81 protein-coding genes, 1 tRNA gene and 5 pseudogenes are annotated in these 93,480 nt (G+C 41.0%); 47 read left to right on the top strand and 40 right to left on the bottom strand.

Annotated features, from left to right (window positions below):
* Together IQ230_RS26465 and IQ230_RS07795 are read left to right on the top strand one after the other, a co-directional pair.
* Positions 1-114: pseudogene (locus tag IQ230_RS26465) on the top strand (IS982 family transposase); the annotation flags it as partial.
* A gap of 289 nt (positions 115-403) precedes the next feature.
* Complete coding sequence (locus IQ230_RS07795; RefSeq protein WP_193931455.1) at positions 404-1,372, top strand: glutathione S-transferase family protein; 969 nt, start codon at positions 404-406, stop codon at positions 1,370-1,372.
* Positions 1,373-1,492: 120 nt separating this feature from the next.
* Here IQ230_RS07795 and IQ230_RS07790 read toward each other — a convergent pair whose 3' ends face one another.
* From IQ230_RS07790 to IQ230_RS07765, 6 genes and pseudogenes are all read right to left on the bottom strand, one after another.
* Positions 1,493-2,260 carry a LemA family protein gene (locus IQ230_RS07790; protein WP_193931454.1) on the bottom strand — a complete coding sequence of 256 codons (768 nt, stop codon included), beginning with the start codon at positions 2,258-2,260 and terminating at the stop codon, positions 1,493-1,495.
* A gap of 6 nt (positions 2,261-2,266) precedes the next feature.
* A complete protein-coding gene (locus IQ230_RS07785; protein ID WP_193931453.1) occupies positions 2,267-3,445 on the bottom strand; it encodes a TPM domain-containing protein in 1,179 nt (392 codons plus the stop codon).
* A gap of 95 nt (positions 3,446-3,540) precedes the next feature.
* Positions 3,541-3,783 (bottom strand): HNH endonuclease, encoded by a 243-nt coding sequence (locus IQ230_RS07780; RefSeq protein ID WP_193931452.1) that lies wholly within the window; start codon positions 3,781-3,783, stop codon positions 3,541-3,543.
* Between the two features lie 8 nt (positions 3,784-3,791).
* The gene (locus tag IQ230_RS07775; RefSeq protein ID WP_193931451.1) at positions 3,792-4,148 is read right to left on the bottom strand and encodes a KGK domain-containing protein; all 357 of its coding nucleotides are present in this window, start codon (positions 4,146-4,148) and stop codon (positions 3,792-3,794) included.
* A 22-nt stretch (positions 4,149-4,170) separates the two neighbouring features.
* Positions 4,171-4,527: a KGK domain-containing protein gene (locus IQ230_RS07770; RefSeq protein WP_193931450.1), complete on the bottom strand. Its 357-nt coding sequence runs from the start codon at positions 4,525-4,527 to the stop codon at positions 4,171-4,173.
* A gap of 53 nt (positions 4,528-4,580) precedes the next feature.
* Positions 4,581-7,054 (bottom strand): annotated as a pseudogene (locus IQ230_RS07765) (dynamin family protein).
* A gap of 132 nt (positions 7,055-7,186) precedes the next feature.
* On the opposite strand from IQ230_RS07765, the gene IQ230_RS07760 reads away from it, so the two are divergent.
* Positions 7,187-7,585 (top strand): PPC domain-containing DNA-binding protein, encoded by a 399-nt coding sequence (locus IQ230_RS07760; protein WP_193931449.1) that lies wholly within the window; start codon positions 7,187-7,189, stop codon positions 7,583-7,585.
* On the opposite strand, the gene IQ230_RS07755 is transcribed toward IQ230_RS07760, so the two are convergent.
* Positions 7,562-8,575, bottom strand: a complete 1,014-nt coding sequence (locus IQ230_RS07755) for an RsmB/NOP family class I SAM-dependent RNA methyltransferase (RefSeq protein WP_228054674.1) — start codon at positions 8,573-8,575, stop codon at positions 7,562-7,564. The two genes, IQ230_RS07760 and IQ230_RS07755, sit on opposite strands and share 24 nt — an antisense overlap.
* A 278-nt stretch (positions 8,576-8,853) precedes the next feature.
* Between IQ230_RS07755 and IQ230_RS07750 the strand changes: the two genes are divergently transcribed.
* The 3 genes from IQ230_RS07750 to IQ230_RS07740 all read left to right on the top strand — a co-directional run bounded on the left by IQ230_RS07750 (position 8,854) and on the right by IQ230_RS07740 (position 12,103).
* On the top strand, positions 8,854-10,296 hold the full coding sequence (locus IQ230_RS07750; RefSeq protein ID WP_193931448.1) for a DUF2157 domain-containing protein: 1,443 nt from the start codon (positions 8,854-8,856) through the stop codon (positions 10,294-10,296).
* Between the two features lie 114 nt (positions 10,297-10,410).
* Positions 10,411-11,064 carry a GDYXXLXY domain-containing protein gene (locus IQ230_RS07745; RefSeq protein ID WP_193931447.1) on the top strand — a complete coding sequence of 218 codons (654 nt, stop codon included), beginning with the start codon at positions 10,411-10,413 and terminating at the stop codon, positions 11,062-11,064.
* Between the two features lie 34 nt (positions 11,065-11,098).
* Positions 11,099-12,103 carry a phosphotransferase gene (locus IQ230_RS07740; protein ID WP_193931446.1) on the top strand — a complete coding sequence of 335 codons (1,005 nt, stop codon included), beginning with the start codon at positions 11,099-11,101 and terminating at the stop codon, positions 12,101-12,103.
* A 50-nt stretch (positions 12,104-12,153) separates the two neighbouring features.
* On the opposite strand, the gene IQ230_RS26460 is transcribed toward IQ230_RS07740, so the two are convergent.
* Both IQ230_RS26460 and era read right to left on the bottom strand, forming a co-directional pair.
* Positions 12,154-12,300, bottom strand: a complete 147-nt coding sequence (locus IQ230_RS26460) for an AbrB/MazE/SpoVT family DNA-binding domain-containing protein (protein ID WP_228054673.1) — start codon at positions 12,298-12,300, stop codon at positions 12,154-12,156.
* Between the two features lie 327 nt (positions 12,301-12,627).
* Positions 12,628-13,566: a GTPase Era gene (era, locus tag IQ230_RS07730; protein WP_322742324.1), complete on the bottom strand. Its 939-nt coding sequence runs from the start codon at positions 13,564-13,566 to the stop codon at positions 12,628-12,630.
* 260 nt (positions 13,567-13,826) lie between these two features.
* Here era and IQ230_RS07725 point away from each other — a divergent pair, with 260 nt between their 5' ends.
* Positions 13,827-14,909 carry an ATP-dependent 6-phosphofructokinase gene (locus tag IQ230_RS07725; RefSeq protein ID WP_193931444.1) on the top strand — a complete coding sequence of 361 codons (1,083 nt, stop codon included), beginning with the start codon at positions 13,827-13,829 and terminating at the stop codon, positions 14,907-14,909.
* 43 nt (positions 14,910-14,952) lie between these two features.
* Here the strand turns inward: IQ230_RS07725 and IQ230_RS07720 are convergent, their stop codons facing one another.
* The gene (locus IQ230_RS07720) at positions 14,953-16,068 is read right to left on the bottom strand and encodes a succinylglutamate desuccinylase/aspartoacylase family protein (protein WP_193931443.1); all 1,116 of its coding nucleotides are present in this window, start codon (positions 16,066-16,068) and stop codon (positions 14,953-14,955) included.
* Positions 16,069-16,364: 296 nt separating this feature from the next.
* Between IQ230_RS07720 and IQ230_RS07715 the strand changes: the two genes are divergently transcribed.
* From IQ230_RS07715 to IQ230_RS07705, 3 genes are all read left to right on the top strand, one after another.
* Positions 16,365-17,072 (top strand): cation diffusion facilitator family transporter, encoded by a 708-nt coding sequence (locus IQ230_RS07715; RefSeq protein WP_193931442.1) that lies wholly within the window; start codon positions 16,365-16,367, stop codon positions 17,070-17,072.
* Entirely contained in the window at positions 17,069-17,713 is a 645-nt protein-coding gene (locus IQ230_RS07710) for a hypothetical protein (protein ID WP_228054672.1), read from the top strand. The genes IQ230_RS07715 and IQ230_RS07710 overlap by 4 nt, the downstream gene beginning before the upstream one ends.
* Positions 17,714-17,836: 123 nt before the next feature.
* Positions 17,837-18,259, top strand: coding sequence for a carboxypeptidase-like regulatory domain-containing protein (locus IQ230_RS07705; RefSeq protein ID WP_193931441.1), 423 nt, complete (start codon positions 17,837-17,839; stop codon positions 18,257-18,259).
* Positions 18,260-18,344: 85 nt separating this feature from the next.
* Here IQ230_RS07705 and IQ230_RS07700 read toward each other — a convergent pair whose 3' ends face one another.
* A complete protein-coding gene (locus tag IQ230_RS07700) occupies positions 18,345-18,983 on the bottom strand; it encodes a histidine phosphatase family protein (protein WP_193931440.1) in 639 nt (212 codons plus the stop codon).
* Positions 18,984-19,539: 556 nt separating this feature from the next.
* On the opposite strand from IQ230_RS07700, the gene IQ230_RS07695 reads away from it, so the two are divergent.
* Positions 19,540-20,667, top strand: coding sequence for a trypsin-like serine peptidase (locus IQ230_RS07695; RefSeq protein WP_193931439.1), 1,128 nt, complete (start codon positions 19,540-19,542; stop codon positions 20,665-20,667).
* A gap of 169 nt (positions 20,668-20,836) precedes the next feature.
* Entirely contained in the window at positions 20,837-21,325 is a 489-nt protein-coding gene (locus IQ230_RS07690) for a hypothetical protein (protein ID WP_193931438.1), read from the top strand.
* Between the two features lie 39 nt (positions 21,326-21,364).
* On the opposite strand, the gene IQ230_RS07685 is transcribed toward IQ230_RS07690, so the two are convergent.
* Positions 21,365-21,622, bottom strand: a complete 258-nt coding sequence (locus IQ230_RS07685) for a hypothetical protein (RefSeq protein ID WP_193931437.1) — start codon at positions 21,620-21,622, stop codon at positions 21,365-21,367.
* A 103-nt stretch (positions 21,623-21,725) separates the two neighbouring features.
* Positions 21,726-22,406 carry an iron-sulfur cluster biosynthesis transcriptional regulator SufR gene (sufR, locus tag IQ230_RS07680; RefSeq protein WP_193931436.1) on the bottom strand — a complete coding sequence of 227 codons (681 nt, stop codon included), beginning with the start codon at positions 22,404-22,406 and terminating at the stop codon, positions 21,726-21,728.
* Between the two features lie 211 nt (positions 22,407-22,617).
* On the opposite strand from sufR, the gene sufB reads away from it, so the two are divergent.
* The 4 genes from sufB to IQ230_RS07660 are packed head-to-tail and all read left to right on the top strand — an operon-like array spanning position 22,618 to position 27,581.
* Positions 22,618-24,054: a Fe-S cluster assembly protein SufB gene (gene sufB / locus IQ230_RS07675; RefSeq protein WP_193931435.1), complete on the top strand. Its 1,437-nt coding sequence runs from the start codon at positions 22,618-22,620 to the stop codon at positions 24,052-24,054.
* Positions 24,055-24,114: 60 nt separating this feature from the next.
* Positions 24,115-24,906 (top strand): Fe-S cluster assembly ATPase SufC, encoded by a 792-nt coding sequence (gene sufC / locus IQ230_RS07670; protein ID WP_193931434.1) that lies wholly within the window; start codon positions 24,115-24,117, stop codon positions 24,904-24,906.
* Complete coding sequence (gene sufD / locus IQ230_RS07665; protein WP_193931433.1) at positions 24,903-26,270, top strand: Fe-S cluster assembly protein SufD; 1,368 nt, start codon at positions 24,903-24,905, stop codon at positions 26,268-26,270. Before sufC ends, sufD begins: the two co-directional genes overlap by 4 nt.
* Before the next feature lie 51 nt (positions 26,271-26,321).
* Positions 26,322-27,581: a SufS family cysteine desulfurase gene (locus IQ230_RS07660; protein WP_193931432.1), complete on the top strand. Its 1,260-nt coding sequence runs from the start codon at positions 26,322-26,324 to the stop codon at positions 27,579-27,581.
* A gap of 41 nt (positions 27,582-27,622) precedes the next feature.
* On the opposite strand, the gene IQ230_RS07655 is transcribed toward IQ230_RS07660, so the two are convergent.
* Positions 27,623-27,859, bottom strand: coding sequence for a hypothetical protein (locus IQ230_RS07655; protein WP_193931431.1), 237 nt, complete (start codon positions 27,857-27,859; stop codon positions 27,623-27,625).
* A gap of 301 nt (positions 27,860-28,160) precedes the next feature.
* A complete protein-coding gene (locus tag IQ230_RS07650; protein ID WP_193931430.1) occupies positions 28,161-29,054 on the bottom strand; it encodes a mechanosensitive ion channel family protein in 894 nt (297 codons plus the stop codon).
* Positions 29,055-29,295: 241 nt separating this feature from the next.
* Between IQ230_RS07650 and IQ230_RS07645 the strand changes: the two genes are divergently transcribed.
* On the top strand, positions 29,296-30,717 hold the full coding sequence (locus IQ230_RS07645) for a carotenoid oxygenase family protein (protein ID WP_193931429.1): 1,422 nt from the start codon (positions 29,296-29,298) through the stop codon (positions 30,715-30,717).
* Positions 30,718-30,817: 100 nt separating this feature from the next.
* On the opposite strand, the gene IQ230_RS07640 is transcribed toward IQ230_RS07645, so the two are convergent.
* Entirely contained in the window at positions 30,818-31,294 is a 477-nt protein-coding gene (locus IQ230_RS07640) for a hypothetical protein (protein WP_193931428.1), read from the bottom strand.
* Positions 31,295-31,671: 377 nt separating this feature from the next.
* On the opposite strand from IQ230_RS07640, the gene hemJ reads away from it, so the two are divergent.
* A complete protein-coding gene (gene hemJ / locus IQ230_RS07635; RefSeq protein WP_193931427.1) occupies positions 31,672-32,238 on the top strand; it encodes a protoporphyrinogen oxidase HemJ in 567 nt (188 codons plus the stop codon).
* 73 nt (positions 32,239-32,311) lie between these two features.
* Positions 32,312-33,439: a THUMP domain-containing class I SAM-dependent RNA methyltransferase gene (locus tag IQ230_RS07630; RefSeq protein ID WP_228054671.1), complete on the top strand. Its 1,128-nt coding sequence runs from the start codon at positions 32,312-32,314 to the stop codon at positions 33,437-33,439.
* A gap of 125 nt (positions 33,440-33,564) precedes the next feature.
* Here IQ230_RS07630 and IQ230_RS27635 read toward each other — a convergent pair.
* Positions 33,565-33,924 (bottom strand): annotated as a pseudogene (locus IQ230_RS27635) (WD40 repeat domain-containing protein); the annotation flags it as partial.
* Between the two features lie 76 nt (positions 33,925-34,000).
* Here IQ230_RS27635 and IQ230_RS07620 point away from each other — a divergent pair.
* The 5 genes and pseudogenes from IQ230_RS07620 to IQ230_RS07600 all read left to right on the top strand — a co-directional run bounded on the left by IQ230_RS07620 (position 34,001) and on the right by IQ230_RS07600 (position 39,014).
* Positions 34,001-34,721: pseudogene (locus tag IQ230_RS07620) on the top strand (IS1 family transposase).
* Positions 34,722-35,096: 375 nt separating this feature from the next.
* Positions 35,097-36,458: a tRNA (N6-isopentenyl adenosine(37)-C2)-methylthiotransferase MiaB gene (gene miaB, locus IQ230_RS07615; RefSeq protein ID WP_193931425.1), complete on the top strand. Its 1,362-nt coding sequence runs from the start codon at positions 35,097-35,099 to the stop codon at positions 36,456-36,458.
* A 157-nt stretch (positions 36,459-36,615) separates the two neighbouring features.
* The gene (locus tag IQ230_RS07610) at positions 36,616-36,915 is read left to right on the top strand and encodes a hypothetical protein (protein ID WP_193931424.1); all 300 of its coding nucleotides are present in this window, start codon (positions 36,616-36,618) and stop codon (positions 36,913-36,915) included.
* Between the two features lie 85 nt (positions 36,916-37,000).
* The gene (locus IQ230_RS07605) at positions 37,001-38,098 is read left to right on the top strand and encodes a D-alanine--D-alanine ligase family protein (protein ID WP_193931423.1); all 1,098 of its coding nucleotides are present in this window, start codon (positions 37,001-37,003) and stop codon (positions 38,096-38,098) included.
* Between the two features lie 172 nt (positions 38,099-38,270).
* Entirely contained in the window at positions 38,271-39,014 is a 744-nt protein-coding gene (locus tag IQ230_RS07600; protein WP_193931422.1) for a hypothetical protein, read from the top strand.
* A 119-nt stretch (positions 39,015-39,133) separates the two neighbouring features.
* Here the strand turns inward: IQ230_RS07600 and IQ230_RS07595 are convergent, their stop codons facing one another.
* The 4 genes from IQ230_RS07595 to IQ230_RS07580 form a co-directional block, all read right to left on the bottom strand.
* Positions 39,134-40,636, bottom strand: coding sequence for a P-loop NTPase family protein (locus tag IQ230_RS07595; protein ID WP_193931421.1), 1,503 nt, complete (start codon positions 40,634-40,636; stop codon positions 39,134-39,136).
* A gap of 356 nt (positions 40,637-40,992) precedes the next feature.
* Positions 40,993-42,570, bottom strand: a complete 1,578-nt coding sequence (locus tag IQ230_RS07590) for a hybrid sensor histidine kinase/response regulator (RefSeq protein ID WP_193931420.1) — start codon at positions 42,568-42,570, stop codon at positions 40,993-40,995.
* A 29-nt stretch (positions 42,571-42,599) separates the two neighbouring features.
* Positions 42,600-45,149: a PAS domain S-box protein gene (locus IQ230_RS07585; RefSeq protein WP_193931419.1), complete on the bottom strand. Its 2,550-nt coding sequence runs from the start codon at positions 45,147-45,149 to the stop codon at positions 42,600-42,602.
* 604 nt (positions 45,150-45,753) lie between these two features.
* On the bottom strand, positions 45,754-46,416 hold the full coding sequence (locus tag IQ230_RS07580) for an HAD family hydrolase (RefSeq protein ID WP_193931418.1): 663 nt from the start codon (positions 46,414-46,416) through the stop codon (positions 45,754-45,756).
* 191 nt (positions 46,417-46,607) lie between these two features.
* Between IQ230_RS07580 and IQ230_RS07575 the strand changes: the two genes are divergently transcribed.
* The gene (locus IQ230_RS07575; protein ID WP_228054669.1) at positions 46,608-46,925 is read left to right on the top strand and encodes a thioredoxin family protein; all 318 of its coding nucleotides are present in this window, start codon (positions 46,608-46,610) and stop codon (positions 46,923-46,925) included.
* A gap of 91 nt (positions 46,926-47,016) precedes the next feature.
* Here the strand turns inward: IQ230_RS07575 and IQ230_RS07570 are convergent, their stop codons facing one another.
* Positions 47,017-47,244: a DUF5818 domain-containing protein gene (locus IQ230_RS07570; RefSeq protein ID WP_193931417.1), complete on the bottom strand. Its 228-nt coding sequence runs from the start codon at positions 47,242-47,244 to the stop codon at positions 47,017-47,019.
* Entirely contained in the window at positions 47,241-49,010 is a 1,770-nt protein-coding gene (locus tag IQ230_RS07565) for a S8 family peptidase (RefSeq protein ID WP_193931416.1), read from the bottom strand. The genes IQ230_RS07570 and IQ230_RS07565 overlap by 4 nt, the downstream gene beginning before the upstream one ends.
* A gap of 260 nt (positions 49,011-49,270) precedes the next feature.
* On the opposite strand from IQ230_RS07565, the gene IQ230_RS07560 reads away from it, so the two are divergent.
* Both IQ230_RS07560 and IQ230_RS07555 read left to right on the top strand, forming a co-directional pair.
* A complete protein-coding gene (locus IQ230_RS07560) occupies positions 49,271-49,699 on the top strand; it encodes a hypothetical protein (RefSeq protein ID WP_193931415.1) in 429 nt (142 codons plus the stop codon).
* 45 nt (positions 49,700-49,744) lie between these two features.
* The gene (locus tag IQ230_RS07555; protein WP_193931414.1) at positions 49,745-51,337 is read left to right on the top strand and encodes a hypothetical protein; all 1,593 of its coding nucleotides are present in this window, start codon (positions 49,745-49,747) and stop codon (positions 51,335-51,337) included.
* Here the strand turns inward: IQ230_RS07555 and IQ230_RS07550 are convergent.
* The 5 genes from IQ230_RS07550 to IQ230_RS07530 form a co-directional block, all read right to left on the bottom strand.
* The gene (locus IQ230_RS07550; RefSeq protein ID WP_193931413.1) at positions 51,317-53,581 is read right to left on the bottom strand and encodes an ATP-binding protein; all 2,265 of its coding nucleotides are present in this window, start codon (positions 53,579-53,581) and stop codon (positions 51,317-51,319) included. The two genes, IQ230_RS07555 and IQ230_RS07550, sit on opposite strands and share 21 nt — an antisense overlap.
* A gap of 99 nt (positions 53,582-53,680) precedes the next feature.
* The gene (locus tag IQ230_RS07545) at positions 53,681-56,032 is read right to left on the bottom strand and encodes a glycoside hydrolase family 31 protein (protein ID WP_193931412.1); all 2,352 of its coding nucleotides are present in this window, start codon (positions 56,030-56,032) and stop codon (positions 53,681-53,683) included.
* Between the two features lie 108 nt (positions 56,033-56,140).
* Positions 56,141-58,702, bottom strand: a complete 2,562-nt coding sequence (locus IQ230_RS07540; protein WP_228054668.1) for a family 10 glycosylhydrolase — start codon at positions 58,700-58,702, stop codon at positions 56,141-56,143.
* Positions 58,703-58,812: 110 nt separating this feature from the next.
* Entirely contained in the window at positions 58,813-60,138 is a 1,326-nt protein-coding gene (locus IQ230_RS07535) for a TIGR03279 family radical SAM protein (protein WP_193931410.1), read from the bottom strand.
* Between the two features lie 19 nt (positions 60,139-60,157).
* Positions 60,158-61,129 carry an undecaprenyl-diphosphate phosphatase gene (locus IQ230_RS07530; protein WP_193931409.1) on the bottom strand — a complete coding sequence of 324 codons (972 nt, stop codon included), beginning with the start codon at positions 61,127-61,129 and terminating at the stop codon, positions 60,158-60,160.
* Positions 61,130-61,409: 280 nt separating this feature from the next.
* On the opposite strand from IQ230_RS07530, the gene IQ230_RS07525 reads away from it, so the two are divergent.
* The 3 genes from IQ230_RS07525 to nadB all read left to right on the top strand — a co-directional run bounded on the left by IQ230_RS07525 (position 61,410) and on the right by nadB (position 64,490).
* Positions 61,410-62,087: a DUF3120 domain-containing protein gene (locus IQ230_RS07525; RefSeq protein WP_228054667.1), complete on the top strand. Its 678-nt coding sequence runs from the start codon at positions 61,410-61,412 to the stop codon at positions 62,085-62,087.
* Positions 62,088-62,266: 179 nt separating this feature from the next.
* Positions 62,267-62,698, top strand: coding sequence for a photosystem II complex extrinsic protein PsbU (psbU, locus tag IQ230_RS07520; RefSeq protein ID WP_322742314.1), 432 nt, complete (start codon positions 62,267-62,269; stop codon positions 62,696-62,698).
* 127 nt (positions 62,699-62,825) lie between these two features.
* On the top strand, positions 62,826-64,490 hold the full coding sequence (gene nadB, locus IQ230_RS07515) for an L-aspartate oxidase (RefSeq protein ID WP_193931406.1): 1,665 nt from the start codon (positions 62,826-62,828) through the stop codon (positions 64,488-64,490).
* 72 nt (positions 64,491-64,562) lie between these two features.
* Here nadB and IQ230_RS07510 read toward each other — a convergent pair whose 3' ends face one another.
* From IQ230_RS07510 to btpA, 4 genes are all read right to left on the bottom strand, one after another.
* On the bottom strand, positions 64,563-64,817 hold the full coding sequence (locus tag IQ230_RS07510) for a hypothetical protein (protein ID WP_193931405.1): 255 nt from the start codon (positions 64,815-64,817) through the stop codon (positions 64,563-64,565).
* Between the two features lie 282 nt (positions 64,818-65,099).
* Positions 65,100-67,277 (bottom strand): CHASE2 domain-containing protein, encoded by a 2,178-nt coding sequence (locus IQ230_RS07505; RefSeq protein ID WP_193931404.1) that lies wholly within the window; start codon positions 67,275-67,277, stop codon positions 65,100-65,102.
* Positions 67,278-67,445: 168 nt separating this feature from the next.
* Entirely contained in the window at positions 67,446-68,402 is a 957-nt protein-coding gene (locus IQ230_RS07500; RefSeq protein ID WP_193931403.1) for a vitamin K epoxide reductase family protein, read from the bottom strand.
* Between the two features lie 95 nt (positions 68,403-68,497).
* Positions 68,498-69,355, bottom strand: coding sequence for a photosystem I biogenesis protein BtpA (btpA, locus tag IQ230_RS07495; protein ID WP_193931402.1), 858 nt, complete (start codon positions 69,353-69,355; stop codon positions 68,498-68,500).
* Between the two features lie 432 nt (positions 69,356-69,787).
* Between btpA and rimO the strand changes: the two genes are divergently transcribed.
* Together rimO and IQ230_RS07485 are read left to right on the top strand one after the other, a co-directional pair.
* Positions 69,788-71,110: a 30S ribosomal protein S12 methylthiotransferase RimO gene (gene rimO / locus IQ230_RS07490; RefSeq protein ID WP_193931401.1), complete on the top strand. Its 1,323-nt coding sequence runs from the start codon at positions 69,788-69,790 to the stop codon at positions 71,108-71,110.
* Positions 71,111-71,156: 46 nt separating this feature from the next.
* Positions 71,157-72,551, top strand: a complete 1,395-nt coding sequence (locus IQ230_RS07485; RefSeq protein ID WP_193931400.1) for a DEAD/DEAH box helicase — start codon at positions 71,157-71,159, stop codon at positions 72,549-72,551.
* Between the two features lie 3 nt (positions 72,552-72,554).
* Here IQ230_RS07485 and IQ230_RS07480 read toward each other — a convergent pair whose 3' ends face one another.
* Both IQ230_RS07480 and IQ230_RS07475 read right to left on the bottom strand, forming a co-directional pair.
* Positions 72,555-73,067: a methyltransferase family protein gene (locus tag IQ230_RS07480; protein WP_193931399.1), complete on the bottom strand. Its 513-nt coding sequence runs from the start codon at positions 73,065-73,067 to the stop codon at positions 72,555-72,557.
* Between the two features lie 57 nt (positions 73,068-73,124).
* A complete protein-coding gene (locus IQ230_RS07475) occupies positions 73,125-74,072 on the bottom strand; it encodes an aldo/keto reductase (protein WP_193931398.1) in 948 nt (315 codons plus the stop codon).
* Positions 74,073-74,415: 343 nt separating this feature from the next.
* Here IQ230_RS07475 and IQ230_RS07470 point away from each other — a divergent pair, with 343 nt between their 5' ends.
* The 3 genes from IQ230_RS07470 (at position 74,416) to IQ230_RS07460 (ending at position 79,313) form a co-directional block, all read left to right on the top strand.
* Entirely contained in the window at positions 74,416-75,810 is a 1,395-nt protein-coding gene (locus IQ230_RS07470; RefSeq protein WP_228054666.1) for a BCD family MFS transporter, read from the top strand.
* On the top strand, positions 75,807-76,619 hold the full coding sequence (locus IQ230_RS07465) for an inositol monophosphatase family protein (protein WP_193931396.1): 813 nt from the start codon (positions 75,807-75,809) through the stop codon (positions 76,617-76,619). The genes IQ230_RS07470 and IQ230_RS07465 overlap by 4 nt, the downstream gene beginning before the upstream one ends.
* A gap of 348 nt (positions 76,620-76,967) precedes the next feature.
* A complete protein-coding gene (locus IQ230_RS07460) occupies positions 76,968-79,313 on the top strand; it encodes a sensor histidine kinase (protein ID WP_228054665.1) in 2,346 nt (781 codons plus the stop codon).
* A gap of 185 nt (positions 79,314-79,498) precedes the next feature.
* Here IQ230_RS07460 and IQ230_RS07455 read toward each other — a convergent pair whose 3' ends face one another.
* The 3 genes from IQ230_RS07455 to IQ230_RS07445 are packed head-to-tail and all read right to left on the bottom strand — an operon-like array spanning position 79,499 to position 81,116.
* Positions 79,499-80,446, bottom strand: coding sequence for a ChaN family lipoprotein (locus IQ230_RS07455; protein WP_193931394.1), 948 nt, complete (start codon positions 80,444-80,446; stop codon positions 79,499-79,501).
* Positions 80,430-80,789 carry a cupin domain-containing protein gene (locus IQ230_RS07450; RefSeq protein ID WP_193931393.1) on the bottom strand — a complete coding sequence of 120 codons (360 nt, stop codon included), beginning with the start codon at positions 80,787-80,789 and terminating at the stop codon, positions 80,430-80,432. Before IQ230_RS07450 ends, IQ230_RS07455 begins: the two co-directional genes overlap by 17 nt.
* Positions 80,790-80,828: 39 nt before the next feature.
* Positions 80,829-81,116: a hypothetical protein gene (locus tag IQ230_RS07445; RefSeq protein ID WP_193931392.1), complete on the bottom strand. Its 288-nt coding sequence runs from the start codon at positions 81,114-81,116 to the stop codon at positions 80,829-80,831.
* A 165-nt stretch (positions 81,117-81,281) separates the two neighbouring features.
* Here IQ230_RS07445 and IQ230_RS07440 point away from each other — a divergent pair, with 165 nt between their 5' ends.
* The 6 genes from IQ230_RS07440 to IQ230_RS27625 all read left to right on the top strand — a co-directional run bounded on the left by IQ230_RS07440 (position 81,282) and on the right by IQ230_RS27625 (position 84,370).
* A complete protein-coding gene (locus IQ230_RS07440) occupies positions 81,282-82,802 on the top strand; it encodes an HlyD family efflux transporter periplasmic adaptor subunit (RefSeq protein ID WP_193931391.1) in 1,521 nt (506 codons plus the stop codon).
* Positions 82,803-82,929: 127 nt separating this feature from the next.
* The gene (locus tag IQ230_RS07435; RefSeq protein WP_193931390.1) at positions 82,930-83,118 is read left to right on the top strand and encodes a type II toxin-antitoxin system HicB family antitoxin; all 189 of its coding nucleotides are present in this window, start codon (positions 82,930-82,932) and stop codon (positions 83,116-83,118) included.
* Positions 83,115-83,300, top strand: a complete 186-nt coding sequence (locus IQ230_RS07430; protein WP_193931389.1) for a type II toxin-antitoxin system HicA family toxin — start codon at positions 83,115-83,117, stop codon at positions 83,298-83,300. Before IQ230_RS07435 ends, IQ230_RS07430 begins: the two co-directional genes overlap by 4 nt.
* A 44-nt stretch (positions 83,301-83,344) precedes the next feature.
* Positions 83,345-83,731, top strand: coding sequence for an antibiotic biosynthesis monooxygenase family protein (locus tag IQ230_RS07425; RefSeq protein ID WP_228054664.1), 387 nt, complete (start codon positions 83,345-83,347; stop codon positions 83,729-83,731).
* 74 nt (positions 83,732-83,805) lie between these two features.
* Positions 83,806-84,042 carry a CopD family protein gene (locus IQ230_RS27630; protein WP_322742310.1) on the top strand — a complete coding sequence of 79 codons (237 nt, stop codon included), beginning with the start codon at positions 83,806-83,808 and terminating at the stop codon, positions 84,040-84,042.
* Positions 84,017-84,370, top strand: a complete 354-nt coding sequence (locus IQ230_RS27625) for a CopD family protein (RefSeq protein WP_322742309.1) — start codon at positions 84,017-84,019, stop codon at positions 84,368-84,370. The genes IQ230_RS27630 and IQ230_RS27625 overlap by 26 nt, the downstream gene beginning before the upstream one ends.
* Here the strand turns inward: IQ230_RS27625 and IQ230_RS07415 are convergent.
* Complete coding sequence (locus IQ230_RS07415; protein WP_193931388.1) at positions 84,367-85,500, bottom strand: FAD-dependent monooxygenase; 1,134 nt, start codon at positions 85,498-85,500, stop codon at positions 84,367-84,369. The two genes, IQ230_RS27625 and IQ230_RS07415, sit on opposite strands and share 4 nt — an antisense overlap.
* A 125-nt stretch (positions 85,501-85,625) precedes the next feature.
* Between IQ230_RS07415 and IQ230_RS07410 the strand changes: the two genes are divergently transcribed.
* Positions 85,626-86,303: a TetR/AcrR family transcriptional regulator gene (locus IQ230_RS07410; RefSeq protein WP_228054663.1), complete on the top strand. Its 678-nt coding sequence runs from the start codon at positions 85,626-85,628 to the stop codon at positions 86,301-86,303.
* 145 nt (positions 86,304-86,448) lie between these two features.
* A pseudogene (locus tag IQ230_RS07405) lies at positions 86,449-86,640 on the top strand (DUF6887 family protein); the annotation flags it as partial.
* Positions 86,641-86,650: 10 nt separating this feature from the next.
* Here IQ230_RS07405 and IQ230_RS07400 read toward each other — a convergent pair.
* On the bottom strand, positions 86,651-88,636 hold the full coding sequence (locus IQ230_RS07400) for a serine/threonine-protein kinase (protein WP_193931386.1): 1,986 nt from the start codon (positions 88,634-88,636) through the stop codon (positions 86,651-86,653).
* 178 nt (positions 88,637-88,814) lie between these two features.
* A tRNA-Leu gene (locus tag IQ230_RS07395) sits at positions 88,815-88,896 on the bottom strand.
* Positions 88,897-89,219: 323 nt separating this feature from the next.
* Here IQ230_RS07395 and IQ230_RS07390 point away from each other — a divergent pair.
* The 4 genes from IQ230_RS07390 (at position 89,220) to IQ230_RS07375 (ending at position 93,147) form a co-directional block, all read left to right on the top strand.
* The gene (locus tag IQ230_RS07390; RefSeq protein WP_193931385.1) at positions 89,220-89,726 is read left to right on the top strand and encodes a hypothetical protein; all 507 of its coding nucleotides are present in this window, start codon (positions 89,220-89,222) and stop codon (positions 89,724-89,726) included.
* A gap of 370 nt (positions 89,727-90,096) precedes the next feature.
* Positions 90,097-90,492: a hypothetical protein gene (locus tag IQ230_RS07385; protein ID WP_193931384.1), complete on the top strand. Its 396-nt coding sequence runs from the start codon at positions 90,097-90,099 to the stop codon at positions 90,490-90,492.
* A gap of 598 nt (positions 90,493-91,090) precedes the next feature.
* Positions 91,091-92,107: a FecCD family ABC transporter permease gene (locus IQ230_RS07380; protein ID WP_193931383.1), complete on the top strand. Its 1,017-nt coding sequence runs from the start codon at positions 91,091-91,093 to the stop codon at positions 92,105-92,107.
* Complete coding sequence (locus IQ230_RS07375) at positions 92,104-93,147, top strand: FecCD family ABC transporter permease (protein WP_193931382.1); 1,044 nt, start codon at positions 92,104-92,106, stop codon at positions 93,145-93,147. Before IQ230_RS07380 ends, IQ230_RS07375 begins: the two co-directional genes overlap by 4 nt.
* Positions 93,148-93,480 lie beyond the last annotated feature (333 nt).

The raw sequence follows: 93,480 nt of genomic DNA, 5'->3' as shown, positions 1-93,480 counted from the left end.
CATCGTAGTCCCGTCAATTTTGGTGTTAATGTCCTCTGTGGTTTGATTGCTTATTGTCATCAGCCCAAAAAGCCCTCCCTTCACTTAGAATGGGCTTTACCTCCATCTGCTTAACCCGAACTCAGGTTATGCTTAACAAATAAGCCAGCGATCGCTGCGAAGATCATCAAGACTGAAGAAGATATTACATCATATCTCTTCAACCTCTGGAAGTTTACTACATACAATTGCTACAGCGAATGCACGACTAAAATGTGAGGGTTTGGCTGCAAAGCAATGTGATAAAGAATGTTTAAGAAACTCACAGCCTTCAGAAAAAGAAGGAAGTCTTCTTGAAGCCATCATTAAAGGTTCAGAAATATAGATTCTGTAACTTGCAATGCCCTAGGCTTAGGAGAAAACTATGGCGTCAGGAATGATGATTGCAGGTCAATGGACAACTGACGGAAATAAATCAGATTCCAGTGGCAAGTTTAGTGAAATACCAACAACGTTTCGCGATCGCGTGACTGCTGATGGAAAAAGTGGGTTTAAGGTAGAGGCAGGACGCTATCATCTCTATGTTGCCTTGGCGTGTCCGTGGGCACATCGCACCTTGATTATGCGAGAACTCAAAGGCTTAAATGATACCATCTCAGTGTCTATTGTCGATCCAATTATGAGCGATCAAGGATGGCTGTTTAGTGACGCACCAGGAACAATTCCTGACTCGGTAAATCACGCTCAATATTTGCAAGAGGTTTATATCAAAGCCGATCCCAAGTATACAGGAAGAGTCACAGTTCCCGTGTTGTGGGATAAGCGATTTTCAACAATCGTCAATAACGAATCTCGCGAAATCATGCGGATGTTTGATGTAGAGTTTACGCAATTAGCAACCCAGAAAATAGACTTATACCCACGCAACCTACAGCAGCAAATTGATAAAACAATTGATGCCATTTATCTGCCAATTAATGCAGGAGTATATCGGGCTGGTTTTGCGACTTCGCAAGCTGCCTATGAAGAGGCAGTGACTGAACTTTTTGATAGTTTAGATCAATGGGAAACCGTTCTGAGTTTTCAGCGCTATTTATGTGGAAATCAACTTACAGAAGCTGATATTTGTCTGTTTGCAACGCTGTATCGCTTCGACTTAGTCTATTACAGTCACTTTAAATGCAATTTGCGGCGAATTATCGACTATCCCAACCTCTGGAATTATCTCAAGGATTTATATCAGCGTCCTGAATTCAAAGCGACGTGTAATTTAGACCATACTAAACGCGGCTATTACATGAGTATGACTGAGATTAATCCCAATCAAATTGTGCCCAGAGGACCCATTATAGATTTTGACGCACAGCACAATCGCGATCACTTCGGTACTTAATGGCGATCGCACACTCATTAGACTTCGTGGCATTAGTAGGTTAAAGGGGAAGGTTAATGCAACTGCTGGCTTTATATATGCCCTTCGGTGCTTTTGCTGGAGGACTGATAATTTTTATTCTTAAGGAACTATGGGAACATTAGTATTTGTAGCTTGAAAAAAGTCTTTCTTCTCAAACCCAAGAGTATTGGCAACTAAGACGTTAGGAAAACTTTGAATTTTCTGATTATAAGCTTGCACTGCTTGATTATACCGCATTCTTTCTACAGCTAACCGATTTTCTGTACCTGTGAGTTCGTATTGAAGATTAGTAAATAATTGACTTGATTGCAGTTGAGGATTGACAGTAGCATAATCGCGGAAGCGATCAATGGCTTGATTGACTTGCACTGTGGCTGCAACTTTTTCTTCAGGAGTCGTCGCTTGTAAATATGTTTGACGCGATCGCACTAACAAAGAGACTAGTTCTTGTTCCTGTTTAGCATAAGCTTGAGTAACATTGACAAGATTAGGAATTAAATCAGCACGACGCTGGAGTTGATTTTCGACTTGTGCCCAAGCTGCTTCTACTCTAGAGTGACTGCTAGAAATAGAGTTGTAAGTCCAGATACTCCAGACACTCAAAGTAGCTACCATTCCAGCGGCAGCAATGAATAATTTTTGACGCAGATGGGCTAAATACTGTTGTTGCTGTTGCTGTTGTTTGTGTCTTGCTTGGACATCTAGAATGGCTTGTTGAATGAATTCGGCAGGAATATCAACTTCTTCGCCTGCGGCTACTAACTCTGAAGCTGAATAACTTTGAGTGTGATTAGCATAATTGCGCGAGGCTAACTCTAACACTTCTGGGGCAATATCTTCAGGAATTCTTTTATCTGGATTATTCATAGGATTTTACCAATTCCCACCAGCGCCACCACCACCACTACTACCACCACCAAAGCTACTACCACCACCAGAATTACCCCAAGAACTACTAGGAGGAGGCGGAGGCGGAGGAGGCGGTAAACGAGGAATAATTTCTTCTTGCTGGCGATAGTAAGAACAACTGTGACACTCATCAGTAATGAGTCGCCTTCCAGAACTGTATTGAGTTGGCGATCTCACAGTCTTCTCGTTACGAGTGATAGTTAATTCTTGACAGTGAGGACATTGCCGAAATTTGGAGGAACGAGACTCTTGGGCGATCAGGTGGAATCCATCACCAGTTTGCTTCTGACTGCAACTAGGACATTTCCAACCCTGAAACTTGACACTGCCGAGTTTTTGTGCTATCAATTCTGGTTGACTTAAATAGGATTGGACTATGGAATAATCGACTTGCTGCATTGGTTGTTGGCAATCAGCACAGAAAAAAGTGTAATTACCTTGACCTTTACGGGTACGCCCTTCTGGTGTAATGAAGATTTTACGAGGACGACTGAAGTAAACAGCACTTCCTGCTGCTAGGGTTAATATTCCGCCTCCTGTTAAAACTCCCCATAATATCCAGTTATTATTGTTTGGGGTTGTTTGAGTATTTGGAGGTATGACCTGATTTCCTGATGATGGTTCGGATTTGAGAACCACGATTAATGCTTGAGTTCCTGCCAGCGTACCACCTGCAAAATCTCCTGTTTTGAAACGAGGGATAATCTGAGTATCGATGATATTGCCTACTTTGGCATCAGGTAATATTGCTTCTACACCATAACCCGTTTCAATTTCTACGCGGCGATCGCCTACGGAAATCAACAATAATACGCCATTATCTTGTCCTTGCTTGCCAATTTCCCAATAATTGAATAATTCTGTAGCAAATGTTTTCGGTGATGTAGCAGGGCTTGTTTCTGGTACAGTCACTACTGCCATTTCCGTACTTTTTTCTGCCTCTAATTCAAAAATCATCTGGTTAATTTGGGCTTCTGTCTCGTCGCTAAGAATTCCTGCCATATCAGTTACCCAACCGCCATATTCTTTGCGGGGATTTGGCACCTCTTGTACAGTGACAGCTAAGCCAGAAAGAGGAAAGAGAATGACAGAGAAGATACTCGCCCAAAAAATACGTTTTGGTTGGAGTAGATGAAGTTTCATTGCTTTCGCCCCTAATCAAGATAATCTGGGGTTTACTTTAATGATAGTTATGTTGATAAAGTGCTTGCTTTCAAAGACAGAGAACACAGGGGAAATTAGAGATTATAGTGGCGCTGATATCGGGGATCGAGGTGATGCGTTTTGCGCTGGTTGCAGTAACGACAGAGAGTTTGTAAGTTACTAATATCGTTTTTACCACCACGAGCAAGCGGAATGATGCGATCGATGGTGAGTGTCTCTATTGCAGTTTTACCACAACTTTGGCATTGCAGGCGATCGCGTTCAAACACATACTTCCTCACTGCTTGCGGAATGTGAATTCGTGGTGTTTTACTCATAAAATCTACTACTGCCCATTTTTAGGCATCATTTGCCGAATATCATCAAGAGGTGAGTTATCACTAATGACTGGCGATTCATTATTATCTTTAATCTCAAGGTCTTCTGGACAAAATTCTAGAGTAATTCTTACTTTTCCTCGCTGCCAACTTTTGGCACCTGGCTTTAATACTTTACATTCTATTCCTTCCCCAAACCAATTAGCTTTTTCTTCTGTCCAAGTTGTTCCTGATTTGTCTTTTATCGTCGGCATCATAGCTGAAATAAACTCATTAATTGTAAAAGTCCGGTTATTTACAAAAATTTGACTAGAGTACACAGATACAACGTCTTCACGTTCTAAACTATTAAATTCAGAGTTCATTTTTATTTTTTCCTAATATTTCTTAGTTAACCTGGTTTATCTTTTGCCGAATATCCTCTAAAGATGTTTCTGCTAAGTTTTGTTGCGCTATCCTATTTGTAGATATTTCTTCTGTTTCTATTTCTTCAGGAATAAAGTCTAATTTAACAGTAAGTTTAATTTTTCCTTTCTGCCAATTTTTTGCACCAACTTTAAGTATCTCACAATCTACACCATCTTCAAACCATTTCTTTTCCTTCTCTTCGGAGTGATAACCAATGTATTTTCTTAAAAGAAGTTTAATTTGAGTTTTAAGCTGACTAAGTTTAAACATTGGATGTTCATACCAAGCTAGATATGTCTTATCAATATAAATAACATCGTCTTCGCTAAGTGACATTTGATTTTTCTGAAGCATGTATTTGCCTAATTTTCTCTTAGTATTTTTATTTTTTACAATTCAGATTTAACTTTTTCTCCATTCATAATAAGGCTGTTACTTGCTGAATTTGGAACCAACAACTTAGTGTCAATAGAAGATGTAATTAAAGTACGTCCTTCTACTACAGGTAACAAATGCTCGTGTAAATGCATTGCTTGTAAACAGCTATTTATTCCAGCAATGACTTGGTTGTAAACTGCAATTTTATCTTGCAATTCTCCTAGAAGTCGCTCATTTTTTCTAATTTTCTCTTCTACTTCTTGCTCTAGTGTTTGTTCTAAGTAAGCACGAGCTTGAGTGTATTGCTGTAAAATCTCATCAGCTTGTTGATTGGCTACTGGTAATAATAGCGATTTGAGTGTTTGGTTGATAGTTTGGCGGAAATTTCTGCGAATCGTAGCAGAAACTTTGGGTTCAAAATCTAATTTTAATAACTGGCGAATTGCGGGTTCGGCATTTACCATGCTTTCGCAGTCATAGCCTTGCGAAGTTTGCTGTAATGTTTGACGAAATTGATAAATTGAAAAAGTACCTTCATCGTAAAATCTAGGACTTTCGCGCACAAAGCGATCGCATTCGACTTTTGCAGCACTAATTAAAGCTTGCTTAACATCTTTTTCTAATAGTTTTAGCTGTTGTTCAATTCTGCTATCATTACCAAGAATTCGATACAAATTACGATAATATTCTGACTTGCGTACTCGTTCAATTAAACGTTGAAATAAACTACTGATAACTTCTTGACATGACTCAACTAAAATAACTTCAAGTTGATTTGCTAAGTAATACAATGCCTCGACTAAAATAGCAATTAATGGTGCAGTTGCATTGCGAGGATGACTCAGTGTGGCGCGACTATACGCATCACTCACCGAAAATGTGTCAAGTAACTCATCCAAACGGCGAATCATGCGTGCCTGAAGTTTGCGAAAATCGTCTTCAAAAGCTGTGCAAGCATTAGTCACTATTGCATTAACTTCTGCTTCGATATGCGTTGCATACTCTTTCCCAATTTGCTGCAACTGCTGGCTGAGAAGTTCGAGTTCCCGCGCTTTCATTGCATCAATTTCACGCGGTTGACTATCTAATTCGCGCTGTGCATCCATATAATGTTTCCGCAAACTGATACACAACGGCTGTAAATCATTTGCTAAAGTTGCAAATAACTGCGGGCGTTTCTCTTGGGTAAGATACTTAGTAATTGCACTGCGAAATTCTTCAATTCCACTATCTGCAATTAACTGATCGATCAGGAGTGTACCTTGTTCGGCTAAAATTCGGATGTAGTTTTCGTTTGGTGTTTCGTAACTATTCACTGAAATGCGAAACTTACTTGGTGAAAGCTTACCAGAGTTAGCACAATAGCGATTAAATTCATTAACAAATTGCGGTGTGTCTTCTTTTCTATCAATACCTTTGACACTTTCAGCAAAAATGGAATTTAACCAAAGCGATCGCTTCCACTAGTGTGTTTAATTTGACTACCATAAAATCCAAGTAATCCACTCGTTTTGTAAACGCGGCTACTTTCTTGAAACTGCGAAATAACTAAACCATCTAAGCGCTGCCGTAGTTGTGTATTGTACCAAGTTTCATCAATGCGGTTAAAGACATAAAAAACGCGATCGCGGATTCCTGAATTACCCCGCATGGCTTCTAGTAACTCTGTTTCCTCTTTTGTCATGTCACCAGCAGCAGCAGGTTTAAGTACGCAGACAACTGCCGATGTATCGGGATGTTCAATCTTGCGATATGTCAACTCTGCATCTTTTTGTACCGGCGCATCAATTCCTGGCGTATCAATTAAAATATTGCCATCTTGTAAAAGCGGATGATGACAGTAATACTCAACGCGTTTCAAAACTGCACTATTACTACCCCGACGCGCATAACTTGCAGCTTCCTTCAAATTAGAAAAGTTAAACTGCTCCATTGAATACGTGGCATTATTAGTATTGTGGATGCGATCGCGATTTGCCTCAAAACCCTCTAATAGTAAAATCAACGCCTTCGCTTGCTTAGCGCGTTCTGATTTACTCTCACCACCTTCTTGTTGAATAATCAGTTCGCATCCTTGACATAGCAAGTTCATCACTTCTGGTTGATTTATTCTCACATGTGTAGTTAAACTCAACCGTTGACATAACACCTCAGCTTGTTCGCAAATTTCCGCTTCACTCAAGAAAGTGAGAATAACTTTTTCCGCTTCAGGTTCAGCATAAGCTATATAACACTCAGTTCCCGTAGCATGACCTTCAGCACTATAAAGTAGTTCGCGTTCTAATAACGCATTAATCAACATTGATTTACCAGCGCTAAACGCCCCAGCAAATACAATCTCAAACGTCGGTGAAACAACTTTTCGCAGTGAAGATTGAACTGAAGACGTATCTTGAGTACGCAATGCAGGTTCTTGATGCAACAATTGTAAGAGACTTTCAACCTGTTCTGATAAATTCTCACATTGCGGAAACTGAGAAATCATATAAATGAGTAGAATAAAATTTACCTTATTGGATTTATTGTATAAATTTCATTCAAATCTCACGTTAGTAAAATCACTGAGATAGCTTTTACTCAAACTAATAAACTTAAGTAAAAATACCAATCAACATCAATGGAAGTATTAGCATTAAGACTCAAACCTGACACAGACTTACGCCAAAGTTTAAAAACTTTTACCGTTCAAACTAAGATTGAAGCAGGCTTCATTTTAAGTGCAATTGGTAGCCTCAAACAAGCAACAATTCGCTTTGCTAATCAAGACATAAGTGCTGTACTCGATAATAAATTTGAAATCCTTTCTCTTAATGGAACATTAGCCACAAGCGGCATCCATCTCCACATCTGTATAGCCGACAAACACGGTAAAACCATCGGCGGACACTTAGACAACGGCTGTATCATCTACACAACCGCAGAAATCATCATTGGCACAACAAAAGACTTCACCTTCACACGCACCCTCGATCCTCAAACAGGCTACAACGAACTAGAAATTATTTCCTATAAATAAACCCTCCACAACCTTTTTCTCTGCGTCTGTGTGGTTCACATCATTCAACTTGTACCTAATCCCCACCTGCTGCAACATTTCAACATCCAAGTTTTTAACTTCCCCTACCCCAGTATTTTGAAATAACGCCGTAAACGCCCCCGTCCCTAATTTACTTTGAGGAAACAACCGGTAACAAGGAAGATTAGTAAGCTGAGATTGATATTCTACCAATTCAGAAACATCCACTGCTTGAAACTGCGGAAACTTCTCCAAAAGCCACTCACAAACTTGCTCATTTTCTTCAACAGAATACGTACAAGTCATATAAGCCAAATAGCCTTGTGGTGCTACTAATTGTGCTGAATTAGCAATGATTCTCTTTTGCCGATTTGCGTTTTTATTAATAGTATTAGGATGAAAACATCCTGGTAATTTACTACCTTTTGCTAATAAAGATTGACCACTGCAGGGAGCATCAACTATAACTAATTGGCTAGAACAGAATATTTGTTTTAAATCACCTGGATCTTTACTTATTACAATTACCGGAGAAATACGACAGCGTTTTATATTAGAAATTAGCATTCCAATACGCTTGCTAATTGCTTCATTACAAACAAGTAGTTGAGGTTGTAAAGCCCGCCAAGCAAAAATACTTTTACCTCCTGGTGCAGCACACATATCAAATATAGTGTTTATAGGCGATCGCACTGCTAACAAACTCATTGCAGCAAACACTGAAGAAAAGTCTAAGCAGTAATAATAACCTTCATTATGTAAAGGATGCTGTCCTGGTTTTTCACCAAAAGATAAACGATCTACAAAATATGGTTGCCAGGATATCGGTGGTTCTATTTTAAATGGCGATCGCTTTTCTCGACCCCAAACAATACAAGGATGAAACGGTTGAGGATGAATGAGCGCATCAATAAATTTTTCTTGTTCTGTTGCATCATCAAACAAACGACGGCTTAATTTTAATAACAAATTTGAAGGTTGATCCATCATCAAAACTTACAATAAGTATGGCATAAGCAACTTGCCTGTGGTATCCACAGACAAAACTGTCACACTGCAAGCAATTGGCTCACAATGCTAACTTCACAATAAATATATACTAAGAAATAGCTATAACTATGACATTAGCCTGCAGCAATCTCATCAACTAATAGATGTAATCAAATATTGCTTACGGAAAACTGGAAACTGAAGAAGTAAATAATACCTTCTTTACTTTCCTATCATCTATTACTAAAATCTAAACTTTTATAAAACAGGAGGTTGACGTGACTTCAGATAAGTTTCGTCACCAGTTACGCCATGAAGCACAAATATGGCAAGCTGAGGGACTCATTGATGATTTGCAATATGAGCAGCTATCACAACGCTATCAATTTAACACGCTCGATAGCACAGCACGTAGTAGTTTTATTGCAATTTTAGTCGGTTTAGGTAGTATTCTTATTGGTTTAGGAATTATCACCTTTGTCGCTGCCAATTGGCAAGAATTACCGCGAGTTGGTAAAGTAACGCTGCTGTTGAGTTTATTTATCGGCGTTAATATTGCAGGTTTTCTATTGTGGAAACATCCCAAAGAGTCGCGACAACGCCTGGGACATGGATTACTCCTTTTGGGGGCATTGATTCTGGGTGCAAATATGGGGTTAATGGGGCAAATTTTTCACATCAATGCACCGTTTTATGAATTGTTGCTTGCTTGGGGTATTGGCGTGTTAGCAATGGCATACAGCCTGCGGTTAACTTCATTGGGTGTATTGTCAATTATCTTACTATGGTTAGGTTATTGGGGGTATTGGGGAAGTGCGATCGCACTGAGTTGGTCAACTACTAGTATCACAGAATTATCATGGTCATCGCTGATTGGGCAGCATATGCCACTATTATCAGCAGTATTATTTATCCCGTTAGCTTATTGGTGTCGTTCCGGCTGGATTTTTGCACTAGGTGCGATCGCCATCATCACATCTTTAGAAGCAAACATTCAACCATTTGTCTGGGGAACATTTCAAAGAGGTTGGGTAACAAGTATTGCATTTGCACTACCACCAGCTTTGTTATGGAGTTACGATGACTCTTTCCTCGTGTATGGTAATTTTCTGAGACTACATAGACACAGCGATCGCCATATCAAATTTGGTTCATTTCAACCAATAGCACGTAATTTAGCCTTATTTACTTTGAGTGTCTTGTTTATCTTTGCAGCCACAACTACTTTTTGGGACTCTTTAGCACAATATACAGAGTATGTCACATCACGACAAGTTAACCGATTACTACTAATTGATGCAATTGTCTTAACTGGTATAGCAATTTGGCAATGGGTCAGTTTAATTACTTCCCAAAGAAGTCGCCGTCGTCAACAAAATTTCACCACCATCATTATTGGTATCTTTATCTGCATCATTGCGATCGCTACTTTTTGGCACACTGAAGTCACTAACATTTCGCCATTTGCCACATTTCTCTTTAATGTCATGTTATTCCTCTTCGCAGCAGGGTTAATTCGTACAGGATTAGCTAAAGGAGGAAGACGCGCATTTTGGGGTGGAATGCTGCTATTAAGCTTACGAATTTTCTACGTATTTTTACTATCTGCTACAGGACTACTCTTTAAATCCTTAGTTTTCATTTTATGTGGCATTGGTGTAATGGCTGTAGGGCTATGGTTTGAACGCCACATCCGCATCAACTATCCAGCAAAATCATAATCTCGAATAGGTAATTTATTACCAATGTAGGAAATAGTTACGATCAATCATAGTTCTTTCCTGCTGACCTGCATATAGCAACCATAAGGCAAAAACAATCCAAAAGGACTTACTATGACATCTAAAGTTGAGACAACACCTGAAGTCTTAAAGCCGCAACGACTTCCTGGAAAATTACCATTTTGGCGGCTATGGCTACCGCTACTTTTTCAAACAGGAATTATTCTAGCTGCACCAGCGCAACCATTTTATACGCAACTTACTGGAAAAACCGCGATTCTGCAGACCGTACCTGTCGATCCTTACGATCCTTTGCGGGGTTACTCGCAAACACTGAGTTATGACATTTCCCAAATCAATAACTTGCAGCGTCTTCCTGGTTGGCAAGAGTTAACTCAACAGCAAACTAGCGAATCTTCGGTCAATGACGTACCTGTGGGAACAAACCTTTATGTCATACTCGAAGCACCTACATCAAATACAACACCACCACCTGCATGGAAACCTGTGCGCGTCAGTCGCGATCGCCCGCAAAATTTAGCTGCAAATCAAGTCGCGATCAAAGGAAAATTTACAGGTAACTCAATTGCTTACGGCTTAGAAACATACTATATGCCTGAAGCCCAGCGCGATGAAATTAATCAAAGCATTTCGCAAGCACAACGCGATCAACAACAGCGATCGCTTGTCGTTGAAGTTAAAGTGGACACTCAAGGTCGTGCAGTACCAATTAGCTTTTGGGTAAATCAGCGTAATTATCGATTTTGATGTCAGTTTTTGGAAAAGGGTTAGCTATATACAAATGGAGTTATCTGAATTAGAAAAACAGGTTCTTGTTAACCATTGGTCATGTTTGTCTGAGATGATGCTAGACGCGACTCAGGGAAGAAGTAATACAACATACTTTGTCCACACACCAACTGACGAATTTGTTTTGAAGATTTATTCTACGACAACAGATGCTGCTCAAATTGAATATGAACACTCATTACTTGCCTTTTTACAACAGGTAAATTTATCTTTTGCAATTCCAGCACCTATCCCTGCATTATCAGATGAAACTCTAATTCATGTCGAAACCCAACAGCGATCGCTAAAAGTCGCTTTATTACCGCGAATAGTTGGACAACCAGCTGATCGACGCAACCTTCAACAAATACAATCTATAGGCTGTACACTCGCGGAATTACATTGCGTCCTTACAGAATTTGACTCACAGGGACAACTAGCAAGATTGCCATACTGGGGTAATTTAGCTCAAATTCACCCTTTAATTAATAATCCGTTGGCGATCACCCAAGTACTAAATCTGGGATTTGCGGAGGAGACTATTCTCAATCACATGTTGAGTGAAGTAATAGAGTCTGTGCCTTATCTCTATCAAACATTACCACTCCAGACAATTCATGCTGATTATATTACACCGAACATTCTTGTAGAAGACGACCAAGTTATTGGTGTTTTAGATTTTGAGTTTGCAACTTTTGACTTAAGATTACTAGATTATTTAAGTAGCTTGGATCAGCTTGCTTCGTTTCCTTGGAAAGAAGATTTTTTTGCTGATATTGTGAAAGCATTTAGCACAGGTTATCACCAAAATAGTTCTTTGATATCACTAGAACAAGAATCTTTACTAACTGTATGGCGAGTGCAACGTGCAAGTTCACTTGTCTATTGGACAGGTTGGTTTATGGAAGGAAAGACGAATCGTCAAAAAGTTATTGATGCAGTCATTGAGACATTAAAGTTTGAAACTTGGCTAGATAACAACAGCGAGTACTTTCTAGATCTTCTCGTTGTTATCTAGTCCTTTGAATGTAATGTTTGAGCATAGTAGGTATCCAAGAAAATATTCAATTACCAGACTTCATTACCTACAGGTGTTTCTATGTCAGTTTCTGAATGAAAGTTATCTGGAGTCATCCCCTCAAGCAGTTCTTCTAAAGTGTATTTTTTCCTTTGCAGTTGAATCATGATGCCACCATCAACAACAGGAAATCTCACTGTTATGCCTTCTTGCAAATGAATTTGCTTGGCAATTGCACTAGGAATGCGATAGCTAAACTGTTTCCCTACTTAGTAATAATTTGATCGGTCATAATATAAATTGATGTATATACAAAAAGATTATACATTGAGGCTCTATACAATTGATACTTGCGATCGCACCGCGATACTAAATTAATAAAACTCCAAAATGTAAGTTGTAATATTTCAGAACTTTATGCATTCAATTAATATCTCAATGTGCTGATATAAAACTTAAAAAACTAAGATTCTTAACCCGCGTAGGCAGGTTTTATTTATGTAGTTGCGACTTCCACTCACCAATCACTCTTCCACGCGATAGCCTAATTCTGACAATCGAAAACGCGATTGTCGCCATTTGGGTTGCACTTTTACAAATAATTCTAAGTAAACTTTACCTGCAATTAGCTTTTGCATTTGTTCTCGCGCCGCAGAACCGATCGCTTTGAGCATCGTACCGCCTTTTCCGATCAAAATACCTTTTTGTGAGTCACGTTCAACATGAATCGTAGCTAAGACGCGAGTAATTGTCGTATCTTCTTCAACTCGGTCAATTGTCACTGCTACTGAGTGGGGAACTTCTTCGCGGGTTAGCAGCAAAATTTGTTCGCGGATCAATTCTCCCATAATAAACCGCTCAGGTTGATCGGTAACTAAATCTGGCGGATAGTAATATGGTCCTGGTTCTAAATGCGTAACGAGTAACTGTAAAAGTTCGTCTAACCCTTCTTTTGTAAACGCAGAGAACTTGACAATTCGCCATTGATAGGGTGCAATTAACTCCTCATAAGTACGATCGAGTTGCTGCGAATCCGTTTGTTGATCGATTTTGTTGATCCCCAAAATCACAGGATTTTCAGTGCGACTAAGTAAATCAACAATAAAGCGATCGCCACCTCCCGCTGGTTGCGCACCATCGACGACAAACAATATGACATCAACAGAGTCAATTGCAATTCGTGCGTTGCGAACTAGAACTTCTCCGAGTTGATGGTGTGGCTTGTGAATTCCTGGCGTATCAACAAAAATCAGTTGTGCTTCTGGTGTTGTTAAGATTCCTTGCAAACGATTTCGCGTAGTTTGCGCTACAGGTGAAGTAATCGCAATTTTTTGACCTACAAGTTGATTCATTAATGTCGATTTACCGACATTCGGGCGTCCAATAATGCCAATAAAACCCGATTTATATCCGGTAGGCGCTTGCGGAATACTCCACGCTTCAGAAAAGTTAAAACTATCAATATCGCTCACTTTTGTTTTGTATTAATCCTGAATATTTACTTTGCTACATTAAGGAATTCTTAGGGAAACTAGAAGAGTTATTGCTACGGACTAGCCACTAAGCACCAACCACTCACACTGACCCTTTACCCATTCGCAAGTTTTAATATAGTTTCTTTGCCAAAAATCACAAATAATAAAATCCTGTAGGAATTTGCAAAAAGTGTCCGTCCAATCTAGTTTAATCTACTTTCAGAAGAGGACTCATGGCTTAAGTCAAAATGGGAGAACACAAACGCATTGGTATTCTTACCAGTGGCGGTGATTGCGCTGGATTGAATGCTGTCATTCGAGCAGTGGTAAATCGCGCTGTAGGGACTTACAGTTGGGAAGTATTAGGTATTCGCCAGGCTACATTAGGGTTAATGCAGCAACCACCAAAGTATATGGCTTTGGACGTTGAAAAGGTAAATTTCTTGCTAACTACTGGCGGTACCGTTTTAGGCACAACTAACAAAGGCGATCCTTTTGCTTACCCAATGGCAGATGGTAGTGTATGCGATCGCTCTGAGGAAATTATCGCTGGTTATCACCAACTTGGTTTAGACGCCATGATTGGAATTGGAGGCGATGGTAGTTTAGCAATTTTGCGTCGTCTTGCCCAACAAGGAAAAATCAATTTAGTTGCAATTCCCAAAACGATTGACAATGATGTCGGAGTTACCGAACTTTCAATTGGATTTGAAACTGCGGTGAGTATTGCAACAGAAGCCTTGGATCGATTGCATTTTACTGCTGCTAGTCACAGCCGCGTCATGATTTTAGAAGTGATGGGGCGTGATGCGGGGCACATTGCAATTAGTGCTGGAATTGCAGGTGGTGCGGATGTGATATTAATTCCCGAAATTCCTTACACCGTTGACCAAGTTTGCCGTAATATTAAAGAACGCCAAGAACAAGGCAAAAACTATTGCTTGATCATTGTCTCCGAAGCAGTACGTAACGAGACAGGTAATTCAGTTGTCAGTACAGACCGTTCAGGTGAATGCAGATATGGTGGTATTGGTCAATATTTAGCCGATGAAATTTGCCATCGCATTGGCGCAGAAACTCGCGTTACAGTGTTAGGACACATTCAGCGTGGTGGAACACCATCACCTTTAGAAAGACTGATTGCTTCAGCTTTTGGCGTTGCAGCTGTTGATTTAATTGCTGAACAAAAGTATGACCAAATGGTGACTTGGCAAAATCGTCAAGTTGTTAGCGTCCCCATAGCAGAAGCGATCGCCCAATATCGCGCTGTCGATCCTAATGGTACTTTAGTGAAAACTGCCAGAGGATTAAATATCTGCTTAGGAGATTAAATAATCTATAGGATAGGCATCCTGCCTGTCCTTCCTTGTTCTATCACATCACTGCCAATACATATTCCCCTTCATTCACCGCATGATTAGTAGCAACGTCATAAACTAAACCATCTTTTTCAGCACAAATATCAATCAAAGAAGGCAATTCTCCAGTTTTATTAAACATTAAAATCTCATACAGTTTCTCTCCTGCTTCAACTTCGCTACCAAGAGGTACGCGTGCTTGTACCATACCTCCAACAGGAGCATAATATTTTGTTACCTGACTTTTTGATCTAAAAGTCATCTCATGCGCGATCGCCTTTGTCTTCAACGCTAATACACCTTTATGCAGTAGATAATTCTTCACTCCTTGTACGCCTTTTTCTACCGACTGTGGTGTCATTTGCATTCCTGAACCAAGTTCTAATGTCCAAGCTTCTATATCAAAAGTAATTTCTCGCCCTAGTTGCCGCAAGGTATTTTCTAAGGCTAACCACGGTTTGATAAAAGCTTCATCAAAAGCATCACCATCATAGTCGTCAAGTAAAATACCATAATCAAGTAGAAAGTATTGAGCACTCAATTCGCGGCTAGAAAAATAATAGAGATAATCTAAGCCTCGATCAGTAGAAGTGTGGAGATCAATTACATAATCTGCATCAATACTAAGCGACTGTAAGCGATAGCGAAAAAGTTCTGTAAAAGGTACGCTGCTAGGAGAATGAATTTTTTCTGTAAGTGTAGCGAAATGATTGATAATTTTATTTGAATAGTTTATTCTAATAGTATCTATATCTAAATTAATTTGCGTTTTAGCAAATTCTTCTAGGTCGTCTTGACTTTTTTCATAATCCCAAAAAATTCGATTCCAATCTTTGCCTTCATATACACAATAGCGCCCAGAAGCAAACCGATGCGATCGCTGATTGACTCCTAGGGGATTGCATACAGGAACTAGCCAAACTTCACCAACTAATTGGGTAACTTGTAAGGTTTTTAAAAACTCAATTAGTTGATAGATTACAGCATTACCAGCAATCTCTGCACCGTGTAAATTTGCTTGAAGATATACTTTTTTACCAGACTTCGCGCCGACGAATCGATAGACTTGAAGTGACAAGCGATCGCCAGAAGCTAACTGAATTAGAGGAATTGTGTAAATATTAGGAATCATATTAGAACTATAGATAGTATCAGAATAAAGATAAAATAATAAGAAAATAAATGTAATTTAAAATTTAGCAATTAGCAAAAATACCTATCACCAATTACAAATTACAAATTACCGATTTTCACCAAAAGTTAAAGTTCGCTTACTGATTCATTAATCTAATAGTTGCTAATCTGCACAAGGATTCATTTATTTTCCTCCGTATCAGGGCAATGAAAATCAAGTTGCTAGTTGAGAAACATTATGCTTCTCTAGAGCAACTGATACTACATAAGGTCGCCATTTTTACTTTGTGAATAATGCCAAAATTGCACTCGAACACGCGGAAAATCCAAATACTACAACTAGCAATCGGGCTGGAGATCAGTTTTTTTGCTGTTGAACTTGGTGTTGGGTTATGGATCCACAGTTTGTCTCTGTTAGCAGATGCAGGTCATCTACTTTCAGATGTCGCAGCATTAGGAGTAACGCTGATAGCAAGCTGGATCGCACAAAGCGCTAGACGTCATGCTAAGTACGGCAATGGTCGCATTGAACTGTACGCCGCACTGCTAAATAGTCTTAGCTTAATTATTTTGGCAAGTTGGGTAGCGACAGAAGCAATTGCAAGGATGCAATCTCCAACTTCATCAGATATTCTTAGCCTACCAATGTTGCTGACAGCAGTTGTTGGGTTAGGAATTAATGGTTGTAATGCTTTTTGGTTGCACGAGTGCAGTCACTGCGATCTTAATTTTAAAGCAGCCTTCTTGCACGTACTGTCAGATTTATTTAGCTCATTTGGTGTAATTTTAGCAGCGATCGCAATTTCCTGGCTTGGTTGGATGTGGGCTGATAGTGCAATTAGTCTTCTTGTATCAGGGCTTGTTGCAATTTCGGCTACTGCGTTACTGCTACAAAGCCTCTGGATGCTATTTGGCACCTCCCCTGCTACAAATGCTTGCGACTGTGAAAAACGCGACATGGAAAAACTGTTATTTCCATCATTAGAGGAGATTTTGCGATGAGCAGTTTATGCTCAATTCAGTTTGTGCAGAAGCGATGGAAAGTAGTTAGCACTTTTGCGATCGTAGCAATGACTTGGCTAGCTACTGTGCTACCTGTCCAGGCGCAAGGAGCAGACGAGGAAATCGTTCGCATCTGGCCTACGAATAATACAACTATACTGGTTGGGCAACGCTTTGATTTGCGTGTAGAAAGCTTAATTCCTGCGCAGTCAGCACCGAAATTAGAATCAATCACAATCAACGGCAACAACTTTACTGGAACCTTTAGACAGCGAATCAACGAACATCTGCAACTCCCTGGTGGTTCCATCGAAGTCGGACTACCGCCCGAAGGCTCAAACCTATTTGGTCAAACACTCCGCAACTGGAGTTTACCTAAGCCAGGACGTTACGAAATCGTAGCGACTCTGAACATCGACAGACGCCAAGTTTCCGCGCGTAATACTTACCGCGTTCAACCATTTCAACAACGAGGTCAACTCAACAAAGTGATCTTTTTTGTTGGCGATGGGATGGGAACACCGTTGCGCACAGGGGCGCGGATTATGAAATACGGTGTCAAAGATGGGCAACCAGGTGGCTATCTCAATATGGAGCAGATGCCTGTATCAGGATTAGTATCTACCCACTCGCTCAATTGAAGTCTTCCAACGCATGGCTGCTGTAATTTCTGGCGTGAGAAATCGTCAAGACTTAGCTACTGGTAGACCATTTACCGCTACGGAGACTGAATCATGACACTGAGTAAATCAAAGAACGCAAATATGTTCAAATTCAAAAAACTACTGCGTTCCAAACAACTGCGATTAGTATTGGGTATAGTCATTGCCGTAACAGTATTTGCATTACTAACACTGCAACCTAGCCTAGCGTTTCGAGCGCGTCCTCAGGGAGACAGTTTACTCTATGGTAAATTAGCCGATACTCGCCGCATACACGATGGACATGGCGTAGTAGCAAATGCCAAAGTCACAATTAATTCCATCCCACCACAAACAACTCGCACCGACAATCAAGGTCAATTTTGGTTTAAAGGATTGCGAGATGTCCATTACGTCCTGAAGATAGAACTTCCTTACGATCGCAGCAACGTCTACTCATTATCTACTAATGTACATGGTCAAACAGGCGAATTTCTCGATATTAGTAATGATGAGAGGCATAATTTGCACGAAATGGACTACTAACATCAATTCATTTTAAGGTTGGTACCAGACACAAAAGGAATGAGTATCTAGTAGCTGGGGAAGAATTAAACCCCCAGCTTTTTAATTAAGTTCCTGGTAAAGAGCGCAAATGCTCATTAAGGTGAGTACGATCAGCTAAAGCATGAAGCAGTGGACCGTGCGTTCCAAATTCCACAATACTAACAGAACCCACAGGGCATCCTAAGCGATAACGAAAGCGCCCAACATCGATTCCGAGCAGACTACATAACATAATGCGAATCGTTGCTTTATGCGAGACGATTAGTATATTGCCACTTTTGTAAGAATTTTTAATTTCTTCAATGACTTGCATGGCGCGAGAGGCGATCGCCACGGCTAATTCACCACCAGTCGGAGGATACCACGCCGGATCTGCTGACCAGCGAATATAATCGTCGTGATAATCGCGAGCTACCGCATCGACTGACAAGCCTTCCCATTTACCAAAGTTGATTTCTTTTAAACCATCGCGTAGTTGTAAGTCTATTCCTAATGCTTCACATAAAGGTTTTGCAGTTGCGATCGTGCGTTGCATGGGGCTAGAAACAACAGCATCCCAGGAACTATGACGGTAAGCCGCAGCAAAAGCTTGCGCCATCTCCACTCCTTCTGGTGTCAAACTTGGATCAATAGCACCACAAAAAGCATTGTTTCGGCTGCACTCAGTTTGTCCGTGGCGCAAAAAATAAAGCAAAATAGCCACAATTACCTCTTTTGAGCTGCTGTTGATTGAATCCTGAAGCCAATTCCTTATGAGTACTAAGATGACTTCAGGACTTAAGTCTCATTGAGCTAGGAAACTTTGAGTATTGCTCTAACTAAGGTTATAAGAAAACTTGATAATTTACTGTTTGATACTTAACCAATTTCCCTTTAAACATCATTAGTTAAATTTATTACAGTAACATTACTATCTTAATCAATCTATCTGTATAATAACATACCTTAAAAGTGTCAATATTGCATTTATGCTGTTAGCAAGTTATTCTTACATCTTAATAAAGATTGTATAAAAAATTTAATGAATAACACAGCATTATTGAAGCGGAGATTTACCAGCAAACTAGTTTGGATAATATATTTGCAATTTGAGAAGCTTTTAGTACGCATGCAACTACCCTAGTGGCTCTGAATGAAAGCTAAGGCTTTTAAAGAAGCGATCGTTTTCAGGAACTAAAAACTTTTGGTTCCATCGTAATTGCATGAGATTTTATACCAAAAACTTTTTTGAAGAAGTGGTGTTCAGAGGAAAATCAGATATGAAATTTCAAATTCGCATTCAATTATACTTAGTGTTTATTACAACAATTGCAAGTGTAGTGCCTAATGTGGTTATGGCTGCACCTGGCTTTGTTTCTAAAGTCAACAACACTGTTACTACCAATAGCAACAATACTTACTGGACTCCACAGCGGCTGCAGAATGCTAAACCATTAAATTTACCTAAACCTACCAATCAGTTAACAACACAGACAGTTCCATTAGCAGGAACTCCAGTGAGTGCAAGCGGTCAAGCACCAACAATTAACATTGCACCTGATTTACAAAACAAGTTATTTCAACCACGTCAGACAAATTCTGTAGCCAATGAGCAACTAGTACAACCTAACAATGCTGGTTCAGCAAGAGCTTACTTTACAAGTTCTCGACTTGTTCCTTTATCAGCAGATCTTGTCTATCCTTATAGAGCAGTAGGAAAACTCTTTTTTACAATACCTGGTCAAGGCGACTTTGTTTGCTCCGGTGCAGTTATCAAACCTAGAATTGTCTTAACCGCAGGTCACTGCGTTCACGGTGGTAGTGGTGGTCAAAAAGGTTTCTTTACTAATTTCCTATTTGTTCCTGCATATCGAGATGGTGCTGCGCCCTATAAGTCTTGGAGTTGGAGTTATGTACTCACTCCAGATGCTTGGGCTAAAGGTAATGGCGTTGTCCCCAACGCAGCTGACTACGCGGTAATTGAAATCAACGATTTACCCTTTAAAGGAGTCTATCGCAAAATCGGTCAAGTGACTGGCTCTCTTGGTTTTAAGACTTTTAGTCTTTTTCCTAACCACGCAACTTTACTTGGTTATCCAGGCAATCTTGATAATGGCAATAAAATGCACCAGGTTAATGCCCAAAGTTTCCGCACCCGAACTCCCAATTCGGTAGAATATGGTTCTGATATGCGAGGAGGTTCAAGTGGTGGACCTTGGATACAGAATTTTGGAGTAGCATCTGTGGGGCAAAACGGAGGACAGAATCCTAGTTTAAATCAAATTATTGGAATTACTTCTTACGGACCTGCCTCAACTGATCTTCTGTTTCAAGGTAGTTCTGTTCCCGATTCTCGCTTCGTAAATATGTTAAATACAATCTGCAATAGAAGACCTGGAAACTGTTAGTAGTATAAGTATGGACAAGCAAGATGCCTACTCCACATTTCATATTAATTTAGTTAATTTACATAACTATACTGTAATTGTACTACTTGACTAGTTATTAATACTCGCGAAGAATAATTGTTACTTGTTAAAAAGATTTTTAATAAGCCTACTTTTTATAGAAAAATGTATGTTTAAAGTAATAGGAACGGTTATAGCTTTTCTGCTATTTCCTCAAGTAATCTTAGCTCAAGATCCTTTATGCTATGTAGAATGGCGTGGAGAAATTATTGATTTATCTAGTAGTATTTGCAATAAAACTAGAATCATAAACAAAATTTTACCTAATCGTGATAAATCAAAACCTCAGATAATTTCATTAGAAAATATCCGATTTTCTGAGGTCACAATTACACCCACTGCTGATAAAAATATTTTAGAAATCAAAGGAAATCTCACGAACGAGTCTAACTTAGCTGGAGTGTTACCAGTAATTCAATTGAATGTGTTTGACCAACGTAATAATCAAGTTGTTGCTAGTACATCTGTCTCTATAGAAGCAGGTGATGGGATAGATCCAGGAGAACAAATGTCATTTACAAAAATGCTGCACACAAGCACTTTTAACCATCTTGCAACTCTAACCAATCTCAAAGTCAAAGTTATTAGCTCTAATTAAATGAACTGTAAGACAATAAGTATTGTTATCAACTTTCAATCACCACTTTAGATAAGCAGCTTCAGTGCCTTGCTCTCGTCTAATTTTTCCATCTTGCTCAAACCAAGCAACGATTTGCTGTGGTGTCAAATCTTCTATAGCAACATTATAATCTCGGGCAATATGCTTCAAGAGCTTCCAAGAAGAAATCGTGAGCCGAGTCAAAAACTTCTCAGGAGACGATAGCAGCGCTGCATCTACTTTGGCTGATTCTTCTAACGTCAGGAATTGAGTTGAAGGTTGCTGTTGGGTGTTCATATTATCTCTGGTTGAATAACCAAACTATTGTTGAGTGACTAGTGACTAGCCACTAGAATCGTAAGTAGTTAACCGGAGTTGATATCATGAAAGAAGTCAGAAATTAGTGAGTTTTTTGTCTTGCTTGGACTAAATATCCACAGCGGTGTTCGCCGTCGATAATCCAGTGCGTGCGCTCTACGGTACAGTCAGGTAGCACTGCGGCAAACATTTCTAGTTCGTGAGTACAAACGCTAGGAAAAGACTCAGCTACATTAGAAATTGCGCAGTTATGTTCTGTGAGGATAAAGCGATCGCCTACACTCCTGAATTCATCTACAGGATACCACTCTGCCATGAATCCTTCTGCTTTTCTTAACTCGACTAACTTAGCTACACGTTCTTTGAGGGAACCATTACCAACGCGATCGCGATACTCAATTGCTTTGCGCTCCCATTGTTTGCGTAAAATGGAACTCATCTGATCGCGCCCGACAGTTTCTGCCAAAGTGTCTAATAAAGAAACAGCAAACTCACCATAACTATCTGAATCAGTTGAGTCGCGTCGCAAGCGATCGCGCCCTTGAGGGCTTAGCTGGTACATATGCTGCGGACGTCCCATTCCTGCCTGTACTGCTGCGTAGTGTATTAGCTCTTCTGCTTCAAGATCTTTAAGATGACGGCGAATTGCTTGTGGACTGACTTCTAGCTGCGTAGCAAGTTCCTGGGCTGTTGCCTGACCCTGTTTAAGTAGATAATGCAGGATATCCTGCTTGGTGGAGGACTGCTGCTGCGTAATCGCCATCTTTTTACCAAAATTTTTAGGTGAAAAATTTACTTTGACAACATAGCTGTTGTTAATGTAGCGTAAAATGGAGATAGATTAAACAACATACTTGTTGTTTTAGTTGATTTAATTGTAACAGCAGTTGCATCAAAAACGTCAAAAACTAAACTAATACCCGTCTTCCAGCCTTAAAAAGATCCTATTACAGAACACTAAGAGAACACTACCCATGAGTGCCACTGTCAAAACCCTAGTCAATCAGCCATACAAATACGGATTTGTCACCGACATTGAGGCAGATACGATTCCACGTGGACTGAGCGAAGATGTGATTCGGCTAATCTCTGCCAAGAAAGAAGAGCCAGAGTTCATGCTAGAGTTTCGCCTCAAAGCTTTCCGTCAGTGGCAAAAAATGACAGAACCTGCCTGGTCTAATGTCAAGTATCCTCCGATTAATTACCAGGATATCATTTATTACTCTGCACCGAAGAAGAAGCCTAAGCTCAACAGTCTAGAAGAAGTCGATCCTACGCTTCTAGAAACTTTTGAAAAACTAGGAATTCCTCTCTCAGAGCAAAAACGACTTTCTAACGTAGCAGTGGATGCTATTTTTGATAGCGTTTCCGTAGCGACAACATTCAAAGAAAAGCTTGCTGAAGAAGGCGTAATCTTCTGTTCCATTTCCGAAGCCTTACGAGAATATCCAGAGTTAGTGCAAAAGTACTTAGGTAGCGTTGTTCCCATTGCAGACAACTACTTTGCTGCGTTAAACAGTGCTGTATTCAGCGATGGTTCCTTTGTCTATGTTCCCAAGAACACCAAATGTCCGATGGAACTGTCTACTTACTTCCGCATTAACAGTGGTGATACTGGACAGTTTGAACGGACGCTGATCGTTGCTGAGGAAGGGAGCTATGTTTCCTACCTTGAAGGTTGTACAGCACCTATGTACGACACTAATCAACTCCATGCGGCTGTGGTAGAGTTGGTTGCGCTAGACAATGCAGAAATTAAATACTCTACAGTGCAAAACTGGTACGCTGGAGATGAAAATGGCAAAGGTGGAATTTACAACTTCGTAACTAAGCGCGGTTTGTGTCAAGGTGTGAACTCTAAAATTTCCTGGACACAAGTAGAAACAGGTTCAGCAATTACTTGGAAGTATCCCAGCTGCGTCCTCGTAGGCGATAATTCAGTTGGTGAATTTTACTCAGTTGCATTAACGAACAATATGCAGCAAGCTGATACTGGAACTAAAATGGTACACGTTGGGAAAAATACTCGTAGTACTATTGTTTCCAAAGGAATCTCAGCTGGACGCTCCTCGAATAGCTATCGCGGCTTAGTCAAAGTCAGTCCCAATGCCAAAGGTGCAAGAAATTATTCACAGTGCGATTCAATGCTGATCGGGGATAATGCTCATGCCAACACCTTCCCCTACATTCAAGTACAGAACAACACTGCCAGAGTAGAACATGAAGCGTCAACTTCTAAGATTGGTGAAGAACAGCTATTTTACTTTTCACAGCGTGGTATATCTGCAGAAGATGCTGTTTCTATGATGATTAGTGGCTTCTGTAAAGATGTCTTCAATCAGTTACCAATGGAGTTTGCAGTAGAAGCAGATCGACTACTGAGCTTAAAACTAGAAGGCAGTGTAGGCTAACTGTGGGATAAGTATTCTCCCTGTACCGTCCTGCTAAATGAACGACACAAAGACAAAAAGATGATTGTAGAAAACAGTGGAACTGTGCTGTCAGTGCGGGATTTGACAGCCGAAGTAGAAGGAACGCCGATTCTCAAAGGTGTTAACTTAGAAATTAAAGCCGGTGAAATTCATGCCATCATGGGACCAAATGGTTCTGGTAAAAGCACATTTTCAAAGGTTTTAGCAGGACACCCAGCTTATAAAGTGACTGGCGGTGAGGTGATTTTCCAAGGTAACAACTTACTAGAAATGGAACCAGAGGAACGCGCCCAAAGTGGTGTATTTATGGCATTTCAATATCCGCTAGAAATTCCTGGTGTTACCAACTTAGACTTTCTCCGAGTAGCTTACAACTCGCGACGCAAAGTGCAAGGTTTAGAAGAATTAGATGCTTTTGATTTTGATGAAATAGTCCAAGAAAAGCTGGAAGTCGTCAAAATGAATCCTACTTTTCTCAACCGTAGTGTCAATGAAGGCTTTTCAGGTGGTGAGAAGAAGCGAAATGAAATTCTGCAAATGGCGCTACTCGAACCAAAACTGGCAATTTTAGATGAGACAGACTCAGGATTAGATATTGATGCGCTCAAAATTGTTGCTAATGGAGTTAATCAATTAGCCACTCCAGATAATGCCATTCTTTTAATTACCCACTATCAGCGTCTACTTAACTACATCGTGCCAGACTTTGTTCATGTTATGGCAGATGGTCGTGTCATCACGAGTGGTGGTAAAGAATTAGCACTAGAGTTAGAGTCGCGTGGCTATGACTGGGTGCTAGAAGAGAACGTATCTGAGGTAGGAGCAAAATGAGTATTCAAGTCACTCCTGACCTAAACCAAGTTGGGGTAGTATCTTCAGTTGACACTGAGTTGTTGAGTCTATATCAAACACAATCGATCGCTGTTCAAGAACCAGAATTAGTATCTTTATTACAAGCAATTCGCGATCGCGCCGCTGAGACAGTACAGCAGTCTAAAATTCCCACAACTCGCGATGAAGAGTGGCGATTTACTGATTTATCTGCTTTAAAGTCAGTTAATTTTCAAGCCGCATCGTCATCAAAACCAAATTTAGCAGCACTTGAATCTCTTTTGCTGCCAGAAGCACGCAGTCGGTTAGTGTTTGTTAATGGTGTTTATGCACCCGACTTGTCAGCAGTTACACTACCTGATGGAATAATCGCGAGTAACCTTGATGGGCTACCACCAGCGTATCATTCTCAAATAAAAAAATATTTGGCACAACTTCCAGGTGCACAAGAAGTCTTTACTGCGCTGAATACAGCAGCGATCGCAGATGTTGCTATAGTTTGGATACCTAAAAATATTGTTGTCGAAACACCAATTCATCTCCTCTTTATTTCAACTGCGAGTAACACTCCAATCGTTTCGCAACCGCGTTGTCTTGTCGTAGCAGAATCGAATAGTAGCGTTACGCTGATTGAAGATTACTTCAATCAAATGACAAACCTAGAAGCAGAAGAAACCGAAGCCGAAGTAGGAGAAGCAGTTTACTTTACCAACGCAGTAACAGAAATTTGGCTGGCAGAAAACGCCCAAGTTAACCACACTAGAATCGAACGCGATAGCCCAGAAGCCTTTCATATTGGTAAAACTGCGATCGCCCAAGCAAGAGATAGCCGCTACACCTGCACTGCAATTACTTTAGGCGCAAAGCTATCACGTCACAATTTAGAAATCTTCCAAACTGGCGAACAAACCCAAACAATCCTCAACGGTTTAACTAAGATCTCCGGAAATCAACTCGCCGATACGCACAGTACTCTTGCACTCAATCATCCCTACGGTACAAGTCTCCAACAACATAAATGTATCGTCGGCGATCGCGCCCACGCAGTCTTCAACGGCAAAATCTTCGTACCTAAACCCGCACAACAAACAGACGCCGCCCAACTGAACCGCAATTTATTACTCTCACCCAAAGCCAGAGTAGACACCAAACCCCAACTAGAAATCACAGCCGATAACGTTAAATGCGCCCACGGCGCAACCGTCAGCCAACTTGATGACGATGAAGTCTTCTACCTCCAAAGCAGAGGACTCAACGCTACCGACGCCCGCAACCTCCTCGTCAACGCCTTCGCCGCCGAAATTATCAACCAAATCCCTATCCCTTCCCTCCAACAAACTCTACTAAAAACCATCAATCTTTAATCAATAACTCTGCGCCGAAGTTCGGTTCAATCACCTTCCCTTCCTCCAACCATGACACTCACCCGAGAAAAAACCCTAGCTGATCGCATCCGCAGCGACTTTCCCATTCTCCACCAAAAAGTCAACGGCAAGCCCTTAGTCTACCTAGACAACGCTGCGACATCCCAAAAACCACTACTTGTTCTCAACACACTCCGCGATTACTACGAACAGTACAATTCCAACGTGCATCGTGGTGTTCATACCCTCAGCGCCAAAGCTACCGATGCTTACGAAGCCGCAAGAGATAAAGTGGCAGCCTTCATCAACGCCGCATCGCGTCAAGAAATTGTCTTCACCCGCAACGCCTCCGAAGCAATTAACTTAGTCGCCTACAGTTGGGGAAGCAGCTTACAGACAGGAGATGAAATTATTCTCTCTGTTATGGAACACCACAGTAACTTAATTCCTTGGCAATTATTAGCACAACGCACTGGTGCAGTTCTAAAGTTTGTTGAATTAACAGCAGAACAAGAGTTTGACTTAGAACACTTTAAGTCACTCATTTCTGATAAAACAAAACTCGTCGCTACAGTTCATGTTTCTAATACTTTAGGTTGTATTAGTCCAGTTAAGGAAATCGCAGCGATCGCTCACGAACATGGTGCAAAAGTATTAATTGATGCTTGCCAAAGTGTTCCGCATATGCCAATCGACGTGCAGCAAATTGACTGCGATTGGTTAGTTGCTTCTGGTCATAAAATGTGCGCTCCTACTGGTATTGGTTTTCTTTACGGAAAATTAGATATCCTCCGCTCAATGTCGCCCTTTTTAGGCGGTGGTGAAATGATTGCGGATGTGTTTTTAGACCATGCTACCTACGCAGATTTACCACACAAATTTGAAGCCGGAACTCCAGCAATTGCAGAAGCGATCGCTCTTGGTGCAGCAGTAGACTACCTCAGTGCAATTGGTATGGATAATATCTATGCCTATGAAGCAGAATTAACAGCTTACTTGTGGGAACAACTCGGACAAATCTCTGAAATTCAGACTTATGGTCCTCAACCTAAAGTAGCAGGTTTAGGAAGAGCTGCATTAGCAGCATTTACTGCTGGCGATGTCCATCCTCACGATCTATCAACAATTTTAGATCAAGCGGGTGTTGCAATTCGCGCCGGACATCATTGTACTCAACCATTACATCGCCATCTTGGCATTCAATCTACCGCACGAGCTAGCTTATCTTTTTATAATACTCGGCAAGAAATTGATGTATTTATTGCCGCTTTGAAAGAAGCTATAGAATTTTTTGGCAGTATCTTCAGTTAAGTTATATCGGGTGAGTTTGACTTACCCGAATTCTAGCTATTCTAGTTTTGATGCCTAGTGACTTCTTTAAGTTCGGGAACAATATATATAGCAAGTGACAAAGAAATAGTAGATAAAGAAGAACATATATCTGTAAATTGAGTGTCTGGTAGAATTTTATGAACGAGATCTGCTGGTAATATAATGTAGTCTAAAAATAAATAAATAGCGATTCTTGCCCAACAAGAAAGCCCTAATTGTTTAAGTAAAATGAAAGGCGATCGCACTTGCTGAACCAAACATTTCCTTGTGAAAATAGGTTTAATTTGAATAATAAATTGCTTTAAATAAGTGAGAGGTAAGTTTAGCATTTATTGAAAAATAGCAGTAATTCTATATCAACTAATATTTAATTCATATACTATCTCATCCATATAAACAGAGAAATCGAGAAAACACGGATGTTGTGACAATCCGTTAAATAAGTAGTTTTACAGAATTAGAAGCATACTTTCTCATCCTTGATTCTTATAAATAAGTTGAATTAACACTAAAAATTGTAGCTACGATTGCAACAACTCAGTTTGTGTCAAACAAACGCTAGTTTACATGAGAATCAGTATTATCCTTAGATGGATAATGATCGTTGTATTTTTCTTGGTTGTAATAGTAAAGCGTACGAATTGGATAAGGAATATTAATTTCAGCGCGATCGCACGCTCGTTTTAGGGCAACAATAACGCGGGTTCTTGTTTGACGTACCTGAATTTTCTGCGGCGCACTCCAGTAACGCACCATTAACTCAATCGCACTATCACCAAAAGCAACTGCATCGACTTCAGGGGACGGGCTTGGTAAAACACCTTTAACTTGTTTAACAGTTTCTAGCAATAAATCGATTGCACTTGCTAAGTCAGTATTATAATCTACACCCAACTCCAAATCAGTTCGACGATGTGGCATTGCCGTTAGAACTTGCACGGAACTTGTAAACACAATAGCATTAGGAATTAAGACACGTTCTCCTTGATAGGTTTTAATTTGAGTTGAGCGAATTGTAATATCTTCTACTGTTCCTTCTGAACCATTAACAATAATCTGATCTCCCAAACGAAAAGGTTCATTTAAAAGTAATAAAACCCCTGCGAGAAAATTTTTGAAAATGTCTTGAAACGCAAAACCAAACGCTACTGAACTCAAGCCGAGTAAACCGATAATATCTCCCAAGCGCAAGTCTGGAAACGCCAGTACACAAGCAAAGAGAATCCCCACTACCCAAGTTGCAACATGAGTAATCTGTACGAGAAGCGATCGCAAGGATTGACTTTTCACTACTCGTTTGGTTGCTACATGAGTCATTCTCCGAGTGACATTAGCTGCATAACGCGTAAAAAAAAGAATAACAATTGCTGCTGCAAATGCTGGAAGCGCTTCAATAGCACTGCCTAACAACTGCAATAAACTTGACTGTACTTCTTGGATCAGAGCATTCATAAACTAAATTTTAGCTAGCACTTAGGACAATTTAATACTTAATTCCTCAAGCATTTTATCGCTTTGCAGAGTTATCAATGATGATTAAAGTTAGCTCAAAATACTTAAAGCTCAAAGTAAGTTTAAATTCCGTAGATGGGACTATCATGTATGCAAAGTTTGCACAAATAATCATCCTAATGTCGTCGCAAGTACAAAAGCGTTCTTGCTACCCTAGGGAAGTATGTATGCAAGCTGAAGAATGTACGCGACAAAAACATCAAAACCGTCCTGGGCAAAAGCGATCGCTCAACCTGCACAGGAATTTTCTCAGACTAACTTACCCATACTAGCTGGTAAAATTCCCACAAATCTACGCGGTACACTGTATCGCAATGGTCCTGCACGATTAGAGCGTGGCAATGCGCGTATGGGACACTGGTTTGATGGTGATGGTGCAATTTTAGCAGTAAATTTTGCTAATACCGCAGCTACAGCTTTATATCGTTATGTACAAACACAAGGTTATCAAGAAGAAGCTGCAGCAGGGCAATTGCTTTATGGTAACTATGGTATGACAGCACCAGGACCATTTTGGAATCAATGGTTCAAACCGATCAAGAACGCTGCAAACACCTCGGTTTTAGCATTACCCGATAAGCTTTTAGCGCTATGGGAAGGTGGTCATCCTTACGCGCTTGATCTGAAAACACTGCAAACGTGGGGATGTGACGATTTAGGAGGATTGCAAGATAATTTACCTTATTCTGCTCATCCTAAAATTGATGCTCAAACCGGAGAAATTTTCAACTTTGGCATTACCCCTGGCTTGAATGCAACACTCAATCTTTATAAAAGTGATGCGGCTGGCAAAATCTTGAAAAAAATAGCATTTACCCTCAAAGGCGTTCCGTTAGTACATGACTTTGTTTTAGCAGGAGAGTATCTAGTATTTTTTATACCGCCTATACGCCTCAATCCTTTACCAATTCTTGTTGGATTGAATAATTATAGTGATTCATTAGAATGGCAACCGCAACTTGGTACAGAGTTTTTAGTCTTCGATCGAGATTTAAGGCTTGTTTGCCGCGGTAAAACTGAAGCTTGGTATCAATGGCATTTTGCAAATGGTTATGTAGACGATCGCGGTAATATCATCGTCGATGTCATCCGCTATGAAGATTTTCAAACAAATCAATATCTCAAAGAAGTCGCTACAGGTGAAACGCACACTGCTGCTAAAAGCGCGCTTTGGAAAATATGTCTCGATCCGCGATTGGGGAAAGTGACAGCAATTGAAAATATTTTAGATCGCCATTGTGAATTTCCTGTTGTTCCTCCCTACTTGATAGGAAAACAAGCACAGCAGATTTATCTTTCTGTGCATCGTCCAGGAGTTGATCCGCGCCAAGAAATGTTTGGGGCGATCGCGCGTTTTGATTCTCAAACTCAAGGATTGGCGATCGCTGAGTGTGGTGAAAACCGCTACCCTACTGAACCAATTTATGTTCCCAATCCTGAAAATCTAGAGCGTGGTTGGATTGTAACAGTTGTTTATGATGGTAATACTAATAGCAGTGAAGTTTGGATCTTTGGCGATCGCCTCACAGAAGCACCAATTTGCCGATTAGGATTACCTAGTGTTGTTCCAATGGGGTTTCACGGTACATGGAAACCTGCGTAAATTGGATATGCAAACAGCTAGTCACAGCTAAATAAACTAAGTCCAGATGGTGCGTGGACTAGTAAGATTAATGTTGTAGTGAAACTCTATGTGGCTGCAGTTACGATCCAGTTACGGCTGGAACTGCACTATTAACAAATGCTCTCCAGTTCTGTGGCTGCATGAAATTTAAGTATTCTAATGCGAGGTCGGGTGGCAGAAATTCTAACATTAATTTGTTCTCCACCCAGAATTCGATAACATGAAAAGGATCGCGATCGCATTGTCTGACTAACCAACCTTCTCGCGCACCAATATCTTCAATCTCTTCACGGCTAGTCGGAACGGAAATTGCTGCATGGACTGCGGTAAAAGGGCTAGAGAAATTATTATGTGAAAATGCTGCTTCTTCAACCCCAGGGATCAATTCAGTTCCTGCCGGATACAATTCAATTGCTGTACCATACTCATCGTCAGCGATTACAATATAGCTTCCTGGATGTGGTGGAAAAGGAAGTGATTGTCCATGACAAACCTGGGCTAAAATTTCAGCAACATGAAGCGGGTTATCAACTGCAATTGAAATATGATGAAGCATAAAAAGTTACATCCTAAATATAAATGTTGCAATTTTTAACTAATTGCTATTTGCAAAGATAATAGCGATCGCTTGCCCTTCCTGCTACAACTTCGTAAGTCATATTACCTACTAGTTAGCCGCGTTCAGAACTCCTCGCTGGTATTATGTTTTCTACAAGCCAAAGCATAAAGTTTCCAGAAGAAGTTCGCTCAAACCTTTATTTTTTTTAGTCAATGGTAGTCAGATAAACTAAGCTAACTGCCAATCGAAAAGTGCTAATCGCTGCCAAGTGAGATTAAGAGTTTCAAAGAAAACTAAAATTTAAGGAGTTATCAGGTTTAAGGTGTGTATTTGTAGGCAATAGAAAGGACATTATTTAAAGAAGATTTGAGAATATGGCTTATTACTGGTTTAAAGCATTTCATCTTGTCGGTATTGTTGTTTGGTTTGCCGGATTATTCTACCTAGTACGTTTGTTTATCTATCACGTTGAGGCAAATGAGCAACCAGAACCCGCTCAAACAATTCTCAAAAATCAATATCAGCTGATGGAACGGCGACTGTACAACATCATTACTACCCCAGGAATGGTGGTGACGGTAGCAATGGCAATTGGGTTAATCAGTACTGAACCCGAAGTTCTTAAACAAGGTTGGTTACATATCAAATTGCTATTTGTCGTCTTGTTGATTGGCTATCATCACTATTGCAGCCGACTCATGAAGCAATTAGCAAAAAATGAGTGTCGCTGGAGTAGTCAACAGTTGCGTGCTTTAAATGAAGCGCCTACAGTGTTTCTCGTCGCAATTGTCTTACTAGCTGTATTTAAAAACAACTTACCTACAGACATCACAGCGTGGGGAATTTTAGCGATGATCGTCGCGATGGCAGCTACAATCCAACTCTATGCCAAAAAGCGCAGACTCGATAAAGAAAAAGTTATGGCACAAGCGCAAGAGTAACTACAAGGTGGGCTTGTGCCCATCTTACTCAGCATATTTTTATGCTCGCATACCTTCAATAAGCAAAACAACTTTGAATTCTAGCTATTTTGCGACAGTGCAACGCGGACTAGAACCCGTTGCGGCTCAAGAATTAGAACGTTTAGGCGCAAAAGAAGTACGTCCTGACTTTACTGGGGTGCATTTTGTTGGCGATCGCACAACGCTATACCGCGTCAATCTCTGGGCAAGAACAATTTTCAAGGTGCTAGTGCCAATTCAAGAATTTTACTGCCCTAACTCAGATATTTTATACCAAGAAGTGCAAAAAATTGCTTGGGATGAGTATCTCAAACCTAGCAACACGTTAGCGGTAAACTGCACAGGAGGTAATCAAAAACTCAACCATACCCACTTCACAGCGTTACAAGTCAAAAACGCCATTGTCGATCAACAGCGCGGAAAATCAGGTCAAAGATCAAATGTGGATCTCCAAAATCCGGATTTAACGATCAACGTTCACATCCATCACGACCGTTGTACTTTAAGCTTAGACAGTTCAGGTACAAGTTTACATCGACGCGGTTATCGCCAAGCAATGGGTGCAGCACCCCTGAAGGAAACACTTGCTGCTGCACTTTTAGATATGGCAGAGTGGGATACTAATCTACCGTTTTTAGATCCTTTCTGTGGTTCTGGAACCTTACCTATTGAGGCAGCGTTAAAAGCTTTGAATATTGCACCAGGTTTGTTTCGGCAAAAATTTGGCTTTCAAAACTTTCCTGATTTTGATCCTCAATTATGGCAACAACTGCTCGCAGAAGCGCAAAATAGCAGATTATTAGAACTACCGGCACCAATTTGGGGAAGCGATCGCGATCCCAATGTCCTAACTCAAGCACGTAGCAATGCTCAACGCTGTGGCATTGAACATCGAATTAAGTTGGCTCAAACTGAATTATCTCAACTCGAAGCGCCAGCCGACTGTGGAGTTATTGTTTGTAATCCACCATACGGAGAACGGATAGGGGAAACAAAAGAACTAGGTACGCTTTATAAAACGCTGGGTGATGTTTTTAAAAGACGTTTCAAAGGTTGGACAGCCTTTGTCTTAACAGGAAACAAAGAATTAGCCAAAAAAGTTGGACTAAGAGCATCGCGACGCATTCCGGTCTACAACGGCGCTTTAGCGTGTACGCTACTGAAGTACGAACTATATTAAAATTAGGTAGTTTTAGTGATTTTCTACTTGGTTTTATTGAACACATTCCAACTACTCTTCAGCAGCTTCCAAAACTTTCAGAGTGACTTTTTGAGCTTCCGTTAAACCTGTAACGCCTGTAATGTTCATGCCTTCATATGATATGGTCTAGGCGTTTTGAGTGTCTGAAAACACTCACCTGTTTGAACGTCCCAAAGCTTGATTGTCTCATCTTGACTGCTACTGACTAAGGTCTTACTATCCGGACTGAAGGCAACGGATAATACCCAGTTCGTATGTCCATGTAGTATTTTGTAGCATTGAGTATGCAAAATATCCCAGAGTCGAATCTTTTGATTGTGACTGCCACTGACGAGGGTTTTACCATCTGGACTAAAGGCAACTGAGAAAACTTTGCTAGTGTGTCCCTGCAACGTTTGAACGCACCTACCGTCTGAGACATTCCATAGCCTGATTGTTGTGTCATAGCTACAACTAGCAAGAAGTTAACTATCAGGACTAAAAGTAACCGACCATACCCAACCGTTGGGCGTTGCATAATAAGAATATGAATTCTGGCAAATATTCACGAAATGTCCGCGTTGTCATTCAAATCATATTCGGAAAAATGGGAAGCAAAGAGGTAAACAAAACTACGTATATGCCAAATGTGGTCGTCAATTTATTGAAGATTACAATCACAAAGGGTACAGTGATGAAATTAAACGAGAATGTTTAGAAATGTATGTCAATGGTTCAGGTTTTCGTGCCATAGAAAGAGTGAAAAAAGTACATCATACAACGGTAATTTATTGGGTGAAACAAATAGGTAGTCAGTTACCATCAAATCCAAAAACAACAGAAATACCTGAAATCACCGAAATTGATGAGTTAGAAACTTTATCGTGTCAAAAAACAAAATTTGGGTATGGAGTGTAGTCAATCGTAGGACTTCAGGAATTTTAGGATGGGTATTAGGAGATAGAAGCTCAGATACTTTTAAGCAATTGTGGCAGAGAATTAAGGCATGGAACTCATATTTTTACGTGACAAATGGCTATCCTGTTTATCCATGTTTTATTCAGCCAGAAGACCATCTGATTAGAAAGACATACATGACAGAATAAAAGGTGAAAATAGCAGGTTAAAACATTACTTAGCTCGATTACATCGCCAAACTTTTTGTTATTCTAAAACCGTAGAAATGCTGGAATTCTCCATTAGATTGTTAGTTTATTATCTCAAGCACCGCTGTATTCCAGTTATAGGGATTTGTCTGTGCGAGGATACGGCGAACGCCTAATTCATATTTTGATTCAGCAACGCCGAAAAAACAATTCCCAAAGCTCTAGCCATATTCCATCACGAATAATGTCGCTAGCACGTATGAGTTCATATTGTCTATTCTCAAACTCTTGAAACACCATCTATATCTCAACAAATCTCAATCAATAATTATGAATTACTTAAATTTTGACTTTTACCTAATTATCTCAAAATAGCCCATCCTAATTATTGAATAATTTTCAAACAACTACCAAAACCTAAAACATAAGTAGTAAAGCCTGATTAGTATGATTTGAGATGGTTGCAACGAGCTAAGCATTCTCAACTGCTTCCAACAAAAATCTATAATTGAAATTTGGATGCTGTATTCTATTGTCACCTGTAGATCGCAATGACCACTTTTAACCGCCGCTACCACATCACTACTTTTGGTTGCCAGATGAACAAAGCCGACTCAGAACGGATGGCTGGTATCCTAGAAGATATGGGCTTTCAGTGGTCAGAAGACCCGAATCAAGCAGACTTGGTACTTTATAACACTTGTACAATTCGGGATAACGCCGAACAGAAGGTTTATTCTTACCTTGGTAGACAAGCAAAGCGCAAACACGAACACCCCGAATTAACTTTAGTTGTTGCTGGATGTGTTGCGCAACAAGAAGGTGAGTCACTACTAAGAAGAGTACCAGAACTCGATTTAGTAATGGGACCCCAACACGCTAATCGCTTACAAGATTTGCTAGAGCAAGTTTTTGCAGGAAATCAGATAGTTGCCACCGAACCAATTCATATTGTTGAAGATATTACTAAGCCCCGTCGTGATAGTACCGTAACTGCTTGGGTTAATGTCATTTATGGTTGTAATGAACGTTGTACCTATTGTGTAGTTCCAAATGTACGCGGTATTGAACAATCGCGCACACCTGAAGCAATTCGGGCAGAAATGGTAGAACTAGGTCAGCAAGGTTTTAAAGAAGTAACCTTGCTAGGGCAAAATATCGATGCTTACGGGCGCGATCTACCAGGTACAACACCCGAAGGACGACACTTGCACACATTAACTGACTTATTGTACTATGTGCATGACGTACCAGGAATTGAACGTTTGCGGTTTGCGACGAGTCACCCGCGTTATTTTACGGAGCGTTTGATTCGTGCTTGTGCGGAGTTACCTAAGGTGTGCGAACACTTCCATATTCCTTTTCAATCAGGCGATAACGAAGTTTTAAAACAAATGTCGCGGGGTTACACTCAGGAGAAATATCGACGGATTATTGATACAATTCGGCGGTATATGCCCGATGCCTCAATTAGTGCAGATGCGATCGCCGGTTTTCCTGGAGAAACGGAAGCACAGTTTGAAAATACGCTCAAGCTTGTGGATGATATTGGTTTTGACCACTTGAATACTGCTGCATATTCTCCGCGTCCAGGTACGCCAGCAGCTTTGTGGGATAATCAACTCAGTGAAGAAGTTAAAAGCGATCGCCTCCAACGACTCAACCACCTAGTTGCTATTAAAGCAGCAGAGCGTTCTCAGCGCTATCTCGCTCGAATTGAAGAAGTACTAGTTGAAGATCAAAATCCTAAAGATCCCACGCAAGTTATGGGGCGGACTCGTAGTAACCGCTTAACTTTCTTTCCTGGCAATATTGCTGAACTGAAAGGTAAGTTAGTACATGTTAAAATCACCGAATTCCGTGCTTTTAGTCTAACTGGTGAAGTTGTGGTACGCCAACCAGTCACAATTTAACCACAAAATAGTTTTGAATTTTGAGTTATGAGTTTGAATTGAAAAATCTTAACTCAACACCAAACATTGATAACTCCGCTTTCTAGGACTATAGTGACCAATTACTAACTTGGAAGCAATTGCACATAATGTCAAATACGTTGCAGGGTATTGCAGTATGAAAATTCGTTTTCACCAAGAACCTACAAAAGGACGGCAGAATAAATGCTTGATTTGTGGCTGTTTGTACAATCTCAAAACAGCAAGGGCGTCAGTGTATAGCGACCAAGGTATTGAATATGGTGACATTTGCCCTGATTGTCTAGCATTAGGCGCCCAAGGAATCAAGTCTCGCCTACAAACTAATATTCAACGGTTACGAGAATTTGCTGATGAATTAGAATCTCTATCATCAGAACAAGTACATTTACCTGAATTAGAAGCTGAGTTTAGTGTTTATCGCCGCATGACATCTTGAGTCTTGATTCCTTATTTCCTCGCTCCTCACCCCTTGCCTATGGTACGCTATTGCGCAATGAGGAGCGCCTAAAGGTAAATAGCAGATGAGTAAATTGCGGGTAGGATTGTTGTTTGGTGGTCGTTCGGGAGAACACGAAGTTTCGATTAGTTCAGCACGGGCGATCGCACAAGCGATCTTGTCAGATCAAAATGCCCAGAAATACGAACTACTACCGTTTTATATTCAAAAAGATGGGCGTTGGCTTCCTGGAGAAATTGCCCAACAAGTGCTTACATCTAGTACTCCTTTGCAACTCAATGAATCAAATACCCAATCACACAACCAAACATCGCTACCGATCCCAACATCTCCTGATTTACTCTCCTCTTCCTCTACGCCAGTTACAGATGTAGATGTTTGGTTTCCTATTCTTCACGGTCCTAATGGTGAAGATGGTACAATACAAGGATTGTTGCAACTAATGCAAGTTCCCTACGTAGGATCTGGGGTATTAGGTTCGGCAATGGGTATGGATAAAATCGCTATGAAAATGGCATTTGCTCAAGCTGGATTGCCACAAGTTAAATATATGGCAATTAATCGCGCTCAAGTATGGTCGAATCCTTGTGTATTTCCCAAATTGTGCGACCAAATTGAAGCAACCCTTGGTTATCCCTGTTTTGTGAAACCAGCAAATTTAGGTTCTTCAGTCGGCATTGCTAAAGTGCGATCGCGTGGTGAATTAGAAACTGCTCTAGACAACGCTGCTAGCTACGATCGGCGGTTGATTGTCGAAGCAGGAGTTGTTGCCCGCGAACTTGAATGTGCTGTATTAGGAAATGATAACCCTAAAGCTTCCGTTGTCGGAGAAATTACATTCGAGAGTGATTTTTACGACTATGAAACAAAATATACTGCGGGGAAAGCAAACTTATCAATCCCTGCACCTGTACCCGAATCTGTTTCTTCTGCAATTCAAGAAATGTCACTCCAAGCTTTTGCAGCTGTGGATGCGGCAGGTTTAGCAAGAGTTGATTTCTTCTATGTCGAAGCCACTGGAGAAGTTTTAATCAATGAAATTAATACTTTACCTGGCTTTACTGCAACAAGTATGTATCCTCAAATGTGGGAAAAAAGTGGTGTTCCTTTTGCTGAATTAGTCGATCAACTAATTCAATTGGCGTTAGAACGACGTGGCTAGTGATTAGTTATGAGTTATGAGTTATGAGTTTTGAATAGATAACAGTATTCTCCCTCTGCTTGTTCTGCTTCTTCAACTCCCTAACCTCCGCAATCTTCAACTTCCGATCGCTAACCACCAGATCTATTAGATAATTAAAAACAAAACAGGGTGTACGCCTCTGAAATTAGCTATGGACGACAATCAGAGTACACAGCAGTCCTCACAACAACGTAGTAACTTACAGCTAGCTCGTGCGAGACGCCGAGGATCGGCAAAATCCTCAGCTTTGAATTCACTATTTGCCCTGTTGCTATCACCTTGGCTGCTTTGGCCTTTGCTATGGTTAATATTACTTCTAATCGCTACTCTTTCGATTTTCAGTTTGACCTTTACTGGTTTTGTCGATCGCGTAGAAACTCCTGTACCGTTGGTAGCTCCGACACCTGAAACAGCAACTTCAGGTAGCGATCGCATTGCTGTATGGGTAGTTGGTGCTATTGTTGCTTGTGCTGCTGGATATGGAATCGTCTTCCGACAACTGCAAGGTTCATTGTCGCAACCAAAACGTCAACGCCGTCAACGCCGAACGCGCAAGAGACTACCACGAATTAGTCCTCGTGTAGAAACCAGTGTCGTTGAACCAACTATTTCTGTGCCCCCTCCTAAACCATCTGTCAAAGTTACAGAATCAGTTGAACCTCCGTCCATTGCAAAGATTAGAGAACCACAAATCTCCGAACCTCCTACTGCAGAAGTCAAAGAAACTATCCCACTATCAGATAGTCATGGTAGTAGTGAAGATCCCAGAGTGACTATCTTGCCACCAGAAGAACTCCAAGCGGTGGATGTTGAAAAAGTATCGCTAGCAGAAATGATGGATATTCGCAAGCATCGTCCGTTGTCTTCTATTTTGGGTAAAACTTATGATGAATAAATCACAGATACCCTTCAACTAAAGTCGGAGCTACTCAAGTAAAGTATGCCTTCGCGCACTAATACGATTTTTAACAGTAAGCTTACGGAGGTGGAAAGAGTTCTTGAGTAGCAAACAAATTACCCCCGATCGCTGATCTGAAGTAGCGATCGCCAGTCTGCAACTGCTTTTTGATGCCATAGCCATTGGCGCTCAAGCTGCTGAGGTCGAAAATTCACTGAATCTTCTGCTAAGACTTTTTTATGGAGTTTCACAGCTTCATAAACTAATTTCGCTTGTTTATCCGACGATTGATTCTGCGCTGATTGATGTAATACTAAAGCAAGACCAGCGTACGTTGTCAGGAGTTCGCTACTGTTGCTGGAGCTAGAATTTATACGAGTTTCTGGTGTTGTAGGTGATTGATTAGCTAAATATAATGCCTCGAACCAAGCATCATTAGCCTGATGTAAGTCGTCTTGTGCATAGTAGGCAAAGCCTAACGCATTGTAATACTTAATCTGTGGCTTTTGCTTAACAGCATCTTCCCAGTAACGACGCGCTTGTTCCATTTGTGAAGATTGCCATGCTAAACGCCCTCGAAGATACAAGATTGTATCAGTTTTAGCATAGGAAACTATATCAAGTGCTGCACGAGCATTTTGTAAATCGTTGCGATTTAGAAGTTCTTCCACCAAGTTCTGCGCAGTACTGAAGTCTCCTTGTTTAAACCTAGTCATAGCGATCGCAGTGACTTCTTGTGTACTAACAGCGTGCCAGTGGCGATGATTTAATCTACTTAATCCTAATGGTGTAAAAGATGCAGTAATTTGTCGTAATGGTTGATGTCCCCATAACAGAGTTGCGATCGCGACAAGTGCCATCATCAAAGTTCCAACTACCAAGGTAGCAAAAACGCTGCTTTCTGATGTTTTTTGAGGCGGCGGTTCAACTTGTTGCTGGGTTGTTATTTGAGTTTCGCGTGCAGAAAATACTGAAGCATCTTCCTTTTCAGGAGTAGAAGGAGGCGATGCGGCTAGTTGACTAAAAATGTCTGCAACAACAGCTGAATCTTCTGCATAAGCAGGATCGCTGTCATCATTTATGAATTCTTCCCACTCTTCCTTAGCAAGAGATTCTATCACTAACCTTCTTTCATCTTCTGATTGGATTTTATGAATAACTGAATCCCAATTCATTTGTGCTAAAACATTGCTAGATGGTGCTTGTAAGCGGTTAATTCTCAGCGCAATTTGAGGATTGCTAATCAAAAAACGCTCTTCTGCATAAAGAAGTTCCCAAGGTACACTTGCTAAATTAGCAGTGTCAATTTCCAGCGATAGTAGCAATACTACTTGTTCTTGCTGGGCAATGTTTCGTGCTGCGTTCCAGCTATCTTTAATTTTTCCTGTAAATAATGCTGAGAAAAGCTGCTTACCTAACGCAATCAATGTATATAAGTCGTAGCGATCGCGCAATGGTACAACATTTGTGCTAATCTGTTCTGCATGAATTAACCACTCCTCTACATTCCACTCTACAACTTCTTCAGCAAGTAACATTTTGTCTGGTACTTGTTTTGTCTGTAGTTTGTAAGTGTTATGTCCAATATAAGCTACGCAGAGGTGAAATTCTTGCGTCACAGTCGCTCCTATTTTATATACTGATAGGGAAAGGCTCAAGAATAAAGAGTTTATTCGCCATTTTGAATAGGAAGCTCACTATTTGATGCGTGAGTGTCTATATTTGTCACTATATTTAGACACCAACTACTCTTTCCCTTAATTTTTGTTGCCTATTTTGCTGTTTTACTCCTTAAGTGCAACGATCAATGCTTTATCTTGCTAGATTACTTAGATGTTTTTTCTGCAGATAAGGTTTCTTAATTTCAATAAGTTAATGCAAAACTAGTTTTTAACTTGATATCAAATTGGCTTTCTTTCTGATGGCTCAGCCTTGAATTAGGTTCTATATAATTAAATTCATTATTATTTAATACTTATAGTTCATTGCCTACTACACTACTTAAAGTGACAGTAAACGTTGTCCACCCCTGATGACTAGTAACATGAATTGTTCCTTGCAGATGTTCGACAAGTTTTTGAACTAAAGCAAGTCCTAACCCTGTACCTCCTTGTTGCCAGCGATCGCTTTGAGGAATGCGATAAAATTTTTCAAAGATTCTTGGTAATTGCTCAGCAAAAATTTCTGCTTGATTGCTAACCCTAAAAATTGTTTTTGTTACAGGTAGTATTTCTGACTTTATAGCATCTACAAAGCTTGGATTATTTCCTGGCAATTGACTGTGTTGCTCAACACTTAGGACAATTTTGCCATGAGCTGAGGTATATTTACAGGCATTATTAAGCAGCTCAGCGATAATTCTCTCTAAGCTAGCACGGTCAGAAAGCAACGGCAATAAGTTAGGACGTATATCAATTTGTAAGATCTGTTGACGCTGTTCGCTACGGTTACAAAAAGGCTCAATGATTTTTGGCAACCAATCGTTTAAGTGAATGGCTTCTGTGAGTACCATTGGATAAGATGCTAATTCTAGCCTTTGTAAATCGAGCAAATCATTAATTAGCTCAGTTTCTCGCGTGCATTCTGCTTGTAAAATCTCTAAATATCGCCGACTGCGCTCTGTATTGTTAGAAACAGACAGCATTTGAATTGCCATTTTCATATTAGCGATCGGAGTACGCAACTCATGTGAAACTGTACTCAAAAAATCGTCTTTGAGTTGATTCAGTTTTTCTAGCTGAGCAACAAGCCTTTCTTGCTCAATTTGCTTTTGACGTGCTTCTTTTGCTTGCTTCCGTTCAGTAATATCGCGAAAAACTAATACGGCACCAGTAATATTTCCTTTGTCATCCCTTATTGGTGCTGCACTGTCATCAATAGGAATTGCATGACCATTTTTAGTAATAAGAAGTGTTTCTTCACTAATGCCAACTGTTGTTCCTTTTTGTAGTGCTTGTACAACAGGACTATCTATTTTTTGACGAGTTACTTCATGGGTAATATTAAATATTTCTGCTGCATCTTTACCGCAAGCTTCTTCATGCTTCCAGCCTGTTAGATATTCAGCGACAGGGTTCATAAAAGTGACAGCACCACAAGCATCACTAGTAATAACAGCATCTCCAATACTTTTCAGTACTGTTGCTAACCATTGTTCACTTTGTTTCAGTTTTTTCTCAATTTGATGCTTTGTGAGCGTAATTTCAATAGTTGTTTTGAGCTCTTTTTCTTTAAAAGGTTTTAAGATATAGCCAAATGGTTCAGTTAATTTAGCTCTTTCTAATGTACTATCATCCGCATTAGCTGTTAAATAAACTATCGGAATATTTAAATTTTGGTAAATTAGTTGTGCTGCTTCAATTCCATCAATTTCTCCTTTTAAGCGAATATCCATAAGGACTAAATCAGGAGTTTTTTCTGCTGCCTTCTTGATGGCTTCGTTTCCAGATGAGACAACAGCAACAACATTGTATCCGAATTTAGTTAGCCGATTTTGTATATCTTTGGCAACGAGAAGCTCATCTTCTACAATTAAGATATTTGCCTGACCCATTGTGGTTATTTATTAACCTTAAATAATTGTTAACATTGAAACTTGATTTGAAATTCTGTGCCATTATTGTTATTAATCTTAAGGCTACCTTCTAGTTGTTGAGTCAAAGCAGCTACAATTTGTAGTCCTAAGGAATCAGTATTATTTGGATCAATATGTTGTGGTAATCCTACACCATCATCTCTAATAGTGAGGCAATATTGCTCGTTAATAGTATGTATTTCAATATAAATATTACCTTTTTTAGAGTTTGGGAAAGCATGTTTGAGGGAATTAGAAATTAATTCATTGATAATCAAGCCACAAGGAATAGCAACATCCAAGCAAAGAAGAATATTGCCAATATTTAAATGTAAATTAATTTGTTGAGAGTTAACATCGTAAGAACTAAGTAAATTTGCTGCTAAATTTTGAAGATAGTCTACCAAGTCAATTTTGGCTAAGTCTTCAGATTGATATAATTGCTCGTGAATCAAAGCCATTGAAGCTACGCGATTTTCCCCTGCTTTTAAAATTTCCAGAGTTTTTTGATCTTCAATATATCCTGACTGTAAACTCAAGAGGCTAGAAATAATTTGTAGATTGTTTTTAACACGGTGATGAATTTCCTTGAGCAAAACTTCTTTTTCTGCAAGTGAAGCTTGAATTTGATCGGAAATGTGTTTTTGCTCAGTAATGTCTCGTAAAACACCACTTACACGTATTGCTTGCCCTGCAACATCACAACTAACTCTTCCTGTGTTAGCCATCCAACGGATTGAACCATCAGGGCGGACAATGCGAAACTCTACGCTGTAAAGATTTCTGTTTGCTAAAGTATTATGAAGCCCTTGCACCACGCGATCGCGGTCTACAGGATGAATTAAAGTGAAAAATTCGGTTGCATTGTTGAGTTTTGTATTTGGCGGAATTCCAATTACGCCATCTGCATTGTCTGACTGACTAATTTCATCGGTGAGGACATTCCAATCCCACGCTAACATATCAGCAGCACTCAGCGCAAAGCGCAACCGCTCCTCACTTTGTCGTAGTGACTCCTCAATGCGCCGACGCTCGTAAATTTCGGTTTTTAACTCTTCGTTAGCTTTTGCAAGTTCTGCAGTGCGATTTTTAACTCTCAGTTCTAACTCATCATGCGCTTGTTTCAAAGCGAGTTCTGCGCGATCGCGTTCTTGTTGCGCGTAAGCATTTTTAATAATAATTGAAAGATACTGAGTAATGACAATTAGTGTTCCAATTTCATGATTACTCCATTTTCTTTGCTGCGAAGCGTCAAAGCACAACAAACTCATCAAGTTTTCTGAATGCTGTAATGGCACGTCAACAAAGGCTTGAATACCGTAAGTACAGAATAAAGCACGATTTTGATTAGAAAAGCGCGAGTCTTGCATAATATCTTCCACCACAATGGGTGCATTCATCTGTATTGCTTGAAGATATTCCGGCATCATATTCAAATCGAAAGTGATTCCCTGAAGTGGTGGTAATCCTTCTGGTTCTAGAGAATGAACAACTGTTAAATGACCACTTTGATCAATTGTTGAGTAAGCAATTCGTAGCGAAGGAAAACACTCACTAATTTGTCTAACAGTACGTTTAATAATCTGCTCTATCGACATACCCAACATCATTGCTGTTGAGATACTGTTAATGAGTTGAAGTCGAGTTTGACTATCTAATAGAGCTTCTTCAATCTGCTGACGTTCGATAATTTCACTGTGTAACTGTTCGTTAGCGTTACGTAGTTCACATGTGCGATTTTGGACTCTCAGTTCTAATTCTTCATTAGCTTTTTGTAAAACAACTTCTACTTCATGATTAGCTGTAAAGTCCTGAATAACTTTAGCAAAACCACGCAAACGACCTCCTTTGTCACGTAATGCTGTCATGACGCAATTTGCCCAAAACCACGTACCATTACTCCGAATATGCCAAGATTGTCCTTCAGTACGTCCTTGCGCGATCGCTTGTTCTATCTCTTGTTGTGGTTTTCCACTATTAATATCTTCGATGGTAAACAGCAAAGAAAAATGTTTTCCCAGAATGTCTGCTTCTTGATATCCAAATAAGTTTTCTGCTCCCACATTCCAACTAACAATATTGGCATTAACGTCGAGCATAAAAATTGTATAGTCTCCAACACTTTCGACAAATAGACGAAAGCGATCTTCACTCTCTTGCAAAACTTCCTGATAAAGTAAGGCTTCTATCTTATTTGTTTCAGCTTGTTTTTTAGCAGCATTCAACTCTGCAACGACATGAGTAATTGCAGTTCCCTCAAAGACAAACAAGCCTAGGCGAAAGCCAAATCCTACACCATCGACAAAAAAAGAGTGAAAAGGTGGAATAAGAAAATAATCAGCACTTAAAGCCGCTAAACCTGTTGCGAGGAACCCTGTATGTTTGCCACCATACCAGGTACTGGTAACGATCGCAAAGAAAAATAACAAGAAAGGACTTTCGTCATTAATGATTGGCGTCAGCAGCAGCTTGACGATGAGAGTGATGGCTACAGTACCTAATGCAACGCTATATTGCCCCCAGTCAAAACGCTTTTTTCTCCAATTACTAACGTTCATGGCGTTAATCCTGAATAGCACAACTAACAAATTGTGTTAGAAGTAGCTGTATGCAGCTCGGAATCTCTGGTAGGTTTAGGTGATTTTTCTAAAGTTTGTTTTAGACTACTCATTTCCCACCACTGATTGATCTGCATAAAAGTATGGTTTAATAACAATTTTTTCTCCCCATAATTATTTCATTTTGTTTCATTAAGCATATCTACATGATTGAATTATTTTGAGCGTGAATCCTCTGAAGTGGCTGGGCTACGCGCAAAAAATTGATTTTAATTTGTCAGTACCTTTTCTCTTGCAAAGAGTCTTTTTTTGTGTTAGACGCTTAGCATGGTAGGTGACGCTGCGGTTATTTTGTGAGTAAATCTTGTTAAGAGTTAATAAAGTATGCAATTGTTGCCTTACTCTTATATAAAAACTGGAATACCTACACTACCGTCATTCATCAAATATCAACTAAAACATTTAATTTAATGTACAAGTATTATGCAATGTAAAAATGCTAGGTTGCTATAAAACACAAACTAGCTCAGTATCCTAAATTCTTTTAGCTAATATGTTTTAGGATAAGTTTTTTAAGTGTATAGTAGTGCTGCTCAGAATTTTTCTACTTTTTACTCAAGAGTGACTCATCGTAGTGTGCCAACAAGTCAGCAGGATCGTCATAAATTTCTTGAACTCCTTCAAGTTGTGCATCTTCAAACCCACCACAACGCACTGCAATCATTCCAATACCAGCAGCACTTGCTGCTTGAACATCGTAAGGTGTGTCTCCTAGCATAACAACCTCGTTAGGTTGCACCTTCAGTTTACTTAATGCAGCTTCTACAATGTCTGGTTCAGGTTTAGAAGCTTCAGCATCACTTGACGTTGTTGCTTCATCAAGTAAATCGTCTACTTTTGCAACTTTAAGTAAAATTTCCAACTCTTGACTTGTAGCAGAACTAGCAATAATTAACTTTAATCCTTGCTGCTTCATGCGCTGTATTAATTCTCTGGCCCCAGGGGCAGCTTGTAGCTTGGGTCCATATTTCTGGAGAATAAGTTCTTTACGCCGTTCGGAAACCTTTTTACCATCGCCCTCTTCTTTATTTAGTCCTGGTACCATGCGAGGTATCACTTGGTCGCCACCCATACCAATTAATGGTCGAACTTGTTCAAATGCTATGTGGTAGCCAAAGGCTTCAAATGCATCAACCCAAGATTGTGCATGGGCATCATTGCTTAGTACCAATGTACCATCAACGTCTAAGATCACTGCTTGCACCATGTAAAATCTCCTGTTAGCACCATGTAAACCTTTTATACTTCAAATTAGCTATTTCACAAACTCATTTACATACCCTAATGTGCAGAATTAAGGAGTGCTAAATCTGCTACCTAAGACGTATACAATAAATAACTTAATTAATTCTGTATTACGTCTTGAAGCAAAACTTTCAAATCTGAGAGAGGATACAAATGATGGAGCGAGCTGTTATTAAGTTTTCATCAGAGGACTGTGGAATTTGTCATAAAATGTCGTTTTATGACCAAAAGGTAAGTGAAGAACTAGGGTTGCAGTTTATTGACGTTAAGATGCAAGATACAGCAACTTATCGTAAGTATCGTAAAATTCTGCTAACACAGTATCCTGACAAGTCCGAGATGGGATGGCCGACTTATTTGATCTGTGATTCTCCAGAAGGCGAATTCAAGATCTTAGGCGAAGTGAAAGGCGGTCATCCCAAGGGAGAATTTAGAAATAAACTGCAAGCAGTGTTGGATGCAAGTGATTAGTGGCTAGTCGCTAGTGGCTAGAAGAGTCATAAGTAGCACTAGCAACTGAATAAATAACGGTCTGGTTATTCAACTAGAGAAATCTGTATCACTACTCGCTTACAGTTTCAAACGATCGCACTTCTAGGACAGGTCCAATCATGGCAATCGTCATGATATCTTCGCGGATCTGTCCTGTAACTTTGACTTTTTTTCCTGGTAGGAGTAAGTCTTTGGGGGCATTATGAACTTCATAGGTTGTACCGTCGTCTGTTGATAGCGCCCACGCTCCAGCACCCATGTCACTTCGTTGTATTGTACCTGTAACAGTAATACTCATCTTGGTTGCTCCTCTTTGACGGCTAACAGTGCTAGGCTGTAACACATTAAAGCATTGATTAATAGAAATATGCGGGCGATCGCACCGCTACCAAATCCCCAAACCGCAGGTGAAACAACAGCATTTACACCTAAACACGCTGCAACGCCTAAAGCCGTACCAATTGCAAACCACTTCCACATAGGTTTATTTAAGAGGAAGGCAACTAGGATAAAGGGAATAAGTACACTAGCAAAGAGCGGATTTAAAATACTGTTACCCGCGATCGCATTACCAATTTCCGGAATTGAACTGCCCATAACGCGGAAGGGAACTTGGGGAAAGTCAAAGATGTAGAATCCGCGCAGAAAGAATAACCCTGAACTACCTGCAACTAACCCACCCAATAATGACCAACTCCAAGTAAACGGGAAGTAAACGCGGAGAAACCATGCAAGGAGATAAGAACCCAAAACCATTGCTAGTTTGGGGAATAACGCCACCGCACCACCATCAATCCAAAATCGCGGATTGAGATAGCCATTGTCGCGCAACCACCGGAAAAAGTCTTGAAAACTGATTTGTCCGCGTACCGCTAGTTTAACTGCAGCTGCCGCATCGAGTTGTCCTGCACCATAATGGTTTAAAGTATCATTTTTAACGCGCATTGCGGATTTTTTCAAGACATTGAGAACTTGATCGGGTTCTTTCATGCCAGTGGCTTTCACTAACGCTGCAACACCTGCAACGTGGGGGGCTGCCATACTTGTTCCTTGAAAAGAAACAAACATTGCTTGTCCATCAGAATTAATTGTTTCTTGCAAAATTCCGCCTGCACCCGTACCCACACCACCAGGGGCAGAAATATCAACACCTGCACCAAAGTTAGAATAAGGTGCTTTTTCACCCGCAGGATCGAGGGCGGCAACGCCAATGACATGGGGATATCGTGCCGGATACGAAGCTGCATTTTTGCTGGCGTTCCCAGCAGCTGCAATAATGACGACACCTTTACGATGTGCATAGGTGATCGCATCTTTAAGTAAGTGACTATCACCGCCACCACCTAAACTCATATTAATCACATCAGCATTATGATCAGCCGCAAATTTAATAGCTTCGGCAATATCGGCAACTGTTCCACCCCCAAAGGCACTTAACACTTTTAATGGCATCACGTTCGCTTCATAGGCAATACCTGCAACGCCATAATTGTTATTCGTAGATTGGGCAATTGTGCCAGCGACGTGCGTTCCATGTCCGCTGTCATCTGTAACCGTTTCACGGTTGTTTACAAAGTCGTAGCCCCGTACAAACTTGGTTTGCTTTAAATCAGGAACCGGAGAAATACCAGTGTCAATCACCGCAACGGTAACGCCGCTACCTTTAGTTTCATCCCACGCTGACTCAACTTTAATACTGCGTAAATTCCACTGTTTGTTATATTCTGGGTCGTTAGGAACTTCTAAAGCTTTATAAATGTAGTTCGGTTCAATATATTCGGTAGACTTAGCAACAGGAGATTTCTGAAGTGCTTTGAGTGTGGCGCGATCTCCCTTGACAATATATACATTATCTGGTAAAGAAAAGATACTATTTAATTGGGGGGCGAGATTAAATTGTTGAGCGATCGCACTAAGTTGATTGTCAATTTGGGATATTGGAATATCTTCCCGAAAGTCCAGCACGATCTCCTCAAATTCACCCTGACTTGCTAAGCCCTTAAAGTTGAACAAGCCAAAACATAGTCCAATTAAAACCAAGCCTACTAATAAAAGTTTTTTCATATCATCCTTCGGCACTAGTTTACTAATCAACATAACGTATGTGCCATCTGTATTGCCTTGATGTTGCAAGATAGTTACAGTGTGATAGCTAAGTAAGTGGGTGTAAATCGACGTAGCTTAAGGGCTGTTATCGGTCAATGGTCAGTGGAGTAACAATTAATCATTAACGATTAACCATTAACCAGCATAAAATGTGTGGTAAACAATTATGCCCACCTATTTAGAAGGCTCATTGAGTACAAATGCGGAACGATTGAATTATGGAACGGGGAATTTTGTGGCTAGCACTGTTAGGTGTTTTTATTTGGTTAGCTTGGCAAGGTAAAAACGAATATCAAAAAGTAGAAAACTATCGAGTTTGGGCTGAGCAATTTGAACGAGCTAAATATGATATTTATGCAGTTTTAGGTCAAAAAGGAAGTAATTTAACGTGGGGAAAATCTACTCAAAAAGGGCTTATTGAATTACAAACTTTTTCTTTGAAGGACGTTCAATCAATTCAACTGTTAATTGATAGCCAACCCATCGATGTAAATAACTTACCCCGTAGAGGTCGCGAAGTTGTCTTAGAATTTCTACTACCCTCGACACATATCCGTGTTCCATTTACAGAAATTCCGCTAGCAGCAGAATGGGGCAAGTTTTTACAACAGGAATTACAACGGTTGCAATTGGAACCAACAGAATAAAAAACTTGTCAACGTATGGTAGGCACTGCCTACTATATATCCAGTATGAAGAAGATTATTACATTTTTGAGTACTATTTGGTTATTAAATGCTTGTAATGCTTACACAACCATAGGCTCAGCTAATCACTCCTGTCCAAAACCTACAGAAACTTTAGTAAAACAAAATTCACAAACAGGTTACTTTGATTATTCAGATTATCAGATTCGTAACGTTGTTAATGATGCCAATACAATCAACTTTCAAACAGCAAAATATGACTTTATATTTTGTCGGGCTAACAGTAGTTGGACTGTTCAATCAGGAACCTTACCCAGCAATTTACAACTACCGCAAAACTACTCGGAAGCAGTAAAAGAAATAGTTAATCCATTATTTAAATCTGTTAATTTTGATGGACGAGCATATCAATATCGCGTACTGCTAGAACCGAATTATACTCTGAGCGAAGACGATTTATTATCTCGTCCAGAGGTATCACCAGAAGACGACAAAGTTGTATTTGAATTAATTACTTCTGATCAGCAACCGCAGCAAAAAATACTATATACACTCAAAGATTTGCAAGCATCTGCTATTCGGAACGGATATTCAGGGACTGGCACCAAATTAGGAATACCACAAATAACGGCTGCGGTGACTAATGGACAGCGGATTTGGTGGTCGATTGCATTTGAGCAAGGTGAAGGTAACAGTGGTATCACTACAATTGTCAGCTACGAACCACAAACAGATCAATTTACATTATTTCAACCCCAGGAAATTGCTTCACAGCAGATTACAGACTTAGTCGTTACTGGCGATGCAGATGCTCCTACACTATGGTTAGGAACAAAGATTAGCGGAGAGGGTAATCCTCATATTCCCGCGTATGGGCTAGTTGCTTACCGCCCAGATTTAGCAAATCCCAATTCGGGTAGTCTCAATGCTTATACTGTCCATAATAGCCCGCTTGTAGGAGCAATTCCTACACAACTTGAAGTAGCAGGCGATACGCTGTGGGTAGGGACAGGAAATGGTGTTTGTCAACTACAGTGGCAAGCTGCTGAAAATCCCGATCGCTGGTTGTGTTGGCGGTTTGCATTAATGGCTAAACTCCCTGCAGAAGTACCAATTTATCGCGGATTGCTAGAAAAAACTCCGGCAGCGACACTATCTAATACCCAAGGTGGAGAAATCGAAATTTTGTGGTCGCATCCTCTCGATTATGAAACGCGCCAAAGTCGCTATGAAGTTCGCTATGAGCCAGGTTTCATTGTTACACTCAATGAAGGTGTGAGAACTGAGCAATTTCCCCAGTTAATTCCACCAGGAAAACCTGCAATTGATTGGGCTGGTTCAGAATGGCATTGGCAAGGCGATCGCTTTGTACGCGGTTGGGATGAAGTTGCACAGAATGAATTTGGTGGTGGTCCTCGTGGAATTACCACAAGTATGATTGTAGAACCAAATCGTCCTAGTAATTTTAATGCGGTACGTGGCGATCTAGAACTAATAGAGATTTCTGAAAATGCTACAACTCTAAAATACTACTCTGGCTGGGTAGAAGAAAACTTACTGAATCCTTACTTAACAGTTGTGCCCCAAGCAAAACAAACGCAACCTAATCCATTAACATCAGGTACTTCTCCCAACTAACTTTGCAACGGCAACAACTAGCTTGACTGGTTCAATAGGTTTAGTGGCATAAAGTTGAAATCCTGCCGCTAAAGCCCGTTGGCGATCCTCATCTCTTGCATAAGCAGTGAGTGCGATCGCAGGTATGTTTTTACCACGCTCTGGTGTTAATGTTCTAATTTTTTGAATGAGACTATAACCATCTTGTTGCGGCATACCAATATCACTAACAAGTATATCTGGTGGCGATTTTTCAATAGCAATTAGTGCCGCATCGACAGAGGCAGTTTCTTGCACTTGTGCGCCATATTCTTCTAGAACCGTAGTCACATAATCGCGAATATCAGCTTCATCATCAACGACAAGGATACGCAATCCTGTCAGGGAATTTCTGGCAGTGGTAAATGATGACACGACATCCTGCTGGTTTGTTACCTGATGGTTACACAATGGCAGTTCAACAGTGAAAGTGGCTCCTTGTCCTTCACCAGTACTAGTAACATAAACTGTACCATGATGCAGTTCGACTAACTGGCGGACAATCGCAAGTCCCAAACCTAAGCCACCTTCTCCTCGGCTACTCATGCTATCAGCTTGCCGAAACCGATCAAAAACAAATGGTAGAAAATCGGCATTAATACCTTTACCTGTGTCGCTAACAGAAATCCGAACGATAGAATCAATAAGTTGCGATCGCAGTGCGATCCGCCCACCATTCGGAGTAAATTTAATCGCATTAGACAGTAAATTCCAAATCACCTGTTGCAACCGCGCAAAATCCCCGCTAACAAGAATAGATGAAGATGCTTCGACTACACTCAATAACTCAATTGACTTCGTATCGGCGGCAAGTTGTACAGTTTCAATCGCAGCAGTAATTACAGATAGAATATCAACAGTACAAACATTAAGATAAATTTTGCCGCGAATAATTCGTGAAATATCGAGTAAATCTTCAAGTAATTGTAATTGTGCTTGACCGTTACGTTCAATTGTTTCCAAAGCTCGCTCCATCGTAACCGCATCAAACTTACGAGTACGCAGTAATCTAGCCCATCCCAACATAGCATTCAGCGGCGATCGCAACTCATGCGAGACTATTGCTAAAAATTCATCTTTACTGCGATTTGCACTTTCAGCTTCTGCGCGTGCAGCTTGTTCGCGCGCAAGAAGTTCAGCACGTTCCTTTTCAGCTTGCTTACGCAGACTAATATCCCGCGCTACAACTTGTGCTGCTAGGTTTCCAGAATACAGAAAAGGGAAAGCAGCCACTTCGACATCTACCACACTACCGTCTAACCGAACAAATTTTTCTTCAACAAACGGTGCAGATTTTCCCGTTTTGAGTTTTTGAATTCGTTCTTGAGCAATTTCTTGGCTTTCTGAGTGAATAAAATTTAAAATTGGTTGACCAATTAATTGCTCTACACTATCAGCACCAAGTAGTTTTACTCCGGCACTGTTAGCAAATACGAACTTACCCTCACATTGCACAAAAAGTGTATCTGGCAATAATTCTACCAATTTACGGTATTTTTCTTCACTTTCTCGCAGTACTTCTAAATTCCGTTGCCGTTCTGCCAGAATTGCTTGATATTCCGCGCGAGTTTGCCGTTCTTGTTTTACTTTTGCTGCATAGTTACGAAAAAACTCTATTAATCTTGGTTCCTCAGTCACTAAAAAGCGAAGATTATCTAATACGCGTTTATCGGCTTCATAAGAAACCTCAGGATTAGCTTCTGCCCATACATGACAAGTTTTTACATAGGCAACAAATGCAACTAAGTGTTGATAACTACTTGCTCTCAAGATTTGGCGTAGCTGAGTGCGGTAGGTTTCTGCCGCTTCTCCTTCCAAAAAGATAAATATGGCACAAACAAGTAAACTTTCTTCTAATGATGAGTTTGCTTGAGGTAAAACATTCAACTTGGCGTATGCAGCTAAGATTTGCAGATGAGATTCAATTTCTTCCACATTCGGAGGTGGTGTCTCCAATAGCTGCAATACTTCCTCAGCTTTCATTCCTAAAGGACGTAGAGTACAGCTATGACAAATCATACAGTAAGGAACAGTACAAAAGCGCGATAAGTAAGCACTCAGCTTTTCCTTAAAAACCGCAGACAGAGGATTATGAATATAGGCAATGAGTGTTTGCTGCCACAAATTTTCCAACACCTGTGAATTATGCAGTGCTGGAGTAAAGAATGGTGGAAAAAAACCAAACTTTTCCTCAATTTCTGCCTGAATTTGCTTGCTAGTGCGCATTCTCAACCTGTTGTGCCATGCTTAATTTTAGTTAATTTGTCCACTTGTATAAAAAATTCCTGCTTCTCAGTGTTTTGTCGTTCATACTCATGCACACATTCACTGAGGTTTTAAATTAAAAACCAACTGCCGTGCTGTGCCATCATCATTAAATCGCTGTTTGCCAACTCCCACAAGCTCAACAATCACTTCTCGCGAGGGTAAAAACAAACTTCCTTCACGTTGATTAATTCCAAAAATCACTTGATTTTCTTCAGTATTTACACTGAATTTTGTTGTTGTGTAAGCATTATCTTTGTAGGCAAAAGTGTGTCCATCATCTTCGTAGAGGGTAAATTCACCATCACCTTGCCAAACACGTAGCGTTAATGGATCGAGCGATCGCTCATCAACGTATTGCATCACAGGCTGCATAGGAATAATTGCTCCCGCCTTAACATAAAGGGGCATTTTTTCTAGTGGGGCGTGGGCAAGGATATGTGTTAATCCTGTATAGCGATCGCCACTCCACCAGTCATACCAAGTTCCTGCTGGTAAGTAGACTGCCCGATGCTCAACTCCAGGGCGATAAATTGGTGCAGCCATGAGTGAGGAACCGAGTAATACTTGGTCATGTAACGTATACGTGTGCGGGTCGTTAGGAAAGTCGTAGAGTAAGGGACGTAAAATCGGTGCGCCTGTGGTTGCAGCTTGCCAAAACAACGTATAAATGTATGGTAATAATCGATAGCGTAAATTAATATACTCGCGGCAAATCTTTTCTGTGCGATCGCCAAATGTCCAAGGTTCGTGTTGTGCGGTTGTCAGGGCTGAGTGACCGCGCATCAAAGGATATAGCATTCCAACTTGCATCCAACGTGCAAATAATTCTGCTGTGGCATTACTTGCAAATCCACCAATATCGCATCCGACAAAGGCAACCCCTGATAAGCCCATATTGCAAAGCATCGGGAGCGACATTTCTAGATGATCCCACAATGAATGGTTGTCACCCATCCACACCGACGACCAACGTTGAATTCCTGCGTACCCTGACCGTGTCAACACAAATGATCGCTCATTCTGTCGCAGTTTTTCCAATCCTTCAGCACAAGAGCGAGCCATCATTGAACCATACAAGTTATGCGTCTCTGCATGAGTCACACAATCCGTTTCTTTCACCCCTCCTTGTGGTGCATCTAATGGAAACCAAATCTTCTCACCTTCATCCCCAAACGGGCGATCGTTGATTGCGGGTTCATTCATATCATTCCAAATTCCCGCAATCCCAATTTCTGTTAAGCTTTGGTGTAATTCTCCCCACCACTGACGCACATCAGCACGCATAAAATCGGGAAATACCGCCTTATCAGGCCATACATAGCCATGAAATAATTGTCCGTCGGCTTTGCGAACAAAATAATCGCGTGCTACTCCTTGATCGAAAACTGGGTAATCTGCCTCTGGTTCGTACTTCACACCAGGATCAATGATTGTAACTGTTTTGAAGCCATCTTCTGCAAGTTCTTTGATTAACTTTTCTGGATGGGGAAACCGCCGCGGACTCCAGGTGAATACTCGATATCCCCGCATATAGTCGATATCAAGATGAATCACATCACAAGGAATTTGGCGATCGCGAAATTCTTGGGCAAGTTCTCGAACAACTGTTTCCGATTCGTAACTCCAGCGACATTGATGATAACCCAAAGCCCATTTGGGCGGTAAAGGCATTCGTCCCGTTAGCTGAGTGTAGGTAGCAAGAATTTTTGCTGGTGTTGGACCATAAATAATGTAGTAGTCTAATTCACCTGCGTGTGTCTCCATGTGCCAAATTCCTGGCTGTGCGACACCAAGATCAAAGCGACTCCAAAACGTAGTGTTAAAAAAGATGCCATAGCCTACTTCAGGACGCAAAGCAATAAAAAAAGGAATTGCTTGATACATTTCGTCAGTCAGCGAACCGTAATCTAACGCATCCGTTGTCCAATTCGTTTTGACTTCACTGCGTTTATCTAACAAGCCCGTACGTTCGCCGAAACCATAAAAATGCTCATCAGCCGCAATTTGCTTCCAAGCTGCTGTTGTTCCCAAGCGCCAGCCCATTCCTGCAGCATCAACTGCAAAAGGACGATTAGCCAAATCATAGCAAGCTATTTGCCCGTTTTCTTTTTGAACAACTACTCGCAATTGTTCAGTTTGAATCTCTACAGTAGTGTCTGTCTTTTTCACCTCAAACGACGGAACTTGCCATGCAGTATCATCTTGGGTAACTGCCCACGATCGCCTTGGTGTAAACTCTCCTGTCGGTGCTAGTCGTATGCGAATTAAATTAGGGGCAAGGACATTAATCTTTAGACATGACTGACCGGAATCAAAGCGGACAGTATGACCTTCTTGCGATTCTTGTATTGCACTCAGTGTTTGCCAAGGCTGTTCGTTGCTCGGTAATTGTCCAAAATATTGCGGCATAAACCATTAGCAGTCTTTCCATCGGCAGTCAGTGTAAGATGAAAAAACTAGAAAGACAAGTGTAATTAGTTAGATATATTCTGTCAAGTTTTCTGCGCTGTAAGATGTTTATTCCCGATGAGCAACTGGTGCTACTTCGCGTTTCAGGACAACTGTTTCACCATAGTTTAGGAGTCTTTCGATTGTTGCCAAACGATTTTCCCATACTTTAGCTTGATAAGAATTTTCTAAAGCATAGGGGCGTATCCAACTTCTAAATTGCAACTGAAAGTTTGTTAACGCGGCTCTAGCCACTGTCAAGCGACTAAACGAAGGCTCTGCAGCAAGTTGCTTCAGGGCATTTTCTACATCTGCGGCTTGGAGATGAAATAATGAAAGCGATCGCCCACTGAGTCGCAACTGATTATTTACGACAAGAAAGTTCCACTCTTGCTGCAAGCTATTGTAACGGGCTGCTGCGGTTTGGAAAGGCTGGCGATAGGGGACTGGTGCTTGGGTATTACCACCTTGAGTTTGCTGAAACAGTGTTTGTAACTCGTCACTCAAATTTTCTACAGCAAATAATGAATATCCACTGACGGGGAGATCTCTTGCTAGTTGAATTTGATCGACAGCTGTTGATACAGGTAAGTCAAGTAGACGAATTCCTGGTAGGAGTAATGTTGAACCTAACTTATTTGAAGCAATCCAAGGTTGGGCGAGACGCCCAAAGCGATACGTATCTAATGCATAAGTCATCGGGACAATCATGTCAACATCACCACGACTTGCCCATACTTCCCAGTGTTGTTGCAATTTTTGAATCCGCTCGTTTTCAGCAAGCGGAAATACTGCTGCAGATAAAATAATCTGAGGATGTTTGCGCCGCAAGTGCCCAGAAACTTCTGTCACAAAACTATCAACTTGCTGGGTGCGAAATTGCGTCCACCTCTGCCACAAATTTGGTTGGCGGGGTGAAATTTGGACTGGATCGACTCCGGTCAATTGCTGGAACTTCTGCCGTGCTACTTTACCATAGCCATAGGTGCGCTCGGCTCCAGGGTCTTGGAAAGGATAGCGAATGTAATCTAGTTGTAAACCATCGACTTGATAGCGGCTGACAATTTCTTCAAACAGTCGTAGTAAATAGCTGCGGACTTCAGGATTTGCTGGATCTAAAAAGGGCTTGCCTTGACCAGGAGGAAACATGCTTCCTCGGTTATCGTAACTCGCCCACTCAGGGTTAGCTGCGATTAATGGTCCTGGATAATCTACTGGCAGATTAACGATAGTATTGTGACGTTGGTTTCCTGCGGCAAACACCCATACCCAAGCGTGTAACTCCATATCGCGTGCTTTAGCTAGCTTCACCGCACTAGCTAGAGGATCCCATCCTTGAATTAACGGATTTTGTTGGGGTGCAACCCTACTTTGGTATATCGGATACCCTGCATTCACCGTTTCAAAAAAGACTGTATTAATTCCTGCAGCGGCGAGTTGGTCAAAAATTTTGGCTAATCCCTGTTGTGAACCTGCTCGCACAATGCTACCTCTGTCTAACCACACGGCGCGAATTTCTGGTTGGGCAAGAGGGCGATCGCTCGGATAGTTTTGCCACAAAATTTGCTGTGCTTTGAGCCATTGGTTGCGTGCAGCAACATAGTTGCCTTGGCGAACAAGCTGTGGTAGCGTCTTGGCAATTGCTTTTGCATCTGTTAGCGCTTGAGCTACAGCTCTAGACTCGATGGTAGGATTAGCTTTGATCCCGCTTTGAGCGTTGGCAGCTAATTGAGCACTCTCAAACCGACCTATAAGATTTTGTAGTTCTTGTTGCAGAGCGATCGCTTCTACATTTGCGAGCCGATTATTACTATCAGGTGCTAGTAATCCTCTAGGAGCAATTCGTTCAATTTCTTCCTCTTGGCGGTTGACGGGTGGTGTTACTTTTGGTTGAGGGACGATTGCAGTAGGCTTTGGTGCAGGTGGTTGTGGTTGCGGTGGAGATATAGCAATTGCACTACCGTTACAGTTTTTTGGTGTTGTTGTTTGCGCATTTGATACAGGAACATAGCGACTCACTGCTGCGCGTAACCAAGCACTATCCATTGCTACTGGTGCAGCAGTATTGGTTCCCCACTGCCAGCCTAAGACTGTAGAGCGTTCCGTTGTCACAACTGCTGAGGGAGTATCTTTTGATTGCCAAATTGCTGCGGGTTTACTTGTCAAACTTGCTGGAATCACAACTCCCCCACGAATCGTACCCGCAAGTCCTGGTTGACGTACCCAATTTTGCGTATTGATTCTTAAAGGTTGCACTTGCGAAGGCTGATTCAACTCAAAACCCCAGTAGGCGCCCAATAGCGATCGCAATAGTTGACGTACTCCTGGTTGACTCATATTTCCTACAGGACCACTTGCAATAACTTTCCCGCCTCGGCTAATCCATTCTTCTAAAGCAATTGCTTGTGTTGGAGACAAAGTAGCAACATTGGGTAAAAATACTACTGGGCGATCGCTTAAATCTGTTGCGTTTCTCACATTTTCTAAGTCAATCACACAATACGCAACTTTCGCTACTTGCAATCGCTCAGTTATTCCCTGCCACTGCGCCGCATTCTCTTGGCTTTTTACAACTCCTAGGACGCTTGTATCTGCTGCTGTTGCAGGTTGTATTCTCACTAATGGCATCATGACTGATAAGCAGTATGAAGCTAATGGGAATAAGCATAATTTTATTTTTATCAACTTATATTTAGCCTGCTGCGGAGTGGATTCCAGGGCTACTGACCTTAATATAGACATTACTTAGTACAAATATTGATTAGTTCGTTTACTCCTCGGATTGCTACCACCGGTGTTTCCAGTTTACTAGCTAATTCTGCGATCGTCATGTCATCTAGAAAACACGTATCTCCCTGCTTCAACATCATCGACGGCAGTAAAATTTTTTCGCCCAAATCCTTTCCCCGTAAACCTTGCAGTAAATCTTGACCTGTGAGCAACCCAGTTACAGTAATATTTTGTCCCCAATAATTGCTACATAAAGCAACCATATTTACCCGTAAACCTACGACTTGATTAAGTTGCTGTAAGATCGGTTGAAAAGCGTGTTCTACTGCATTACCGACAACCCAAGTAATGCTGCGGGGTGCAGAGACGCTTGCGGGAAGATTTAAAGATGCGATCGCAAACTCTTTTAAAAAAGCCCGAATTGAACCAACACCATTGTCAATTTGGGGATAGTCTTCATAATGTGACTCTGGTGGAAGATCTGCTTGGGCAATGAGAAACCACTCATCAGCTAACCAAGCAAATGTCGAACCAAATGTAGTGCGAAACTTGTCTTGCAGCGATCGCACTTGGGCAATAACTTCTTGGGCTTTAGCTTGACTCACTGGAATCAGTTCATCTTCTGCAGGACGAAATCGTGTCAAACCCACAGGAACAACTGCAACAGATGCAACAGCAGGTGTGTCTCCTTGATGAAACTTAGCGAGATCGAGTAGCGTTCGTTCCAGGTGAACTCCATCATTAATCCCTGGACAAACGACAACTTGAGCGTGAATTTGTAGCCGTCGTTCTTGAAACCACTTGATATGTTGTAGTATTTGTCCGGCACGCGGATTTTTTAATAGCCGCACTCTAATTTCAGGTTCAGTTGCATGCACAGATACGTATAATGGCGATAATCTTAATTGTTCGATGCGTTCCCATTCTTTGGGTGGCAAATTAGTTAAAGTTAAGTACGACCCGTATAAGAAGCTCAAGCGGTAATCATCATCTTTAAGATACAAGCTTTGCCTTTTACCAGGCGGTTGCTGATCGATAAAACAAAACGGACAGCGGTTATTACACTGAATCAAGTTATCGAATAAGGCATTTTCAAACTCTAATCCTAAGTCTTCATCATAGTCTTTTTCAATTTCAATTTGATGGCTTTTGCCAGCAGCATCGAGAACTTCGAGTTCTAATACTTCATCTGCGCACAGAAATTGGTAATCGATCAAATCGCGGGGACGACTACCATTGATTGCCACAATTGCATCGCCAGGTTCAAAGCCAATCTCTGCGGCAATTGATTCAGGAAGCACTTTGGTTATTTTAGCAGGGCGAACAGCGTAACTCATAGAACAGAAGTGCAGACTACTAAGTATTTTGTAGTAGTCCAGTGCTAATTGCAGTAAGGATTGCTATTCCAAATGCTAACCTATACGCGACAAACACCCAGGTATTGTGAGTTTGCAAAAACCGTAACAACCAGGCGATCGCGGCATAGGAAAACACCGCAGCGGAGATAGTGCCAACAATCAAAGGCATGATGCCAGTGTTTCCTAATCCTATCTCAATTGCACCTTTAAGTTCTACTAAGCCTGCTAAGCTAATCGCAGGGATACCCAATAAAAAAGAAAATCGTGCCGCAGGTGCGCGATCTAATCCGGTAAATAGTGCTGCTGTTAGCGTTGAACCTGAACGAGAAACTCCTGGAATTAAGGATAAGGATTGGGCTAAGCCTACCAAAATACTGTCTCGAAGCTTGAGACTATCTAAATCGCGTTTGCGCTTTCCTACTTGTTCAGCAAGTCCCAGTAACAACGATAGTCCAATCGAGGTCAAGGCGATCGCCGCTAAACTCCGTACAGGTGAGTTATCGTAATCTGGGATGAAAAATTTGATCAGTAATCCAAAAAAAATGATCGGTATCGAGCCTAAAATAATTCCCAGTCCGAGACGGAAGTCATAAGAGTTATAGTTGCTTGTGGCGATCGCCTTGACTATTCCTGTGGTAATTTGCTTCAGGTCATTCCAAAAATACCACAACACCGCACTAATGCTACCTAACTGAATTATTGCTGTATAAGCAACACCTGGGTCGCCCCATCCTAAAACAACTGGTACTACTTTAAGGTGTGCAGTACTACTGATCGGCAAAAACTCGGTTATCCCTTGTACCATACCAAGAAAAATGCTTTGAAACACATTTATCTGTTGAATTTGTTGAGTGCTTGCAACTATCTCTGAAGTCGGTTGGCTGAACACTTTGCTTGGTAAGGTGACAACTGCGAATGCAGCTATACCTGTGCTTGCACGTTTGAACCAGCGAGGTAGGGATAATGCCATATGCCTAGTTTGTATACCAATGTCTCGTACAGCATAGCGGCAAATATCTCTCTGAACCAGATCTGCTAGTTATCTTTAAGAAATTCTTACTTTAGCTGGATGCCTTCTTTTGAACAGAGTAACTCACCTAATAAAGTCATTAGCTAATCGCTAATCACTAAGTGCTTTAATCCAATTTAGATTATGATAAATATGCCCCCTGGGGGGATTAATGTTAGAATAATCTCTAATAAGATTAAGTTAAGTAAAGAATCATAACAAATCATTGGTTAATCATACATTGTCCTCATACACTGCTCCAATCCCTACAGATAAACTTGGTTCGCGCCAAGCATGGTTAGTCTTTGCGGCTGCTGTGTTTTTAGTAACCGTACCAGTATTTATTGAAGCACCCCTAGTGCGATCGCTACCGAGCTTGAGTCTAGCTCTCACAGGCGTATGGATCGCAATAAGCTTATTTTTGATGTCACGCCCAGCAACTCATTTTTGGGGCGATCTTTTACTCGGATTTAGCTGGAGTTGGCTAGCAGGTTCATTGTACTGGGGCTGGCTACGCTGGGAACCTTTGTTACATTTACCTGTAGAAGCGATCGCATTGCCATTTGCAATTATTTGTATCCGGCGCAACTGGGGGCTAGTAGGTAGCTTTTTCTACCTTGGCTCTTTATTTGGGACTGTAGTTACAGATATATACTTTTATTTAGTTGATTTAATTCCTTATTGGCGACAGTTAATGCAGGTAGAGCCAACACTAGCTGCACCCATCTTACAAAGTGCCTTAGTGCAAGTTTACACTCCTTGGGGACAACTGTGGGCACTGATCTTAGCAAGCGTTCTCCTAACAGTTGGTATTTTGCCCTTAATTAAGAAGCAACTACATTTTTGGGCATTTAGCGGTGCTGTTTTAAGTACGATTTTGGTAGATATTCTCTTCTGGCTGGCTGCACTTGCGGCGTAATCTATTGGTGGAATAATTCTACAAAAGCTATGTAAAAAGCTAAATTCTAACCTCTCTAAGTATCAAGATCTACTTAATCCATGCAGCAAGTGATAGCTTCAGGATCAATAAAGCTATATATTAGTTTCTAAAGCCTGCTGTGTGTTGATTTCAGATTGATGGAAAGAGGTAGAAAAATCGTGAAACGATTGATACGTGTATTGACAATTTTGTTTTTGATAGTAGGGTGCATGGGATGGCTTGGTGTACCTCAACAAGCTATTGCTGCTGATTGGAGTAGTGTTACCCTACCCTCAGTAACAATTTTGGGAGTTGAAGTAGTACCAAGACGAGCGGACGATAAGCTAGCTACAGACTTTGGTAAAAAAATTGATTTAAACAATACCAACGTCAGAGCATTTCAACAATATCCAGGAATGTATCCTAACCTAGCCAAGAAAATTATCAAGAATGCTCCCTATGAAAATGTTGAGGATGTTTTAGAGATTGAGGGATTGAGCGATCGCCAAAAAGAACTCTTGCAAGCGAATCTGGACAAATTTACAGTGACAGAACCAGAAGCAGCTTTTGTTGAGGGCGACGATCGCGTTAACAACGGAATCTATCGATAACGTCTAAAACACGTTCTGCGAACAACCCACTCCTCTGGAGTGGGCTATTTTTATATAAGAGGGGTTGTTATTAGCTAATCGCTAATGACTCTATAAAATTTACTTCAAAAGTTTAACTTTGATTGCCTTGTCTCAAATCAATTTTCAAACTCAATTTGATGTCATAGTTGTAGGTGCTGGTGCTGCAGGGCTTTACACTACATTGTGTCTGCCAGAACATCTTCAAGTTGGCCTAATTACTAAAGATACTGTATCGCTTTCTGCTAGTGATTGGGCACAAGGCGGAATTGCAGCAGCGATCGCGCCGGATGATTCGCCGTTACTACATATTGAAGACACTTTACAAGCAGGTGCGGGTTTATGCGATCGCTCCTCTGTAGAATTCATGGCAAAGATGGCACCAAGTTGCATTCAATCTTTAGTCAAACTGGGAGTTGCATTTGATCGCCGCGATCGGGATTTGGCTTTAACTTTAGAAGCCGCGCATTCTCGCCGTCGCGTACTTCATGCTGCTGATACGACAGGTAGAGAAGTGACAACAACACTCACAGCACAAGTGTTGCAGCGTCAAAATATTCAAGTGTTCCAGCAAGCATATGCTTTGAATTTGTGGCTCGATTCCCAGCAACATTGTCAAGGAATTTGTTTGCTTTATCAAGGTTGTATTACTTGGGTAAAAGCAAAGGTTGTGGTTTTAGCAACCGGAGGTGGTGGACAAGTTTTTGCCCAAACAACGAATCCCGCAATCAGTACTGGAGATGGAGTGGCGATCGCTTGGCGGGCTGGCGCTTTACTGAGAGATTTGGAATTTGTGCAGTTTCATCCTACTGCTTTAACAAAAGCTGGTGCGCCCCGCTTTTTAATTAGCGAAGCTGTACGCGGTGAAGGTGCGCACTTAATCGATGCAATAGGACACCGTTTTGCATTTGATTACCATCCTGCCGGAGAATTAGCACCTAGGGACGTTGTGAGTCGTGCTATTTTTAATCACTTACAGCGTACTGCTGCTGATCCAGCAACTGCTCATGTATGGTTAGATTTACGCCCAATACCTAAAGAAACAATCTTGCATCGTTTCCCAAATATTATTCAAGTGTGTCAGCAATGGGGAGTTGATGTATTTTCTGAACCCGTTCCTGTAGCGCCTGCAGCGCATTATTGGATGGGTGGAATTGTGACAGATTTGCATAACCAAACTTCAATTCCTAACTTATATGCTGTAGGCGAAACTGCAAGTACAGGAGTGCATGGCGCTAATCGTTTAGCAAGTAATTCACTGCTTGAATGTATTGTCTTTGGCGCTCAAATGGCATATTTAAACGATAAATTAGTCACTTCAGTTGACAACGATAGCCATAAGTCGAGTGTCAATATTTCCTTGTCTGAAAATGACTGGTTCTTGCAGCAACAACAATTAACAATGTGGCGTCAGGAATTACCGCGTTTAGTCTGGCAAAGTGCAGGAATATGTCGTGAAGCAAATAGATTAGAAGATGCGATCGCTCAGGTTGAAGCTTGGCAACACAAATTTGCTGCTTTACCATTAAGTCTGTTCTTACGTGATTTATCTGCAACACAGACAGCGATCGTCAATTCATCTAACACTGAACAGCAGTTGCGTTTGTGGGGAGAAACTCGAAACTTACTTGATGTAGCTTATCTTATTCTCAAAAGTGCGTCTTTTCGTACTGAAAGCCGTGGTGGACACTATCGCTTAGATTATCCTCAAACAGATCCCAACTGGCAATTTCATACCTTGATTAAAGAGGATAAATGGTACAAAAGCGATTAATTTGACAAAAAGCCGAGGACTATAGTGTTTACCTAGTCAAAACCTATCTTTATTTTCCTGCACCAGCCTATCTTACCTAGTTCCGGAACCTTGAGTTCTAGTAGGCGCACCTTTTGGAGGTGGAACAAAATTAAAATTCACTGGTAGGTTAGGATTCACAGTCGGTGACTCTAGATCAGCTGCTGAAACAATTGTTACTGCTGGTACATGCTTGAGCAATTTTGTGTTAAAAATAATACTTAGAAAGTCATTTGTGCCTGTCATGTCAAATAACTGTAATCCGACAACAAGTGTGGCAATAGATTTAATTTTGAGATAAGTCGCCATACGTGCTAATGGATTGCTATTTAATTTAGTATTTCATATCTCTCCTAAAACTTCCGTACATTTACGTATTCGTCATAGTGAATTTACACAAGCTTATAAAATGGATATTTATCGTCAGTAAATTTACTAAAACGAGCCTCAAATAAAAAGAGATAGCATTACAGAGGTTCTCCGACTCCCTTCGGGGCTACCCAAGCAAAGTGTACCTTCGTACACCCAAACAAAATTTTTGAGGGGGTAAGGCATGCTTTACCCGTAGTCCACCTCCTTGGACTTTTAAATCTAAGCAAATTTGTAGCAGTTTTTACCCATCTGCTTGGCTTGATACATTGCTAGATCAGCTTGTTTTACCAAGGTTTCTTGTGTATTCCCATTGAAGGGATAAAAGCTAATTCCAATACTGACAGTAACAATAATTGTCTGCCCGTTCAGATCGAATTCCTCAGAGAGAGTCGTCAAGATTTTGTCAGCAACAGCAGCAGCGTCGTGTGCCTTAGCAATCCCTGGAAGAATGACAGTAAATTCGTCGCCACCGAGTCGAGAAACAATGTCGCTACCACGCAGAGATGAAGTTAATCGTTGTGCTACTGTCACAAGTAAGAGATCGCCGCTGTCGTGCCCAAAAGTATCGTTGACTTGCTTGAACCCATCTAAGTCAATAAATAGCAAAGCTAGCGATAAATTATTACTTTTTGCCCATGCTAAAGACTGATTAAGATGGTCGTAAAATAGCTTACGATTAGGCAAACCTGTTAGTGAGTCGTGATAGGCAAGATAACGCAAACGGTCTTGCGAATGTTGTAATTCAGTATTTGAGCGCAAAAGTTCCGCAGCAGTGCGCTTGAATTCTTCTTCGATGCGCTTGCGTTCTGTAATATCGCGCATCACCCCGACTAAAAATAAATTACCAGCCGCGTCTTTGTGTAGTGATTTTTTTGTAGCAACAAAATGAGTGATACCTTCAGAATCAGTAAGTTCTTCTTCGTTTTCTATAGCACTTCCACTAGCGAACACAATTTCATCATGTTGCCAAGAAACGTCAGCTTCGTTTTGAGGCAGAAATTCATCGTCTGAGTGTTCCAGCAATTCTTCAAGTGAATAACCAATAAATTGACAAAATGCATCGTTTAACACAATCCACTGATGTTGTTGATTTTTGACAAAGACAGGATCGGGAATTGTATTAATGACTTCTTGTAAAAATTCTTTAGAACGTTGTAACCCCTCTTGTTGATAAGCAATATGACTTGCGATCGCTACTGCACAACTATAAATACCCAGTAGTGGCGGAACAATAGGTATCCACCAACCATCAAGAAAAGCTACGTAAGCTATGCCAATAAGTAACGCGCTTGTAATTGCAATAGTTAAGATAAATTTAGTTGGTTTACGCAAGCGCCAACTGAGTAATGCGCCGAGTAAAGTCCAAGCAAAAATCCACAAGCTTTCTGTTACCTTTGACCAAACTTGAATAACTGGACGTCCAACCAGTGCTGCATCAAGAATTTGACTGACAATGTTAGCTTGCAACTCTACGCCAGTAATCGGTTGCGCTGCTGTTGTTGGTAAACTAGTACTGTAAGGAACGAAAAAAAAGTCTTTTAGACTAGGTGCTGTAGAACCAATCAGAACAATGCGATCGCGAAACGCCTCAGCTGGTACTTTGTTCGTTAGTACTTCAGTTAGCGATACTGTGCGAAAACTGTTTTGGATATGACGAAAATTAGAGATGATTTGATAGCCGCCATCATCAGCTTGTGCGTAACCACCATCATTGCGCTTAAAGCAGGGGAGTACACTTTGACCAAGTTGTAAATAATTGGGATTTTGTGCTGGTTGGGGAGAAATTCCTTCAGATACTAAGTAACCCAAAGCAAGCTTGAGAGCAAAACTTTCATAAGTTTTGTTTTGTGTTGTCCAATAAAGTAAACTACGGCGTACTTTTCCATCAGCATCAAGGATAACGTTATTAAAACCGACACGTTGCTGATTCAGAATCGGTGGGGGTAGTACTGCGGCGCTGTACTGATCTTCTAGTTTTTCAATACCGATCAGGTTGGGAATTGATTTGTATACTTGTTGCAGGTGTTTGTGTCCAGGTTCTACTGGCAAATCTCGGTACAAATCTAAACCAATCATGCGAGGTTGGTGGCGGTGCAATTGCTGCAATAGCTGTGCAATTAATGTGTCTGGTAACGGCCACTGCCCGATAAACTGAAGATCTGCTTCTTCAATAGCAACGATTATAATTCGTTCGTCTACAGGTTCTGGCGGGCGTAAACGAAAAAATTGATCGAAAGCCGCCCACTCTAAAGATTGGATAATTCCAAAGTAACGTGATAATAGGATGCAACTAGCAACACTCAATGCTGTAAGCCACACCCGCCGACTATTGTGTGTGTGTTGTTCTCTAAATAGCCTTTTTTTCAGCCCCTTGCTGTCATCTCCAGTTTTGCCCATGCTTCAGACGCCCAACCTTCCCTAATGCTAGATTTCCCCATAAAGGCGAGGAATCATTACAAAGGCAAAAATATTTTGCATAGATTAGGTTGAGAAATCGAGAGCTAGGTAAAAAAGACTAGCTTGTTTTGGGTAGGTAGTCTCAAAACCATGCCTACTAACAATTCATTATGAGGGAGAGTATTGAAAACTTTGTGGACCTGTGTAACCAGAAAGTTCTGCTAACTCTTGTAAAGATCTTAAACCTGGATACAATTGACCGTTAATTTCCCAAGTTGGGAAGCTTTGAATACCTGCAGTTTGACAAAGGTCAGGACGTGCGTTTTGACCGTCTGCAGCACATTCAATGTGATTGATTTCGGCGTAGGCTTGTTGTCCAAAAAGCTGCTTTTGTTCGTGACAGTGGGGACACCACCAAGCTACAAATTCTCTAGCACCAATTTGAGTTAAGTGACGTGCTAAAGCAATTTCAGCTTCTCCGGAGGTCGTGGTAATTTGCCAACCAACACCAGGTGTTGGTGCTGTCGTTGGACTTAAACTTGTGCTTGATTGTCCTGGAGTTGTTGCTGTTGGTTGGTTGATTCCTGCGTAGATACCAAGAGTACCAATTAAGGTAATCATACCGACAACGATCGCTGTAAAGAAAATTTGTCCGATGTCCTCCCACGCACGACCGACGATGGTAAGAACCAATAGGCTAACCGAGAAGATTGCCGAGGCAATACAGTAAACACACGTCGCTTGAATTTGTGAAAAAAGTAGGTACATTAAGTATCCACTAAAGACTGTCATGGCGATCGCACCAGCCAATAGTAACAACCAAGTCCAATTCTCTACTTGGGAACGCAGTTCTTTCTTTCGTCCTGGATTAATGCCCAAAGGTGCCAAAGCGAAGGCTGTCATACTGGCATAAGCCAAAAAGCCAAACAAGGCTAGTGGTAGCCCAAAAACTGTCGCATAAGGGCTAGAAAGTACAAGATCGCAGTTACCTGCAGGGCAGGCAGTGGAACTTTGGCTAAACTTTACTATGGTCAAGTACGCGGTGGTTAGTGCACCTAACAGCGCGATCGCTGCAATTAGCGGACGGGACCATCGATGAATCCAAGGAATACGTCGGCGACTCATGGTTAGTGGCTAGTGGTGATATGTTTTCATCCTAAAACTGTTTTATTGCCTCAGTTTTATTTTGACAAGTTTAAATTAGTATTGTGGCATACTGGCTAACTTCTAATTTCTGAACCTTGGTCTTTGATTTCTATCTGGTCTTCAATTAGCTTCTGCTTGCTACTCCTTGCAGCCTCTACAAATTGGTTAACACGAATTGGATCAATTGTTTGCTCGCGGCGACCGTGACGTTTCAGCGATGAGGAGACAATGACGCCATCTGCAGCTTGCATTAGTGTGGAAATATTTTCCCAACTAGCACCACTCCCAATCAAAACTGGTGTGTCGTGGGCGGCAGCTTTCGCGAGTTCTAAATCTTGTAAATCTGGCGGGCTACCTGTTGCCCAACCTGACAAAATAACAGCGTCAGCCAAACCGCGCTCAATAGTGTCTTGTACCGCAACCGTTAGATTAGGAGAACTTAGAGGTCGTGCGTGTTTGACAAGCACATCCGCAAAAATTTTGACGTCGCTGCCAATTTCGCGACGATAACGTAGCAATTGGTGTGCTTGCCCCTCTATTAATCCTTGATCAGTTGCCATGACACCAGTCAACACATTGACACGAATAAATTGTGCTTTGACGACTGTGGCGATCGCTAAAGCACTGTGAGCATCATTGCGTAAGACATTTACCCCGATTGGGACAGCCACTAGATGCATTAGTCGTTGAATCACCACTGTCATAGCGCTAACAACAGCAGGATCTACTTGATTCTTCGTAAACGGCGCGTCGAAGAAGTTTTCGATGATAATACCATCAACACCGCCACTCGCAAGCGCTGTTGCTTCTTGTTCGGCACGGTCAATCACTGCTTTGAGGTTTCCACCCCAGCCAGGTGCAGTGGGTAACGGCAGTAAATGAACTACGCCTATGATTGGGTTAGGAGTTTTAAATAGCTGCTTTAAGTCCACTTCTTCTCCACTACAGACGCTTCAGCTTGAGCGCAGTTAAACAAAGCAACTTAAATAGTATACGCAGCGATGACATAATTTATCCTTTATTGAAGTTAGCAGCACAGTATTCATAAGATATGTTAAGATACAATTCAGGTGAATAGGAGCTTGCCACTCCAACACCAGGGTAGGTAACAACTATTGTTCCTACGAAGAAAACAATGCACAGGGCAAAGTAGGGTAGCTTAATACCAGTTTAACAATTGGTATTTCTTTAAGTTTAAAATTAAGAAATTTAAACGTAATTCGGTTTTATCCTCTAAGCCCAGCAAACAAACGGCATTACAATCCATTGTTAGCGCTGGTGGAGTAAGCTGACGAATCTGTGTTTTTAAAGCAGTAAAATCCGCTAGCGATATTTTAGACTGCAAAACACAAGTAACTTACTCTATGGTTGATAAGCCAACAATTGCGATTTCTCATTTGGGCTGCGAGAAAAACCGAATCGATACGGAACACATGCTAGGGCTTCTAGTTGAAGCCGGCTATGGTGTAGATACAAACGAAGAACTAGCAGATTATGTCATAGTAAATACCTGCAGCTTTATTCAAGCCGCGCGGGAAGAATCTGTACGAACTTTGGTAGAACTAGCAGACGCTGGAAAAAAAATTGTAATTGCGGGCTGTATGGCACAGCACTTCCAGCAAGAACTCATGGAAGAGTTGCCTGAAGCAGTAGCAGTGGTAGGAACGGGTGACTATCACAAAATAGTCAACGTGATTCACCGAGTAGAAGAAGGAGAAAGAGTTCAAGAAGTAACTGCAGAACCAACTTATATTGCTGATGAGACAACGCCACGCTACCGAACAACAACTGAAGGTGTGGCTTACCTGCGTGTTGCGGAAGGGTGCGATTACCGCTGCGCGTTTTGTATTATTCCGCATTTGCGAGGAAATCAGCGATCGCGCTCGATTGAATCAATTGTGGCAGAAGCAGAACAATTAGCGGCGCAAGGAGTGCAGGAAATTATCTTAATTTCTCAAATAACGACAAACTATGGTGTCGATCTTTATGGAGAGCCGCGCTTAGCGGAACTCTTACAGGCATTAGGTAAAGTCGATATTCCTTGGATTCGGATGCACTATGCCTATCCTACAGGACTGACGCCAAAAGTCATTGAGGCAATTCAAGCAACACCTAATGTTCTACCTTACTTAGATTTACCATTACAGCACTCACATCCAGAAATTTTACGAGCTATGAACCGTCCTTGGCAAGGGCGAGTTAACGATGGAATTATCGAACGCATCAAGCAAGCAATTCCGCAGGCGGTGCTAAGAACAACATTTATCGTTGGATTTCCAGGAGAGACTGAGGAACACTTTGAGCATTTACAGCAGTTTGTTCAGCGTCACGAATTCGATCACGTAGGAGTATTTACATTCTCTCCAGAAGAAGGAACTCCGGCGTATAGTTTGCCAAATCAGTTACCACAGGAAGTCATGGAAGCACGACGCGATGCGGTAATGGAAATTCAGCAGCCGATTTCATGGCGTAAGAATCAACAGGAAGTCGGCAAAGTAATAGACGTGCTGATTGAGCAAGAAAATCCAGAAACTGGGGATTTAGTAGGACGTTCTACTCGCTTCTCTCCAGAAGTCGATGGTTTAGTTTATGTTCAGGGTGCAGCGCGGCTAGGTTCTCTGGTACCAGTCAAGATTACCGACGCCGATATTTACGACCTTTACGGTCAGATAGCCATTAATAACTGATTAGTGGCTCGTTGAAAGCGAAACACAATACATATTAGGAGACTAGATGAATTTTTCCTTTGAAAGCTTGGGTCTTTCAGAAACACGTATTAAACATTTAGAAAAAGTTGGATTTACAACAGCAACAAATATTCAAGCGCAAGCGATTCCCCACTTACTAGCAGGGCGCGATGTTGTAGGACAATCTCAAACTGGTACCGGAAAAACAGCCGCATTTTCTTTGCCGATTCTAGAGCGTATCGATCCCCACCAAAAATCAGTGCAGGCTTTGATCCTGACACCAACACGAGAGTTAGCGGTGCAGGTAAAAGAAGCAATTTCGAGCTTTGTTGGCGATCAAAATGTCCGCGTAGCAGCAATTTACGGTGGTCAATCAATTGACCGACAAATGTTGCAATTAAAGCGCGGTGTCCAAATTGTTGTTGGTACACCTGGACGAGTCATCGATCTCATCAACCGAGGTAGCCTACAGCTCAATCAAATCAATTGGATGGTATTAGATGAAGCCGATGAAATGCTAAGCATGGGCTTTATTGACGACGTTGAAAGGATTTTACAGACTGCACCCACAGAAAGGCAAACAGCGTTGTTCTCCGCAACGATGCCATCAACAATTCGGCAATTAGTGACGAAGTTTTTGCGATCGCCTGTAACAGTCACAGTCGAACAACCAAAAGCTGCTCCAACACGCATTAATCAAGTTGCTTATTTGATCCCGCGTCATTGGAGTAAAGCACGAGCATTACAGCCCATTTTGGCACTGGAAGATCCTGAATCAGCATTGATCTTTGTGCGTACTAGAAAGACAGCGGCTGAACTAACTAATCAATTGCAAGCTGCAGGTTATAGCGCAGATGAGTACCACGGCGATCTCACTCAGCAAGCGCGAGAAAGACTATTAATGCGCTTTCGTAACAAGCAAGTCCGCTGGGTCATCGCTACAGATATTGCGGCGCGTGGCTTGGATGTAGAAGATTTAACGCACGTTATCAACTACGACTTACCCGATAGTGTTGAAACGTATGTGCACCGCATCGGGCGTACTGGACGTGCAGGTAAAGAAGGAACCGCAATTGCACTGGTACAACCGTTTGAACGGCGCAAGCAGCAACTCATTGAACGGCACGTTCGCCAAAGTTGGAAAGTGCTTTCGATTCCTACACGGGCGCAAATTGAAGGACGTCATCTAGAAAAGCTGCAAACTCAAGTACAAGAGGTTCTTTCGGGGGAACGTCTAGCTTCATTCTTGCCAATTGTGCGGGATCTAAGTAATGAGTATGACGTACATGCGATCGCCGCCGCAGCATTACAGATGGCATATGATTCAACTCGTCCCGCTTGGATGCAGTCAGAAGCCGGAACAATTGAACCCGAAAAACCAAATACACCAAAACCGATTTTGCGATCGCCACGTTCGCAATCAGTCTCAAAAAATAGCTAAATTCTAGTACATCTTAGGAATTAGCTTTTTGACACGTTGACAATAGTCTGGATAATCTAGATATCTCTGGATTAGCCAGGCTTCTTCTTTGCTAGCTTTAGCGTCAAAAAAAGTAAATAAAATTGCAGTTCCCACTAAGTGAGACAAACTCAGTACGAACATAGTCCAACTAAGTGCAGCTAAAATTACACCACTGTAAAGTGGATGGCGCACAACACTATAAACACCAGTTTGTACTAATTGTCCATTATTTTTAGGATACGGTAGTGGAGTAAGACTATCACCTAGATCCCACAAGCCTTTTAAAAGAAAAACAGCAGCGACTAATCCTATTCCAAAGGCTATAGCCCACACAAAATAGATTAATTTACTTAATTCGCCAAGCATGGCAGGTTGGTAAATAGGTAATATAACAAAACTCAATATTAAAAAAGCTTGGGCGAGTACCCAATATTCGCCATGTTGATTACTGCGCCATCCTGCACGAGTAAAGCCCCAATCGGTTAAAAGTTTCATCGTTGCGAGAAAATTCTGTAGGGAAAGACGACTGCTTTCCCTATGCTACTACTCGGCTTATCGCCAGGAACGACTCACTAAGTCTAATTGCCCAAATTCATCGTTGCTGAGTTTCCAGCCTAAAGCACCAGCATTTTGTTTGACTTGTGCGGCTGTTTTTGCTCCAGCAATAGGGATAACATTACCTTGGGTAATTAACCAGTTGAGCGCAACTTGAGCAGGAGTGCGATCGCGTTTTGCACCGATTTGACGCAGTAATGATAATACTGGTTCTATTTTTCGCAAACCGTCTTGACTAAAACGCGGATCAATTCTCCGTGCACCAGTAGGAGTTTCAGAATTGTCTACTGAGTATTTGCCTGTGAGTAAGCCTTGTGCCAACGGACTATATGCCAAAACTGTGATACCCAACTCTTTTGCGGTATCCAGAATACCATTTGTCTCAATTTGCCGTGTAATTAGTGAATAGCGCACTTGATTCACCGCTAAACGTACGCCGCGTCTAGCAAGTAACTCGTGGGCTTCGCGCATTTGTTCGGCTGAGTAGTTACTGACACCTATAGCTTCAATTCTGCCACGTTGCACTTCATCAGCCAAAGTGTTCATTAGTGTTTCTTGACTGAGTAAGAAAGTAAAAGGCCAATGCACTTGATACAGCGGTACTTTTTGTAGTTGCAGGCGTTTTAAGCTATCAGTTAGAGCATCCGAGACTGATTGACCTGTAAATCTCCAAGGAAAAGGACCAAATTTAGTTGCAATCTGTACTGATTGCGTTGTCTGCTGCATAAATTGCGCTAAAAACTCTTCTGACTGCCCAAATCCGTAAATCTCAGCAGTATCAAAGAATGTTGTTCCAGCTTCTAACGCGGCTTTGAAAGCTTCTCGTAGTTGATTGACATCGTAGTCACTACCATAATTCCAAAAGAGTTTATCGCCCCAAGCCCATGTACCAATACATAGGGGTGTCACTGCTGGACCATCTTGTCCTAATCTAATTGTTTCCACCTATTGCTACCACTTCTTTACACTTCTTTATATTCTTCTAGTGTATCGTTGTGGATTGCGGCTGTCTGTGTCTGTAGGCTATTAAACAGTGTTTTATATTTTAGGACTTACGTAATAGGTAACAAATAGTTATAGGTAACTACGAAAACGAGAATTTTAATCGCTTTTTACGTTACTTTCTCTGCTTGACAATGTGAAGAGCGAATAACTTGCTTTTTAACGATACCAATCGACTTAATGCAAACTAGAAAACACTTTCTATCATCCAAAATCTAATTTTAAGGTATGAATCATTATGGCAAAGGGGTCATTGGAGCATCCTCCTAAAATAAACCTTTTAACAATGTTTCGACTGGGCTTATTTCAGATGGGATTGGGCATTATGTCTATCCTGACACTAGGGGTACTCAACCGAATCATGATTAATGAGCTAGTTATTCCTGCAACTGTAGTTGCGGGGACAATTGCAATGCATCAATTTGTTGCTCCGGCGCGATTATGGTTTGGACAATTGTCGGATGCTAAAAAGATTGGTGGAACACACCGCACTGGTTATGTTTGGATTGGTGCCGCGTTATTTGCGATCGCATCTTTTCTAGCGGTACAAGTCACTTGGCAGTTAGGAAATAGCGTTCACTCACAAGGTTGGACATTTCAAACTTACGGTTGGGTAGCACTGTTAGCTGGAATTTTTGCTTTGTATGGGTTAGCGCTGAGTTCAAGTTCTACGCCTTTTGCTGCACTGCTTGTTGATGTTTCTGATGAGGAAAATCGTTCTCAACTTGTTGGTATTGTCTGGTCAATGCTCATGGTTGGTATTGTTATTGGAGCAATTATTAGTGCTGGATTACTCCCTGCACCGACAACTTGCCAGGAAGCAGTCTCTAATGTTTCTATCTTCAGCGATCCGCAAAGTCTAGCGTTCTTGCAAAATGCAATTAATCGCTTGTTCTTAGTACTACCTGCTGTTGTTTTTGGCTTGGCAGTATTATCTACGTTTGGTGTTGAAAAGAAATATTCGCGCTACACGTCGCGTTCGACTATAGCAGATAGAGAAGACAAAATTACCTTACCACGCGCGTTGAAAGTGCTGAGTGCTAGCCGTCAAACGGGGCTATTTTTCTCTTTTTTACTTGTGATGACGATTAGCTTATTTATGCAAGAAGCAGTAATGGAACCTTATGGCGGTGAAGTTTTTGGGATGTGTGTTTCGGAAACTACGCGGTTAAACGCGTTTTGGGGAACAGGAACGCTGTTAGGTATTAGCAGTACTGGATTTTTGATTGTGCCACGGATTGGTAAGCAAAAAACCGCTCAGTTAGGCTGTTTTACGGTTGCGATGTCTTTAGCATTAGTTGTAGTATCGGGGTTCAGTGCAAATCCTCAGATGTTACAAGGAGCGTTGCTCTTATTTGGTTTAGCCTCCGGTGTGACAACAACAGGAGCGATTAGTTTGATGCTTGATTTAACTGCAGCAGAAACCGCAGGAACTTTTATCGGTGCATGGGGATTGGCACAAGCGATCGCGCGGGCGGTGGCAACTGTAACGGGTGGTGCAGTTTTAGATATTGGCAAACAGCTATTTAGCGATCGTGTCTTCTCTTATGGCTTAGTATTTACCTTGCAGGCTTGTGGTATGATACTTGCGATTTGGTTTCTGAACCGCGTTGATGTCACAGAATTTCGTTCAAATGCTAAACAAGCGATCGCCTCAATATTGGAGAATGAATTAGATTGAATACTGATTTTTGGACATCAATTCTCGACTTTGCGCAAGCAACAACCCAACGTGTAGGAACGCAACTTCTCAAAGATTTTGGACGCGTACAAGCATCACAAAAAGCTGATGGAAGTTTGGTCACGCAATCGGATAAATGGGCAGATCGAGAATTTCGTGAAGCGATCGCAACTCATTTTCCTGAACACGGTATTTTGAGTGAAGAAGGCGATCAAACTTTTCCTGGAAGTGAGTGGTGCTGGGTCATCGATCCTTTAGATGGTACGACAAACTTTACTAGAGGAATTCCGCTGTGGGCAATTTCGCTTGGTTTGCTCTACCAAGGAACTCCTGTTTTTGGCTGCATCTACTTACCACCACTCGATCAAGTCTTTCATGGCTTTTTTCCAGGAGAATCACAATTAGCAATGCCTACTGGGGCATTTCTTAATCATTGTCCGATCCACAGTAGTAATGATGCTCCGAGTTCTAATCACTTTTTTAGCTTGTGTGCGCGGAGTACTTCAGTCATTCAACCAGGCTTTCCTTGTAAAATTCGGATGCTTGGCGTAGCTAGCTACAACTTCCTCACCGTCGCCGCTGGAACGACTTTAGGTGCAGTTGAAGCAACACCTAAAGTATGGGATCTTGCTGGTGCTTGGGTAATTGTGAAAGCGGCAGGAGGCGCTTGGGTATCCCTGCATTCGCAACCTCTGTTTCCGCTAGTCTCTGGCAAAGATTATGGCGATCGCTCTTTTCCCACTTTAGTGGTTAGTCGCCCTGAATTAGTACCAGTTTTTCGTCCATTTATGCAAAAAATCGCACATTAAGACTTTATAACCAAAGTACTCTATTTGCTCTACAACTAGCACCTTGCGCATTTGTGAGGGAGATATCTTGCGGTATAAAAAAATACTGTCTTTTTAAGTAAAACCAGCTGCAAACTCAGTTTAATTGCGTAACTTAAGTAAAATTTCGGTTGGATGTAGAACTGAGGTGAAGTTAAGTTTTGCTATGTGTTCTGTTGCGTAATGCTACTGTGCGAGAACGCACTTTACTGTAGACGCCAGAAATCAGTAAATACCGCAAAAAAGCAAGAGTGGATGTTGCTATGAATAGAAGAACGGTACAACTGCCAAAGACTTTTCTCCAGGAGAACATGGCGAAGAATGCTTTGGATGCTTAGGTTTTCACGCGACTTGATGGCTAATCTTAATCCACATCGCAGCTTTAAAGCCCGTTTTGGACTGGCAATTGGTGTTATTGCTTTCTTACTCTCGATCTTAGCCAGTTTAATTGTAGGTTATACAGCAAGCGAGCAAATCAAAGTTAATGTTGGTCAATCGCTCGCGGAACTAGCATATCAGATGACTGACAAACTAGATCGAGGAATGTTCGAGCGCTACCGCGATCTTCAAATCGTCAGCACGCTCAATATTATTCGCAATCCTAACTCTAACCTGCTAGAGCAGCGCACACTCTTAGAAAAGCTGCAAAGTACTTATCCCAAATATGCATGGATTGGCTTAACAGATAATCAGGGTGTTGTCCAAGCGAGTACTGGAAATTTGCTAGAAGGCGTAAGTGTTGCTCAAAGACCTTGGTTTATTGGTGGACAACAAGCCCCCTATGTAGGTGATGTTCATGAAGCCCTCAAGCTTGCTAAGTTACTACCAAGTCCCAGTCATGAGCCACTACGCTTTGTCGACGTAGCAGCACCAGTGGTGGATCTTCAAGGTAATCCGCGAGGCGTACTAGGTGCTCATCTCAGTTGGACGTGGTCTCAGGAAGTGAAAAAATCGCTATTGCGATCGCTGCAGAGCCGCAACACAGAAATGTTTGTTCTTCGAGAAGATGGCAGCGAATTATTAGGTCCACCAGGGTTTAACGCACAACCACAAGCAGACAACTTACCAGCAGAACCTTTACCTTTGATGAGTGTTAAAGAGGCTCAACGTGGGCTAAATAGCTATAGAATTGAAACCTGGTTCGATGGACATACCTATCTAACTGGCTTTGCTCGAAGTAGTGGTTATCGTGATTACCCTGGATTGGGGTGGTTGGTATTGGTACGGCAGAGAACAGATGTAGCCTTTGCTCCAGCCCGACAGTTACAGCACCAAATATTTGCTTGGAACGTCACACTAGGTGTGTTATTTGCGATTCTAGGTTGGGTAATTGCTGAACATATTACAAAACCAATGTTGGCGATCGCCGCCGCCGCCGACCGCATCCGTCAAGGAAATACAAGACTTAATATTCCAGTGGTACAAGGTCGAGATGAGGTTGCCAATCTCTCTAAGTCTCTTAACAAGTTAGTTTCAACACTAACTATGCAGGAAAATGATTTGAAAATCAGTAATCAACAGTTGCAGATGAAAATCTGCGAACTTCAAGAAGCAGAAGAGTCAGTGCGTTCAAGTGAAGAAAAATTTCGGCAACTTGCAGAAAATATTCAAGAGGTATTCTGGATTAGCGATCCTGATGTGAATGAGATCATCTACATTAGTCCTGCCTACGAGCAAATCTGGGGTAAAACTTGTGAAAGTTTGTACGCTAACCCGAACTCCTGGCTCGATGCTGTTTATCCAGAAGATCGCAAACATGTGTTTCCCAAAGACCGCAAAACTACCTATGGAACCTATAACGTTGAGTTTCGGATTGTACAGTCTAATGGCTCAGTGCGCTGGCTTTGGACTCGCACGTTTCCAGTCCACAACCCAAAAGGAGAAGTGTACCGCATTGTTGGGTTGACTCAAGATATCACCGAGCGCAAGCAAGCACAAGAAACACGTCAGGAATTAGCACAAGAAAAAGAGCTAAGCGAACTCAAATCTCGTTTCATTGCCCATACATCGCACGAGTTTCGCACACCCTTAACTGCAATCAAAATGAGCGCTGCCATGCTAGAAAAGTTTGATCGCAAAGCAAGCGCAAAGCAAAAGAATAGATATTTTGACCAAATTCAAACGGGTGTCAAACGGTTAACGCAGTTATTAGATAATATTTTGATCATTAGTAAAGCAGAAGCAGGAAAACTAGAATTTAACCCAACTGTTCTTAATCTTGTAGACTTTTGTCATTCTTTAATTGAAGAACTACACCTCGGTACTGGCGATCAGCGTCAAATAACATTTATCAGTCAAGGCTACTGCAACCAAACTTGCTTAGATGAAACTTTGTTAAGATACATCCTCACAAATTTACTCTCAAACGCTATTAAGTACTCTCCTCAAGGTGGCAATGTTCAATTGAACTTGATTTGTGATGAGGAAACTGCGATATTTCGCGTTCAAGATTGCGGAATCGGTATTCCTAGAGCAGATCAAGCAAATCTATTTACTTCCTTTTACCGTTGTAGTAATACTGGCAAGCTTCCTGGAACTGGACTTGGGCTAGTTATCGTTAAAGATGCCGTTGATTTACATGGCGGTCAAATTACTGTGGAAAGTGAAGTGGGAGTTGGCACGACTTTTACTGTTACGCTACCACTGAACTACACACCTACAACAGAAACTTCTTAGCAATTTATAAAGAATAAGTAAGTGGGTGAAAATCAACGTAACTTGAGGACTTGAGGGCTGTGATTGGTCAATGGTTTATGCTCATTGGAGCAACAATTAACTATTAACCAGCCTAAAATTTGCAATTAATAATTATTTTTACTTACTTAGATTAATAACGAGTTCACTAGTAGCAAGTTTTCGTTTTAAGGAGTGATTTGTTGTAGCTTAGGGCAATCAATAATAAAATTTGCGATTGGTCTATTAGTATTAACCTTTTCTTCCGGAGGACTTAATAAAACAGAGCTTTGAATAATATTTTTAGGTAAGCGACGAACAACGCGGCTAGGGATACCATAACCATAAATAATATGTCCTTGTCCTGCTAATACTATAACTTGATAGCTAGGATTTGCTTGGTGAAACTGAGCAATTTTTTCTGCCATTGTTTCATCCCATAAAACTTGAGCGAGGAAAAAGTTTTCCAAGTCCGAATTTGAACCGTGTCCAGCTTGTTGATGTTGCTCGAAGGCACCGAAAATCAGTTGACGATACTCAACATTATCTGTGCGAATCTCTGTAGCAGGCGGGATAAATTGTCGTTGTTGTCGTGTCAGACTAGCTAATCCTTCACGGGCAACTTGGCGAGTTATTTCAGAAGGAGCGTTTAAAGCTAAAACTGGTAATTTGTTTGCTTGAGCATAGCGGAGGATTGGAGCATAATGTTCCCACGGAAAACCCCAACGCTGATTATATTCGGTTTTTTCTAAGAGTTCTTGCTCTGTAATTTTTCCAACAATATACTGATCGAGAAATTGTTGGTAAGGGCGTTGGAACATTTCAAGCGCGATCGCAATTTTTGGCTGTCGCTTGTGCAGAGATTGAATGATATCTAACTGCATTTGATGGTGTTGTGGGTTGTCGTGGGTTTCTCCTAAATAAACTACATTTGCTTTCTCTAGATGTGGCAAAAGATCTGACAGATTAGATAGTATTTGCGGTGAAGAAGCTAGATTTTTTCTTGTTAAAGTTAAGGAAGACGTCTCGGCTAGGGAAAATGTGCTTGCAGCATAAGTTGGAATGCTATACAACCAAACAAATCCCAGTGATAAAACCAAAATGCGTAGTAGACGCTCTTTAATAAACCGTTTCATCTTCTTTGCGCCATGCTGGATCAACAATACAAATAAAAACTAATGGTTCATCACCACAACTGTGAATAAACTGTTTTGCATGAGGAGGAATGTAAACCGCATCACCAGGTTCGACAATCTGAGTTTCATCATCAATATGCATTTCGCCTTTACCGCTGAGAACGTAGTAAACTTCAGATGTTTTCAACGAGTGCGGCTGTGAAGTTTCTCCTATGGGCAGAGTAGCATGAGCTAAACTATATCGTAAGGCGATCGCTTGTTTATCTGGGTGCAATAATTCGCGTAAATGCGTGCTATCTCCAGCCAGAAATTCAGGGCAGGCATTGAGTTTTTGTACGAGCATTGAGGAAACTTGAAAAGAGTTAATGCAGTCAGATGTTGCTTAGTATAGTAGAGGATTCGTTTTTGGTTGGTAGTCTAGACAATTAACTGCTGCTTCGGTACTGGCAATACTCGGTTGAACTGTGCATTTTAAGCGATAGTCACCAGTAAAATATTGACAATGACTACACGGTATTTGATGCAAACGCTTGCTAGTCTCAACACCGTCACGGACTGCAGTCCACAAGCTCCAGGCGATCGCACTCATAAATGCCCAAGCACAAACAAAGCAAATCGGAACTAAAAATGGTTGAATTGTATGAATCAGGAGAAGCAGTTGCAGTATCATAAAATAAAGATTAAGTGGTAATACAAGATTTTTAGTATAATTAACAACTACTAGCTAAATCTGAAGAACTAACATCAGTTAAGCCTTACTTTAGATATAGCAAAATTGTGAATAGTCTTCGCTAGATCAGTTAAACATCATTAGGTAGTGCACCATCAGTTTCAGATGGATACAACGCAGCAAAGAGTAAAACGTCCAACACTAGCTTCCTCGCCTGCACAATCACGGCAGGTGAAGCAGCAATTTGCAAGTCCCGATGAGTTCCTCTCATACGAGTTGGGTAAAGCAGTTCAAGAATTACCTCCTTTATACACCAGACTTTTAGCAGGAAGCATTAGTTTACTAGTGTTTGGTGCAATTGGTTGGGCGCATTTTAGCAAAATTGACGAAGTTGCGGTAGCACCAGGAGAATTAATCGCGTCTACACAAGTACGACCAGTGCGCGCATTAGGAGAAGGATCAATTTTAGCGGTACGAGTACGAGAAGGCGATCGCGTCAATCAAGGCGATGTTCTTGTGGAACGAAACTCCGATTTACCTCAAGCCGAAGTTGATCGCTTAACGCGATCGGCACAATTGATTGGCGAAGATCTCGAACGATTAGAAGCAGAACGTAAGGGTGCAGCAGCATCAGGAACCGATCTCCAAGATCAGTTACTCACTTCTCGAATGCAAAACTTTGAAGCACGTCAAGCAGCAGCAGTAGCTGAAGCAAATCGTCAAGCAGCAGTAGCTAACGAAGCGAGAGTACGCTTAAGCCGTTTGCAAGATAACCTTGTGAACGCAAGAACAACTGTAGCCAACGCTCAGCAAAACCAAGCTAATGCTCGAAGTATTGCAGAAAAAGCCAAAAGTTTATTAGCAAACGCTGAAAAACGCGAAGCAAGCCTGCGTACTCTTCTAGAAGATGGTGCAGCACCTCGGCTTGATTACATCGAAGCACAAAACGCTGTTTTGCAAGCGCAAGCAGGGGTGACTAACGCCGAAGACGGAATAACTAATGCGCAATCGCGGATTGTCGAAGCACAAGATCGCGTGATGTCAATAGAAAAAGAAATTACAGCTCAAGCACAACAAGTGCGCCAAGCCGAACAAGCGTATCAAGCTGCACGCGATCAAGCAGCGAGTTTGGCATCAGAACGCCAAAGCGAAATTTTAACACAACTTAACAGACGGCGAGAAGAGCAAGCAACAGTTCAAGGACAACTAGTTCAAGCACAAAAACAGCGCGAACAAGAAGTTATTACAGCTCCAGTAGATGGCACAATTTATAGCATTAAAGCAACAAGTGGACCGGTACAACCTGGAGAAGAGTTGCTCTCAATTCTCCCTGACGGTGAAGAATTGTTACTAGAAGTCCGAGTCCTTAACCGCGATATTGGCTTTATTCGCGAGGGAATGCGGGCAAAAGTGAAATTGGCAACTTTCCCCTTTCAAGAATTCGGCACAATTAACGCTGAAGTGATTAGTGTGAGTCCTAATGCCGTTAATGATGAAAAGTTAGGCTTAGTATTTCCCACACGACTCAAATTAGAGAAAAATGCACTACAAGTTCGCGGTCAAGAAGTACAGTTAACTCCAGGTATGAGTGCAACAGGCGAAATTGTCACGCGTCGCAAATCAATTTTAACGTTCTTACTCGAACCAGTAACACGTCGCTTTAGTGAAGCATTTTCTGTGAGGTAAATGTATCTACATATCAAGCAATAGCAGTTACTTTTTGATACTCAAACAATTTAAGTAAGTTCATTAGATCAAACGCTAGAACATTTAATTAAGTTGACTTACTTCTTAGTTCAAAAAGAGGTGCCAGATGAAACAGAGGTACATTTATTGGCAAGATGATGATATGTGGTTAGGCTTTCTCGAAGAATATCCTGACTATTGGACTCAAGGCGAGACGGAAGAGGAATTAAGAGACAATCTGCTCGATATTTATAATGAGTTAACAAGTGGCACTATTCCAAATGTTCGTAAAGTTGCAGAACTTGAAGTGCTGTGAAGCGCAGAGACTTAATTAAGAAGATTGAGGAAATGGGTTGTGTTTTCATCCGTCACGGTGGCAAACATAATTGGTATCAAAACCCAAAAACAAAGATTTCTCAACCTGTGCCTAGACACCGAGAAATCAAAGAGCAGCTTGCTAGACATATTATTAAGATGCTCAGTGACGAAGCAGGCTAATAATATTTGATTGTAGCAAACGGTTGTTTAAGCTGTGGTTAATTATGTTAGATGATTTGCAAAGCAACCGCCTGTTAGCCCTCAAGCTATGCGTGGGGCTAAGAAAAGTCGCAATCGATGTTGAGTTAGGATTCCAACCTGTGATACTAGAAGTTGCAATTCTCGACATTAAGCCTGGTTTGGCTGTTGAATTTGAAACTGCTTTCAAAACTGCTTTAACTATCATTGCTTCTATGCCTGGATACAGTTCCCATGAACTGCAACGTTGCTTAGAAACTACAAATAGATATATATTGCTTGTACGCTGGCAGAAGTTAGAAGATCATATAGTTGGATTTCGACAATCGCCAGAGTATCAAGAGTGGCGTTCTCTATTGCATCATTTCTATGAGCCGTTTCCAACGGTAGAACATTATGAAATCGTTTGTTAAATTTCTGAAAGGTTACTAGTAGAAGCATTGTTTATACTATAGGGGCTAGTTATCTTGACGGTCTTGTAAGCTTTATGGCATACCTTTGGTTTAAGTCGTTCCACATCCTTGGCTTTGTAGCATGGTTTGCAGGCTTATTCTATTTACCACGTCTTTTTATCTATCACATCGAAGCTGAAGAACGTCAAGAACCTGTAAAAACTGCGCTGCAAGAAGAATATAGCCGAATTGAAAAGCTGCTTTATAAGTTAATTATGATGCCAGCAATGATATTTACAATTGATCATGGCGATTGGGATTGTGACTACTGAACCAGATGTTTTGAGGCAGACTTGGCTTCATGTTAAGCTGTTCTTTGTATTATTACTAGTAACGTTTCATTTTTACTGCGGACGATTGATTCATCAGCTAGAGAACAAAACGTGTTATTTCAATAGTCTGCAAATGCGGCGAATTAATGAGATACCTACTATCTTGCTTGGTTTAGTGGTGTTATTTGCAATCTTCAAAAACAACTTGCCAACGAGTATTATAGTGTGGGGAACAGTAGTTACAGTTTTGACTTTTGGTGTGATTATTCAACTCTATGCACATAAACGTAGCTTGCAAAAGAAATTGGGTGTTTCTAATAATATCTAAGTTCTGTAAGCATGAAGTGAATTAAAGCTGTTACTAATTGCTGAACTCATAACTTTCATCAAAGCATTGCGAAAACCTACAGCTAAAGGATGTGTTAATTCACCCATTTTGCTTGAGCGTAAAGACTTTATGACAATCGCCTTCGTCCGCTCAAATCGTAAGGATTCATAATTTTGGAAAGCAGTTATTGGATCTGATGCTTGCAAGCATTTGGCAATGACATACGCATCCTCTAAAGCAGTACAAGCTCCTTGTCCCATTGTAGGTAGCATGGGGTGCGCAGCATCACCAAGTAATGTTATATTTTGCTGACTCCACGGTTGGATTGGGGGACGGTCATAAAGATCCGTTGTCAAAATGTTAGCTTCTTCTGTGGCAGCAATCAATTCAGGAATCGATGGAAACCAGTCTTGATACATTCTTTCTAGTTCTTGTTTACGACTGATCGCCGCATCCGGTTGGGCTTCTGGGGCGTAAGCTGCGGCGTACCAATACATTTTTCCTTTGCCCAGCATCATAAAACCAAAACCTTTGCCACATCCTAAAAACTCTTGAATGTAGCCAGGGCGGAATCCATTCGGAATATAATCAGTTAAACCACGCCAAGTTTTAAAGTTACGGTACGTTGGCGGTTGATCGCCCAAGAGTAATGTTCGCACCTGCGATCGCAAACCATCAGCGCCAATCAAAGCACCTCCTACAACACTCAAACCCGACTTAAAGTAAGCACAAACTCGGTTTTCCCTACGCTCGAATCGCTCAAAGGTTTCTCCTAAAATGAACTTTTCACGCGGAACATTACGCCATAGCAACTGATGTAATTCGGCGCGATGAATTCCGATAACAGGTAACTCAAAACCATATACAGCTATGTTTACTAACTCCTTACCGCGTTGAGAGTTGAACTGATAATTTGTAGTGAGACAGCCAACCTGAATTGCATCTTCGAGTAAACCTAAATTCTTCAGGATATGTGTTGCATTTGCCCAAAGTGCAATACCAGCGCCAACCTCGCGTAATTGTTGCGATCGCTCATAAACTGTGAAATCTAAGCCTGCACAGTGTAAAGCTAATGCTGTTGCTGCACCACCAATTCCACCACCAATGATAATTATTTTTGTCGCATGCATTTTATTTGGCACCTTCTAAAATTTTTATCAACTGACAAGTCTGTCGATTAATCTTAATTAAATAAGTTAACTTTGTCTTTGTCAACTGACAAGTCTGTCGATAAACGTTATACTAACCACTGCTGTTGATTCTTGAAACAACTGTGGTGCGTCCAGCAAAATCTGAAAAAGTACAGAGTGTTAAGAAGTGTCGAGATGCTGAAGCAACTCAAGCCGTTATTTTGACAGCAGCAGAAGCAGAGTTTGCCCAACATGGGTTAATGGCTGCAAGAACTGAAGCGATCGCCGCAAAAACAGGTGTGGCAAAGTCGATGATTTATTATTATTTCAAAGACAAAGAGGGTTTATATCAAGCAGTATTAGAGCGATCGCACGCAGAACTTTTACAAATTACTCAACAATTGGATTTAGAAGATTTGTCTCCTGAAGCAGCATTAAAACAATTTCTCGTAGCATTGCTTGATTGTGTCGCACGCAACCCAAAATTACCAACAATCATGTTTCATGAAGCTGTACAAAATCAAGGGAAATACTATAAGCGCAGTAGTTCTTTAAGCATTGATACAACCTTGGTAAATATCTTAGAGCGAGGAGTTACAGCAGGAGTGTTTCGTCAACTCGATCCTTTTGTCTCAGCAATTAATATTATGGGAAGTTGCTTATTTTATTTCATTGGTGCGGGAAATATTCAACAACATCCTCAAGGTAAACGGGTTTTAAGTAAAGCAATGTTGGAAAAACATACTCAAGAGGCGATCGCATTCATCTTGGCAGGTGTGCAACAATCACAAAACGTAAGTTGAGGAGTTTAGATCGTTCCCGCACTAGAGCAAAAAATGCAATCTCGTACCATTTCTCGCGTATTCTGGCAACAGATTCACGCTACAGCATCTATACATTGTCTAGCTTTTTTAATTACGAACTACGAATTAGTATAAACTTAACTTTCAAGCCATGTCCCAGAATGAATTGCACGATTATGTTCTTGCACATCGAGACGATCAAGAGGCTTTTCATGCTTATATAGACAAACTCCATGCAGAAAGAAACTGGATTGAGATGCCACCATTAGAGTCATTGCAAGATTTAGAAAATTATCCTGAATTTACGAAGCGTTTTCGTCATGATTCAAAGCCGTGATGGGCTGTTTTTATAATCGCAAAATCTTGATAGAATTATCTCTGCTACTACTAAAAAGATGTTTACTATCTGCGCTAAAGAAAATAGAAGTAATGTCACTTGCTTCTTGAAAAGGTGTATTTCTCCTCTCTCCACTATTGAGATCCCAAACTTCTAATTTTTTACCAATACCACTTGCAAGCAAATTACCATCAGGACTAATTGCAACAGTATTTACCCAATGAGAATTTCCAGACAAAGTACGTAGTAATTTTCCACTGCTGAGTTGCCAAATTCTGATTGTTTTATCTACACTACCGCTGACAAGTAATTGATTATCTGGACTAACTGCAACAGTGAGAATGCGATCGCTATGTCCTTGCAGTGTTCTTAAAACTTTTCCACTACGGAAGTCCCAAACTTTAATAGTTGTATCACTACTGCCACTGACTAAATATTGCCCATTAGGACTAAAGGCGATCGCTCTTACTGCGCCAGAATGTCCTAATAACTGACGAAATTCTTTTCCTGTACTCATACTCCATAGACGAATTGTGCGATCGTCACTTCCCGTGGCAAGAGTTTCACTATCTGGACTAAAAGCTGTAGCCCAAACGGCACCAGAATGTCCAGCAAGCGTACACAAAAATTTTCCTGTTGCTAAATCCCAAACATCTGCGGTGTTGTCACTACTACCACTAGCAAAGCTTTGCCCATCAGGACTAATCGCAACTGACCAAATTGGACCAGAATGCCGAGAAAAAGTCTGCACTAATTGACCACTTGAGACATCCCACAGTTTAATTGTGCGATCGCTACTACCACTTAAGATATTTTGGCTATTTGGTCTTACCGCCACCGACCAGACAGTATCAGAATGTCCTGAGAGTGTTTTATCTAATACAATCTTGTTAAGCGTAGTTGGGGACGGCGAAACGGAAGGTCGTATTTCTGGAGTATGTAGCGATCGCGTGAAATAGTAGTTACTACCAATAATCAAAACAGCAGCCGCACTACCAATCAAACTTCCAAAAAGTAGTGTAGATTTACTCGGGAAAGTGAGATCGCGTTTGTCTCCTTGCTGTTTTAAGTCTTTACCTAAATAAGTTGTATCTGAATTTGATTTCGGGGTTTTCTTACTGACAACTGTTGGAGAAAGTAACTGCTTTATAACTAAAGGTTGTAGTGCTTGCAGTGCTTCAGTTGCGCTTTGGTATCGATCTCTGTAGTGATAGCAGATCGCGTTATTTAACACATTAGCAAGCTCTGGGCTAACATGAGGACAATGATCTTGCCAGTTAATTTCTCCTGTTTCAAAGTTTTGTGTAAATTGTGTGGGGTTTAAACCTGTTAAAGCTTGAATTCCAATTATCCCAAGCGCGTAAATATCACTGTTTGGACGCGGTTTTCCTTGGGCTTGTTCAGTTGGCATATAGCCTGCTGTCCCAATGGCAATTGTTGCAGGTCCGCTGAGAAAATAGTTAGAACTAGTTTTGCCCTGATTAGTAACTACTCGTGTCCAAGCTTGTTTTACAGAACTAAAATCTACTAATATCAAGCGATCGTCATGTTGTCTTCTAATGATATTTTTAGGTTGAATATTGCGATGAATCAGCCCGTGACTGTGAATAAACTCTAAAATAGGCAATACTTCTTGCAGTAGCTGAATAACTTGGCTTTCACTCCATTTCTGCCTAGGTTCCAGTTCTGTACTTAATGGATTTCCCGCGATGAATTCTTGTATTAGGTAAAACTCTTGATTGTCTTCAAAATTACACAAAAGTTGGGGAACTCGGTCATAGTCACCTAGTTTTTTTAGGGCTTCTACTTCTCTAATGAACAATCCTCTAAGAGTGACTAAAGACTCAGGATGGTCACTGACAGCCTGAAAATGTTTAACAATACAAGTTGTTGCGTGATGCCGATGAGTATCTTTGGCAAGGTATGTGTGACAGAAGCCTTCTGTGTTAAGGACTTGAACAATCTGATAGCGATCGCGTATTAGCTTGCCTAACATCTTATCCAATTTGGAGTTTGGGCTTTGGGATCTGTGATGCTCCCTGTTTTTAACACTCTAGTTGAGACTGATTCTTTTCATATTAAGGTATCTCTCTTAGAGAAATTCCTACTTAGAGAAAATTTTGCTAAAGTTATCGGCTGGGTTGCGAAACAACTTCACTCTAGCTTAATTTGTATGCGGATGAGAGGACTTGAACCTCCACTCCTCTCGGAACTAGAACCTAAATCTAGCGCGTCTGCCAATTCCGCCACATCCGCTTGTCAGCTTTAACATCATAGCAGATATTATTGCAAATGCATTAGATTGAGCGATCGCGCTTGAGCTGATTTTTTGCATAGCTGCTAAACGCGGTATAGCTAATGAGACTCTCACTTCTATGATGTGCTGCTTTAAAAGCTGACTACATCTTGATTAGCCTTTTTAACAAAGAAGTAACCAGTGTCAGAAGCAAGTAGCCTGTTCTATCAACGTTATCAAGCTGACACATTCGGTTGTAATACCAAGTGGCTAAGTTGACTCTAGACAATGCTAAAATCACCTACTTGATTGCTTTTTAATTTCAGAGTGCAAGAGGAGAATCATGCGTTTACTGCTTGGTGGAATAATTGTGAGTTTAGGACTGTGGACACTACCAGTTCAAGCACAACAAGTGACTAATACACAAGTTGAAGCAATGGTGGAAGCATTACGGCTAGCTGCGCCTAAAACTGGTAAGACAAATGATGGGCTTTATAGTGAATGGCAAATTACGCCAGGAATTATACCAAGTTGGTCTAAACAATGTATCGGCAAAGAACTCACACCGCAAGAACTAGAAGCTAGCCCTGCTAAAGCAAGAGAAATCGTTTCTTGTATTACACACCGAGAGTTACAAAAGCAGTACGCAGCGAGTAACAACAACGAAATAACAGCAATACGTCGTACTGCCTGTTGGTGGATGACAGGAAACACAAACGGTTGTAATAGTGGTTCTACAGCTACTTACGTTCAAACGGTACTCGATTTTTATCAGCAGCAAAGTGCTAAAAAGCCAGTAAGACAAGTATCTACTAGCAGCAACTATCATCCGCAGGTTCCGAAGAAATAGAACACTTAAAGCTGAAGGCGCGATCGCATTTCAAAGTAATTTTGTAATTGGCAACACAGATGTTGAGTAGCTACTTACTATTGAAAGTGCGATCGCTTGTAATCTTGACTCATAAGCTACTTGAATTATTAGTCATTGATTTTCAGCTAAACATTAAAGATTCTTGATGTCTTTACAGTTTCTATACCCAGAATTCTTAAAGAAGGGAATAATATAAATACAGACCTTTTTAGGAAAGATTTTTGTATAAATGCCTGATTTGAACTGATAAAGTTTATAAGAATTGAGTCAATGTTACTCTGTTTTTTTAGGTAATCATTGATTTGTTATCACTATAATGAGACAAATATAATTTATTCAAGGTTTAGTAATGTTTACTAATACTTTTGAGAGAAAAGTAGAAAAAGTACCACTAGGCAAAATGCTAGTACGAAAAGGCTTAGTTTCTCAAGAAAAAATAGAAAAAATTCTAGTTGAACAACGCCAAAAGCGAAAACAGATAGGACAAATTTTAGTGGAAACCAACTTAATTTCTCAAGAAACTCTCGAGCGAGTTTTAGGTGAGCAAAATATTAAGCTTGGTCAGTTACTTGTTCAAGAACAAGTTATTTCCTCAGATGAACTCAAACAAGTTTTACTTGAACAACGCCGATCAAATAAACAGTTGGGGCAGTTGCTGGTTGAAAAATGCATAATTTCTCAACAATGCTTAAATGATTTTTTGGAGAAACAATATTGGCAAAAAAAAGGATTTTGGCTAATCTAATACCTCTGTAAACAAAATAGAATCTAATCGGGTGAGTTAAGTCAAATTGATTAAACATAATATGTTTGTTGAATATCAGTAAACAAAGTACATATGGCATTTCTATCTAAGTTATGAATATTTCCTTGAGATTAATAATGGTTGATTGCTAGGAGAAGACTTGTTTATTGCTCTTAGCTATTAGCTAGCAGGGTGGTAAGTTCGCGAGTCATTTAGAAATGCTGTATCTCACACTTAATCTTTAATTTGATTAATAATTATAATATACTTATTTTTGCTCTTTTTAAACTTCTAAGATGCGAAGTTTAGGAGAGCTTTTTAAATTTAAGATTGAACCGTATCAACCGTTTAGAACTAAGATCGTTAAAAAAAGGTACAGTACTCTTAGTGCATTTGTACTAAATACTTGCTCTTTGCTTCTGTAAAACACAATTGATTTTACTCAGTCAAGAAGAATAGGATGATAAACTTCACCAGATTATTGATAGAATTTGCCAATAGTTAAGCGTAATTTTTGATGTTGATTGTCCACAACTGCCAAAAAATGAACGTATGCGATCGCAGTATCTGAGCAACAATAAGGCATGAAAACTAAGGTATGGCAGAATTAGCAAACAGAGAACAAACAAGTAAATCGCCACTGATAGGCTTAATTATCAGCTTAGTGTTATTGATGATATGTCTATTTGTCAGCATTGCCTTAGGCGCAGCAGACATTTCATTGAAAACAATTTATGAGGCGATCGCCGTTTTTGATGGTTCAACGGAACATCTGATTATTCGTACAGTGCGCGTACCGCGATCGTTGTTAGCAATTCTTGTTGGTGCAGCGACGGCAATTGCTGGAGCAATTATGCAAGGTATTAGCCGCAATCCGTTGGCAGATCCCGAAATTTTAGGAATCAATGCAGGTGCAGCGTTTGCTGTTGTGGTTGCAGTTTTTCTCTTCGGGACTTCTGAACCCGTTTTTTATGTTTGGTGTGCGTTTTTCGGTGCTGGTGCAAGTGCTGTGAGTGTTTATCTTCTGGGTTCTCTAGGTCGTGGTGGTATGACTCCGCTCAATTTAACAATTGCAGGTGCGGCGATCGCTGCATTACTTTCAGCAATCACAACAGGTATTTTAATTATTAGTCAGCGCACTCTGGATGAAATTCGCTTTTGGTTAGCAGGCTCAGTTGCTGGTCGTGACTACGCAATTATTGGACAAGTGTTGCCATATATTATCATTGGCATTGTACTCGCACTTGCTTTAGCAAGACAAATTAATATTCTCAACCTTGGTGAAGATGTTGCCAAAGGCTTAGGACAAAAAACTGCCTGGGTGAAAGTTGCTGCCGCAGTAGCTGTATTGTTATTAGCTGGCAGTGCTGTTGCAGCAGCAGGACCTATTGGATTTATTGGACTGGTCGTTCCTCATATTGTCCGCTTACTGATTGGTGTAGATTATCGCTGGCTTCTACCATATAGTGCAATATTCGGTGCAATATTATTGCTAGCTTCCGATGTTGTTGCGCGACTGATTATTCGACCACAAGAATTACCAGTAGGCATTGTTACAGCATTAGTTGGTGCGCCCTTCTTTGTTTATCTTGCTCGAATGAAAGTTAGTAAATGAAGCAAAATACCTTTCAATTTCGTTCGCGATCGCTACCGCTGTCGCTTCGCGTCAAGCAGCGTGTTCTGACTGTGTTGCTATTGTTATTGCTGGTAACTTTGGTAGCAATGATTGCTAGCATTGCACATGGAGAATATCCCATACCACCACTTGCTGTTATTCAAACTGTGTTGGGGTTAGCAGAAAATTCTGACTACGCATTTGTGATCAATACACTGCGACTACCGAGGACTTTAGTAGCCAGTTTAGTCGGACTAGCATTAGCAATCTCTGGCGCAATCATGCAAGGAATTACGCGTAACCCACTAGCAGATCCTGGCATTATTGGCGTTAATGCCGGCGCGAGTTTAGCGGCTGTGAGTTTAATTGTGTTGTTTCCTAATGTTCCTGTAGGGTTTTTGCCATTATCTGCTTTTGCTGGTGCGCTAGCCGTCTCATTGTTAATTTACTTTCTAGCATGGGAGGGAGGCAGTTCTCCGTTGCGGTTGATTTTAATCGGTGTTGGGATTGCTACTGTGATTGGTGCTTGTACGAGTGTGATTGTGACATTCGGTGAGATTAACAGCGTTAGCCAAGCTTTAGTCTGGTTAGCAGGAAGTGTTTACGGACGTAGTTGGGAGCAGGTTTTTGCTTTTTTACCCTGGCTTGCTGTATTTGTGCCATTTGCTTTAGTTAAGACTCGACAACTCAATGCTTTAACGTTAGGTGACGATTTGGCTACCGGATTAGGTTGTCATGTGGAGTGGCAACGTGGTTGGTTATTGCTTATTAGTACAGCGCTTGCTGGATCTGCGGTAGCAACGGCTGGTGCAATTGGTTTTGTCGGTTTAATGGCTCCCCATATGGCACGTCAGTTAGTAGGTTCTACACATGGTTCGCTCGTTCCAGTTGCAGGAATGATGGGCGCAATGATAGTTGTTGTTGCTGATTTATTAGGACGTACGCTATTCGCTCCGATTGAAATTCCTTGTGGTATTGTTACTGCGGTAATTGGTGCGCCTTACTTTATGTACTTGTTGGTGCAGAAGCGCAATCAGTAAGCACAAATCACAAATACCCTCCGATTAAAGTTAGGGCTACTCAAGCAAAGTTATGAGATTTGAGATTTGAGTTTTGAGTTGAAGAATATATAACCTTTCTACGATTGGGCGAATACTCCTCTTTACTCATTATTCAACACTTCACGACTCATAACTCTAAATTGGTGAACTTTGTTTGTTTATCTGCGAATTCATTCGCACTAACATACAGCCTATTGCAGTTTTATGAGGCACAGTAGCAACAGTGAGTAAACCAGTTTTTCAAATGCACGGGATTAATTAAATCGAGTGCAGTGGCAATGAGAAGATCAACCCTGAATGCAGTAGTTGGGG

Source organism: Gloeocapsopsis crepidinum LEGE 06123 (assembly GCF_015207655.1).
Lineage (GTDB): Bacteria > Cyanobacteriota > Cyanobacteriia > Cyanobacteriales > Chroococcidiopsidaceae > Gloeocapsopsis > Gloeocapsopsis crepidinum.
The sequence above is the reverse complement of the archived record's forward strand: the minus strand, read 5'-3'. Positions and strand labels throughout refer to the sequence as shown.

Coding starts and splice junctions, on each gene's coding strand:
- IQ230_RS07720 (WP_193931443.1), bottom strand. CDS start 16,068: ATGATTCCTAATATTTACACAATTCCTCTAATTCAGTTAGCTTCTGGC.
- IQ230_RS07685 (WP_193931437.1), bottom strand. CDS start 21,622: ATGAACACCCAACAGCAACCTTCAACTCAATTCCTGACGTTAGAAGAA.
- IQ230_RS07610 (WP_193931424.1), top strand. CDS start 36,616: ATGAAAATTCGTTTTCACCAAGAACCTACAAAAGGACGGCAGAATAAA.
- IQ230_RS07580 (WP_193931418.1), bottom strand. CDS start 46,416: ATGGTGCAAGCAGTGATCTTAGACGTTGATGGTACATTGGTACTAAGC.
- IQ230_RS07755 (WP_228054674.1), bottom strand. CDS start 8,575: ATGATGGATCAACCTTCAAATTTGTTATTAAAATTAAGCCGTCGTTTG.
- IQ230_RS07445 (WP_193931392.1), bottom strand. CDS start 81,116: ATGATACTGCAACTGCTTCTCCTGATTCATACAATTCAACCATTTTTA.
- IQ230_RS07715 (WP_193931442.1), top strand. CDS start 16,365: ATGCCAAAATTGCACTCGAACACGCGGAAAATCCAAATACTACAACTA.
- IQ230_RS07795 (WP_193931455.1), top strand. CDS start 404: ATGGCGTCAGGAATGATGATTGCAGGTCAATGGACAACTGACGGAAAT.
- IQ230_RS07775 (WP_193931451.1), bottom strand. CDS start 4,148: ATGAACTCTGAATTTAATAGTTTAGAACGTGAAGACGTTGTATCTGTG.
- IQ230_RS07390 (WP_193931385.1), top strand. CDS start 89,220: ATGCGTTTACTGCTTGGTGGAATAATTGTGAGTTTAGGACTGTGGACA.
- IQ230_RS07555 (WP_193931414.1), top strand. CDS start 49,745: ATGAAGAAGATTATTACATTTTTGAGTACTATTTGGTTATTAAATGCT.
- IQ230_RS07585 (WP_193931419.1), bottom strand. CDS start 45,149: ATGAACGTTAGTAATTGGAGAAAAAAGCGTTTTGACTGGGGGCAATAT.
- hemJ (WP_193931427.1), top strand. CDS start 31,672: ATGGCTTATTACTGGTTTAAAGCATTTCATCTTGTCGGTATTGTTGTT.
- IQ230_RS07660 (WP_193931432.1), top strand. CDS start 26,322: ATGACACTCACCCGAGAAAAAACCCTAGCTGATCGCATCCGCAGCGAC.
- IQ230_RS07500 (WP_193931403.1), bottom strand. CDS start 68,402: ATGAGTCGCCGACGTATTCCTTGGATTCATCGATGGTCCCGTCCGCTA.
- IQ230_RS07600 (WP_193931422.1), top strand. CDS start 38,271: ATGGACGACAATCAGAGTACACAGCAGTCCTCACAACAACGTAGTAAC.
- IQ230_RS07415 (WP_193931388.1), bottom strand. CDS start 85,500: ATGCATGCGACAAAAATAATTATCATTGGTGGTGGAATTGGTGGTGCA.
- IQ230_RS07385 (WP_193931384.1), top strand. CDS start 90,097: ATGTTTACTAATACTTTTGAGAGAAAAGTAGAAAAAGTACCACTAGGC.
- IQ230_RS07605 (WP_193931423.1), top strand. CDS start 37,001: ATGAGTAAATTGCGGGTAGGATTGTTGTTTGGTGGTCGTTCGGGAGAA.
- rimO (WP_193931401.1), top strand. CDS start 69,788: ATGGTTGATAAGCCAACAATTGCGATTTCTCATTTGGGCTGCGAGAAA.
- IQ230_RS07650 (WP_193931430.1), bottom strand. CDS start 29,054: ATGAATGCTCTGATCCAAGAAGTACAGTCAAGTTTATTGCAGTTGTTA.
- IQ230_RS07510 (WP_193931405.1), bottom strand. CDS start 64,817: ATGGCGACTTATCTCAAAATTAAATCTATTGCCACACTTGTTGTCGGA.
- IQ230_RS07690 (WP_193931438.1), top strand. CDS start 20,837: ATGTTTAAAGTAATAGGAACGGTTATAGCTTTTCTGCTATTTCCTCAA.
- IQ230_RS07770 (WP_193931450.1), bottom strand. CDS start 4,527: ATGTCACTTAGCGAAGACGATGTTATTTATATTGATAAGACATATCTA.
- IQ230_RS07375 (WP_193931382.1), top strand. CDS start 92,104: ATGAAGCAAAATACCTTTCAATTTCGTTCGCGATCGCTACCGCTGTCG.
- IQ230_RS07780 (WP_193931452.1), bottom strand. CDS start 3,783: ATGAGTAAAACACCACGAATTCACATTCCGCAAGCAGTGAGGAAGTAT.
- IQ230_RS07435 (WP_193931390.1), top strand. CDS start 82,930: ATGAAACAGAGGTACATTTATTGGCAAGATGATGATATGTGGTTAGGC.
- IQ230_RS07695 (WP_193931439.1), top strand. CDS start 19,540: ATGAAATTTCAAATTCGCATTCAATTATACTTAGTGTTTATTACAACA.
- IQ230_RS07530 (WP_193931409.1), bottom strand. CDS start 61,129: ATGGCATTATCCCTACCTCGCTGGTTCAAACGTGCAAGCACAGGTATA.
- IQ230_RS07645 (WP_193931429.1), top strand. CDS start 29,296: ATGTACGCGACAAAAACATCAAAACCGTCCTGGGCAAAAGCGATCGCT.
- IQ230_RS07480 (WP_193931399.1), bottom strand. CDS start 73,067: ATGAAACTTTTAACCGATTGGGGCTTTACTCGTGCAGGATGGCGCAGT.
- IQ230_RS07575 (WP_228054669.1), top strand. CDS start 46,608: ATGATGGAGCGAGCTGTTATTAAGTTTTCATCAGAGGACTGTGGAATT.
- sufC (WP_193931434.1), top strand. CDS start 24,115: ATGATTGTAGAAAACAGTGGAACTGTGCTGTCAGTGCGGGATTTGACA.
- IQ230_RS07560 (WP_193931415.1), top strand. CDS start 49,271: ATGGAACGGGGAATTTTGTGGCTAGCACTGTTAGGTGTTTTTATTTGG.
- IQ230_RS07710 (WP_228054672.1), top strand. CDS start 17,069: ATGAGCAGTTTATGCTCAATTCAGTTTGTGCAGAAGCGATGGAAAGTA.
- IQ230_RS07725 (WP_193931444.1), top strand. CDS start 13,827: ATGGGAGAACACAAACGCATTGGTATTCTTACCAGTGGCGGTGATTGC.
- IQ230_RS07785 (WP_193931453.1), bottom strand. CDS start 3,445: ATGAAACTTCATCTACTCCAACCAAAACGTATTTTTTGGGCGAGTATC.
- IQ230_RS07740 (WP_193931446.1), top strand. CDS start 11,099: ATGGAGTTATCTGAATTAGAAAAACAGGTTCTTGTTAACCATTGGTCA.
- IQ230_RS07455 (WP_193931394.1), bottom strand. CDS start 80,446: ATGAAACGGTTTATTAAAGAGCGTCTACTACGCATTTTGGTTTTATCA.
- sufD (WP_193931433.1), top strand. CDS start 24,903: ATGAGTATTCAAGTCACTCCTGACCTAAACCAAGTTGGGGTAGTATCT.
- IQ230_RS07590 (WP_193931420.1), bottom strand. CDS start 42,570: ATGGGTCAGGCAAATATCTTAATTGTAGAAGATGAGCTTCTCGTTGCC.
- IQ230_RS07400 (WP_193931386.1), bottom strand. CDS start 88,636: ATGTTAGGCAAGCTAATACGCGATCGCTATCAGATTGTTCAAGTCCTT.
- IQ230_RS07460 (WP_228054665.1), top strand. CDS start 76,968: ATGCTTAGGTTTTCACGCGACTTGATGGCTAATCTTAATCCACATCGC.
- IQ230_RS07745 (WP_193931447.1), top strand. CDS start 10,411: ATGACATCTAAAGTTGAGACAACACCTGAAGTCTTAAAGCCGCAACGA.
- IQ230_RS07790 (WP_193931454.1), bottom strand. CDS start 2,260: ATGAATAATCCAGATAAAAGAATTCCTGAAGATATTGCCCCAGAAGTG.
- IQ230_RS07570 (WP_193931417.1), bottom strand. CDS start 47,244: ATGAGTATTACTGTTACAGGTACAATACAACGAAGTGACATGGGTGCT.
- IQ230_RS07450 (WP_193931393.1), bottom strand. CDS start 80,789: ATGCTCGTACAAAAACTCAATGCCTGCCCTGAATTTCTGGCTGGAGAT.
- sufR (WP_193931436.1), bottom strand. CDS start 22,406: ATGGCGATTACGCAGCAGCAGTCCTCCACCAAGCAGGATATCCTGCAT.
- IQ230_RS07545 (WP_193931412.1), bottom strand. CDS start 56,032: ATGCCGCAATATTTTGGACAATTACCGAGCAACGAACAGCCTTGGCAA.
- IQ230_RS27625 (WP_322742309.1), top strand. CDS start 84,017: ATGGCGATTGGGATTGTGACTACTGAACCAGATGTTTTGAGGCAGACT.
- IQ230_RS27630 (WP_322742310.1), top strand. CDS start 83,806: ATGGCATACCTTTGGTTTAAGTCGTTCCACATCCTTGGCTTTGTAGCA.
- IQ230_RS07440 (WP_193931391.1), top strand. CDS start 81,282: ATGGATACAACGCAGCAAAGAGTAAAACGTCCAACACTAGCTTCCTCG.
- IQ230_RS07760 (WP_193931449.1), top strand. CDS start 7,187: ATGGAAGTATTAGCATTAAGACTCAAACCTGACACAGACTTACGCCAA.
- IQ230_RS07550 (WP_193931413.1), bottom strand. CDS start 53,581: ATGCGCACTAGCAAGCAAATTCAGGCAGAAATTGAGGAAAAGTTTGGT.
- IQ230_RS07540 (WP_228054668.1), bottom strand. CDS start 58,702: ATGATGCCATTAGTGAGAATACAACCTGCAACAGCAGCAGATACAAGC.
- miaB (WP_193931425.1), top strand. CDS start 35,097: ATGACCACTTTTAACCGCCGCTACCACATCACTACTTTTGGTTGCCAG.
- IQ230_RS07505 (WP_193931404.1), bottom strand. CDS start 67,277: ATGGGCAAAACTGGAGATGACAGCAAGGGGCTGAAAAAAAGGCTATTT.
- IQ230_RS07640 (WP_193931428.1), bottom strand. CDS start 31,294: ATGCTTCATCATATTTCAATTGCAGTTGATAACCCGCTTCATGTTGCT.
- sufB (WP_193931435.1), top strand. CDS start 22,618: ATGAGTGCCACTGTCAAAACCCTAGTCAATCAGCCATACAAATACGGA.
- IQ230_RS07485 (WP_193931400.1), top strand. CDS start 71,157: ATGAATTTTTCCTTTGAAAGCTTGGGTCTTTCAGAAACACGTATTAAA.
- IQ230_RS07705 (WP_193931441.1), top strand. CDS start 17,837: ATGTTCAAATTCAAAAAACTACTGCGTTCCAAACAACTGCGATTAGTA.
- IQ230_RS07565 (WP_193931416.1), bottom strand. CDS start 49,010: ATGAAAAAACTTTTATTAGTAGGCTTGGTTTTAATTGGACTATGTTTT.
- IQ230_RS07380 (WP_193931383.1), top strand. CDS start 91,091: ATGGCAGAATTAGCAAACAGAGAACAAACAAGTAAATCGCCACTGATA.
- IQ230_RS07535 (WP_193931410.1), bottom strand. CDS start 60,138: ATGAGTTACGCTGTTCGCCCTGCTAAAATAACCAAAGTGCTTCCTGAA.
- IQ230_RS07470 (WP_228054666.1), top strand. CDS start 74,416: ATGTTTCGACTGGGCTTATTTCAGATGGGATTGGGCATTATGTCTATC.
- IQ230_RS07425 (WP_228054664.1), top strand. CDS start 83,345: ATGTTAGATGATTTGCAAAGCAACCGCCTGTTAGCCCTCAAGCTATGC.